Source organism: Mesorhizobium vachelliae, from assembly GCF_033977325.1.
GTDB classification, from domain to species: domain Bacteria; phylum Pseudomonadota; class Alphaproteobacteria; order Rhizobiales; family Rhizobiaceae; genus Mesorhizobium; species Mesorhizobium vachelliae.
In genome coordinates, this window is sequence record NZ_JAVIIR010000005.1 from 280,991 (window position 1) to 394,426 (window position 113,436).

The window sequence follows — 113,436 nt, forward strand, 5'->3', positions numbered from 1 at the left end:
CTGATGGCCGTCATCGAGACGGCCCTGCAGGCCGGCGGGGTCGGCTATCCTGATCTCGACGCCGTTGCCGTGTCGATCGGTCCGGGCTCCTTCACCGGCCTGCGCGTTGGCGTCTCGACCGCGCGCGGCCTGGCGCTGGCGCTAAAGATCCCGGCGATCGGCGTGACGACGCTGGAAGCCCTGGCGGCGGAGGCGGCGAGCGCCTTTCCCGGGCGCGCGGTGCTTGCCGCGCTGGACGCCGGGCGCGAGGAAATCCATGCCGCGCTCTATGATGAAGCGTTAGCCGAAACTTACGGACCTTCGGTGGCCACGCTTTCTGAGGCCGTGACCATGGCCATCAACGCCAAAGCGGTCCTGGCCGGCACCGCCGCGCTCCAGATTGCCAAGGCGGCGGGTCGCGTCTTCGACACCGGTCCGGTCGCCGCCACCGCCGACATCGCGACCTATGCCAGGCTGGCCTCGGCCAGGGAGCCGGGCGAGAAGCCCAAGCCGCTCTATCTGCGCGGCGCCGACGCCAAGTCGCAGGCGGGCTTTATTCTGCCAAGGCGGGACAAGGGAAGCGAGCCCTGATGCGCATACCGTTCTTTAAGCCGCGCCGCAGGGACTACGCATTGGAGCCGCTGACGGTCGCCGACAGCGCCGCCGTCTCGGTGCTGCATCGCGAGGATTTCGTGCGACCCTGGACCGACGGCGAATTCGCAGCGCTCCTCGAGCAGGACACCGTCTTCGGCTATGCGGCGCGTGAGACCGGCCAAGGCGCCAAGCCGCCGGTCGGCTTCGTGCTGGCGCGGCTCGCGGCCGGCGAAGGCGAAATCCTGACCGTGGCCGTCGCCCGCAGCCATCGTCGCCAGGGCCTTGGCTGGCAATTGATGGATGCGGTGCTGCGCGAATTGCACGCGCAGCGCGCCGAAGCGCTCTTCCTCGAGGTCGACGAGACCAACGCGCCGGCGATCGGGCTTTACCGCAGGCTCGGCTTCATCCAGGTCGGTCACCGCCCGAACTATTACCGTTCGACCGAGCACGGCCCGACCGGCGCGCTTGTCATGCGCCGCGATCTTCGCTAGCCAATCCGCGCGATAGGGCGGGAGCGAATGATCAAGAAATTACGGATTTACCTGGCGCTCTCCTATGTCGTCGCCTGTTCGCTGGTGCTTGTGCCGCTCCAGATCCTGTCGATGAAGACGGGGCTGTGGCCTGAAACCTTCATCCTGAAGATCTGGCACAGCATGATCCTGAGGGCGCTCGGCATGCGGGTGCATGTGAAGGGCGCGCTGGCCAAGGAGCGGCCGCTGCTTGTCGCGGCCAACCACATTTCCTGGACCGACATCATGGTGCTCGGCTCCTTCGTCGACGTGAAATTCATCGCCAGGGCCGACATGGAAGGCTGGCCGCTGATCGGCATGCTGTCCAAGCTGCAGCGCACCGTCTTCATCGAGCGCGAGCGCAAGCGCACCTCTGGCGACCAGGCGAGCGAGATCGCCAAAAGGATGGCAAAAGGCGACGCCATGGTGTTGTTCGCCGAAGGCTCGACCGGCGACGGCAACCTCGTGATGCCGTTCAAGAGCACGCTCTTCGGCGCGGCCTCCATGGCGATTTCGGAAGGCGCGGCGGAACAGGTCTTCATCCAGCCCGTGGCGATCGCCTATACGCGCCTGCACGGCATGCCGATGGGCCGTCGCCATCGGCCGATCACCGCCTGGATCGGCGACCAGGATCTGATGCCGCATCTGAAAACCCTGCTTGCCGAGGGCTCGATCGATGCCGAGGTGCATTTCGGCGAGCCGGTGCCGTTCTCCAAGGGCTCGAACCGCAAGGAAACGGCAAGGCTGATGGAAGCCAAGGTGCGCGAGATGATGCAGGTCATCCTCGCCGACCCGGCCAAGAGCCGGTAATCCACCAAAATCGTCTGTTTTTTGTCACGGAAAGGCGGTAGAAGCCGCCCGATGGATTTGAACACGATTGAAAGCCACGACATCGGCGCTGCGGCCGAGCACTCGGCCAGCACCGACCGGACGGCGAAAAAGGTCTTCATCAAGACCTATGGCTGCCAGATGAACGTCTACGATTCCCAGCGCATGACCGATGCGCTGGCGGCCGATGGCTATGTCGCCACCGACGCCGTCGAAGACGCCGATCTGGTGCTGCTCAACACCTGCCATATCCGAGAAAAGGCGGCGGAAAAGGTCTATTCCGAGCTTGGCCGCATCCGCGACATGAAAGCCGAGCGCGCCGAGGCCGGTCGCGAGCTCCTGATCGGCGTCGCCGGCTGCGTGGCGCAGGCCGAGGGCGGCGAGATCATCCGCCGCGCCCCTGCGGTCGATCTGGTCATCGGCCCGCAGACCTATCACCGGCTGCCCGACGTGCTGGCGCGGGTCCGTGGCGGTGAGAAGATCGTCGAGACCGAATACGCCATCGAGGACAAGTTCGAGCATCTGCCGCAGCCGAAGCGCGCCGAGCTTGCCAGGCGCGGCGTCACCGCCTTCCTCACGGTTCAGGAAGGTTGCGACAAGTTCTGCACCTTCTGCGTGGTGCCCTATACGCGCGGCTCCGAGGTTTCGCGCCCGGTGGCGCAGATCGTCGCCGAGGCCGAGCGCCTGGCGGAGGCCGGCGTGCGCGAGGTGACCCTGCTCGGCCAGAACGTCAATGCCTGGCACGGCGTCGGCGAAGACGGCGAGGAATGGGGCCTCGGCCGTCTGCTGTTCCGGCTTGCGGAAATCCCCGGCCTTGCACGGCTGCGCTACACCACCAGCCATCCGCGCGACATGGACGACGAATTGATCGCCGCGCATCGTGACCTGCCCGCCTTGATGCCCTATCTGCATTTGCCGGTGCAGTCGGGGTCCGACCGGATTTTGAAGGCTATGAACCGCAGGCACACGGCACGTGACTACCTGGCGCTCATCGAGCGCATCCGCGCCACCCGCCCCGACATCGCCATGTCCGGCGACTTCATCGTCGGCTTCCCCGGCGAGACGGATGAGGATTTCGAAGCGACGCTGAAGCTGGTGCGCGAGGTGGGTTACGCCTCGGCCTTCACCTTCAAATACTCGCCCCGCCCCGGCACGCCGGGCGCCGAGATGGACGGCCACCTCGCCGAAGCTGTGAAGGACGAGCGGCTGCAGCGCCTGCAGGCGCTGATCAACGAGCAGCAGCACAATTTCATCGCCAGCCGGGTCGGCCGCACCGTCAGCACACTGATCGAGAAGCCCGGCCGTCGCCCCGGCCAGATTGTCGGCCGCTCGCCATGGCTGAACCCCGTGATTGTTGACGACAAGGCCGGTGGAATCGGTGACATTATTGACGTACGAATCACGAAGACAGGCCCCAACAGCCTGTTCGCCGAGTTGGCCTGAATGCATGTCGCTAGAAAAGTGCCCGCGGTTGGGACAACGACATGCATGCCGCAAGCCTCGGCAGATGAGGAGAGACGGTTGAGCGCTGCCGAACTGAAGAATCCGCCCCAGAACCAGGCGTCCGGGGCCTCCGACATGGCGCACATCGTACTGACCTTCGACAACAACAAGCTTGCCAGCGCCCTTTACGGTCAGTTCGACGAGAATCTGGCCCGGCTCGAGCAGAAGCTCGGCGTCGACATCCGCTCGCGCGGCAACCAGCTTACGATCAAGGGCTCGGCGACCGCCTCCGAGCAGGCGCGCCGCGCGCTGGATACGCTCTATGGCATCCTGCAGAAGGGCGTCGACATCGGCCAGTCGGACGTCGACGGCGCCGTGCGCATGGCGATTGCCGCCGACGATCAGCTGACGCTGCCGACCCTGGAGCGCAAAGGCAAGGTGTCGGCCGCGCAGATCGCAACCCGCAAGAAGACGATCTATGCCCGCTCGCTCAACCAGGACGCCTATATGCGGGCGCTGGAGCGCTCGGAAATGGTCTTCGGCATCGGGCCTGCCGGCACCGGCAAGACCTATCTGGCGGTCGCGCATGCCGCGATGCTCTTGGAGCGCGGCATGGTCGAGCGCATCATCCTTTCGCGCCCGGCCGTCGAGGCCGGCGAGCGGCTGGGTTTCCTGCCGGGCGACATGAAGGAAAAGGTCGACCCGTATCTGCGGCCGCTTTATGACGCGCTCTACGATATGATGCCGGCCGACAAGGTCGAGCGGGCGATCGCGGCCGAGGTGATCGAGATCGCGCCGCTGGCCTTCATGCGTGGCCGCACGCTGGCGCATGCGGCGGTGATCCTCGACGAGGCGCAGAACACCACGCCGATGCAGATGAAGATGTTCCTCACCCGCCTCGGCGAGAACTCGCGCATGATCGTCACCGGCGATCCGACCCAGATCGACCTGCCGCCCAACACCAAGTCGGGCCTGGTCGAGGCGCTGCGCATCCTCGACGGCGTGCCTGGCATCGTCACCGTCCGCTTCAACGAAGGCGACGTGGTGCGCCATCCGCTGGTCGCCGAGATCGTCAAGGCCTATGACCGCGACGGCAAGCTGGCGCGAGGACTCGGCGCCGAGAGCTGATCAAAGGCCGCATGGCTGAAAACACCAAATCCTCTGCCGGAATCCCGGTCGATATCGATATTTTCGTCGAGGCAGGCGACTGGCCCCCGGAAGTCGAATTGACACGCCTCATCGATCGCGCCCTTGCGGCCGCCTTTGCCGAGACCGGCGCGGGCGGGGTCTCCGAGCTCAGCGTCGTTTTTTCCGACGATGCCCATATCCGGACGCTCAATGCCGAATGGCGCGGCAAGGACAAGCCCACCAACGTCTTGTCTTTCCCGGCTTTTTCCTTCCCGAAAGGCGGTCCTTTGCCCCCGATGCTGGGCGACATCGTGCTCGCCTCCGAGACGGTGGCGCGCGAGGCTGCCCTGGAAGACAAGCCGCTCGAGAACCATATCACCCATCTCGTCATCCATGGCCTGCTGCATCTTTTGGGCCATGATCACGAGACCGACGCCGAGGCGGAGGAGATGGAAGCGATCGAGCGCGCGGCGCTTGCGAGGCTTGCCATTCCCGATCCCTACGCGTAACAAAAAAGCTCAATTGACCTGATGGCGATGAACGACACACCAGAAACTGCCGCCCGTCCGGACGCCGGCAGTGCTGCCAAGCCTTCCGAAAAGACGGAAGAGGGCTCAAGTCCGAGTATTCCCACCGGCAGCGCGGCCGCGGAGGCGACGCATGCCGGTCCTTCTCTCTTCGACCGGGTGCTCGGCCTGTTCCGGCACCGCAATGGCACCAGCCTGCGCGAGGAGATTGCCGGGGCGCTCGCCGAAACAGCGACCGATGCCGGCGCTTTCTCGCCCGGCGAACGCGCCATGCTCAACAACATCCTGCGCCTGCGCGAAGTGCGGGTCGAGGACGTCATGGTGCCGCGCGCCGACATCGAGGCGGTCGAGATCAACACCACGCTTGGCGACCTGCTCGGCCTTTTCGAGCAATCCGGCCATTCGCGCATGCCGGTCTATTCCGAGACGCTGGACGACCCGCGCGGCATGGTCCACATCCGCGACGTTCTCGCCCACATCACCAAACTCGCCAGAGTCAAGAAGGGCCGCGCCAGGGCGAAGGCGCCGGTGGCGACCGCGCTCGACCTCGCGCAAGTCGATCTCGCGCGCACCATCGGCGATCTCAATCTGATCCGCCAGGTGCTGTTCGTGCCACCGTCCATGCTTGCCTCCGACCTGATGGGCCGCATGCAGACGACGCGCACGCAGATGGCGTTGGTCATCGACGAATATGGCGGCACCGACGGCCTCGCCTCGCTGGAAGACATCGTCGAGATGGTGGTCGGCGACATCGAGGACGAGCATGACGACGACGAGCCGATGATCACGCAGACCGGCGACGGCGTGTTCGTCGTCGACGGCAAGGCCGAGATCGACGAGGTCGCCAAGATGATCGGCGGCGACTTTGCCGCCGGCGAGCATGGCGAATATGTCGACACCATCGGCGGCATGATCTTCAACACGCTCGGCCGCGTCCCGGCCAGAGGCGAAGTCGTGCAGGCCATTCCGGGCTTCGAGTTCCACGTACTCGACGCCGACCCGCGCCGTGTCAAGCGCGTGCGCATCGTGCAGAGCCAGAAGGGCGAGCGTCAGCGCCGCCGCGCGGCTCGCACCGAGCAGGCCTGATATCGCCCTCCGATGGCGATCGACGATCCGTTCAGGCACGCGGTTCTGGGCTCGGGTGTTTTCTACAAGGATCCGCGCGCGGCTTTGGCCTGGCTCCAGGCGGCGTTCGGCTTCGAGCCGAGCATGCTGGTGAGCGACGCCGGCGGCCGGCTCCTGCATGCTGAAATGCGTTTCGGCGACGGCTACATCATCGTCGATTCCGAATGGGATGAGCATATCGCCAGTCCCGCCTCCGTCGGCGGCAAGAACACGCAAGCCGTTTATGTCCGTTTGCAGCAAGACCTTGACGCTCATTGTGAACAAGCGCGCGCTGCAGGGGCCGAAATCGTCGAGGAGCCCGCCGATCATTTCTACGGCGAGCGGCAATACCGGGCGCGCGATCCCGAAGGTCATATCTGGACCTTCACCCAGCCCTTGCGTGTGGTGCCGCGAGAAGAAGCCGAGCGGCTGAGCGGCCTGCGCATCGAGGGCTGGCACAGATAGCGCCATCGTGTATCGGCCCGTGCTTATCCGGGTTTGGATCGGGCGGTGCAGCCTGTTAAATCTCTAGCTCCCTGATTCGTGCGACTTGGGAAGCTTGATGCAGCGCTTTGCCGGCCGGATAATTCTGCTGTGGGGATGGCGGCGGTCGCTGGTGGCGTTTGCCGCGGGGGCGCTGGCAGTGCTTGCCCAGGCGCCCTACGATTTCTTCGCCGTCTGCTTCGTCTCGTTCCCGGTCCTGGTTTGGCTGCTTGACGGCGCCACGGGCGAGGCTTCCGATGGTTGGCTCCGGCGTTTGAGGCCGGCTTTCGCCACCGGCTGGTGGTTCGGCTTCGGCTATTTCCTCGCCGGCCTGTGGTGGATCGGCCAGGCCTTGCTGGTCGAGGCGGACAGCTTCGCCTGGGCCTTGCCTTTCGCCGTTGTCGGCATCCCCTTCGCGTTGGCCTTCTTCTATGGCTTTGCCACCGTGGTGGCGCGGCTGTTCTGGAGCAGCGATATCGGCCGTATCGCCGCCCTTGCCTTCGGCTTCGGCCTTGCCGAATGGCTGCGCGATTTCCTCTTCACCGGCTTTCCCTGGAACGCCGTCGGCTATGCGGCGATGCCGGTGCCGGTCCTGATGCAGAGCGTGTCGGTGACCGGCATGATCGGCATGAACGCGCTCGCCGTCTTCCTGTTTTCCCTTCCCGCGCTGGTCGCGGCGCGCCGGCATCTGAGGCTGGGTATCGCGCTCTTCGTCATCCTCGTCGCCGCCCATGTCGGCTTCGGCTATTTCAGGCTTGCCACCCCGGTGAAACCGACACGCTCGATCGATGTCCGCATCGTCCAGCCCGCGGTCGATCTCAGCGAGAAATGGGACGCTTCGGTGCGCGACCGCATCTTCGCAACCTTGCTGGGGATATCGGGGAAGGCGCCGGAAGAGGGGCATGCCAAGCCGCAGCTCATCCTGTGGCCGGAAACGTCGGTGCCGTTCCTGTTCACCGAGCGTCCGGACGCGCTGACGGCATTGGGCGACATGCTGGTCGACGGCCAGATGCTGATTGCCGGTGTCGTGCGCGAGGAGGGCGGATCGGCGAGTGCCGGCAGCCGTTATTACAATTCCGTCGTGGCGATCAACGACAAGGGCGAGATCGTCGATGCCGTCGACAAGGTGCATCTTGTGCCCTTCGGCGAGTATCTGCCCTTCGCCGATCTTTTCGAACGCTTCGGCATCGGCCAGCTCGTTGCCGGACCGATGAATTTCGCCGCCGGCAACGAGCGGCATCCGATCGGCGTGCCGGGTGGCCTGCGCGCCGCTCCGTTCATCTGCTACGAGGTGATCTTTCCCGATCTCGTCGCCGTCGATTCTGCGTCATCTGACGTAATTGTGAACGTCACCAACGACGCTTGGTTTGGCGACACGCCAGGCCCGTATCAGCACTTCAGGCAAGCGCAGATTCGTGCGGTGGAGAATGGATTGCCGCTGCTGCGCGCGGCCAACAACGGCATCTCCGCCGTCGTCGATTCGCGCGGACGCATTATCGACGCGCTTGCCGTCGACGCGCGCGGCGCCATCGACGCGCATGTGCCGGTTTCTGGGCGCGCCCTCCTGTCCGCCGAACAGCGGCGCATTAACGGATTGCTGATCATGTTGCTGTTTGCGCTGATTGCCTTCACATTGAATGTAAGGCAGCGGCTACGGGTGAATTGACAGTCGGCACATTAGAAACTCATACTGTAACGCCTAAAATTTTCTCGAAGTCGGTTGGAGGGTTCTGTTGGGGCAGGTGGCTCCGGCTTCATATGGGCGGAACAAAATAGAAAAAGCCGGAAAAATTCGGCGAGGAAAAAATGACAGAAGAGAACAAGAAGAAGCCTAATCCGATCGACATCCATGTCGGAAGCCGCATCCGGCTGCGTCGCAATATGCTTGGAATGAGCCAGGAAAAGCTGGGTGAAAATCTCGGCATCACCTTTCAGCAGATCCAGAAGTACGAAAAGGGCACGAACAGGGTTGGCGCCAGCCGTCTGCAGGCGATCGCCTCCATCCTGAGCGTTCCCGTCGCCTTCTTCTTCGAGGATGCCCCGGGCGAGGAGATCGGCGGCGGCAATCGGGGATTTGCCGAAGACTCCTCTATGGCCTTCGCCATCGAATTCTGCGGCAGTCCCGAAGGACTTCAGCTCAACCGGGCTTTCGTCAAGATCGGCGACGTCAAGGTGCGCCGCCGCATCATCGATCTGGTAAAGGCGCTCTCCGCCGAAGACGCCGATTGATTTTTTACCTATGCCGCCGGCCGCCGCCGGTGGCATAGCCGACCTTGCCTACATTCATGCCAGATCCGTCGCGCCGCTTGACGAGCAGCGCCCGGCACCGCTAACACGTGGCGCGCCAAAATCGGCAGACCTGCCGATCTTTTTTCAAGAGGGGACACCCGTGACGCGGCAGAATTATCTCTTCACCTCGGAATCCGTCTCCGAGGGTCATCCCGACAAAGTCTGTGATCGTATCTCCGACGAGATCGTCGATCTGGTCTATCGCGAAGCCAAGAAGACGGGCATGGACCCGTGGAAGGTGCGCGTCGCCTGCGAGACGCTGGCCACCACCAACCGTGTCGTCATCGCCGGCGAGGTCCGCGTCCCGGACACGCTTTTGAAGAAGGACAAGGCGGGCAACGTCCTCAAGGATGCGTCCGGCCACCCCGTGGTCAACCCGGCCAAGTTCAAGTCTGTCGCCCGCAAGGCGATCCGCGAGATCGGTTACGAGCAGTCCGGCTTCCACTGGAAGACCGCCAAGATCGACGTGCTGCTGCACGGCCAGTCGCCCGATATCGGCCAGGGCGTCGACAACGCTGCCGACCGCCAGGGCGAGGAAGGCGCGGGCGACCAGGGCATCATGTTCGGCTATGCCTGCCGTGAGACGCCCGACCTGATGCCGGCGCCGATCTATTACAGCCACAAGATCCTCGAATTGCTGGCCGCCGCGCGCCATGAAGGCAATGGCGAGGCCGGCAAGCTCGGCCCGGACGCCAAGAGCCAGGTCACCGTGCGCTATGCCGACGGCAAGGCGGCCGAGGTCACGCAGATCGTGCTCTCCACCCAGCATCTCGATGCGAGCTGGGACTCCAAGAAGGTCCGCAAGGTGGTCGAGCCCTATATCCGCGAGGCGCTTGGTGAGTTGAAGATCGCCGAGGACTGCAACTGGTACATCAACCCGACCGGCAAGTTCGTTATCGGCGGGCCTGACGGCGACGCCGGCCTCACCGGCCGCAAGATCATCGTCGACACCTATGGCGGCGCGGCGCCGCATGGCGGCGGCGCCTTCTCGGGCAAGGACACCACCAAGGTCGACCGTTCGGCGGCCTATGCGGCCCGCTACCTCGCCAAGAACGTGGTGGCGGCCAAGCTTGCCGACCGCTGCACCATCCAGCTCTCCTACGCCATCGGCGTCGCCCAGCCGCTGTCGGTCTATGTCGACCTGCACGGCACCGGCAAGGTCGAGGAATCGAGGCTCGAGGAGGCGCTTCGCAAGGTGATGGACCTGTCGCCGTCTGGCATCCGCCGTCATCTCGATTTGAACAAGCCGATCTACGCAAAGACCTCGTCCTACGGCCATTTCGGCCGCAAGGCCGGCCGCGACGGTTCCTTCTCCTGGGAGAAGACTGACCTTGCCAAGGCGCTCAAGGACGCCGTCGCCGCCTGACGCCAGCGGACGCAAAGGACCGGCCGAGCCGGGCGGCTGAAGGATTCTTCGGTCGCCGGCACGGCAAGACCATACGCCCACAGCAGGCGATCGCCCTCGAAAGTGGCCTGCGCGAATATCGGCTCGACCTGACGGCGCAAGCGCCGTCCGATCTCAAGACTTTGTTCAAGGCTGAGATTTCGGCGCTGCAGCTGGAAATCGGTTTCGGCGGCGGCGAGCACCTCCTGCATCGCGCCACGGAAGCGGCGGAGACCGGCTTCATCGGCGTCGAGCCCTTCGTCAACGGCATGGCCAAGATGATGACGGCGCTCGGCAAGGCGCCGCTTGGCAATCTCAGGGTCTATGACGACGACGCCACGCGCCTGCTCGACTGGCTGCCATCAGGCTCGCTCGACGGCATCGACCTGCTCTATCCCGATCCGTGGCCGAAGAAGAAGCATTGGAAGCGGCGCTTCGTCGGCGGCGCCAATCTCGGCCGCTTTGCCCGGGTGCTGAAACCCGGCGGCAGGTTCCGCTTCGCCTCCGACATCGACAGCTATGTGAACTGGACGCTGCTTGCCTGCCGCAATCACGGCGCCTTCGCATGGCAGGCCGAAGACGCAGCCGACTGGCACAGGCCCTACGAGGGTTGGCCCGGCACGCGCTACGAGGCCAAGGCCATCCGCGAGGGACGCCGGCCTGCTTATCTGACCTTTATCCGGACATAGTCGAGCATCTCTGTATTGCATTTGGCGCTACAGACCACTATATTTCGGGTAAGGAGACAGCTATGGCCGCCCCGGTCGAACGCAAGGAATACCCGATCTCGATGCGGCTGCCGGAAGCGGACGTGGCGATGATCGATCGTGCCGCCACCCTGCGCGGCCGGTCCCGCACGGATTTCGTACGCGATGCCGCCGTGCGCGCGGCCGAGGATGTGCTGATGGAAAATCGTCTTGTCCGCATGAGCCCGGAAGGGTTCGCGGAGTTCATGGAGGTCCTGTCAGCCTCGGCTGCTCCGGTTCCCGATATGGTGGAACTGGCAAAGCGGCCCGCTCCCTGGGAAGCTGGTTACACAGCGAAGCGCTGAGCTGTGGCCTTATCGGCCCCCGAACCGCTTGCCGCGGCTCACGATGTGTCCGGATTTTCCTGCGGGAAACCTGCGCTCGATCATTGGCTGAAAACCCGCGCCCTCTCCAATCAGGAAAAAGGCTTTACGGCCGTTCTCGTTGGCCACGAAGCCGGCCGGGTGGTTGGATATTATGGTTTGGCGCCGACTGCCGTCGTGCCATCGATCCTGCCTCGGTCGATCCGCACGGGGCAACCGCCCGACCCGGTGCCGTGCCTGCTCCTTGGCCAGCTTGCGACCGATACCGGATGGGCCGGGCGCGGCATTGGCACGGGCCTGGTGAAGCATGCCCTGCAGCGCTGCGTTCAGGCGGCGGAACTGATTGGAGGGCGCGCGCTGATGGTCAATGCGGTCGATGCGCAAGCAGCGCAATTCTGGCTGCGGCGGGGATTTCTCCCAACAAGGGACGATCCACTTGTCCTGTTTCGTTCGATCGCGGCAATTGCCGCGTCGCTCGTGGAGGCGCAGAAGTAAGGTGGGGCGCCGCCGCCCGGCGAGGATGGGACGGTCGGGCTCCCGCTAAGGAGCTAGAAACGGCCGATCCGATCGAAAGCCACCGGATCGATGCCGAGCTTCTTCAGCTCGCTGCGGCGCGGCTTGCGGCTGGCCTCGATGGCCCGCGCCGCGCTGCCAAATGTGTTGAAGAAATCACCGATGACGAAAAACAATCCGCGGTCCATATAGTTAGCTTCACGCGCCGCCGCGCGCGTCCTTTCCTTTTGCATTGCAACATAAATGGTGGCGACATGCCGATTCACCAAGGATCGCATGGCCGTCATGCGCCGCGCGCAAGGCAGCTCAAGCGGGTCCTGCCTCGCGACATGGAATTGACGAACCAATTTGGTTCCACCACATTCATAGTGAACCAGAATGGAGACAGGATGATGAGCGCCTTCACCGTGCGGCTTCCGGATGAGACTGTGGCCAAGCTCGACCAGTTGGCCGAAAAGGTGGACCGCTCTCGTTCCTACGTCGCGGCTCAAGCGATCGAGGACTATGTCGCGAGGGAAGAATGGCAACTTGCCGAGATCGAGGCCGGCCTAGACGAAGCCGATCGAGGAGAATTTGCGAGTGAGAAGGATTTAGCCAGCGTCATAGCGAAATACGTCAAGCCAGCCTCCGAACGATGAAGCGGATCCGGTGGACCCAACGCGCCGTGCGCCGTCTCGATCAGATTGGCGCCTTCATCGAAAAGGATAGTCCATCAGCCGCCGCACGCGTGGTTGCCCGTATCGTTTCCGCTGCGGACAATCTCGCTGAGCAGCCCGCCATGGGGCGGGTCGGGCGGGTGAAAGGAACCCGAGAACTGGTCCTGGCTGATATCCCTTACATAATTCCCTACCGTGTTGTCGGCGGCGAGATCGTGATACTCACCGTGATGCATACGGCCCAGCGATGGCCGCGCCAGTTCTAGGCACCCGGCGCCGCTTGTGCCTGAAGGCTTGAAACGCCGGCGGCAATCGTCTATATCAGCCTCAAATTCTTGGTCGGTATGACGAAGAGTGGGTCCACCCGGTCCCGCTCTTTTTTGTTACCCGCCGGGCGGAAGCCAAAAGCGACAGGGATCTGATGACTGCAGCGGCAAGCGAGGCCGACGACCGTATCATCCGCGAAAGCGGTATCGATGCGCGCATTGCGCTGATCGTGCAGCCGGTGCTCAAGGCCATCGGTTTCCGTCTCGTGCGGGTGCAGTTGACCGGCCAGAACGGTCTGACGCTGCAGATCATGGCCGAGCGCGAAGACGGCACCATGACCGTCGAGGATTGCGAAGAGGTCAGCCGCGCGGTGTCGCCGGCGCTCGATGTCGAGGATCCGATCGAAAAGGCGTATCATCTCGAAGTGTCCTCGCCCGGTATCGACCGGCCGCTGGTGCGCAAGTCGGATTTCACCACCTGGACCGGCCATCTGGTCAAGCTGGAAACATCGGTTCTGATCGGCGACCGCAAGCGCTTCAAGGGCAAGATCGCCGAGGCGGATGCCGACGGCATCCTGGTCGAGCGCGACAAGGCGGCCTATGGCGAGGAGCCGACGGTGCGCGTGCCTTACGATGCGATCGCCGAGGCCCGGCTGGTGCTGACCGACGATCTCATCCGCGATGCCCTGTCGAAGGACAACCGGGCGCGCAAGGAAGCCAGGAAGCGCCGCGGCGAAGCGGAAGACGCCGCCGACGGCGAGGAAAACGAAACCGAACAGGAAAGTTGATTGAGTAGCCGGGCCGTATGCCCGGCGCGAAATCGGGAGAAAGACAATGGTTGTAAGCGCCAACAGGCTCGAGCTGCTGCAGATCGCCGACGCGGTCGCGCGTGAAAAGTCGATCGACAAGTCGATCGTCATCGCCGCCATGGCCGATGCGATCCAGAAGGCGGCGCGCTCTCGTTACGGCCAGGAGACCAACATCCGCGCCGACATCAACCCGAACACCGGCGAGATGAAGCTGCAGCGGCTGATGGAAGTGGTCGAGAAGGTCGATGACTACGCGACGCAGATCGCGCTTTCCACGGCGCGCGAGCGCAACCCAGACGCCCAGCTTGGCGACTTCATCGCGGAACAGCTGCCGCCGATGGATTTCGGCCGAATCGCCGCCCAGTCGGCCAAGCAGGTCATCGTGCAGAAGGTGCGCGAGGCCGAGCGCGATCGCCAGTATGACGAATACAAGGATCGCATCGGCGAGATCGTCAACGGCACCGTCAAGCGCGTCGAATACGGCAACGTCATCGTCGATCTCGGCCGTGGCGAGGCGATCATCCGCCGCGACGAGCTGATCCCGCGCGAGAATTACAAATATGGCGACCGCGTGCGGGCCTATGTCTATGACGTGCGCCGCGAGCAGCGCGGGCCGCAGATCTTCCTGTCGCGCACGCATCCGCAGTTCATGGCTAAGCTCTTCACCATGGAAGTGCCGGAAATCTACGACGGCATCATCGAGATCAAGTCGGTCGCCCGCGATCCGGGCTCGCGCGCCAAGATCGCCGTCATCTCGCGCGACAGCTCGATCGATCCGGTCGGCGCTTGCGTCGGCATGCGCGGCAGCCGCGTCCAGGCGGTGGTCGGCGAGCTCCAGGGCGAGAAGATCGACATCATTCCATGGTCGCCTTCGGCCGCTTCCTTCATCGTCAACGCGCTGCAGCCGGCCGAGGTCGCCAAGGTGGTGCTTGACGAGGATGCCGAGCGCATCGAGGTGGTGGTGCCGGACGACCAGCTGTCGCTGGCCATCGGCCGCCGCGGCCAGAACGTGCGCCTGGCGTCGCAGCTCACCGGCTGGGATATCGACATCCTGACCGAGCAGGAGGAGAGCGAGCGTCGCCAGAAGGAATTCGTCGAGCGTTCGGCGCTCTTCATGGAAGCGCTCGACGTCGACGAGATGGTCGGCCAGGTGCTTGCCTCCGAAGGCTTCACCAGCGTCGAGGAAGTCGCCTATGTCGATTCGGGCGAAATCTCCTCGATCGACGGCTTCGACGAGGACACCGCCTCGGAGATCCAGACCCGCGCCCGCGAATATCTCGAAAAGATCGAGGCCGAGCACGACGAAAAGCGCAAGGCCCTGGGCGTCAAGGACGAGCTGCGCGATATCCCCGGCATCACCACCGCCATGATGGTGACGCTCGGCGAGGACGGCGTGAAGACCGTCGAGGACTTCGCCGGCTATGCCGCGGACGACCTGATCGGCTGGAAAGAGCGCAAGGACGGCGAGACCAAGGTCTTTCCGGGCGTGCTCGCCAGCCACGGCGTCTCGCGCGCCGAGGCCGAGCAGATGGTGCTTGCCGCCCGCAAGCAGGCCGGCTGGATCACCGAGGAAGAACTCGCTGCCGAAGAGGCCGCGGCCGACGAAACCGTCGGTGCGTGAGGTGACCACCAATCGCAAAGCCCGTGGACGAGATGAACGATCGCACTTGCATCGTTACGCGCAGGCAGGCCGAAGCGGATGAGCTGATCCGCTTCGTCGTCGGCCCGGATTCGGCCGTCGTTCCGGACATCAAGAGAAATCTGCCCGGCCGCGGTTGCTGGGTCACCGCCGATCGCCTACATATCGAGAAGGCAGCGGCGAAGAACCTGTTTGCCCGTGCTTTCAAGGCACAGGTGACCGTTCCGGCCGACATCGGCGGCATGGTCGACGGGCTGCTCTCCAGATACGCTCTGGGCATGCTTGGCCTTGCTCGCAAGGCGGGCGCCGTCGTTCTTGGCGCCGCCAAGGTCGAGGGCGCGGTGCGCGACGGGCAGGCGCTGCTTGTGCTGCATGCGGCCGAGGCTTCGGACGACGGTGTCCGCAAGATCAGTCAGGCGCGGCGGGCAACCGTCCATCTCGGCGGTCCCGCCATCCTTGCCTACAAACTTTTCCCCGAGGCCGAGTTGAGCTTGGCATTGGGGGGTACAAATGTGATACATGCTGCCGTCCTCGCGCAGGACGCGGGACTGGCGGTTGAGAAGCGCGTTGTTGCGCTCGACCGATATCGGGGCGGTACCCCGAACGATCTGGCAATGCTTGCGGCCGTTGCTGACGAAGATGATGCCGCAGAGGATGTGGAATGAACGATACGAAATCGGGCGACGACAAGACGTTGAGCGTTACGCCGAAGAAGACCTTGACGCTGAAGCGCCCCGGCCTCGAGCAGGGCACCGTGCGCCAGAATTTCTCGCATGGCCGCACCAAGTCGGTCGTCGTCGAGACCAAGAAGCGCAAGTTCTCGCTGCCCGGCGACAAGCCGGAGCCGGTGGCGCCGTCTGTCTTCACGCCGAAGCCCGCCGCTGCTCCTGTCGCTGCCGCGCCTGTCGTGCAGGAAGCGCCCAAGGCGCCGCCTCCGCCGCCGGAGCGTTCGGGCATGGTCCTGAACGAGCTATCGCGCGGCGAGATGGAAGCGCGCCGCAGGGCGCTGGAAGGCTCCAAGGCTCGCGAGGCTGAGGATCGCTTGCGCGCTCAGGAAGATGCCAAGCGCCGCGCCGAGGAAGAGGAACGCCGCAAGCGCGAGCGTGACGAATCCGCGCGCCGGCAGGCCGAGGAGGAAGCGCGCCTGCAGGCCGAGGCCGAATCCCGGCGCCGTGCCGAGGAAGAGGCTCGCCGCCGCGCGCCGCAGGCCGCCGACGTCGCCACGGCCGATGACGAGGAAGAGGCAAAGCCAAGGCGCACCGGTACCGGTGCTGGAGCCAGCGCACCGCCGCGCCGTCTTGCGACTCCCGAAGTGGCTCGCCCGGCCAAGCCGACCAAGGGCGAGGAAGATCGCCGCCGCGGCAAGCTGACGCTGAACTCGGCGCTGTCGGATGACGACGCGCGCGGCCGTTCGCTGTCGTCGATGCGTCGCCGCCAGGAAAAATTCAAACGCGCGCTCCACAACGAGCCGCGCGAGAAAGTCATGCGTGAAGTGATCCTGCCTGAAACCATCACCATCCAGGAATTGGCGCAGCGCATGTCCGAGCGCGCCGTGGACGTCGTCAAGTTCTTCATGAAGCAGGGCCAGATCCTGAAGCCGGGCGATGTCATCGACGCCGACACGGCCGAGCTGGTGGCTTCTGAATTCGGCCACACCGTCCGCCGCGTCGCCGAATCCGACATCGAGGAAGGCCTGTTTAACATCGCCGACCGCGCGGAAGATCTGGTGTCGCGTCCGCCGGTCGTGACCATCATGGGCCATGTCGACCACGGCAAGACCTCGCTGCTCGACGCCATCCGCAACGCCAATGTCGTCTCCGGCGAAGCCGGCGGCATCACCCAGCATATCGGTGCTTACCAGATCGAGAAGAACGGTCAGAAGATCACCTTCATCGACACGCCCGGCCACGCCGCCTTCACGGCGATGCGCGCCCGCGGCGCGCAGGTCACCGACATCGCCGTGCTGGTGGTGGCGGCCGATGACAGCGTGATGCCGCAGACGATCGAATCGATCAATCACGCCAAGGCGGCCGGCGTGCCGATCATCGTGGCCATCAACAAGATCGACAAGCGCGACGCCGACCCGCAGAAGGTGCGGACCGAGCTGCTGCGCCACGAGGTGTTCGTGGAATCGATGGGCGGCGAGGTGCTGGACGTCGAGGTTTCGGCGACCAAGGGCACCAATCTCGACAAGCTGCTGGAAGCCATCCTGCTGCAGGCCGAAGTCCTCGACCTCAAGGCCAACCCGGACCGCACCGCCGAAGGCGCGGTCATCGAGGCGCAGCTGGACAAGGGCCGTGGCCCCGTCGCCACCGTGCTGGTGCAGACCGGCACGCTGATGCCGGGCGACATCATTGTCGCTGGCAACGAATGGGGCCGCGTGCGCGCGCTGGTCAACGACCGTGGCGAGCATGTTCCGGAAGCGCCGCCGGCAATGCCGGTCGAGGTGCTCGGCCTTCAGGGCACGCCGCAGGCGGGCGACCGCTTCGCCGTCGTCAACAACGAGGCGCGCGCCCGCGAGATCACCGAATATCGTCAGCGCCTGGCGCGCGAGAAGGCGGTGGCCAAGCATGCCGGCCAGCGCGGCTCGCTCGAGCAGATGATGTCGCAGCTGCAGACGAGCGGGCTGAAGGAGTTCCCGCTGGTCATCAAGGGCGACGTGCAGGGCTCGATCGAGGCGATCAACGCCGCTCTCGAAAAGCTCGGCAACGACGAGGTGAGGGTGCGGATCGTCCATTCGGGCGCCGGCGGCATCACCGAGAGCGACGTCTCGCTGGCCGAGACGTCGGGTGCCGCGATCATCGGCTTCAACGTCCGCGCCAATGCGCAGGCGCGCACCGCGGCGACCGCCGCGGGCATCGAGATCCGCTACTACTCGATCATCTACAATCTCGTCGACGACGTGAAGGCGGCCCTTTCCGGCATGCTTTCGCCGGAACGGCGCGAGACCTTCATCGGCAATGCCGAGATCCTCGAGATCTTCGACATCTCGAAGGTCGGCAAGATCGCCGGCTGCCGTGTCACCGAAGGCAAGGTCGAGCGTGGCGCGGGCGTGCGCCTGATCCGCGACAACGTCGTCGTCCACGAAGGCACGCTGAAGACGCTCAAGCGCTTCAAGGACGAGGTTTCGGAAGTGCCGGGCGGCCAGGAATGCGGCATGGCCTTCCAGAACTACGAGGACATGCGCGTCGGCGACGTCATCGAGTGCTTCCGCGTCGAGATGGTGAGCAGGACGCTCTAAATTCGGCTATACTTGCCAGAGTGAAACGGGCGGCGGCCGCAAGGCTGCCGCCCAGACCCATTGTGCATTTGAGACATGGGGCGCGGTCCCATCCCGCGCTCCACGATTTCAGGACCAGAGAAAATGTCCCGTTCGACAACATCAGGCCCATCCCAGCGCATGTTGCGCGTAGGCGAGCAGGTGCGCCATGCCCTTTCCGAGACCTTGCAACGCGGCGAGATCATCGACCCGGTGATCGAGAACAGCGTCGTCTCCGTCTCCGAGGTGCGCATGTCGCCCGACCTCAAGATCGCCACCGCCTTCGTCTCGCCGCTTGGCGCGGGTGACGACAACGCCGTGGTCGAGGCGCTCAACAAGCATGCGAAATTCATCCGCGGCCGTGTCTCGGGCGCGTTGAGGCAGATGAAGTACATGCCGGAGTTCCGCTTCCGGCTCGACACCTCTTTCGACAATTTCGCGAAGATCAACGAACTGCTGAAATCGCCCGAGGTCGCGCGCGATCTCGGCGACGGCAAGAACAACGACAAGGACGAGGACTAGGTGGCGCGTCGCGGCAAGAAGAGGGGGCGGCCGGTTTCCGGCTGGGTGGTGCTGGACAAGCCGGTGGGCATGGGCTCGACCGAGGCCGTGTCCAAGATCAAATGGCTGTTCCAGGCTGAGAAGGCCGGCCACGCCGGCACGCTCGATCCGCTCGCCTCCGGCATGCTGCCGATCGCGCTCGGCGAGGCGACTAAGACCGTGCCTTACGTGCAGGACGGGGCCAAGGTCTACCGCTTCACCGTCGCCTGGGGCGAGGAGCGCTCGACTGACGACCTCGAGGGCCCGGTGACCAACAGCTCCGACCGCCGCCCGGCCGAAGCCGAGGTGAGGGCGCTCTTGCCGAAATACACCGGCGTCATCATGCAGACGCCGCCGCAATTCTCGGCCATCAAGATCGCCGGCGAGCGCGCCTACGACCTTGCCCGCGATGGCGAGGCGGTCGATATCCCGGCGCGTGAGATCGAGATCGGCCGCCTCGACATCATCGAGCATGGTGCCGACAAAACCGTCTTCGAGGTCGAATGCGGCAAGGGCACCTATGTGCGCTCGCTGGCCCGCGACATGGGTCGCGACCTCGGCTGCTTCGGCCATATCGCAGAATTGCGCCGAGTCGAGGTCGAGCCGTTCACGCCGGAGGATTTCGTCACGGTAGCCGAGCTGGAAGCCGCCCGCTTTGGCGACAAAACAGAACCGAATCCGGACGAAGCCGAGACGCCAGTCGATTTCAGCGCCATCGACGCGTTGCTTGTCGAGACGGCGGCGGCGCTGGACTGCCTGCCGCAGGTCGCCGTCAGCGACGACGCGGCGACGAAGATCCGCCTCGGCAATCCCGTCATCATTCGCGGCCGCGATGCACCGGTCGAGGCCGAGGAGGCCTGCGCCACCGCGCGCGGCAGGCTGGTCGCCATCGGCGCCATTGAGCAGGGCATGTTCAAGCCCAAGCGGGTCTTTGCCGGGTGAATCCGGTCGTCTATGCATGTCGCCCAGAAGTGTGCGGCGGTTCTGGGACAACGACATGCATCAAAACAAAGACTTAAAGCGCGTCGCCGGATTCCGTTTCAGCGCGACGCGCTTTAAGCTCTGCTGAGTGACGACGCTCCAGGGATCTCATGGCCAAGACTGATACGGGCAAGAAAAGGGCGCCGCTGAAGAGCCGCCGACCACCGGTCGGGGCGTCGCCCGGCACGCTCATCGCCGATCCGGCGGCGCACCGCAGCGAGCTTCGGCTGACGCTGATCTCGCCCCGGAAATACGAAACCATCGACAATGCCTCGATCGACGATCTCAACACCCATTGCGAGAATTGGCCTGTCGTCTGGCTGGATTGCACAGGGCTCGCCAATATCCCGCTGATCGAGGAGATCGGCCGCATCTTCAACCTGCACCCGTTGGCGCTGGAGGATGTCGTCAACACGGGACAGCGGCCCAAGGTCGATTTCTACGAGGATCATGCCTTCGTCGTCATGCGCATGATCGACGATGTCACCTCGCATCGCTACGAGCAGATCGCGCTGTTTTTCGGCAAGAATTTCGTCGTCACGTTCCAGGAGCGCGAGGGCGATCCTTTCGACCCGGTGCGCAAGCGCATCGCGGGCGTGATGCCGAACAGGCTGCGCTCGCGCGGCGCCGACTACCTCGCCTATGCGCTGATCGATGCCATCGTCGACAGCTACTTCCCGCCGATCGAGGCGGCGAGTGAAACGGTGGACGGCATCGAGGACGAGATGCTGAACAAGCCGCACAAGCATCAGATGCGGCAGCTGCATGAACTCCGGCGCGACGCCGGCGTGCTGAAAGGCGTTCTGTGGCCGATGCGCGACGCGCTGGCGACGCTGATCCGCAATGACGTGCCCTTCGTGAAGGCCGAGACCAAGATCTTCTTCAACGACACGCTCGATCATTCGCTGCGCCTGATCGAATTGGTCGAGAACCAGCGCGACATGCTCACCGGCCTGATCGAGATGCATGTCTCGCTGACCCAGGCCCACACCAACGACGTCATTTCCTATCTGACCATCGTCTCGGTGATCTTCATGCCGCTGACCTTCCTGGTCGGCGTCTGGGGCATGAATTTCGATACGGGAAGCTCGCCCTGGAACATGCCCGAGCTGAAAGCCTATTATGGCTATCCCGCCTCGCTCATGTTCATGGCGATCATTGCGGTCGGTCTGATCGCGTTCTTCAAATGGAAAAAGTGGCTCTAAAAAGCATGTCTCCCGAAAGTGGGGACCGGTTCGGGATAGAGACATGTGGAGCGAATCTGAAGATCGCGACGCGCTCCAGCCTTTGAATTCGCCTGTTTTCGCAACCAGAACCTGCGACAAGCCGGCTTGACAATTGGGCTGGTGTTTTTTCCGGAATTGCACTATATGCGCCGCAGCTTCGCGCCCTGACGCGTCGCTTGCACTGGCCCCTGCTGGACGACATCCCGGCTGTGGGCGTCCCGTTTCCTCCAACAGATAAGGAAAGCACGATGTCGATCACTGCCGATCGCAAGAAGGAATTGATGACTGAATTCGCAACCGCCAAGGGCGACACCGGATCTCCGGAAGTCCAGGTTGCCATCCTTTCCGAGCGCATCAAGAACCTGACCGAGCACTTCAAGGACCACAAGAAGGATAACCATTCCCGCCGTGGTCTGCTTGCTCTGGTCTCCCAGCGCCGCAGCCTGCTTGACTACCTCAAGCGCAAGGATGACGCGCGCTACCAGACGCTGATCGACAAGCTCGGTCTGCGTCGCTGACGAATTGACCGGCGGGCCCTCGAAGAGGGCCCGCCGGTCGCGCATTGGCGCATCGGATGGTCCGGTGCGATAATGCCCGGGCGCGACGCGCTCTTGAAATTCGCATTCGCGCAGGGCGCGTTCCGGAAACAGTGGTTTCCGGCGTCATGCGCAAAGCCGGCCGATCGATCGGCCAAACCCGGTTCCGGACGCGCAGAGGGCCATTCGGAGCCGCCCATGGACGGTCATGGGGCAGGATTGCAGGATGCTCGCTCGGCTGAAGCCGGATTTGATCGAGCACCCCGTTGTCTTGCCCGTGGCTGCCCGAAGGAAGCCAGGAAAGGAAGAAACCCGTGACCGTTAGGACGGCGCGGCCCTTTCCGCACATGAAGGACAAGACATGTTCAATCAACACAAAGTGGAAATCGAATGGGGCGGCCGTCCGCTCATCCTGGAGACGGGCAAGATCGCGCGCCAGGCTGACGGCGCGGTGCTCGCCACCTATGGCGAGACCGTCGTTCTTGCCACCGTCGTTTCGATGAAGGAGCCGAAGCCCGGCCTCGATTTCTTCCCGCTTACCGTCAACTACCAGGAAAAGACCTATGCCGCCGGCAAGATCCCGGGCGGCTACTTCAAGCGCGAGGGTCGTCCGAGCGAGAAGGAAACGCTGGTTTCCCGCCTGATCGACCGCCCGATCCGCCCGCTTTTCGCCGACGGCTACAAGAACGACACCCAGATCGTCGTCACCGTCGTCCAGCATGATCTCGAGAACGATCCGGACATCCTGTCGATCGTCGCCACCTCCGCTGCGCTGACGCTTTCGGGCGTGCCCTTCATGGGCCCGATCGGCGGCGCCCGCGTCGGCTACATCAACGGCGAATATGTGCTCAACCCGCACATCGACGAGATGCAGGAATCCAAGCTCGACCTCGTCGTCGCCGGCACCGGCGATGCCGTGCTCATGGTCGAATCCGAGGCCAAGGAGCTCTCCGAGGACCTAATGCTCGGCGCCGTCATGTTCGGCCACAAGAGCTTCCAGCCGGTGATCGAAGCGATCATCAAGCTGGCCGAGGTCGCCGCCAAGGAGCCGCGCGACTTCACCGCTCCGGACTATTCCGAGCTCGAAGGCGAGATGCTGAAGGTCGTCGGCGACGAGCTTCGCGACGCCTACAAGATCATCGACAAGCAGTCGCGCTATGCCGCGGTCGACGCCGTCAAGGCGAAGGTCAAGGCCGCGTTCGCTCCGGCCGAGGGCGAGGAAGCCAAGCACACCTCCGAGCAGATCGGCAGCGTCTTCAAGGAGCTCCAGGCCAAGGTCGTGCGCTGGAACATCCTCGACACCGGCTCGCGCATCGACGGCCGCGATCTCAAGACCGTGCGCAAGATCGTCTCCGAAGTCGGCGTCCTGCCGCGCACCCATGGTTCGGCGCTGTTCACCCGCGGCGAGACCCAGGCGCTGGTCGTTGCCACGCTGGGCACCGGCGAGGACGAGCAGTTCGTCGATTCGCTGACCGGCATGTACAAGGAGAAGTTCCTTCTCCACTACAACTTCCCGCCCTACTCCGTTGGTGAGACCGGCCGAATGGGCTCGCCGGGCCGTCGCGAGATCGGCCATGGCAAGCTTGCCTGGCGCGCCATCCATCCGATGCTGCCCAATGCCGAGCAGTTCCCCTACACGCTGCGCGTCGTCTCGGAGATCACCGAGTCCAACGGCTCGTCCTCGATGGCGACCGTCTGCGGCACCTCGCTGGCGCTGATGGATGCCGGCGTGCCGATCGCCAAGCCCGTGGCCGGCATCGCCATGGGCCTGATCAAGGAAGGCGAGCGTTTCGCCGTGCTCTCCGACATCCTGGGCGACGAGGATCATCTCGGCGACATGGACTTCAAGGTCGCTGGCACCGCCAATGGCGTCACCTCGCTGCAGATGGACATCAAGATCGATGGCATCACCGAGGAGATCATGGGCATCGCGCTGGCCCAGGCCAAGGACGGCCGCCTGCATATCCTGGGTGAAATGGCGCATGCGCTCTCCGGCGCCCGCGCCGAGCTCGGCGAGTTCGCGCCGCGCATCGAGGTCATGCACATCCCGACCGACAAGATCCGCGACGTCATCGGCTCCGGCGGCAAGGTGATCCGCGAGATCGTCGAGAAGACCGGCGCCAAGATCAACATCGAGGACGACGGCACGGTCAAGATCGCTTCGGCGAACGCCAAGGAGATCGAGGCGGCGAAGAAGTGGATCCACACCATCGTCGCCGAGCCGGAAGTCGGCGAGATCTACGAAGGCACCGTCGTCAAGACGGCCGACTTCGGCGCGTTCGTCAACTTCTTCGGCCCGCGCGACGGTCTCGTCCACATCTCGCAGCTCGCCAATGAGCGCGTCGCCAAGACCTCCGACGTCGTCAAGGAAGGCGACAAGGTTTGGGTCAAGCTGATGGGCTTCGACGAGCGCGGCAAGGTCCGCCTGTCGATGAAGGTCGTCGACCAGGCGACCGGCAAGGAAATCGTCCAGGAAAAGAAGAAGGCCGAAGGCGAGGAAGACGCCGCCTGATCGGGCCTGACCGATAGAATTGAGACGGGCGTGCCGTAAGGTGCGCCCGTTTTGTTTGAGGGCTGGAGTAGATGGTCGCGGAGCCGCTGAAAACGCTCTTTTACCCCTTCGAGGCCGAGGCGTTGCCTTTGCCGCGAAAGGATGCCCGTGTGCTTTTTCTCGGCGCCGAGCCCGGTTTCCGTCTGCCCGCAGGCTTCGACACGGCGCTGCATCTCGTGCAGGGGTTCAGGCCGCATTTTCGCGCTTTGCAGGCCTCCGGTCATACGGTCATGCCGCGGGCGGAAGGCGAGGGCTACGATATCGCTCTCGTGCTCGCCGGCCGGCATCGCGGGCAAAATGAGTTACACATCGCCGAAGCGGTCGAGCGCACCGCTCCGGGCGCGCCTGTCGTCGTTGCCGGCAGCAAGGACGACGGCATCGACAGCTTGCGAAAGCGGATCGACGCGCTGGCGCCGCTCGAAGGCCATCTGCCGAAGCATCACGGCGTTGCTTTCTGGTTCCGGCGGGCCGGCACGCAGGCGGCCGCGACGCTGCGCGCCGGCAACCCCGATCTTGTCGTCGAAGGCGGCTTCAGGACCAAGCCCGGCATGTTCAGCTTTGACCGGATCGATGTCGGTTCGAAGCTGCTAGCCGCGAACCTGCCTGACGATCTCAAGGGCAATGTCGCCGATTTCTGCGCCGGCTGGGGTTATCTGGCGGCGGAGGTCTTGCAGCGCTCGCAGTGTCTCTCGGCGCTCGATCTCTACGAAGCGGATTTCGAAGCCCTGGAAGCTGCCAGGCTGAATGTCCATGGCGCCATCGAGCCGCGCTTCTTCTGGACCGATCTGCTCACGGAGGCGGTCGAACGGCGCTACGATGCAATTGTCATGAATCCGCCTTTCCACAGCGGCCGCGCCGCCGAGCCGGGCATCGGAGCCGGCATGATCCGTGCCGCGTCGAAGGCGCTGAAACCGGGCGGGCGCCTGTTCATGGTCGCCAACCGCCAGCTTCCTTACGAAGAGATGCTCTCGGCGGCCTTTGCCAGCCATGCCGAGATAACCCGCGACGATATGTTCAAGGTGTTTTCGGCGCGACGCTAAAGCATGATCCCGAAAAGTGGGAACCGGTTTTCGGAAAAGATCTCACTCCAACAAGGAGTTAGATTGGGGTGACGATTCAACGAAACGTCATCCTGATCTAAAGCAAATCCAGGAAAAAGCGAGGCGCTTTACTGCACGCTGACGATGCGGGCCGGTTCATGCATGCCGAAGGCGGGCCGGGCTTCACCGAGCTCGATCTTGAGCGGCGCCGGCCGGCCGAACAGATAGCCCTGCACCACCTCGCAGCCGGCCGCCCGGAGCAGCGTGGCCTGGTTCTCGGTCTCCACGCCCTCGGCGATGATGCCGACGCCCAGCGCCCGTGACAGGCCGACAATGGTCGAAACGATTGCGCCGGAGCTGGAGTCGGTATCGATGCGGCTGACGAAGGAACGGTCGATCTTCAGCTTGCCGAAGGAGAAATCGATCAGGTAGCTCAAATTGGAATAGCCCGTGCCGAAATCGTCGACGGCGACCGAGATACCCATCTCGGCAAGCTGCTCCAGGATCGTCGCGGCGCGGTCGCGGTCCTGCATCATCGCCGTCTCGGTGACCTCGAGCTCCAGCCGCGACGGCTTGATGCCGGTCGATTCCATCACTTCGCGCACGATGCCGACGAAATCCCTGGTCATGAACTGGACCGGCGAGATGTTGACGGCCACGAAGCAGTCCTGCGGCAGGTGTCGGGCGTCGCTGCAGGCCTTGCGCAGCACCCACTCGCCGATCGGATTGATCATGCCTGTCTCTTCGGCGATCGGAATGAACTCCATCGGCGGGATCATGCCGCGCTCCGGGTGCTTCCAGCGGATCAGCGCCTCATAGCCGACGATGCGGCCGCTCGGCAGGTTGAGCTGCGGCTGGTAGTGAAGGCTGAAGTCGCCGCGGTCGAAGGCGGTCTTCAGCTCCGACTCGATCCACTGCCGATAGTCTGCCACGCGGCCCATATCGGCATGGAAGACGGACCAGTTGCCGATGCCGCTGGCACGTGCGTTCTGCAGCGCCAGGTTCGAGCGGCGCAGGATAAGCACCGGGTCGACGCCGTCCTTCGGCATCGCCACGATGCCGACCGACAGGCTGACCGACTGCAGGTGGCTCTGCAGCTGGTAGGGCTCCATCATCTCGTTGATGAGCTTCTCGATGAGCCGCTCGATCGAGCCCCTGATCTCGCAATCCGGCAAAAGCACGCCGAATTCGCCGGCGCCGATGCGCCCGATCACCGCGTTCTTCGGCATGTTCTCCTTCAGCCTGCTGGTGAAGGCACGGATCAGCTCGTCGCCCTGGCTGTAGCCGATGGCGTCGTTGATCTGCTTGAAGCGGTCGATATCGATGTCGATCAGGAACACCGGCTCGCCGGTTCGGATCGTCGCCGAGGCGGCCTCGGCTATCTTGCCGACCATGGCCTGGCGGGCCAGCAGGCCGGTCAGCTTGTCGAAATGGGTTTCCTTGACGACATAGGCTACCGATTCATCGACGCCCGCGAAGAACGACAGCGCGGCGCCGCCGGCGGCTAAAGCGCAGAGCGCTGCGATGACGCCGGCCATCGTTTCGGCCGGCATGCCGGCCATGCCGCCGAAGCCGAACCGCAGCCCCCATAGCCCAAGGATGAAACTGCCCATGCCGGAGCTGGCGATGGTGATCAGCCGGAACAGCGGAGTCCGTTTCGGATTGCTGACTGCAGGCATGCACGGTCCCTAGATTGCGGGGCCTTATAGCGGATATCTCCTTAAAATGAGTTTCCGCCGATGCATGCAATTTTACTGGAACGCTACTATTGCGGCCACAAACTATTCGGGCGTACCGTCGTTCTGCTTCAGTTCCTCCAGTGCCGGCATCGAAACGATGTGATAGCCGGAATCCACATAATGGATTTCGCCGGTGACGCCCGACGACAGATCGGAGAGCAGGTAAAGCGCCGAGCCGCCGACTTCGTCGATGGTCACGGTGCGCCGCAAAGGCGAATTGCGTTGCTGGTAGGAGAACATGTGGCGGGCGTCGGACACGCCGGAGCCGGCCAGCGTCCGCACCGGCCCGGCCGAGATGCCGTTCACCCTGATGCCGCGCGGGCCGTAGTCGTTGGCGAGATAGCGCACGCTGGCTTCCAGCCCGGCCTTGGCGACGCCCATGACGTTGTAGTTCGGCATCACCCTGACCGAGCCGGCATAGGTGAGCGTGATCATCGAGCCGCCCTTGCCCATCAGCGCGGCGGCGTTGCGGGCGATTTCGGTGAAGGAATAGCAGGAGATCACCATGGTGCGGACGAAATTGTCGCGGCTGGTGTCCGCATAGAGGCCCTTCAGCTCGTTCTTGTCGGAAAAGCCGATGGCGTGCACCACGAAGTCCAGCCCGCCCCAGGCCTTGCCGAGGGTGTCGAAGGTCGCGGTGACCGAGGCGCTGTCCTCGACATCGCAAGGCACGATCAGCGAGGCTCCCACCTTCTCGGCAAGCGGCTTGACGCGCCGCCCGAAGGCATCGCCCTGGTAGGTGAAGGCGAGCTCCGCCCCATGTTCCGACAGCTTCTTGGCGATGCCCCAGGCAATCGAATGGTCGTTGGCGACACCCATGACAAGCCCGCGCTTGCCCTTCATCAACCCTTCCATGCCTTGGCAATCCTTATGAAAAACGCTGGTCTTATGCGGAATAGCGCTGGAAAATCAGCGTTGCATTGGTGCCGCCAAACCCGAAGGAGTTGGACAGGACGGTGTCGATCTTGGCGCTGTCGATACGCTTGCGCACGATCGGCATACCCTCGAATTCCGGATCGAGCTCCTCGATATGGGCGCTCTCGCCGATGAAGCCGCCCTGCATCATCAGGATCGAATAGATCGATTCCTGTACGCCGGCCGCTCCCAGCGAATGGCCGGTGAGCGACTTGGTCGAGGTGATGTAAGGCATCTTGTCGCCGAACACCTCGCGAATGGCGCCCATTTCCTTGGAATCGCCGACCGGCGTCGAGGTGCCGTGGGTGTTGATATAGTCGACCGGCGATGACACCGTGGAAAGTGCCTGCCGCATGCAGCGGATAGCGCCTTCGCCCGAAGGAGCGACCATGTCATAGCCGTCGGACGTCGCGCCGTAGCCGACAATCTCGGCGTAGATCTTGGCGCCGCGCGCCTTGGCGTGCTCCAGTTCCTCCAGCACCAGCACACCGGCGCCGCCGGCGATGACGAAGCCGTCGCGGTTGACGTCGTAGGCGCGCGAAGCGGCCGACGCATTGTCGTTGAACTTCGACGACATGGCGCCCATGGCGTCGAACAGGTCCGACATGGTCCAGTCGAGATCCTCGTGGCCGCCGGCGAACATCATGTCCTGCTTGCCCCATTGGATGAGCTCATAGGCATTGCCTATGCAATGCGCGGAGGTCGAACAGGCCGACGAGATCGAATAGTTGACGCCGTGGATCTTGAACCATGTGGCCAGGGTGGCGGACGCGGTCGACGACATGGCTTTCGGCACGGCGAACGGGCCGATGCGCTTGGGACTGTTGTTCTTGATCGTGGTTTCGGCCGCTTCGACGATGGTGCGGGTCGAAGGCCCGCCGGAGCCCATCACGATGCCGGTCCGGTCATTGGTGATGTCGCTTTCGCTTAAGCCTGCATCGGCGATCGCCTGGTCCATGGCGACGTGGTTCCAGGCAGCGCCTTGGCTCAGGAAGCGCATGGCGCGGCGGTCGATCATTGGCGTGGGGTCGAGCGTCGGCGCGCCCCAGACCTGGCAGCGGAAGCCGTGTTCGGCGAAGGAATTGGAAAAGCTGATGCCGGATTTGGCATCGTAAAGCGAGCTCTGCACCTCGTTGGCATTGTTGCCGATCGACGACACAATGCCGAGCCCTGTCACTACGACCCGTCTCATTCGCAACTCCTTCCGGCGTATTCAGGCAAAAAACCTAGCCGGTTTTCACCTGTGATCATACGCAAATAAACTGACGTGGCGTCCATTGGCTACGCGACGCCGTGGCGAAAAACGGTCAGGCGGCCGACTGCTTGGACAGACCGACCTTCAGATCCGTAGCCGCGTATATGGGTTCGCCGTCCGCCTTGAGCCAGCCATCGGCGATGCCGAGCACCAGACGGCCCCGCATCACGCGCTTGAAGTCGACGCCGTATTCGACCTTCTTCACCGACGGCGTCACCATGCCCTTGAACTTCACCTCGCCGGTCGACAGCGCCATGCCCTTGCCGGGCTCGCCCAGCCAGCCCAGGTAGAAGCCGGTCAGCTGCCACATGGCGTCGAGGCCGAGGCAGCCCGGCATGATCGGGTTGCCGATGAAGTGGCAGGCGAAGAACCACAGATCCGGCTTGATGTCGAATTCGGCGCGGATGAAGCCCTTGTCGAAGGCGCCGCCGGTCTCGCTGATCTCGGTGATGCGGTCGAACATCAGCATCGGCGGGTAGGGCAGCTGCGCATTGCCCGGCCCGAACAGGTCGCCGCGGGCGCAGGCAAGCAGTTCCTCGTAATCGTAGCTGGACTTTTGATCCGCCATCAAATTTCCGTCCCCGTGTTCTTCGCGGGCGGCAGGGCGCCCTTGTCGTTGGTTTCCTAACACACTCTGTTTGCGGCCGGAAACCGGCGTTTGCGCTTAACCCGTGCGCCTGCCCGGGTCAATGCGCGCTATTGATCGCATTCGGACTACAGAATATATGTCGATTGATGTCCGGTTTTGGCTTTTGACGTCTTTTTGCCACTCTGGACCTGTTGATGGGCTGGGCAACAAGCGTCGAAGCGAAGAGATGGATTCGGGCTACCGGAAGGAAAATGTCGCTGTGGACAAGCGGGTTCGCGAAGCCGGCCTGAGGCCGACGCGCCAGCGCATTGCGTTGGCCGATCTGCTTTTCGCCAAGGGCGACCGCCACCTTTCGGCCGAGGAACTGCACGAGGAGGCAATCGCCGCCGGCGTGCCGGTTTCGCTGGCGACGGTCTACAACGCGCTTCACCAGTTCACCCAGGCCGGCCTGCTACGGATCCTGGCGGTCGAAGGCTCGAAAACCTATTTCGACACCAATACGTCCGATCACCACCACTTCTACATCGAAGGCGAGAACCGCATTTTCGATATCGAGAGCGGACCGGTGACCGTCTCCAACCTGCCGGCGCCGCCGGAAGGCATGGAGATCGCCAATGTCGACATCGTGGTGAGACTGCGTCCCAAACGCTGCGATTGATCCGTCTTCAATGCGCCCGGTCGACCTGATTGTCCGGTTTGAATGGGTCACCGTCGCCGCGTTGGCTATCGTTTGCTACGCGGTGTTCGGCTTTTCCTGGTGGCTGTTTGCACTGCTCATCCTTGCGCCGGACCTGTCGATGCTGGGCTACCTCGCCGGGCCGCGCGTCGGCGCCGTCACCTACAACGCCTTGCATATCCTGATTGCCCCGCTCGTCCTTCTGCTCGCGGGCGCGTTGCTCGCCGGCCCGATCACGACCGCCGTGGCGCTCATCTGGATCGCGCACATCGCCATCGACCGTGCCCTCGGCTACGGCCTCAAGCTGCCCACCGGTTTTCAGGATACCCATCTCGGCCGCATCGGCCGCGACCGCAAGGCCCGCGAACTCAGTTCTTGAACTTCTCGCCGGGATAAGCGCCCCACACCTGCGACTGCGCCATCCAGCCTGTATGGCCGTCGAAGGTCATCTCGCACCATTGGCCGTCGCATTTCTTGATCGAGCCGATCACGCCCGGCTCGATGATTGCGATCACGCCGGCATCCTTGTCGGGCTCGTTGAGCAGGTTGATTCGCCCGCCCTTGCCGCGCTGCCAGGGCGCGACGATCGCGGTGCGGCGGCCGGAGAGCAGCGACTGGTTGATCCAGCCCTCCGATCCGTCGGCATCGCGCACCCGGCGCCAGGTGTCGAATTCCTGGATGACCTCCATCGGCAGGCCCGCCTTCATGTACATCCAGTTGACGGAATAATTGGCGCCGGGGCCGACGCGCGAATTGACGCGGGCAGGCTTCAGGCTGACGAAGCGCGGCAACGGCAGGCCGCTCGGCCCGAGCGTTATGGTTTGGGCGGGTGCTGCCGCGCTTTGCGCCAAAGCCTGCGGCGCGCAGAGCAGGGCGCCGAGAATGGCTGCGCTGAGAGCCAGGCGAAGCGACGCGAAACCAGACACTTTCGTTCCTTTCGGCGCCGGTCCGTCGGGATGAGCGCCCCTTTTTCTTTGTCTTCGGCGACACCGCTTGTTACAGGAGTGGGCTGATGCCGCGACTGGCTATAAGTTTCGCCGGTCTTGGTTAAAGAGGTCTCAACGAGATCGGTTTCGAGAGCATGATCCCGAAAAGTGGGAACCGGTTTTCGGAAAAGATCATGCTCCAAAAAAGAGTAGGATCAGGATGACGATTCAACGAAACGTCATTCTGATCTAGCAAGCTTCGGGGATAAAATGGCAGGCAAAAAACGGCCCCTCGTCGTCATCACGCGCAAGCTGCCCGATCCGGTCGAAACGCGCATGCGCGAGCTGTTCGACGCAAGGCTGAATGTCGAGGACCGGCCGATGACACAGCCCGAGCTGGTCGCGGCGGTCAAGGAAGCCGATGTGCTGGTCCCCACCATCACCGATCATATCGACGCCGCGCTGATCGCCCAGGCCGGTGAGAACCTGAAGCTGATCGCGAATTTCGGCAATGGCGTCGACAAGATCGACGTGGCGGCGGCCGCCAAGAAAGGCATCACCGTCACCAACACGCCCAATGTGCTCACTGAAGACACCGCCGACATGACCATGGCCCTGATGCTCGCTGTGCCGCGCAGGCTGGCCGAAGGCGCCAATGTGCTGACGGGCGAGAAGAAATGGGCCGGCTGGTCGCCGACCTGGATGCTCGGCCGGCGCATCTGGGGCAAGCGCCTCGGCATCGTCGGCATGGGCCGTATCGGCACGGCGGTCGCGAGGCGGGCCAAGGCCTTCGGCCTGTCGATCCACTACCACAACCGGCACCGCGTGCTGCCGGCTGTCGAGGAGGAGCTGGAGGCGACCTATTGGGAAAGCCTCGACCAGATGCTGGCCCGCATGGACATCATCTCGGTCAACTGCCCGTCGACGCCGGCGACCTTCCACCTGTTGTCAGGCCGTCGCCTCGCGCTGATGCAGCCTTCAGCCTATATCGTCAACACCGCGCGCGGCGACATCATCGACGAGGATTCGCTGGTCAAGCTCATCCATGACGGCAAGATCGCCGGCGCCGGCCTCGACGTTTACGAGCACGAGCCGGCGCTGAACAGCAAGCTCCTGAAACTTGCCGCCAAGGGCAAGGTGGTGCTTTTGCCGCATATGGGCTCTGCCACGCTCGAGGGCCGCATCGACATGGGCGAGAAGGTGATCATCAACATCCGCGCCTTCTTCGACGGCCACCGCCCGCCGGATCGTGTCCTGCCGCTCAGGACCTGAGGCTATTTGCCAGAGATGGTGAGAGCGCCATCCTCGGCTACTCTCACCCTGCCGCCATAGGCATCGAACGCGTCTCGGCCAAGCCGCACCGCCATCGGCGTCTCCCAGCCCATTTCCCGGGCAACGATCAGGCCGAGCAGAAGGATGGCGTCCGGCTCGTGCAGCACCAGGGCGGCGGGCGCGCGGCCGTTGTGGACCAGCTCCATCAGCACCGCCGAAGCGGATGACGAGCCGATCGTGCCCGGCACGAACAGCACTCGGCCGGCAATGACTTCGCCATACTGCGGATGGCGGACATCGGCGATGCGGCCTGTTTTCGGGTCGACGCCGCCCCAGAAGCTGATCGGCGCCGTCAGCACCAGCGCTTCGCCTTCGCCCGCTTTGCCCGGCACCAGGATTTCGGCTGCTGTGCTCATGCGGCGATGTCCGTGAAGACCGGCTTGCCGAGGACCGCGCTTTCGACGCAGTCGGCGAGCGAGCCATAGAGCACCGCATAGCCGGTGTTGCCCGGCGCGTAATGCGCGAACTTGCCCGAATTGGTCATCAGCACGCCGTTGTCGAGCTCCGGCATGATCGGCGTCACCACCACGCATGTATCGGCGACGATGACGACCCCGCTCGCCTCGAGCCTTTTTCGCCGGCCATCCTGCTCCAGCAGGGCAAGCGCATGGCGGCCGGTGCAGGCGTAGATCGGCACAGCAAGCCGCCGCCCGGCGACCAGCCGCTCCAGGCTGTCGAACTCGGCAGGGGAAAGATGCGGGCTGCCGATCGCCACCGCGTCGATGGTTTTGGTCGCTGCCGCGGTCGACAAGCCCGTGCGCGCCTTGGCAACCATCTCAGGAGTCACTCGGATCACCGCTTCCGGTTCCGGCCCGGCCAGGATGGTTTCGACGTCGGGCGCCTCGGGTGTCACGCCGGCAATGTGGAACAGGCCGACCGCGCCGGAGGACGCCGCCGCCGCGCCGAAGGCCTTCAGCGCGTCTTCGCCGGGATGGCTGGCCACGCCAGCGACGACGCCGATCGCATTGCCCACCTCGCGGCCATAGAGGCTGCCCAGGACGGGCCAGGCGATCTCCGAGGCCAGGAAGGATGGCGATAGATCCGAAACATCGAAAACGAGCCGCGCGCGGCGGTTCTCAGGCCGATGCAGGCCGTAGTCCGGCGCGCGGCCGACGATCGCGCAGGCGATGTCCAAAAAGTCGCCATAGCGGTTGGTGCGCGCCCCCAGCACCGAATTGCAGAAGACGACCGCGTTGGACTCGCCCCACGCCACGTCGCTGCCCTGCGCGGGCCTGTGTCCGGCCTGGTAGGGCGCGCAGGTCCAGCTCTGTTCGCAGCCGAGCTTGCGATAGGCCTCCATCATCCGCCGCGCCATGCCGCGCTGCGGCTCTTCCAGGCGGATGTGCGAGCAGCCCATCAGGTCGAGCGCCCCGACATTGAGCGTCGAACGCACCGTGACCTTCGCGCCGCCTTCGACCAGCTTTTCGGCGAACAGCGTGCCGGAATCGCCGTGGTACAGCGCGCCGTCGATATGCGTGGAAGCGATAGGGATAAGCCCTGGCGCGCCGAGCAGGCGGGCGCTTTCGGCGACGATGCGCATCGCCATGCCCGCGCCGTTCTGGCCCGCGGCGATCGCTTGTTCTTCCTGGCTGAGCGAAAGCCTCAAGGCAGCACCTTTCGCATGGTGATTGATGTCGGCCTGTCATAGCCCTCATGCGCCGTGCGCTCGGTCTCGCCAAAGCCGAGCCGGGCGAAGGTTGCATGGTTTGCCGTCAGTTCGATGCGCGTCTGCAGCTCGATGGCGTGTTTGCCGCGCCGGCGGGCAAAATCCTCCACCGCCAGCATCAGCCGTCCGCCAATGCCCCGGCCCTGGATGCCGGGCTCGACGGCAAGCTTGCCGACATAGAAGTCATTCGTCCTCTCCAGCGCGAACACGCAGCCGACGATCCGGCCGTTCTCCATGGCCAGGAACGCCGTCTCCTGCCTTGCCTTGTGCCGCAGGTTTTCCGGCGTCAGCCGGTGCGCCGAGGAGGGCGGGTCGATGACGCTGTCCATATAGGCGAAGGCGCGCCGGATCAGCGCGAGCAGGTCGTCCCACCGATCGAAATCCGCGGCAAGGCGAACTATGGAGATGCCGACGCTCTGGTCCATGCGCTCAGGCTGCCTTGTAGCGGATGGTGTCGAAGCGGGCCGTGAGCCCGTCATAGAGCAGCAGCCGGCCGATCAGGGGCTCGCCTATGCCAGTGATCAGCTTGATCGCTTCCATCGCCTCCAGCGTGCCGATGACGCCCGTCAGCGCGCCGACGATGCCGGCAACGGCGCAGGACGGCACCAGCCCTTCGGGCGGCGCTTCCGGGAACAGGTCGCGATAGCTCGGGTTGCGTTTGCCGTCCGCGCCTGTCTCGAATGGCTTCAGCACCGTCACCGAGCCGTCGAAGCGGCCGACGGCGGCGGTCACGAGGGGCTTCCTCTCGCTGGCGCAGGCATCGGCGGCCGCGTAGCGCGTTTCGAAATTGTCGGAGCCGTCGACAACGACATCGTAGCGGGCGACGAGGGCAGGGGCGTTCTCTTCGGTCAGCCTTAGGCGATGCGGCTCCACCGTGACATTGGGGTTGATGCGCAGGATCGCTTCCCGTGCGCTGTCGGTCTTGGCCATGCCGATCGTGTCGCTGCCATGGATCACCTGCCGCTGCAGATTGGACAGCGAAACGGTGTCGTCATCGACGATGCCGAGCGTGCCGACGCCGGCGGCGGCAAGGTATTCGAGCACCGGCGCGCCGAGCCCGCCGGCGCCGATCACCAGCACCCGCGCCCGTTTCAGCTTCTGCTGGCCCGGCCCGCCGATCTCCGGCAGCACGATGTGGCGGGCATAGCGTTCGAGCTCTTCGTCGGTCAGCGCGGCATTGATCATGATTGGACCTTATAGCGGCGAGAAAATCTTGTCATTCACGTGCGAGGCGAAGCCTCGTCACGCCACGCAAATACGGGCAAAGCAAAGCTTTGTCCCGCCGCGCAAGTACGGGCAAGGCGCAGCCTTGTCCCGCAGCACAAGCACCCGCCAGGCTAGTCAGCCGGTCAGCTCGACGCTGCCGTGATCGACCGTCAGGAACTGCGCCCGGCCGGCAAGGCTGGAAAACAAGGCAGCATCCGTGCCGGTCATGAAGGCCTGGCAGTTCAGCTCCTCCAGGATGGAGAACAGCGCCGCGCGCCGGCCAGCGTCGAGATGCGCGGCGATCTCGTCCAGGAGCAGGATTGGCGTGAGGCCCGACATCTCGCCTGTCAGCCTGGCGTGGGACAGCACGATGCCGACCAGCAGCGCCTTCTGCTCGCCGGTCGAGCACAGCTCCGCCGGCATCGACTTCGGCCGATGCCGCACCAGGAGATCCGAGCGGTGCGGACCGTCCAGCGTGCGGCCGGCGGCACGGTCGCGCTCGCGGCCATTGGCAAGCGCGCGGCGGAAGCGCTCCTCGACATCGACGGCCGGCGCGACGGCGACCTCGCTCTCCAGGTCGCCTGCGAGGCTGATGTCGGCCTGCGGAAACGGCCCGCTGCCGGGCAATCTGTCGATCATGGCGGCAAGCAGCCTTACCAACTCGGCCCGGGCCGCGGCGATCGCCACCCCCGTCTCGGCCATCTGCGTCTCGATCGCGTCGAACCAGGCGCCGTCGCGCGAGCCTTCCGTAAGCAATCGGTTACGGCCTCGCATGGCCTTCTCATAGTCGAGCGCGCGCTGGCCATGGCCGGGGTCGATCGCCAGCACCAGCCGGTCGAGGAAGCGGCGACGGTCTCCGGCAGGCCCGGGAAACAGGCCGTCCATCGCCGGCGTGAGCCACACGACCCGCAGCCATTCCAGCATATCCTCGGCCGATCGCGCCGGCGCGCCGTTGATCCGCACCTTCCTGCCGCCTTCGCCGGCGGCGTCGCCACCGGAAATACCGGTGCCGATCTCGACCTGGCCTTCCGGTCCCTCGATGCGCGCATGCAGGGCGAAGCCGCCATCGCCGCCTTCGCGCGCCACATCCGCATAGGGCGCGCGGCGCAGGCCCCGGCCAGGTGTCAAGAACGAGATCGCTTCCAGGAGATTGGTCTTGCCCGCGCCATTGTCGCCCGACAGCACCACCGCGCCGGGTGTGAGGTCGAGCGAAAGGGTCGCATAGTTGCGGAAGTTAGTAAGCGTCAGCTTACTTAGATAGCTTTGCTGCCGAAGCTGTTTCGCATCCGCGGTCACGGCGACACATCGGGTCCGCTAGAGCAATTCCAGGAAAAGTGCACTGCGGTTTTCCGTCCGGAATTGCGCCGACAAAGACACCCTAGACCCGCATCGGCATCAGCACGTAGAGCGCGGTTTCATCGGCCATGTCGTGGATCAGCGTTGGCGAACCGGCATCGGCCAGCATGAACTTGGCCTCGGACCCCGTGAGCTGGGCAGCGACATCGAGCAGGTATTTGGCATTGAAGCCGATCTCGATCGGGTCCGACGAATAGTCGGCCGCCAGTTCCTCGGTGGCGCTGCCAGAGTCGGGGTTGTTGACGGCCAAAGTCAGCTGGCCGTCATTGATCGACAGTTTCACCGCCCGGCCGCGCTCGGACGAGATGGTCGAAACGCGGTCTACCGCCGCGGCGAAGCTCTGGCGGTCGATGATCAGCTTCTTGTCGTTGCCGGTCGGGATGACGCGCTGATAGTCGGGGAAGGTGCCGTCGATCAGCTTCGAGGTCAAAACGACGCTGCCGATGGTGAAGCGGATCTTAGTGTCCGACAGTTCCGTCGTCACCGCCACATCGGGATCGTCGACCAGCTTCTGCAGCTCGCTCACCGTCTTGCGCGGAATGATGATGCCGGGCATGCCTTCAGAACCTGCCGGCGCGTCGATTTCGGCCCGCGCCAGGCGGTGTCCGTCGGTCGCCACCGAGCGCAGCTTCAATTTACCGCCCACCTCATGCGTGTGCAGGAAGATGCCGTTGAGATAGTAGCGCGTCTCTTCGGTGGAGATGGCGAACTGGGTCTTGTCGATCAGCCCTTTGAGCGCCGCCGATTCCAACCGGAAAATATGCGAGAACGAACCGGCCGAAAGCTCCGGGAAGTCGGATTGCGGCAGGCACTGCAAACGGAAGCTCGAACGACCGGAGGTGACGGTCATCGCGTTGCCGTCCTCGTCCGTCTTCAGCATCACCTCCGCGCCGTCGGAAAGCTTGCGCACGATGTCATAGAGCAGATGCGCCGGCACCGTCGTCGCGCCGCCGCGCTCGACCTTGGCGGGCGTCGCCTCCGTCACTTCGAGGTCGAGGTCCGTCGCCTTCATCTCGAGGCTGGCGCCCTCGGCGCTGAGCAGCACGTTGGACAGGATCGGAATGGTGTTGCGCCGCTCGACCACGCGGTGGACGTGGTTGAGGGACTTCAGGAGATTTGACCGTTCCAGGATAACACGCATGACGAAACAGGCTCGCTTCAATGAATGAACGGGTCACCGGCAGGCGGCATCCCGCGAAAGCGCTGAAAGGCTTTCAGAATCTCTGTAAGCTGACAGTAAAAAGCCTGCGAACGCAAGCCCGCGGCACCGGTTCCGGCCGGCAGCGCGGGCTTTCTGGGGATAAAGCCGGCGAAGCAGGTCGCCGGCCATTTCTGCACCCCCTCAGGCCTGGTCGTTGATCAGCCTTCTGAGCAGCTCGAGCTCCTGCGCCAGCGTGTTGTCCGCGCCCGAAAGGTCCTCGATCTTGCGCACGGCATGCAGCACCGTCGTGTGGTCGCGGCCGCCGAAGCGCCGCCCGATTTCCGGCAACGAGCGCGGCGTCATCACCTTCGACAGATACATCGCCACCTGCCGCGGCTTGACGATCGTGCGCGTGCGCCGGTTGGACAGAAGCTCCGTCTTCGACACGTTGTAGTGGCGCGCCACGATGCGCTGGATGTCCTCGATGCGCACCCGCTTCGGCTCCCCGGAGCGGTAGATGTGGCCGAGGATCTCGTCGATGCGGTCGATGGTGATCTGCGGCTCGAAGGACTGGCGGAACAGAAGCTGGTTGAAGGCGCCTTCGAGCTCGCGGCCGCTGCCGGTCACCGTGCGCGCGACATGCTCCAGGATTTCGTCCGAGATGTCGAGTGAGGTGTCATCGGTCTTGGCGGTGGCGCGGCGCAGCTTCAGCATGCCGAGCCGCATGGCGAAATCCGGTGCCGACATTTCCAGCGCCACGCCGCCATTGAGGCGCGAACGCACGCGCGGCTCCAGCGATTCCAGTTCCGACGGCGGCCGGTCGGCCGCGACCACGACCTGCTTGGCGCTGTCGAGCAGCATGTTGATGAGGTGGCAGAATTCGTGCTGGATCGACTTGCCCTGCAGGAACTGCATGTCGTCGATGATCAAGAGATCGATGTCGCGCAGCTGCTCCTTCAGCGTCAGCGCGTTGTTGTCGCGGATCGCGGTGGCGAAGCGCCACATGAAATATTCCGCGGTCAGGTAGACGACGCGCGACTTCGGGTTTTGCCGCAGCGATTCCGCCGCGATCGCCTGCAACAGGTGCGTCTTGCCGAGCCCGACGGTCGCATGCAGGAAAAGCGGGTTGAAACGCACCGCGCTCGACTGCGATTCCGCCACCGCCCTGGCCGCCGCGAAGGCCACCCTATTCGACGGCCCCTCGATGAAGGAGCTGAACGTGTAGCGCGGGTCGAGCGGCGACCCCAGCACATTGTGGCGGAACTCCGTTTCCGCGGGCACGCCCTGGCGCGCCGCCGGCGCCCGTTGTTCCACGCGCCCGGCGCTCGCGGTGCCGTTGGCGAGCGACGTGTGCGTCTGCTTGGTCATCTTGCGCGTCGGCGCCACTTCCGGCTCGACATGGTTGCGCCCCTGGCGCGTGGCCGTGCGCACGACGATCTCGATCTTGAGGACGTCCGGATCCTCATGCCGCCACAACTCCGCGATCAGCTCAAGATAGTGGCCGTTGATCCATGACCGCAGGAAGGCTGTAGGCACGGAGATGCGGACAATGCCGCGGGAGGCCTCGGCGACCTTCATGCGACCGAACCAGCTCGAATAGACCTCGGCTCCAAGACGCGCCTTCAGCTGAACCTTGACCCGTTCGAACTTCTGTTCCGCGTCGCTGGATGCCGCCACGTCGCCCCCTCCGACAAAAGTTGCTGAAAATGGGAGCTCGCCCGCAATCTCCCTCTCGATGCCGCTTTGCATGATAAAAGTCCCTTGTCTGCTCGTACCCTTTTTCCCACCGGGGATGCGCCTCCTGCATCCTTGGTCCGGCGACCTCATATTGCTGCGCTGCCATTGCCGCCGCCGGCAACGATCATCGCAACTCGCGCAAGGGACCAGCTGCCGGCTCCGCACGCCGGCTTCCGACAAAGACAGGGCAATACTTCTCCCTCCGGCGAAACGCCGGCGAGACATCGACCGCCATGTACAATTACGCCAGTCCCCTACCCGCACCGAAGAGACAAACCAAGCCACACGCGGAATTGCTCCACGTCATGAATTCCGCCATTTTGTGCTGGCCGATTCAGGCTGGGTCAGGGGCTAAAGCCCGTCCCTTCGATGGATGGACATTACCGAAATCGCTGTGGATAGGGCAAGGCCACATCTAACGGTTTTTTAACGAATCTGGTTACCGGAGGGGGCTTGAAATCGGGTGTCGGGGCGGCGCGTTTTGACAAAGCCATTGTGATTCAAACCCTTTTCCGGCGAATATGAAAAAGGCCGCCCGAAACGAAATATTCTGAAATAATTCTCTTGACAGCTACTTCTCCCCTGCCGCTCGACTGTGAGTTGAACAAGCTGTGGATGACCCGCCGTAAGCTAATGAAAAAGCTACGTTTTTTTTGACAGGCAAATTTGGGCAGTTGCCTCGGGGAGGGCGCGCCGATATCAGTGGCGCTGAATATGCCGGCAAAACATTACTGGCATTGGAATCGCGTCACAAGCGTTGCTCGCGAGCAATTTTTTTAAGTACTTGCCGGCAAACGAAAAAACCCGGCCTGTGCGGCCGGGTTCAACATCGATGGATTAAGGATTAAGTCGGTCAGGCCGAAAGCGTCTTGACCCGCTGGGCCAGCCGCGAGACCTTGCGGGAAGCCGTGTTCTTGTGGACGACGCCCTTGGTGGCGGCGCGCATCAATTCCGGCTCAGCCGCCTTGAAGGCTTCCACCGCCGCGGCCTTGTCGCCGGCGGCCAGCGCCTCTTCGACCTTGCGGACATAGGTGCGGACGCGCGAGCGGCGGTTCTTGTTGACCGCTGCGCGGCGGGCGATCTTGCGCGTTGCCTTTTTGGCCGAAGACGTGTTGGCCATGATGCCTCTCTTCTGATCTGGTGGGCGCCAGCGGGTGCCGCAGGGCGCAAAAAACAAACGGGCAGCCACGGGGCCGCCTCGGTTGGTGCGGCTTATAGTTCAGCTTTTCCGGCGCGTCAACGCCCACTTGGCGGTCTTTTTGGAGACTGAAAACGCGTCGCGTCATCACCCGCTTTCAGTCATGGGGCGGCATGCCCTAAGCAGGTCTTGATCGCAAAGCCGTGGGGCACATTGCGGAACCTGCTTAGCGGTTGGTGAAATTCGGCTTCCGCTTCTCGACGAAGGCGGCCATGCCTTCTTTCTGGTCGTCGAGCGCAAACAGTGAATGGAACAGGCGTCGCTCGAAGCGCAGCCCTTCGGCGAGGGTCGTCTCGTAAGCGCGGTTGACGGCCTCCTTGGCCATCATCACCGACGGCAGCGAGAACTCGGCGATCTTGGCCGCCGCCTTCAGCGCTTCCTCGGTGAGCTCGGCCACCGGCACCACCCGCGATACCAGCCCGCTCCGCTCGGCTTCGGCCGCGTCCATCATCCGCCCGGTCAGGCACATGTCCATCGCCTTCGACTTGCCGACGAAGCGGGTCAGCCGCTGCGATCCGCCCATGCCCGGCATGACGCCGAGCGTGATTTCGGGCTGGCCGAACTTGGCGTTGTCGCCGGCGATGATGAAGTCGCACATCATGGCCAGCTCGCAGCCGCCGCCAAGCGCATAGCCCGCGACCGCCGCGATGATCGGCTTGCGCGTGCGCGTGAATTCCTCCCAACCGACGAAGAAGTCCTGCGTGTAGGCGTCGGCGAAGGACATCGCCTGCATTTCCTTGATGTCGGCGCCGGCGGCAAACGCCTTTTCCGAGCCCGTAAGCACCATCGCGCCGATCCCGGGATCGGCGTTGAACGCGCTCGCCGCCGCCACGACCTCGCCAAGGACTTGCGAATTCAGCGCATTGAGCGCCTTGGGCCGGTTCAGCGTGATCAGCCCGACCTTGCCGCGTGTCTCCACGAGAATGGTTTCATAGGTCATGCTTCGCTTCCTTCCGCGGCAGAGGGATGATCGATACTGTTCCTAGCTTACCGCTGACAGGTCCGGCAATAGAAGGTCGAGCGGCCGCTCTGCACGATGCGCTCGATATGGCCGCGGCAGCCCGGCTTCGGGCATGGCTCCCCCTCGCGGTCATAGACCGCGAAGGAATGCTGGAAATAGCCGAGCGATCCGTCGGCCTGGACATAGTCGCGCAGCGAGGAGCCGCCGGCAGCGATCGCATCGGCGATGACCGAGCGGATCGCCCCGGCGAGACGCTCGCTTTGCTCTTTCGCCTTCTTGGCCGATCCGGCGATGGTGCCGGCTTCGCGCAGCGGCGAGAGGCCGGCGCGCCACAAGGCTTCCGCCACATATATATTGCCTAGTCCGGCAATCAGCCGCTGATCGAGCAGCGCTGCCTTCAGCGGCGATCTGCGATCCTTCAGCAGCGAGGCGAGCAGGGGGCCGTCGAGCGCGTTGCCGGTTGGCTCGATGCCTAGCCCCGCCAGCATCGGATGTGTGTCCGGCGGCCCTTCGGCAAACAGCATGAAGCCGAAGCGGCGCGGGTCGTTGAAGATGACGCGCGATCGCTCGTCCGTCGTCGAGGCGACGTCGAACACGACATGGTCATGCGCTACGCTCTTCGAGCGCTCGTGATGGAAGATGCCAGGGGTGTCGCTGCTTCCGGCGGCCTCGACCCGGAACGATCCCGACATGCCGAGATGACAGATGAGAACCGGGCCGTTCTCGATATGCATCGTGAGGTATTTGGCGCGTCGGCCAAGCGCCGTCACGGTCTTGCCGGTAAGCCGCTCCGAAAAGCGCTCGGGAAAAGGAAAGCGAAGGTCGGGCCTGCGTGCCTCGACCTTGACCAGCCGCGCCCCTTCCAGAGCCGGCTGCAGTCCGCGCCGTACGGTCTCGACTTCCGGCAGCTCAGGCATGGCCGCCTATCGCTGCGAGGAAGGATGTTCCATGGCGACCGGTTGCCAGGCCGAGATGATCCGCGACCGTTTCGCCGATATCGGCGAAGGTCGGCCTGAGCCCGATGTCACCGCCCCTCAGCCCTGGCCCGGCGCCGATCACCGGAACGCGTTCGCGCGTATGGTCGGTGCCGCGCCAGGTCGGATCGTTGCCATGGTCGGCGGTGAGGATCAGAAGGTCTCCCGGCCCGGTGCGCGACAGCGCCTCCGGCAGCCGGCGGTCGAAGGCTTCGAGCGCTGCGGCATAGCCGGCGACATCGCGCCGGTGGCCGAACTCGGTGTCGAAATCGACAAAATTGGCAAAGACCAGGTCGCCGTCGCGGGCATCGTCCATGGCGCCGAGCGCCTTGTCGAACATCGCCATGTTGCCGCCGGCCTTGCGCACTTCCGAAATGCCGCGATGAGCGAAGATGTCGCCGATCTTGCCTACGGCGATGACCTTGCTGCCGCGCCCGGTCAGCCGGTCGAGCAGGGTCGGCTCCGGCGGCGGCACCGCATAGTCGCGTCGATTGTGGGTGCGCTGGAACGTGGCAGGCGTCTCGCCCACGAATGGCCGCGCGATCACGCGCCCGATCTTGAGCGGATCGACCAGCCGGCGCACCGTGAGGCAAAGCTCATAAAGCCGCTCCAGGCCGAAATGCGTTTCATGCGCGGCGATCTGCAGCACGGAATCGACCGAGGTGTAGCAGATCGGCTTGCCTGTGCGGATATGCTCTTCGCCGAGCCGCTCTATGATCTCGGTTCCCGGCGCATGGCAATTGCCGAGGATGCCAGGCAGCTTGCCTTCGCGGATGATCGCGTCGGTCAGCTCGGCCGGGAAGGCCGGCACCGTGTCTGGAAAATAGCCCCAGTCGAAACGCACCGGCAGGCCGGCGATCTCCCAATGGCCGGAGGGCGTATCCTTGCCGCTCGACACTTCCTGGGCGGCGCCGTGGAAGGACGAGGCAAGCAACGGCTCATCGACGTCGAGCTTAAGTCCGGTTGCCGTCCGTGCCGCCCGGCCAAGCCCGAGCGACATCATGTTTGGCACGGCGAGCGGCCCGTTGCGCAAACCTTCCCGATCGGCGCGACCATCGGCGCAGGCCTGAAAAATATGTCCGAACGTGTCGGCGCCGGCATCGCCATAGCGTTCGGCGTCGGCCGCGCCGCCGATGCCGAAGGAATCGAGAACAAACAAGAACGCGCGCGCCATGGGTATCTTTGTTGTCAGTCCTGGCTGCCAGACATAAGGTTCCCCGGCGGTGTTGGCAAATCGGAAACCAAACCGCAACGGCTTGGCGCCATAGTTGCGGTTGGGCGCAGGTGCGGCGGGAGCGAAGCAGGTATGGCAAGGCGCGGCAAAACCGCGGCAAGGCAGGCCGTGAAGATGTGCGCGGCCGCTGTTGCGGCGTTAGCCGCCGCCTTCGGGCCGGCACGCGCCGACTGGCGTGACGACATCGGTACGTTCCGCATCGGCATCGTCGCCGAACCGGGCGGCGGCAACACCGTTCCGGGGCTCGCGCGCCTGACCGACGCCTATGCCAATGCGCTCGGCATGAAGGTCGAGTTCGTCGTCGCGCGCGATTACGCGACGCTGATCGAGGCGCAGGCGAGCGGACGCGTGCAGTACGCGATCTATTCCGCTCTCGCCTACGCCACGGCTTCGGAGCGCTGCGGCTGTGTCGAACCTCTGGTGGCGCCGGTCGATGCCGACGGCGCCGTCGGCATCCGTTCCGTCCTGGTGACACGCGACGGCAGGCTTTCGGACCTTGCCGCCATGGCTTCGCACCGGATCGCGATCGCGCCCGCCGACAATGTCGGCGGTTCTCTGCTGCCGCTGTCGGCGCTGTCGGCCGAAGGCGTCAAGATCACACAGGATTCGCCCTTCCTGACGCGCGCCATTTCGGCCACCGCGGCCGAAACGATGCTGAGCGACGGCGAAGCGGACGCGCTGTTCGGCTGGGAGACGGCCAATGCCGAGGGCCGGTCCATCCGTTCCGAGGGTACCGTCGCGCGGCTGGAGGCTGCCGGCATCCCCGAGACGTCGCTTCGGGTGTTATGGACCTCGGGCCTGTTGCGCTACGGACCGCACACCGTCCGCAGCGATCTCGATCCGGAGGCAAAGCGCCAGCTGACGGTCTTCCTGACCAATCTCAAGTCCCAGACGCCCGACGTCTATGAACTGCTGGAGAGGGCACATTCCGGCGGCTTCGGACCGGCCGCGCAGAAGGACTATGCGATGGCCGTGGCGATCGTGCGGCAGGAAACGGCCGGGCAGGAATAGCGTATCAGCAGTCGCTGCAGGGAATCGTCGGACTGCGGCGCGGCCTTAGATAATAGGTTTCGCTCATCGATATGTTGCTGAAGGCCGAGGTCAGCCCGAGCGACTGCGAATTGCTGGCGGACCAGGTGATGATCGGCTTGTAGCCGAGGTCGCTCTCCACGCGGACCAGGAAGGTGTTGCGGATTTTCAGTGTCGCCGGCACCGTGGTGATCGTGTTGACGGCCGCATCGGCGCTGTAGGTGGTGCCCACCACCTTGCGCGACCATACAACCAGCACCCTCGGTGACGCTTCGTCCGTGATCTGTATGCCTGTGATGATGATCGTCGGCAATGAACGGTTGTAAGGCTGCAGCGTCGATGTGCCGATCTGCATCATTGCGTCGAGGTTCGCCTTCACGACGCTCTGCTGCTGCGTGACGAGATCCGCGACCATGCTGCCGATGCGGCTGACCTTCTTGCTGGTCTCGATGGCCTGCGAGGCCTCCATCGTGATGAAATACATGATCAGGAGCACCGGCACGATGAACGCGAACTCGATCGCCGCGACGCCGCGGCGGTCGCGGCAAAACCGCTCCACCTTCGCCGAAATCCCCCGAAGTGCCCCCGCACTATGCATATCGTCCTCCACGCCCCGGCTTCAGCCGTCGAGCAGTCTCAATTGTCGTCGAATGGTTCGTTCTGCCAAGTCACCGATGCGAAATGCAGCGTGTTGCCGTCCTTCAGATTGGCCATCGACTTGGCCAGGAAATCGGTCATCACCGGCCATTTGTAGAACACCCGCAACATGTTGATGGACTCCGCCAGCCCCGGCGAGACCGTGAAGGTCATCGAATTGGTGCCTTGCACCAGCACGATGTCGCCGTCGACGATCTTGAAGCCCGCCGTGGCGGCGTCGGCGAAACTCGGATATTCGCGCAAATCGACCAGCAATCCTGGGCAGTCCTTGGCCACCATGATCTCGAGCCTGCTGCAGATCAGCTGCTTGATGGAGGTCTCGGTGACGTTCGCCTTCTGCAACTGTCCGGTCCGCAGCTGGCGGGCCACATCGTCGGTGACGTTGGCCATCACCTCCTGGCCGGCGAACGAAATGCAGCTCTCGAGGATGGCGAAGACGAGAAGCGCGAACGGGATGGCCAGCATCGCGAATTCCATCGCGGTGCTGCCGCGCCTGTCGCTGAAGAAGCCTGGGCGCGATCTGGCGCGCGCCTTGCTGTCCATGCCGTTGCCGGATGTAGCGTCCTTGCTCATATTAAGTTCCTGCCGATCCCCCTTGCGGTACCGGCGGCAAGGTTAGCGAAAACCCATTGAGTTCCGGTTTGGATGATCGTTAAATTCGTCGGGCAAGCCTTAAGCTGTCTTTAATGCCCATGAGGTTCGGCCCCCGCAGGGCTCAGTGCCCGGCGCTCATTTCGGTTTCGGAAGCCTTCTCGGCCTCGCTCTTGAAGGCACTCTCGCAATAGGGCGTGCAGGACATGGTCTGGACTTCGGCGCGTCTGTAGATGCGCACCGAGGAGGCGGCCTGTCGCACGACCGTCACCTGTTCATCGATGATCGGGCTGCCGTCGGAATCGAGCACGACCACGTTGGTGACACCGAAGCCCTTGCCGGTGAGAACAATGGTCGAGGCGTCCTGCACGGAGGCGTCGGCGATCGCCGGATTGCCGATGACGACCGTGTCGGCCGCGCGTGACAATTTGACGATCTTTGCCTGGTTCATGGTGACTTCTATACCGGCGCCGGCCCTGGCCGGCATGACCAAGGCTGCAGTTGCCAGCAGCGCGGCGACTGGAAACAGCGATCTCGACGACGTCATTGAAGCGCTCCCGGCGGGCAGATTGTTCAACGGAACATGAACGAGATTGGTGAAGCAACGGTTAAGCCGGGCCCGGCATGATTAAGGATCGGCTTGCATGGCGCGGCACGCGTCGATGGCGCTTACTGTTTTAGGAATAGTGCACAAGCTCCGGTTTCCCGGGGGCCCGAGCCGGCTGGCGATGTTTAGGCCGCGGTTAACCACTCGGGGCGTTCACCACCGGAAAGGAATCGGTAAGGCTGTTTATTAAGCCGATTGAAACGGCTTCTCCCTAGATTTGCAGCATCCGATCAACCGCAAAGAGAAGTTGACGGAAGTGCTGTAACACGTGGAGTAGGAGCTCTCGAATGTCTAATCTCATTGCACGTTTCGTGAAGGACGAATCCGGCGCGACCGCTATCGAATACGGTCTGATCGCCGCTCTCATCGCGCTCGCCATCATGGTCGGCGCCACCCAGCTCGGCGGCGCGCTGAACGCCAAGTTCGCGAACATCGCCGCGACCCTCAACGGCGCCACGGCTCCATAATAAGACCGCGCTGTCGCGTCTTTATCGACAGAAAGAAAAAGGGCCGCCAGCTGGCGGCCCTTTTTCATGCGGTCGGCCTATTTTGATCGTCCGGCCTCATCGATCGTTAATCCAGCACGCCTAGGATGCCTCTGGAAACTGCCATGGGCGCACCGTAACCGATGCTTGAAGCCGTGATCTTCGTCGTCTTTCCCTTCTGCATGCTGTTCGCTGCGGTCTCGGATACCTTGTCGATGACGATCGCCAACCGTGTTCCGATGCTGTTGGTCGCGACATTCGCGCTTGTCGCGCCGCTCACCGGAATGGACTGGGCAACCTATGGCTGGCACTTCGCTGCCGGCGCCCTCGTGCTTGCGGTGACGTTCGGCCTTTTCGCGCTCGGTGGCATGGGCGGCGGCGACGCCAAGCTTCTGGCCGCGACCGCTCTATGGATGGGCCTCAGCATCAATCTGATCGGCTACCTGGTGACGTCGGCTTTCATCGGCGGCCTGCTTACGCTCGCAATCCTTGCTTACCGGAAATCGCCGCTCCCCATGTACACCGGCCGCAACCGATTTCTGCGCCATTTCGCGGACGAAAGCGTTGGCATCCCATATGGCATCGCGCTGGGCGCGGGTGGACTGATCACTTTCCCGGACTCGCCGCTGATGATCTGGGCGCTGGAGAGGCTCACGACATAGGCTTGGGCGACATCGATGTCGCCGACTCCCCCAGGCGGCCCAGCCGCCCCTTCACAAGGCGGCCTGGCCGCCTTTTTTGTTAACGGCGGGCCGTTCCGTCTAATTTGAGTAAACCTTAAATTAATCACGATCGTAAGCATTGCATTAACCTTGTTTTGACGATTGCAGCTGCAAAGTCCGGCCTGGCGAGGTGGTTTGCCTTGAGGCGAAGGGTTTCGGACGAATGCCAGCATCCCGATTGATTATTCTGGGCGTGGCTGCGGTCGCGGCGGGTGGCGCGGGCTATGTGGCGAAGAACATGGTCGTGGCGCCGCCGCCTCAGGTCGTCGTCGATGCGCCCAAGCAGCCGGCGATCGCGTTGCAGGATGTGCTGGTGCTCTCCGGCGACGTGGCGATGGGCAGCCAGCTCGGCACCAACATCAGCTGGGAACAATGGCCGGCCGATGGCGTCAACGCCAATTTCATCACGCGCGCCGCCGAGCCTGACGCGGTCGAAAAGCTCAAGGGCTCGGTCGCCCGTGTCGCCATGTATACCGGCGAGCCTTTGCGGCGCTCCAAGCTGGTCGGCGAGGGGCAGAGCTTCATGTCGTCGATCCTGCCTTCCGGCATGCGCGCCGTCGCGACCGCGATATCGGCCGACACGTCCGCCGGCGGCTTCATCCTGCCCAACGACTTCGTCGACGTCATCATGACCCGCCGCGCCGACACCGGCAATGGCGGCAGCGGCTTCAACACCTCGACCATCCTCAAGAACATCCGCGTGCTGGCCATCGACCAGACCATCCAGGAGGACGAGGAAGGCAAGAAGACCAGGGTCGGCCAAACCGCGACGCTGGAGCTGACGCCGCAGCAGGCCGAGATCATCACCGTGGCGCAGCAGATGGCGGACCGCCTGACGCTGGCGCTGCGTCCGATCACCGACATCCATGAAAAGAGTACAGACGAAGCCGACTACCTGGTCAACGGCAGTGGCCGGCGCGGAACCGTGCGGCTGATCAAGTCCGGCGAGGTTTCCGAGGTGGGAGCAAGGAAATGAGGCTGAACGGTAAACTGCTGCCTTTCCTGGCCGCCGCGGCGATCGGTCTTTTCCTGGCCGGCACCAGCGCCCCGGGACTGGTCGAAGCCAAGGCCGCGAGCGCCAGCGTGTCGGCTTCCGTCGCCACGCAGCGCGTCAAGCTCGGCCTCAACAAATCCGTGGTCATCGACTTGCCGAGCGACGCCTATGATATCCTCGTCGCCAATCCGGCGGTCGCCGATGCCGTGACGCGCACGGCGCGGCGCATCTACCTGTTCGGCAAGGCGGTCGGCGAAACCAACATCTTTGTTTTCGGTCCCAATGGCGAGCAGATCGTCAGCCTGGATCTGGCCGTCGAGCGCGACGTCGCCGGGCTGGAAGACTATCTGAAGCGCTTCATCCCGTCCTCGCAGATCAAGGTCGAGCTGCTCAACGACAACGTCGTCCTGACGGGCACGGTCGACACGCCGCTCGATTCCAAGCGCGCCGTCGACCTGGCAACCATCTTCGTGTCGGGCGGTGAAGCGACGACGGGTCAGTATTCGCAGACCGCCGCCGGCGGCTCGGTCAATGGCGGCGTCGACATCAACAATCCCGACCAGGAGCGCCGGACCTCCAAGATCGTCAACCTCTTGCAGATCATCGGCGACGACCAGGTGACGCTCAAGGTGACCGTCGCCGAAGTCAGCCGCTCGGTGATGAAGCAGCTCGGCGTCAATATGGTGGGCAACGGCAGTGCCAACGGTATAACCTTCGGCTCCACCGTCGACACCTATCCCGGCCTCGGCAAGCCGTTATCCGCTTCAGGCCTCAATTTCCAAAGTTCGTCTCTACAAGGCACTATCAACGCCATGGAACAGTCGGGCGTCATGAAGACGCTCGCGGAGCCGACGCTCACCGCCGTTTCGGGCGAAAAGGCGACGTTCAAGGTCGGTGGCGAATACAACATGGTGAGTTCCGTCACCAACAACAAATCGACAGACAATCAGACTGGTGAAAGGACCTGGACGGCGGACAAGGTCGAATACGGCATCGGGTTGGAGTTCCAGCCGGTGGTGTTGTCTGCCGGCCGTATCAGCCTAAAGGTAAGAACCGCGGTTTCAGAGCCGACTACGGAAGGCTCGTTCGCCTTGGGCGACACGAATATCATCTCGCTGCGCAAACGCCTGGCGGATACGACCGTGGAACTGCCATCCGGCGGCTCGATGATGATCGCCGGTCTCGTCCGCGACGACATCCGGCAGGCTGTCGACGGCTTACCCGGGCTGACGAAAATTCCGGTCCTCGGCACGCTGTTCCGCAGCCGCGATTTCGTCCGCAACGAAAGCGAGCTCGTCATCATCATCACCCCCTATCTGTCGCGGCCGGTGGCGCGCAACGACCTGGCTAAGCCGGACGACAACTTCAATGCGGCGAGCGACGGTGCCGGCATGTTCCTGGGCCGCGTCAACCGCGTCTACGGCACCATGCAGACCGACAGGCCGCCGGGCCGCTATCACGGTGTCGTCGGCTTCATCTACAAATGAGTGGGAATGCGGATATGTCCAAGTCAGCATCGAAGGTCATGACGGTCCGGACAGCATCCGGTATCGCGAGGATCCGTCGGCAGATGGTTCCGGCACTGGCGGTCATGCTTGCGGCATCGCTCGCAGGCTGCGCCAACCGCGACAGTATCACGGTAGGATCAATTCCGGACGATTACCGCACGAACCATCCGATCGTGATCGCCGAGAAGAACCAGAAGATCGACCTGCCGGTCGGCGCCGGCGATCGCGGCATGACCGGTGCGCAGCGCGATGCGCTGCTCGGCTTCCTCGACGGCTACGACAAGAGCGCCGCGCCAGCGTTGACGATCGCGATGCCTGCCGGGTCCGCCAACGAGGTTGCTGCCCGTGCCGCCGGTCGCGACTTTGCCAGGCTCGCCATGGCGGCGGGCGTCAAGCGCAGCCGCATCGTCATGACATCCTATCAGTCGGCGGTGCCGGAAGCGTCCGCGCCGGTGCGCGTCGCCTTTGTCGCGGTGCGGGCTCAGACCGACAAATGCGGCCGTTGGCCAGATGATCTGACGGACACGTCGGAAAACAAGCACTATGCCGACTTCGGCTGCTCGTACCAGAACAACTTGGCGGCCCAGGTCGCCAATCCCAACGATCTGATCGGGCCGCGCAAGCAGTCCGACATCGACGCCGAAAACCGCGGCGCGGTGATCGACAAATACCGCGCCAGGGGTATCTCCGAGGAGTTCCTCGGTAACTCGGAAGTGACTTATTAGGCCGCGCCGGACGACGAAGAGAGCAGTCACGGAAAGAGCATGACGATGAGCAATCTTGCCTACGACACGCCCGCGGAAACCGGCGACCTTTCGCAGCAGGACATTGCCGCCATGCAGGCGCTGCGTCCCGTGCCGCGCATTTCGATCCAGGCCTTCTGCGAGACCGAGGGGGTCGCCAATCCCGTCGAGCGCGCCGGCGAGGATCGCCGGATGGCCAAGGCCCATCTCAAGGTCCATATGGGCGGCATCCCGACCGCGATCGAGTTCTACCAGTCCGCGCCGACACCGAACCTGATCCTGCTGGAATCGCGCAGCGAACCACAGCAGTTGCTCGAGCAACTCGGCCAGCTCGCGGAATATTGCGATCCGTCCTCCAAGGTCGTGGTCATCGGCCACTACAATGATGTCGGGCTCTATCGCGAGCTTATCCGGTCGGGCATTTCCGAATATGTCATCGCGCCGGTCTCGATGACCGATATCGTCAGCGTCGTGTCGTCGATTTTCGTCGATCCGGAATCGGAGCCGATCGGCCGCTCGATCGCCTTCATCGGCGCCAAGGGCGGCGTCGGCTCCTCGACCATCGCTCATAATGTCGCCTGGGCGATGTCTTCCCTGTTCAAGTCCGAAGTCGTCATCGCCGATCTCGATCTCGCCTTCGGCACCGCCAATATCAATTTCGATCAGGATCCGGCGCAAGGCATCGCCGAGGCGGTGTTTTCGCCCGAGCGGGTCGACGAGGTCTATCTCGACCGCCTGCTCGCGCAATGCGCCGAGCATCTGTCGCTGCTCGCGGCTCCCTCGACGCTCGAGCGCGTCTATGATTTCGATCCAGAGGCCTTCGCGCAGGTCATCGAGACGGCGCAGCGCAGCGCGCCTTTGCTGGTTCTCGACGTCCCTCACGTCTGGAGCGGGTGGTCGAAGAGCACGCTGATCAAGGCGGATGAGATAGTCATCACGGCCACGCCCGAGCTCGCGAACCTTCGCAACACCAAGAACATGGTGGACATGCTGAAGCGGCTGCGTCCGAACGATCCCCCGCCGAAGCTGATCATCAACCAGGCGGGCGTTCCGAAGCGGCCCGAGATCGCGGCTTCCGATTTCGCCGAACCGCTCGGCATCGCGCCGATGGCGGTGATCAACTTCGAGCCGCTGCTGTTCGGCAATGCCGCCAACAACGGCCGCATGCTCTCCGAGATGGACGCCAAGAGCCCGGTCGTCGCCACCATCAACGAGATAGCGCATGTGCTGACAGGACGCAGCGAAATCAAGGCAAGGAAGAAGGCAGGCCTGGGCTCGATCCTCGGCAAGCTCTCGCGCAACAAGAAGTGACGCCGATTGAGCGGCATCGGGTAGTCGATCATGTTTGGTAAAAGAGGCAAAGACGACGGCAGCCGGGCAACGCCCGAATTCCGTCCGCCGGCACCCGCTCCCGCCGCCGCTCCAACGGGAACGATGACGGTCGAACGGCCGGTCGCGCCGCCGTCCAGCACGCCGGTCGCCGCACCTGCGCGTCGCCCCGTCGAGGCGCCGCCCATGGCGCCGGAGCCGCCAAGAAGGGTCCAGCGCGAGCGCTCGGAGACCTATTACGACACCAAGAGCCAGGTCTTCTCCGCGCTGATCGACACGATCGACCTGTCGCAGCTCGCCAAGCTCGATCCCGAGAGCGCGCGCGAGGAAATCCGCGACATCGTCAACGACATCATCGCGATCAAGAACTTCGCGATGTCGATCTCCGAGCAGGAAGAGCTGCTCGAGGACATCTGCAACGACGTTCTGGGCTATGGACCGCTGGAGCCACTGCTTGCCCGTGACGACATCGCCGACATCATGGTCAACGGCTCCAAGAACGTCTACATCGAAGTCAATGGCCGGGTCGAACAGACTAGCGTCCGTTTCCGCGACAACCAGCAGCTGCTCAACATCTGCCAGCGCATCGTCAGCCAGGTCGGCCGCCGCGTCGATGAATCGAGTCCGATCTGCGACGCGCGCCTGCCCGACGGCTCGCGCGTCAATGTCATTGCGCCGCCGCTGTCGATCGACGGCACCGCGCTCACCATCCGCAAATTCAAGAAGGACAAGCTGACGCTGGACCAGCTGGTCAAGTTCGGCGCCATCTCGCCGCAAGGCGCGGAAATCCTCAAGATCATAGGCCGCGTCCGCTGCAATGTCGTCATTTCGGGCGGCACCGGCTCCGGCAAGACGACGCTGCTCAACTGCCTGACCAACTATATCGACCGCGAGGAGCGCGTCATCACCTGCGAGGATTCGGCGGAACTGCAGCTGCAGCAGCCGCACGTAGTCCGTCTCGAGACCCGGCCGCCCAATCTGGAGGGCGAGGGCGAGGTGACCATGCGCGACCTGGTCAAGAACTGCCTGCGCATGCGGCCTGAGCGGATCATCGTCGGCGAAGTGCGCGGACCGGAAGTGTTCGACCTGCTGCAGGCCATGAACACCGGCCACGACGGCTCGATGGGGACGATCCACTCGAACAGCCCGCGCGAATGCCTCAACCGTATCGAATCGATGATCGCCATGGGCGGCTATTCGCTGCCGCAGCGCACGGTGCGTGAGATCGTCGTCGGCTCGATCGACGTGATCATCCAGGCGGCTCGCCTGCGCGACGGCTCGCGCCGCATCACCCACATCACCGAGGTGGTCGGCATGGAAGGCGATGTCATCATCACCCAGGATCTTGTGCTCTACAACATCAAGGGCGAGGACTCGAGCGGCCGGCTGGTCGGCGAACATGTGTCGACGGGCATCGGCCGCCCGCATTTCTGGGACCGCGCCCGCTATTATGGCGAGGAGCAGCGCCTCGCCAACGCGCTCGAGGCGATGGAGAAACGTGCTGACTAGAGCATTTTGCAGCCAAGTGGAATCACTTGGCGTCGCAGAAATGCGGCTAGAACAAACAGATAGAGCGGGATGCCGACACCTATTTAGCGCATCTCGCTCTAACGCATCTGGAGGTGTAGGGGCCCCGGTCGATGTTCGGAATTGACACCACCGTACTGGCTTTCATCGTGCTCGCCGGCTTCAGCGCCGGCGCGGTGGCCTATGCATTCCTGTTCACGCGCATCGATAACGAGAAGCAGGCCGGCAAGCGGCTTCAGACCATCAAGACAGCTGAAACCGACCGGTCGGTGGTGAAAGCCACGCGCGACCGCGCCGCGGAAGCGGTCAAACGGCGCAAAAGCCTCCAGGACTCGCTCAAGCAGCTCGACGAGAAGCAGAAGACCAACGATCGCAACGTCAAGAAACCGCCGCTGAAGGTTCAGATCCGCCAGGCCGGCATGCAGGTTCCGATCGAGCGCTTCTACATGTATTCGGCCGTCTGCGGCATCGTGCTGACGGCCCTTCTCTTTTTCATCGGCGCGCCTTTGTGGGCACTGCCCGGCGCCCTGCTGGCGGGCGGCCTCGGCCTGCCGCGCTGGTTCGTCTCGTTTCGCCGCACTCGCCGCGTCAAGGCCTTCCTGGAAGAGTTCCCGAACGCGCTCGACATCATCGTGCGCGCGGTCAAGTCCGGCCTGCCGCTCAACGATGCGATCCGCCTGATCGCCAACGAATCGCCCGAACCGGTCCGGTCCGAGTTCCGCCGGATCGTCGATTCCCAGCAGATGGGCATGTCGGTGCCCGACGCCGCCATGCGCATGTCCGAGACCATGCCATGCAGCGAGGCCGGCTTCTTCGGCATCGTCATCCAGATCCAGTCACAGGCCGGCGGCAACCTGTCCGAGGCGCTGGGCAACCTTTCGCGCGTCCTGCGCGACCGCAAGAAGATGAAGGCCAAGGTGGCGGCGCTTTCGATGGAAGCCAAGGCATCCGCCGTCATCATCGGCGCCTTGCCCTTCGTCGTCGCCTTCCTCGTCTATCTGTCGAGCCCGAACTACATCATGCCGCTGTTCACCACCAATGTCGGCAACCTGATCCTCGGCTGCTCGGGCGTGTGGATGTCGATCGGCATCCTGGTGATGCGCAAGATGATGAATTTCGAAGTGTAGGGGGCGGATCCGGTGACAGAACAGGTCGTCAAAACACTTACCGATCCTTCTTTCCTGATCGCGATGCTGGTCGGCATTGCCGTGTTCGCGACCGTCTTCACGCTCATGCCGGCGTTCGGCGGCACGTCGCTCAAGTCGCGCATGAAAAGCGTGGCGCTCGAACGCGACAAATTGCGCGCCGAGCAGCGCGCGCGGCTGGCCAACGACGCCGACCGCCGCCGCAGGGGCCTGCGCGAGGAACAGTCCATCGGCATGCGCAACATCGTCGACCGCCTCGATCTCAGGCGAGCGCTTGCCGATGAAAGCACGATCCAGAAGCTCAAGGTCGCGGGCTTCCGCGGCCAGAACCCGCTGACGCGCTTCCTCTTCTTCCGCCTCGTCCTGCCATTCGTCGGTTTTGCCTTGGCGGCCATCTATCTGTTCGTGCTCGGCGGCCTGCCGCAGCAACCGGCTTTCATCAAGCTGTTCGTCTGCGTCGTTGTCGCTTATGGCGGTTTCTACGCGCCGATCCTCTACGTCAACAACCGCGCGACCAAGCGCAAGCAGTCGATCCAGCTGGCGTGGCCGGACGCGCTCGACCTGATGCTGATCTGCGTGGAGTCCGGCATGTCGGTGGAAGCGGCCTTGCGCAGGGTTGCCGAAGAAGTCGGCGCGCAGTCGGTGGCGCTCGCCGAGGAATTCGTGCTCACCAATGCTGAGTTGTCCTATCTGCAGGATCGCAAGATCGCCTATGAGAACCTGGCAAGCCGCACCGGCCTGGAATCGGTGAAGTCGGTGTCGCAGGCCCTGGTCCAGGCCGAACGCTACGGCACGCCGGTGGCGCACGCGCTGCGCGTGCTTGCCTCGGAAAGCCGCGACATGCGCATGAACGCCGCCGAAAAGAAGGCCGCGGCGCTTCCGCCGAAGCTCACCGTGCCGATGATCCTGTTCTTCCTGCCGGTTCTGTTCGCCATCATTCTGGGTCCGGCCGGCATCCAGGTCAGCCAGCGCGGCATCTTCGGCGACCAGCACAGCTCCTCCAGCCAGTAGGCAGGCCGTTCGCTTCAATCGAAAAAGCCGCGCGGCGCCCGCGCGGCTTTTTTGATTTCAGCGTTGGTCGATGCTTGCCAGCGCCCGGCTGCAATCAGTTCGTGGCGACTTTCGCCTTGTTCTTGTCCTGATCCTTCAACTGGTTCCATGCGTTCTGTTGGGCCAGCATCTGCCGCAGATAGGCGATGTTGGCCTGCGCCTGCTCGGGCGACAGTTCCTGCGAGGCGATCTTCTCTGCCTCGTCGAAGCGGCCCTGCAGCCCGACGACCAGCGCCAGGTTCTGCCGAACCCTGCTGTCGGCGCCAGGCTGCTGCGCGGCCGAGCGCATGTAGGTTTCCGCCGTGCGCAGGTCGCCTTCGAGCACATAGGACATACCGAGATTGGACAGCACCGAAGGCTCGTTCGGCTTCAGTTCCAGCGCTTTGCGATAGTCCTGCCGCGCCTCGTCCTTCTGCCCCATCTGGTCGAGAATGGCGGCTTCCGCCGACACCAGCTTCCAGTCCGGATATTCGGGCGTCTGCGCGCGCCGCACGGCGTCAAGCGCCGGCTCGAACTGGCCGTTGGCGGCAAGCGCCTTGCCATAGGCGGCAAGTACCTCGCGATCCTTGGGATAGGCGATCGCCAGCTTGCGCATCACGGCCAGTGATTGGTCGGCGTCGCCGTCCATCTGCAGCGCCGCCGCGAAATTCATCGCGATGCGCTTGTCGCTCGGATTGCGGGCGTAGGATTGGCCAAGCCTGGACGTGGCGGTACGCAATTCGCTGGACGACATCGTTTCCAGCGGCCTGCTGTCGGAGCGGGAGATGGAGCCGGTGGTGAGCTTGTCGGTGGTGCCGCAACCCGCCACGCTGGCCGCCAGCGCCGCCAGGAAGATCGTGGTGATCATACGCTTGGCTGTAAGGTTCAACGCTTCGGTAGGCATCGGCGCCCGGTCTCCATTCCTGTGCGGCCATTGGCTGGCCGTCTTCCCTCCCGCAGAAATATTCTGTTAACCCTAACGGACCGTTAATAAGCGCCGACTCAACTGTTCGGCCGGAGATCATCACATGCCTGTCGAACTCGTTGAGCAAAAGCCGGAAGCCGCCTTGCCTGTCTATCTGGTGGCGAAGGACGCCCTTGAAGCCGCGGCGCTGCCGCCGCCCGCTGTCGCCTGGGCAAGGGCCAACGGTTTTTCCGGAGAGGCAGGGCGCACGCTGGTCCTGCCGGGCGAGGGCGGCAGCCTTGCCGGCGCATTGTTCGGCACCGGCGATGGCGAAAGCGTTCTTGCCCTCGGCGCGCTCGCAAGGTCGTTGCCGGAGGGCAACTGGCGTTTCGCGTCGGCCCCCGTGCAGCCCGATCTCGCCGCGCTCGCCCTGGCTCTTGGCGGCTATGTCTTCACCCGCTACGGCAAGAAACCCGGCAAGGCCTTGCGCTTTGCGCTTCCGGAAGGCGCAGACGCTACGCATGTCCGCCGCGTCGCCGACAGCGTGTTCCTGACACGCGACCTCGTCAACACGCCGACCAGCGACCTGGGGCCGCTCGAGCTGGAAGAAGCCGCCCGGAAACTCGCGGTCGCCCACGGTGCCGATATCTCCGTGATCCATGGCGACGATCTCCTCGCGCACAACTTCCCGATGATTCACGCGGTCGGCCGGGCCTCGACCGGCGCGCCGCGGCTGATCGACATGAGTTGGGGACCGGGCGATGCGCCGAAGGTGACGCTGGTCGGCAAGGGCGTCTGCTTCGACACCGGCGGCCTCGACATCAAGCCGTCGTCCGGCATGCTCTTGATGAAGAAGGATATGGGCGGCGCCGCCAACGTGCTGGGCCTCGCCTCCATGATCATGGCGGCGAAATTGAATGTGCGGCTGCGCGTGCTGATCCCTGCCGTCGAGAATTCGATCGCCGGCAATGCCTTCCGGCCCGGCGACGTGCTCAGGAGCCGCAAGGGCATCACGGTCGAGATTGGCAACACGGACGCCGAAGGCAGGCTGGTCCTGGCCGACGCGTTGGCGCTGGCCGATGAGGAACAGCCGGCTTTGCTGATCGACATGGCGACGCTGACCGGTGCCGCCCGCGTCGCGCTGGGGCCGGATCTGCCGCCTTTCTACACCGCTGACGAGACGCTTGCCGCCGATCTGGCCGCGGCATCGCTTGCCGTCGAGGATCCGCTGTGGCGCATGCCTTTGTGGCGTCCCTACGACGCTAAGCTTTCCTCAAAGATCGCCGACATCAACAACGTCACCACCGACGGCTTTGCCGGATCGATCACCGCGGCGCTTTTCCTTAAGCGCTTCGTCGAGAAGGCGCACAGCTGGGCGCATCTCGACATCTTCGCCTGGAATCCGGCCGATCGCCCCTACGGACTGACCGGCGGGGAGGCACAGGGAATTCGCGCGCTGGAGCGCGTCATCGCTGGCCGTTTCGGCTAGACCATGATCCCGAACCGGAGGTCAGCGTAGCAAAAAGTGGGGACCGGTTTTCGGACAAGGTCATGGTCCGACCAACAAATCTCCACTGAAACGGAACCGAAACAATTTGCCGGCATGCTTCGCGCATGTCGATCTCGATGCGCCCGAGCCAGGCCTTGCGACTGTGGCAGCAGGTGATGCTGGCCCAGGTGCGCGATGGCGAGCCGGATCTCACCATGCGCCAGACGGCGATCCTGTTCACCATCTATCTCGATCCGCCGCCCCACACGGTGCGCGGGCTTGCAGCAAAACTCAATGTCACCAAGCCGGTCATCACCCGCGCCCTCGACACCATGGGGGCGCTGAAGCTGGTGTCGCGCCACCGCGACGAGCTCGACAAGCGCAACGTGCTGATCCGGCGCACGGTGGAAGGCGCGCTCTTTGTCGAGCGCTTCGGCGATGGTATCGTCGCCAGGGCGCTTGAGCTGCCCATCTGACCTCAACGCCCCATCTGAGTTCATTGCTGATTTGACTGGATTATCGATTTGACCGCCAGGGATGCCCGCCTTCATGCCTTCCGCTCCGACCTTGCCGATGCCAGGCTGAAGGGCGAGGTCGCCGCCGACCGCTTCGTCACCGGCCGGCCGGCGCGGATCACGGCCTCGGTCGCCGACCTGCGCAAGGCGCCGCGCCCGGATGCGGGCGTGAACACGCAGGCTCTGCTCGGCGACGACGTGCTGGTCTTCGAGGACACAGAAGGCTGGGCCTGGGTGCAGGCCGAACGCGACGGCTATGTCGGTTATGTGGCCGACAATCTCCTCGGCGCGCGCGACCATGCGCCGACCCACATCGTCTCCGTGCCGCGCACCTTCCTCTATCCGGGCCCGGATCTGCGCTTTCCGACAAGCGGGCAGCTGTCGATGGGCTCGACCGTGACGGTGACCGGCTCGGCCGAAACGCGCGGCACGCAGTACGCGCTGCTGCCATCCGGCCAGGCGATCATCGCCCGCCATTTGCGGCCGATCGCCGAACTGGCAAAGGATTACGTCACGGTCGCCGAGAGCTTCCTTGGCACGCCCTATCTCTGGGGCGGCGTCTCCGGCTTCGGCATCGACTGTTCCGGCCTCGTGCAGCTTGCGATGCGCATGACCGGCAGGGACGTGCTGCGCGACTCCGACATGCAGGCGGCGTCGATCGGCACGCCGTTCGAGCCGGGCGCGGATTTTGGCGGACTTCAGCGCGGCGATCTCGTCTTCTGGAAGGACCATGTCGCTGTTATGACCGACGAAAAGGACATGATCCACGCCAACGGCCACACCATGCTGGTCTCGCGCGAGGGGCTGAAGGAAGCGGTCGAGCGCATCGGCTATCTCTATGGCGGCCCGACGGGGTTCAGGAGGCCGTAGCGCCAGCTTCCCCTTCTCCCACAAAGTAGAGAAGGAACGCTGATCCCCTTTTGTTCCGATTTTCCTTGGCGATCGCTCGCGCTCGCGCTACCTGTTGCGCGTGACCGAGCAGCCGCGCCTTGCCGAACGGAGTGCCGCCGTCTTGCTGCCTGAGCCATTCGTCAAATGGTTCGGCGAAAAGGGCTGGTCCCCGCGCGCCCATCAATTGGACCTGTTGGCGAAGGCGCAAAGCGGCCAATCGGTGCTGCTGATCGCGCCGACCGGCGCCGGCAAGACGCTGGCCGGCTTCCTGCCGTCGCTGACCGAACTCGCCAACCGTCCCAAGCGCAAGCCGGGCCAGGCGCATCGCGGCATCCACACGCTCTACATCTCGCCGCTCAAGGCTTTAGCCGTCGACATCGAGCGCAATCTCGGCAAGCCGGTCGAGGAGATCGGACTGCCGGTCACCATCGAGACCCGCACCGGCGACACGCCCTCGCACAAGCGCCAGCGGCAGAAACTGGCGCCGCCCGACATATTGCTGACCACGCCGGAGCAGCTCGCGCTGCTGATCGCCTCGAACGACGCCAGGCGTTTCTTCGAGGATTTGCGCTACGTCGTGCTCGACGAATTGCATTCGCTGGTCACGTCGAAGCGCGGGCATCTGCTCGCGCTCGGCCTGGCGCGATTGCGCGCCTTCGTCCCCGGATTGCAGACCATAGGCCTGTCGGCCACCGTGGCTGAGCCGGACGAGTTGCGTCGCTGGCTGGTCGCGCAAAATCCCCCCGGCGACATGGCCGGGCTGATCACCGTCGCCGGCGGCGCCAAGCCCGATATTTCGATCCTCGATTCGCGCGAGCGCGTGCCGTGGTCTGGCCATTCGGCGCGCTATGCCATTCCGGAAATCTATGAGGCGATCAAGGAGCACCAAACCACGCTTCTGTTCGTCAACACGCGCAGCCAAGCCGAGCTTCTGTTCCAGGAGCTTTGGCGGGCCAACGAGGACTCGCTGCCGATAGCTCTGCATCACGGCTCGCTCGATGTCGGCCAGCGCCGCCGCGTCGAGAAGGCGATGGCCGACAATGCGCTGCGCGCCATCGTCGCCACCTCGACGCTCGACCTCGGCATCGACTGGGGCGATGTCGACCTTGTCGTGCATGTCGGCGCGCCGAAGGGGGCGAGCCGCCTGGCGCAGCGCATCGGCCGCGCCAACCACCGCATGGACGAGCCGTCGAAGGCGATCCTGATCCCGGCCAACCGCTTCGAGGTGCTGGAATGCCGCGCCGCGCTGGACGCAAACTATCTCGGCGCACAGGACACGCCGCCTTTGATCAAGGGCGCGCTCGATGTGTTGTCGCAACACGTGCTGGGCGTCGCCTGCGGTGGGCCGTTTGACGCCGACCTTCTGTTCGAGGAGGTGCGCGGCGCTGCCCCGTATGCGGCGCTGGAGCGCGAAACCTTCGACCGCGTCATCGATTTCGTCGCCACCGGCGGCTACGCCCTGAGGAATTACGAGCGCTATGCCCGCATCCGCCGCAACAAGGATGGGCTCTGGCGCATCTCGCATCCGAGCGTGGCGCAGCAATACCGATTGAATGTCGGCACCATCGTCGAAATGCCGGAGCTCAATATCCGCTACGTCCGGCAGGGGCGCGGCATGGCGGGGCGCGGCGGGCCGGTGCTCGGCAAGATCGAGGAGTATTTCGCCGAGACGCTGCGTCCGGGCGACAATTTCCTCTTCGCCGGCAAGGTGCTGCGCTTCGAGGGCATCCGCGAGAACGAATGCGTCGTCTCCAACGGCGCCGGCGCCAACATCATCGTGCCGTCCTATGCCGGCGGCAAATTTCCGCTCTCGACCTATCTGGCGGAGCAGGTGCGCGGCATGCTGGCCGACAGCGACCGCTGGAAGCTCCTGCCCGAACAGGTGGCCGACTGGCTTCGCATCCAGCAGGAAAAATCGGTGCTGCCGAAGCGCGGCGACCTCCTGGTCGAGACCTTTCCGCGCGGCAACCGCCACTACATGGTCGCCTATCCTTTCGAGGGAAGGCTGGCGCATCAGACGCTGGGCATGCTCCTGACACGCCGGCTGGAGCGCGCGCATGCGCGGCCGCTCGGCTTCGTCGCCACCGATTATTCGCTGGCTGTCTGGGCGCTGGACGACATGGCGGCGCTGTTCAAGGCCAGGAAGCCGTCGCTGGGTCAGCTCTTCGATGAAGACATGCTGGGCGACGATCTGGAGGCATGGCTGAACGACAGCTGGATGCTCAAGCGCACCTTCCGCACCTGCGCCGTCATCGCCGGGCTGATCGAGAAACGCTATCCCGGCCAGGAGAAGAGCGGCCGACAGGTGACGGTCTCGGCCGACCTGATCTATGACGTGCTGCGCAGCCATGAGCCGGACCACATCCTGCTGCAGGCGACACGCACCGACGCCTCGGCCGGATTGCTCGATGTCAGCAGACTTGGCGAGATGCTCTCGCGCGTGCGTGGTCGAATCGTGCATAAGCATCTCGACCAGATCTCGCCGCTGGCGGTGCCGGTGATGCTGGAGATCGGCAAGGAATCGGTCAATGGCGGCGCCAACGACACGCTGTTGATGGAGGCCGCCGACTTGGTTGAGGAAGCCATGGGCGGCCGGGCATGACGAGCTGAGAAAGGCCAGGAGAGGGGATGAATTTTTCGCTGTCGCGCGCAACGCTGATCGCCGAGGCCGACCTTGTCGGCATCGCCGGCGAACGCGCGGTCTGCGACAGGCGCGGCGTTCTCTATTTCCCTGATCTTCGCCTCCTCGCCGTCTCCGATCTGCATCTCGAAAAAGGCTCGTCCTTTGCCAAACGCGGCGCGCTGATCCCGCCTTACGATACCGGCGCCACCTTGTTGCAATTGCAGGCGGTCATCGCCGATTACCAGCCGCGGATCGTCGTCAGCCTGGGCGACTCTTTCCACGACGGCGGCGGAGCCGAACGCATGCATTCGAGCTTCCGCGAACGGCTGGAGGCGATGATGGCCGGCCGCGACTGGTTCTGGGTCGCCGGCAATCACGATCCGGAAGCGCCAGCCGACCTGCCGGGCGAGACGGTGCGGGAACTCGCCATCGGCTCGCTGCTCTTTCGCCACGAGCCGTCGAAGTTTCGCGTCGAAGGCGAGATCGCCGGCCATCTTCATCCTTGCGCCCGCATCGTCCAGCGCGGCCGCTCGGTCCGGCGCCGCTGCTTCGCCGGCGATGGCGGCCGCATGATCATGCCGGCATTCGGCGCCTATACCGGCTCGCTCAACGTTCTCGACCGCGCCTACGCCGGCCTGTTCAGGCTGGAAACGCTGGTGGCCTATATGCTCGGCGCCGAACGGATTTTTGCGATCTCCGGCTCGATGCTACGGCCCGGCTGATACTCATTCTCTGCCGTAATAGAGCGTGACCGTATGCTTCGCCTCGGCGAAGAACAGCCAGCGCTCGACCAGCATGCCGGCGAGCTGCGCGAGGGCGGCAAGCACGGATGCGATCGCGCCCAAGGGCCATGGCAAGAGTAACGCGATGGCCAGCAGGATAGCAGGCGCGGCGAAGGCCAGCGCCTGCGTGATCCGCCGCAGCTTGGCGCTGTGCTTGCGGGCGATCCGGAAGCCCATTTCCTTCAGCAGGTAGTTCTCTTCCGTGTGCGGCCATTCGATCGACCGCACCGTGCCGCCGGCGAGGCCCGTCGCCGTGTTGGCGGTGGTCGGGATCTCCAGCCGGTCGTTGTGGCGCCATGTCGCCAGTTTCCAGCTCCAGCCGGCGAGCGTGGCGAGCAGAGCCCAGATCAGCATTGCCGTTGAGCTCAGCTTGAACCCTTGGAGCAAGGCGTTGGCGAGAACGCTTCCGGTCATCGTCGCAAAGATAAGATAAGCCGGCAAAGTATAGCGGCTGTGCCACTGCGCGATCGGTTTCAGCGAGGCGTAGATCATCCCGGTCGTACAGACCGTGGTCACCGCGCCTGCCGCCGCCAGCAGCCCGGCGACCGCCACCCAGCCGCCGCTCCTGCCGAGAAACACCCAGCCGATGCCGAACATACTAGCCGGAATGAAGGTCGCGACCGACGCCACGCCTTCGCGCGACAGCCAGGAACTGCGCCATTGCGAGAAAGCGCGCCAGGCCCGCTCGGGACGGCCGAGATGGCCGGTCGAGGAGAGCAGGCCGGCCACGACGAGACCAAGCGCCAGAGACATGCCGACAACGCCGAGCCAGAAATCGGCCGGGATCACGCCGAGCCCGCCAAGCAGGCCGAGCAGCGCCAGCAGGCCGTAGCCGGCCCCGGTTGCGGTGGTGAAGAAGACGACCGAGAAAGCAGGATGCATGATCGGCTAGTTCGAAAGCATGCGGTCGATCCAGCCGAGGAAACCGCCCTCGGCCCGTATCGGCTCCAGCGCCGGCGCGTCCACCTTGGCGGCACGGCCGGTGCGGGCGCGCGGCGGCAGGTATTTGTTGGTCGGCTTGTAACCGAGTTCCGGCATCAGCGCGACGCCGCCACGTGCCTCGACAAGTTGCGAGATCGCCGAGGCTGGATCGCCGAGATCGCCGAAATGCCGCGCGCTGGTCGGGCAGGCGGCGACGCAGGCCGGCACGCGGTCCTCCTCGGCCAGATTGTCGTTGTAGATGCGGTCGACGCAGAGCGTGCATTTCTTCATCACGCCGACATCCGTGTCGAACTCGCGCGCTCCATAAGGGCAGGCCCAGCTGCACAATTTGCAGCCGATGCATTTGTCCTCGTCGACCAGCACGATGCCGTCCGAGGCGCGTTTGTAGGAGGCGCCGGTCGGGCAGACGGTGACGCAGGCCGGGGTCTCGCAATGCAGGCAGGAGCGCGGGAAGTTCACCGTGCGGCCGCCCAGCTCCGTCGTGTGCTCGTAAGCATGCACGCGGTTGAACCAGACACCATCGACATGCCCGCCATAGGGGTCGATGTCGGTCAGCGGCGCCATATGGCCGCCGGTGTTCCACTCCTTGCAGGCGGTGACGCAGGCCTGGCAGCCGACACAGGTATCGAGGTCGATGACGAGGCCGAGTTTCTTGTCGGTCCGGGCGGGAAGACAGGTCATTCGGCGGCTTCCCTCTTCATGCGAAACGCCGCGCCGAAGCGAAGCACTTCGGGCGAAGCTTCGAAATGTGGCGGCTGGCGGAAACGTTCGAATTGCGGCTCGGTGAAGCCGGCTTCTTCCGGAGCGCATTTGGCGATCCGCACGCGCACGTCGAACCATGCCGCCTGTCCGGTGACCGGGTCTGAATTGGAGTAGCGCTTGCCACCGGCGACGGCCGACGTCTGGTCGCCAATGATATGGTTGAGCAGGAAGCCGCGATTGCTCTCCGCCGCGTCGTCCTTCAGGCCCCAGCTGCCGCGCCGCTTGCCGATGGCGTTCCAGGTCCACACCGTGTCCGGGTTCACGCCGTCGATCAGCTTGATCTGGCCCTTCACCCTTCCGTTGATGCTTTCGATCCACACCCAGTCGTCATCGGCAAGGCCGAGCCCGGCGGCCGTCTGGCGATGCACGAACAGCCGGTTCTGGCTGGTGATCTGCCGCAGCCAGGCATTCTGCGAACCCCAGGAATGGTACATGTGCATCGGCCGCTGCGTCAGCGCATGCAGCGGATATCTTTCGAGGTCGACGACGTCGTCCTCGAAGGGCGCATACCAAAAGGGAAGCGGGTCCATATAGGCCTCGATGCGGCCGCGCTCCGCCTGCGGCGGCTGCACCTTGCCATGGCCACGCGCTGCAAGCCGGAACCGCTGGATCGGCTCCGAGTAAAGCTGGAAGACGATCGGCTCGGCCTTTGGGACAAAACCCATTTCGGCGGCGAAATCGAGATAGGCGCGGTTGCCCATCTTGTAATAGCGCTGGTCGTCGGAGAAATCGTGGTGCCAGAAGCCGCCATTGTCGATGTAGCGCTGCAGCTGGTCCGGATTGACCTCGCCCCTGCCGATCGCGCCGCCATCCTTGCCGCGCCAGCCGGCTAAAGGACCGATGCCGGGCATGCGCTCATGGTTGACGATATAATCGGCATAGTCGCGGTATTTGGCCTCGCCGTCCCCGTCGACGAAGCCGGGCAGTCCGAGCCGCGCGCCGAGCTCGATCAGCACCGACTGGAAGGGACGCACGTCGCGGTCCGGCTGCACCACCGGATGGCGGATGGCGTCGGCGGCTCCGTCGGCGTGGCTGATCGGCCGGTCGAGCAGGCTGATGCAGTCGTGCCGTTCGAGATAGGTGGTGTCGGGCAGCACCAGATCGGCGAACGGCACGGTCTCGGAATAATAGGCGTCGGAATAGATGATGAACGGGATCCTGTAGGCGCCGGCCTCGTCCTTGTCGGTCAGCATGGCAATCGTCTCGACCGTGTTCATCGACGAGTTCCACGCCATGTTCGACATGTACATCATCAGCGTGTCGATCGGATAAGGATCGCCGGCCCAGGCGTTGCGGATCACCGAGTGCATCAGCCCATGCGCCGCCAACGGCGCTTCCCAGGAATAGGCCTTGTCGATGCGGATGGGCCGGCCGGCCTCGTCGACCAGAAGATCGTCCGGGCCGCAGACGAAGCCGAGCGGCATGCCGTCCAGCGGCGTCATCGGCTGGACGCTTTTTCCGCATGGCTTCGGCCCCGGTGGTGCCGGGCGCGGGTAGGGCGGCTTGAAGCGGAAGCCGCCTGGAACGTCCACCGTGCCGAGCAGCACCTGTAAGAGATGGATGGCGCGGCAGGTATGAAATCCGTTGGAATGGGCCGAGATGCCGCGCATGGCGTGCATCGACACTGGCCGCCCCTTGATCGTCTCGTGTCGGCGGCCGGCCCAGTCGGTCCAGGCGATAGGCAGCTCGATCGTCTGTTCGAAGGCGACATGCGCCAGCTCCGCCGCTATGCGCCGGATCGTGTCGGCGGCTACGCCGCATCGCTCCGCTACCGCGTCCGGCGAGTAGGTCCCGTCGAGATAGCGCTCGGCGATGAGTTGGAAGACGGGCACGCAGCGCCGTCCGCCGACGTCATAGCTGCCGGTCAGCGCCGGCCTCGCTTCGGGGTCGGCTGCGTTGACCGGGGTCTTCGCCACCCTGTCCCAGGCAAGCGGATTGCCGTCCACGTCGCGAACGAACAACCCGTCGTCGGCGGATCCAGGTGCCTGCACGACGAGCACAGGCGCGTTGGTGTAGCGCAGCAGGTAGTCGAGATCGACGCGGCCGGCCTTCAGCAATTCGTGGACCAGCGCCAGCACGAACAGGCCGTCCGTGCCCGGCCGGATGCCGATCCAGTCGTCGGCGATGGCGTTGTAGCCGGTGCGGCACGGATTGATCGAAACCACCTTGGCGCCGCGCGCCTTGAGCTTGCCAAGGCCGATCTTGATCGGGTTGGAATCGTGGTCCTCGGCGACACCGAACAGCATGAAGTATCTGGTGTTGTCCCAGTCGGGCTCGCCGAACTCCCAGAACGAGCCGCCGATCGTGTAGAGCCCGCCCGCCGCCATGTTGACGGAGCAGAAGCCGCCATGCGCGGCGAAATTGGGCGTGCCGAATTTCGACGCCCACCAGCCGGTCAGCGATTGCGACTGGTCGCGCCCGGTGAAGAAGGCGAGCTTTTTCGGATCGGTGCGCCGGATTGCCGACAGCCGCTCGGTTGCTATCGTGAGAGCTTCCTCCCACTCGATCTCGTGGAATTCGCCCAAGCCGCGCGGCCCGGTCCTCAGCAGCGGTTTCCTCAGCCGCGCCGGGCTGTAATGCTGCATGATGCCGGAGCTGCCCTTGCCGCAGATCACGCCGCGGTTCACCGGATGGTCCTTGTTGCCGTTGATGTAGCGGACCTTGCCGTCCTTGATATGGACGTCGATGCCGCAGCGGCAGGCACACATGTAGCAGGTGGTCTTGGCGATGCGGTCGGACACACTTGGCGAGGTCTCGACGCCGTCGCCTTCGTCCGGCGCCCGGCTGTCGGCCAGCGGCCGCTGCGAAGGCGCGGAGTTGGCGCCGCGCGGCGCGGCTTTGCTCATGATCCCCGAACGCTCTTGCCGCTCGCCATCTTGGCCTTCGTCTTGGGTCCCGGGCCGCGCATGTAATGAAGCTCGGGATGATAACGCTCACCGGCAAGCTGCCGCTTCAGCCGACGGCCCCAATGCGCGAATAGGGATTTGAAGCGCCCTACCATTTCCCACTCTTGGCCTATGACGACCAATTTTTTCCAACTTCAGGCGAAAACCTAGAACAAAGCAATTGATCCGTCTAACAAGCGGCTCTTGTAATTCCGATCGATTTTGCTTCTTAGTTACGCCATGACCCTCGACCAGTTGCGCATCTTCGTCGCCGTCGCCGAGCACGGCCATATGACCAAGGCCGCCGAGCGGCTCGGCATCTCGCAGTCGGCGGCGTCGGCGGCCATCCGCGCGCTCGAAAGCCAACACGGCGTGCGCCTGTTCAACCGGGTCGGCCGCAACATCGAATTGGCCCAGACCGGCCATCGCTTCCTGCCGGAGGCGAAGGCGGTTCTGGATCGTGCCGCCGCTGCCCGCGGCGTGCTGGAGGATGTCTCCCAGACCGTCGCCGGCAGCCTGTCGATCGCGGCCAGCCAGACCATCGCCAGCTACTGGCTGCCGCGTCGCCTGGCTGCCTTCCATGAGGCTTATCCCGCCGTGAAGTTGAGCGTGACGATCGGCAACACCAGGCAGGTCGAGACCAATGTGCTGGACGGCCGCGCCGATTTCGGCCTGGTCGAGGGCCGCACCGAGTCCGACATCCTGCGCCGCGCCACGGTCGACGAGGACCGCCCGATGTTGGTGGTGGCGCGCTCGCATCCCGAAATCCCGATGACGCGGGCGGGAAACCTCGACATCAGAGCGTTGCGCTGGATCATCAGGGAAGGCGGCTCGGGCACGCGCGAGGCGCTGGAGGATTTCGCGCACAGCCAGGGGGTTCCGCCGGCGGAGCTGCAGATATTCCTCGTCCTCCCCAGCAACGAGGCCGTGCGTCAGGCGGTCGAGGCCGGCGCGGGCGCCACGATCATCTCGGAGCTCGTCGTCGCGCGCTCCCTGGCGGAGGGCAGCCTCAGGGCCGTGCCGGTCGAATTGCCGAAGCGCGACTTCGCCATGATCACGCACCGCGACCGCCAGGCGAGCCTCGCCCAGATGGCGCTGAAGGCGCATCTCACCGGCAAGGTGGACGCGCCGGCAAGGGCGGAATAATCAGGCGTATTTACGCTGCGCGTCGAGCGCCAGCCCAAGGCCGACCGAGCCGAACATGTCGCCTTCGATGACGGAGGCCTGCGGCACCAGCGACAGGATCCGCCGCTTCGCCAGCGGGATCGCGGTCGAACCGCCGGTGAGGAACACGGCGGTGATGGCGGAGGCGTCAATACCGGCGTCAGCGATCGTCTGCTCAACCGTCGCGGTCACGCGTTCGATGTCGCCGCCGATCGTCTCCTCGAGGCCGGCGCGCGTGATCTCGGCCGCGAAGCGCGCGCCGGGCAACAACACTTTCACCTCGGCTGAGGATTGGTCGGTCAGCGCGATCTTGGCCCTCTCGACCAGGCCCGCCATCGCATGGCCGTAGCGATGCTCGACGACGTGGATGAAGCGATCGACGAGATCGGCCCGCTCGGCCTCGTAGCGGATCTGCCGCAGGTCGTTCATGGCCTTGGCCGTGTAGACGAGGTTGATGCGCTGCCAGGTCGCCAGGTCGATGAAATAGGCCGCGGGCAGGTTGCGCTTGTGATCCTTGGTCCGCGTCAGATAGCCGAGCTCGGGCATGACATGGGCGATGCTGAGCAGCCGGTCGAAGTCGGTGCCGCCGATATGGATGCCGCGATTGGCGAGGATGTCGGCCTTGCGGTCGGTTGAACGGGCGCGTTCCGGCGAGACCCGCACGATCGAGAAGTCGGAGGTGCCGCCGCCCATGTCGACGATCAGCGCCAGTTCCTCGCGGGCGACCTTCTGCTCGTAATCGAGCGCCGCCGCGATCGGCTCGAACTGGAAGGCGATATGCTTGAAGCCCTGGGCGCGCGCCGCCTTTTCCAACTCGCCCTGCGCCTTCGCATCGGCGGCCGCATCGTCGTCGACGAATTGCACCGGCCGGCCGAGCACCACGTTCTCGACCGGGCCGCCCGTGTCTTCTTCCAGTCGCTTCTTGAGATGCTCGATGAACATCCCGACGATATCGATGAAGCCGATCTGGCGCGCCTTGATGCGTGTCTTCTCGTTGGCTAGCGAGCTGCCGAGAACGCTCTTCAGCGAGCGCATCAACCGGCCTTCGATGCTATCGGTATAGTCGCTGATCGCGCGGCGGCCGAAATAGGTGTAGCCGTCCTCGAAATTGAAGAACACGGCGCTGGGCAGGGTGGGTTGCTCACCTTCCAGCACCACCAGCCGCGCCCGGCCGTCGCGGATCACGCCCACGGTGGAATTGGACGTGCCGAAATCGATGCCGCCGAATGCCGATCGCATCGCAGCCTCCTGTCGTTGTCTTCATAGCGGCAAGCCGACGCATTGCGCGCCGTCATCCGAAAGGCCGGACCGCTCTATCGAAATTGAATGTGTTGCTTGTCCCTAGGGCTGGGAGGCGGCGATGTACCGCAAAACCCGGAAAAGGGAAACCCTCTTTTCACGGGAAAATGGGTCTTCCCATTTTTCCCGCAGGGGATCAATCCTTGCGGAAAATGAGCCGGCCCAGCCAGCCGGTCAGCATGGCGAGCGACACGGCGAACACGCCATAGAGGAACGAATAGTCGTGCGCGACGCGGAAGACCGACTGCTCGAAACCGGACTTGCGGATTTCGAGCTGGGCCGAGCTTTCCTTGACGAACATGCCGCTCTTGAACAGGAACGCGCGGGCCTTATGGGTGCCGACCGGCACGTTGGGCGCAAGGCGCACGGTGGCGCGAAACAGGTTCTGTGACAGGAACTGCACGCCGCCGACATTCTCGCTGTAGAGGCCCGTCGCCGCCTTGCGCTCGCGAAGTGCGGCGGTGAATTCCTCGATGGTTGCCGGGTTGTCGGTCTCATCGGCGGGCTTCATGTAGAGGTTCTGTGCCCCGAGCGAGAGCTGCTTGTACTTGGCAGGCTCGGCAATGTCCTGCAGCGGCCGCGTCGTCGCGACGGAATAGGAGACCGGCACGTTCTCGAACGTCTCCGAGTCGAGGTTGACCCAGACACCGAGGACACGGTCCTTGCGCCGGACCACGACCGGGCGCGGCGGCCCTTCGAGCACGACGACCACGTCGTAGCGCCCCTGGCGCGCAATCAGCGGGTCGGGGTTTTCCAGCGATCCGAAGATGGTGAGGTCGGCCCCGGAGAAACCCGCCGTGATGGAGATGGCGTCGGTCGATAGCCCGATCTGGATGTTTTCGGCGGGCGGCGTCTGCGCCGTTGCCGGGGAAAGGACAAGGAGCATCGACAACGGGATGGCGGCTGCAAATGCTCTAGGTCCCGCCATCAGTTGAGGCCCGCGACGGAAAGCGAATACGGATTCGGCGGCGTCGCGAAGAGATCGACGGCAAGGCGGATGGCGACGGCCAGCACCAGCATTGCCAAAAGCGCGCGCAGCTGTTCGCCGCGCAGCCTCTGGCCGGCCTTGGCGCCATATTGCGCGCCGGCGACGCCGCCGGCCATCAGCAGGAACGCCAGGATCACGTCGACCGTCTGGTTGGTCGTGGCATGCACCAAGGTGGTGTAGGCCGAGGTGAAGATGATCTGGAACAGCGAGGTGCCGATGACGACATTGGTCGGCACCTTGAGCAGGTAGATCAGCGCCGGCACCATGATGAAGCCGCCGCCGACGCCCATGATCGACGACAGGAAGCCGATCGCCGCGCCCAGCCCGAGCACCGGGATGACGCTGACGAACAGCTTCGAGGCGCGGAAGCGCATCTTGAACGGCAGCCGGTGGATCCAATTGTGCTGGCCGGATTTCTTCAAGACTGGCGCAGCACCACTGCGGCTCGCGCGCAGCGCGTTGACGCTTTCCACCAGCATCAACCCGCCGACCGTGCCGAGCAGCGCGACATAGAGCAGCGAGATGAAGAGGTCGAGCTGGCCGAGCCGGCGCAACAGCGCGAAGACGTAGATACCAGCCGTCGAGCCGACGATGCCGCCCGCCAGGAGCACGCCGCCCAGCTTGAAGTCGAGTGTGCCGCGCTTGAAGTGCGACAGCGCGCCGGAGAAGGAGGAGGCGATGACCTGGTTGGCGCCGGTGGCGACCGCGATCGCCGGCGGGATGTTATAGAAGATCAGGAGCGGCGTGATCAGGAAGCCGCCGCCGACCCCGAACATGCCCGACAAGAAGCCCACCGCCGCGCCCATTGCCAGCAGCACGAAGACGTTGACGGAAATTTCCGCGATCGGGAGATAGATGCCCACCCGTCTGTCTCGATCAGTTTGTCTGTCGGCGCATAGTGCCGTCCCTGGACACTAAAGCACCGAAAAGCCAATTTTTTATTGCGCCGGCGCGGCGGCGGGTTCAAAACACGCCGCAGCGCCGAAACAAAAACCATCTCAATCAGTTAACAGGCAAATGTGTGGCAGGGCATCGCGTATGCGACGCCCCTGCCGTTATTTCTTCGCCAGAAGCGCCTTGACGAGCGGCGCGTCGACCTCGCCCGTCGGCTTCATCTTGTTGTCGGTCTGGAAGGCCATGATGGCGTTCTTGGTCTTGCCGCCCATCACGCCGTCGGCGCCGCCGGCATCGTAGCCGTTCTTGTTGAGGATCAGCTGGATGTTCTTCACCGCCTTCTTCATGTCGATGCTGGCGGTGGTCTGTGGCGTGCTGTCCTGCCAGGACTCCGGAATGTCGGCCGAGTTGGCGGCCGCGTTGAGCGGCTTGGCCTTCCACAATTCCGTGGCGGCCCGCGCCCGCTCGAGCTGCTCGGGCCTGAGCGCATTGGCGATCTCGTCGCGCTTGGCGGCGGCGTCCTTGTCGCCGGTCTTGGCGACGAGCGCGAACCATTTGTAGGATTCCTCCAGGTTCTGCTTCATGCCGACGCCCTTGGCGGCCAGGATGCCGAGGTTGAACTGGCTGTCCTTGACGCCTAGGTCGGCGGCTTCCTGGAACCAGTGCGTCGCCGATTCATTGTCAGTCACGCCGTCCGCCGCCATGGCGAACAGCACCGCAAGATTGTGCATGGCGCTGGCGTTGCCCTGCTCGGCGGCGAGCTGGTAGTAGGTCTTGGCCTTCTTGATGTCGCGCGCGACGCCGATGCCTTTTTCGTAGAAATTGCCGATGCGATATTCGGCCGGCGCGAAGCCGAGCTCGGCCGACTGCTCATACCATTTGGCGGCTGCCTTCATGTCTTCCTTGACGCCGCGCGATTCCGCGTAGCGCGAGCCGACCTCGAACAGCGCCTTGGCGTCGCCGCCCGCGGCTGCGTCATGCAGCGCCACCGGACCGATTTCGGTAGGAATGTCGAATTTGGCCGCAGCCGCCTGGCTTGCCGCGGGCGGTACGGCGCCTGTCGTGTCGGCGGAGGTAGCGGCCGGCGCGCCGGCTGGGGTGCTCTCGGCTGCGGGGTTAGCTGTCTCCGGGGCCTTGGCCTTCGGCTGCGTGGCGCCATCCGTGTCCGTCGCGGTGGCGGCTGAGGCAGGCCCGGACGGCATCGCCGAGGCCATCGGAGCCGGCGCGGGCTCTGCAGGCGCAGCAAGCGTCACCGGCGCGGGCGCCGGTTCGGCCGGCATGGCGGCTTTTTCGGGACTTGCAGGGATGGAAGCGGCCGGTGCCGTGTCCTTTGTGGGCTCGGCCTGCCTGACGGGGCGGGCCGGGGCGCTTTCGACATGCGCGGCGTCCGTCTCGACCTTTTGCGTGTCAGCCTTCGGTGCGGCTGCGGCATCGAGCGAAGCCGTATCGGCCGTCTGCGTGGAGACGACCGGCGCAGGCTGGTTGTTGGCCGTTTCGACGGGATCGGACAGGAAGGCCTTGCCCAACTGCAGGCCGGCCAGCGCCATCATGATCGCGGCGGCAGCCATCAGGATCGGCTTGCGCCGCGCCTTGAGCAGGTCGCCTATCCTCAGCGCCTTCACCGGGCCTGTCATGGTGGATTGCCGCTTCAGCGTGTCGGCTTCCGCCGCCGCGGCCTGGGCCGCGCGGCGGGCCGCGGCGATGAAATCGGACTTCGCGGCGTCGCTCTCGGTGCGCCGGGCCGGCTGGCCGCCGCGCTCGTCGCGCACGCGCTTCATGATGGCGTTGAGGTCGGGTGCGCCGGACCCAGGTTCCAAGGGCCGGTTGGCGGCTCTGGGGTCGAGCGGCTCGTCGATGTCGACGCTTGGCACGTCGGCAACCGGTGCCGAGCCGGCAAGCGGCTGCGTGTCTGCTTCCTTCTTGCCCTTGAAGGCGCGGGCAAGGCCGCTGAACATCGATTTCCTGCGGCCGGCCGCGTCACTCTTGTCGCCGATCGCATCCGGCCCGAGCGCTGCCATGGCCGCTGCTGCCGCGGCTTCCGCGGGTGTGCGCGGCGCATCTGGCTCATCGCGCATGATCGCCGCGGCGCGGCCTTCAAGGCTGGCCATGTCTCCCGTGAGCGGCAGCGGCTGGTCGATATCCATCGAAGGCGCGTCCTGCACCGCGATCTTGCGGCCGCGCTTACCGACCGGTTGCGGGTCGACCAGCTCGCTCACCGCTTCGCTGGTCTCGCCCGATTCCAGCGAGCCCAGCCGATCGACGATCTTCAGCAGCGTGTCGTGGATCGCCTCGAATGTCCGCGAGTTGCGCTCGTCGGAGCGGCGGGTGAGCGCTTCGAGCGTCTTCAGGTCCTGGGCGAGGCCGGCCACCGCCGTCGCGTTGGTCTGAGCCGTGCTGGACGTCGAGTCGGCAAGCGATTTGACAGCGCTCTCGGCCGCTTCGCGCGCCACGCTCAGGATGGAATCGCGTGTGCCGGCCAGCGACCTCTCGATCTCGTTGAGGCGCGGGCTGATGTCTTCGAATTCGGGCAGCGGCGTGCCGGGCTTGGAAAGATGCGCCGACAGTCCGGCAACCTGTGCTTCAAGGCTCCGGATCAGCGCCGGATCGATGCCCGCGACCTGCTGCGAGGACATTTCCAGCCGGCTGGAAATGTCCTCGAGCCGGCTTTCCAGCCCGCGGATCGCCATCTCGTTGGCGGGATCGGGGATGCGCGTCTCAATGCGCTTGGCAAGTGCGGTGAAGCGGGCGTCGATCGCTTCCATGATGCCGGCGCTCTCGTCCTGGCGCATGCGCTGGTCGAGCCTGTCCGCGACCTCGTCCAGCCGCCGCTCGAGATCGCGAAACAGGCTATTGCCCTGTTCGATCGCATCGCCCTGGCGGCGCTCAAGCAGCATCGAGAGCGCGTCGAAGCGCTGCTCCAGGCCCTGGAAGATCTGGTCGGCGTCGGGCATGGCCGGCGCGCGGTCCATCTTCTCCGTGATGGAAGCGATCTGCTTGCCCAGCCGCTCCATGGCCTGTTCGGGCAGGTCGGCGCGACCGGCCAGCTGGTCCACGCGGCTGGTGAGAAGGTTGAGGTGGTCGAGGACTTCCGCTCCCGGCCGCGACTGCGCGACCTCTTCGATCTGCACCGCCAGGGAGGCCATGCGCTTCTCGATCCGCCCGAAGGTTTCGGGATCGAAGGCATTGGCCTGCGCGGCCACTGTCGAGGCGACGATGGCGCGGGAAATCTCGTCCAGCCGCTCGTCGATCATGGCGAGCGTTTCGCCGCCGCGCGCGGTCTGCTGGCCGGCGAAACGGTCGACCGCGCCGGCAAGCGTGCGCACCTTTTCCTCCAGCGAGCGCAGCGAAAGCGATTCCGGCAGGTTGTTGACGGCGCTGCTGATCTGCTCGAGCCGGTCTGTCAGCGCCGAAAGGCTCGGACCTTCCGCGCGCTTGCGCTGGTCGGCGTCGACGCGGTCCTCGAAAGCGCTCCAGCGGCGATCGAAATCGTCCCAGCGGCGGTCGACCCTCTGCACGCTTTCCTCACGCGCCAGCGTGTCGAGCGCGCCTTTCACCTGCTCCAGCTCCAGCCGCAGCAGGTTGACGCTCCGGTCGTCGCTTTTTTCGGCAAGCGTCTGGATGGCGCCCGAAAGCCGTTCGAACTCCAGGCCGAGCTCGGCGCTGCTCTTATCGGGCATGCCGTTCGCGCCGCGCTGGCTGTTGGCCTGCATGGCGCGGTCGATGTCCTGGCGGAACGCCTCGAATTCGCGCTGCAGGCCGGCGGTCATCTGATGGCGCAGCTCCTCGCGCAGCCCGCGCAGTTCGACGGCGATCTTGCCGACCATGGCGACGCTGTCTTCCTGGCCGCGCACCCGGTCGATGTCACGCGCGATCGCCTGATAGTTCTGCCCGAAGGCGGGCGCGGCGCCGGGCGCCGGATTTTGCGGAGCGCGCGTTTGCGGCCGCTGATTCTGCGCGCCGGGATTCTGCGCCGCCGGGTTTTGTGGCGGCCGGTCCAAAGGTCTTTGCGCGGCATAGGTATCTTCGTACCAGCGCGGCTGGCCGTAAGGCTGCGTGCTTGGGTAACGCGGCTCGACCGGCGGCCGCCGCAGGTCGGGGCGGTCGGGCATGTCGGCGCGCGTCCGGTCCAGCCGCTGCTCCAGCGTTTCGAGCGAGCGGTTCAGGTCTTCGAGCGATGCGTGCGGCCGGCGCTGCCTGCCGGCATTGAGTGTATCGAGATAGGACCGCTTGCTGTTCATCGATGCGCCCGTGTTCAGAATGGCCGGCCAGAGGCCGGTTTCCAGTAGCCTGCCGGGAACGAAGCGAGCCGAGCGGTTTTGCTGCGGAGGAAGACAAGCCTTCCCGGGCTTTCACCCGCGCTTCGAAAAACCGTGAAAAATTCGCTACAGGATAAACACGGGTGACCGACATGCGCACATTTCGCCCAACGTGGTAAACAAGGCGTTAACCAAGCTTAAGAAGTCGCGCATAAATCATGTGCCGGCGTCCGGGTGCGGCATAAAGTTCCGGTTCGACAACGCCCTTGCGTCACCCGGCGGCTGTCGATATAGAATTGACGTAAACGTAAAAGGTGCGAAGCCGTGCCTCTTGCGATTGATTTGTTGCAACCACGATTGGAAGCACGCCCCCGCTTCCAACCAGGCGACGCTCGGTCCGCGACCGCGACGCCATCAGGGGAAAGCCAGTGACCATGAAACTTGTTTCGCCCGGCGAAGCCGCGGCCAATACCAATGACATTCCGGCCGAGGCCGGTGAGGAATTCGTCCGCATCGGCGAGATGGCCAAGAAATATGGCGTGACGCTGCGCACGCTGCGTTTCTACGAAGACAAGGGCCTTCTCAATCCGCATCGCGACGGCTCTACCCGTCTCTACACGCGCCGCGACAAGGCCCGGCTGAAGCTGATCCTTCTCGGCCGCAAGGTCGGGTTCTCGCTGCGCGACGTCAAGCAGATGATGGATCTCTACGATCCGACCGGCACCAACACCAAGCAGTTGCGGCTGGCGCTCGACAAGTCGGAGAAGCAGCTCGCCCGCCTGCAGAAGCAGCGCGCGCTGATCGACGACGCCATCGGCGAATTGAGCAATTCGATGTCCATCGTGCGCCAGATGCTCGTCGAACGCACCGCCGCGCCGCAGGCAAGCGCCGCCGGCTGATCGCCCGCTCTGGAGCAATTCCAGGAAAAGTGTGAGCGGTTTTCCGTCCGGAATTGCGTAAAAACAAAGACTTAGAGCGGTTCGCCGTTTCCGTGAAACGGTGAACCGCTCTAGAAACAACCCGGACGCAGAAAGCCGCGTGGCTATAGCCGCGCGGCTTTTTTGTCGCCACAATGCCTGACCGCTCACAAAAATTTTTGGCTGCGACGAAGTTGACGTTTACGCAAACGTCAATATTTGCTATCGGAGCGTCGACATTGGCCCGGCCTCCTGTCCAGCACGTGGACAGGCGACTTGCTGGCCGGCGGGGACCTAAGGGCGGAGGAAGGCATGACGATCTACAGGGCGCCAATCCAGGACACGCTGTTCGTGCTCAACGATGTGCTGGGCTATCAGCGCTATTCCAATCTTCCGGGTTTCTCGGACGCGACGCCCGACGTTCTTGAGGCGATCCTGGCCGAAGGCGCAAAGCTCGCCGAGAACGTCATGCACCCGCTGAACCGGGTCGGCGACATGGAAGGCTGCGTGCGCCATGACGACGGCTCGGTGACGACGCCCAAGGGTTTCAAGGACGCCTTCGACCAGTATCGCGAGGGTGGCTGGATGGGATTGGCGGCACCGGCGGAGTTCGGCGGCCAGGGCTTGCCCTACACGGTCCACACCGCGGTCTCCGAATATATGGTTTCCGCCAACATGGCGCTGATGATGTATCCGGGCCTGACGCAAGGCGCGATCGCGGCGATCGTCACCCACGGCACGGACGAGCAGAAGGCCACCTGGCTGCCGAAGCTGATCGAGGGCGTCTGGACCGGCACCATGAACCTGACCGAGCCGCATTGCGGCACTGACCTCGGCCTGCTGCGCACCAAGGCCGTCCCCACCGGCGACGGCACCTACAGGATTTCCGGCCAGAAGATCTTCATCTCCGCCGGCGAGCACGACATGTCGGACAACATCGTCCATCTGGTGCTGGCCCGCGCCGAGGGTGCGCCGGAAGGCGTGAAGGGCATCTCCCTGTTCATCGTGCCGAAATTCAAGCTCGATGCTGCTGGCAATCCCGGCGAACGCAACACGCTCTCCTGCGGCTCGATCGAGGAGAAGATGGGCATCCACGGCAACTCGACCTGCGTCATGAATTATGACGAGGCGGAGGGCACGCTGCTCGGCGAACTGAACGGCGGGCTGAAAGCCATGTTCACGATGATGAACGAGGCCCGCCTCGGCGTCGGGCTGCAGGGGCTCTCGGTCTCCGAGATCGCCTATCAGAACGCCGTTTCCTACGCCAAGGACCGCCTGCAGGGCCGCTCGCTGTCGGGCGCCAAGGCGCCGGACAAGAAGGCCGACCCGATCATCGTCCATCCCGATATCCGCCGCTCGCTGATGACCATGAAGGCCTTCAACGAGGCCGGTCGCGCGCTGGCGCTGTGGACGGCCATCAAGTCCGACGTCGCGCATCGCTCGGGCGACGACAAGGACCGCCAGGCGGCCGACGATTACACCGGCCTGATGACGCCGGTGGTCAAGGGCGTGCTCACCGACAAGGGTTTCGACCATGCGGTGATGGCCCAGCAGGTATTCGGTGGCCACGGCTATATCGAAGAGCACGGCATGAGCCAGTTCGTGCGCGATGCCCGCATCGCCATGATCTATGAAGGCGCCAACGGCATCCAGGCGCTCGACCTCGTCGGCCGCAAGCTGGCGCAGAATGGCGGCCGCGCCGTCCAGGCCTTCTTCAAGGAAGTTGGCGAGTTCTGCGAGGAAAACCGCACTGATGAGAAGATGGCGCCCTTCACCAAGGCGCTGAAGAAGGGCCTCAACGACCTGCAGGCGGCCACCATGTGGCTGGTGCAGAACGCCATGGCCAAGCCCGACAATGCCGGTGCAGCCTCGACCGACTACATGCACCTCTTCGGCCTGGTGGCGCTGGGCTACATGTGGGCGCAGATGGCAAAATCCGCGCAGGCGAAGCTCGCGGAAGGCGCCAACGGCGCTGGTGTGTTCTACGACACCAAGCTGGTGACCGCGCGCTTCTTCATGGAGCGCATCATGCCGGAAACGGCGACGCGCCTCGCCCGCATTTCCAGTGGCGCGGATACGCTGATGGCGTTGCCGGCGGAAGCGTTCTAGGTTTGGCGGGCCGGCGGAGCCGGCCCACAATTGTCGGAACGCGGAGGAAATCGTGGCGACAAATCCAGCCGAAGTTCTTGGCCTTCCAAAACCCGCCTGGGCGGCGGACGAGGTCGGCATGCTCTACGACATGGCGACCCGCTTCATGGCGGAAGAGATCGCGCCGCGCTACGACGAGTTCGAGAAGAACGAGATGTTCGACCGCGAGAGCTGGCTGAAGGCGGGCGCCGCCGGCCTGCTCTGCGCTTCGATGCCGGAGAAATACGGCGGCTCGGGCGGCACCTTCGCGCATGAGAGCGCCATCATCGAGGCGATCGGCCATGTCGGCGTCGACGGCTTCGGCATTGGCCTGCACAATTCGATCGTAGCACCCTACATTCTCCACTACGGTTCGGAAGAGCAGAAAGAGAAATGGCTTCCCAAGCTCGCGACCGGCGAGCTGATCGGCGCCATCGCCATGACCGAGCCCGGCGCCGGCTCCGACCTGCAGGGCGTCAAGACCCGCGCCGAGAAGGATGGCAACCACTACAAGATCAGCGGCTCGAAAACCTTTATCACTAACGGTCAGCTCGCCAATCTGATCATCGTCGTCACCAAGACCGATCCGGACAAGGGCGCCAAGGGCACCTCGCTGATGGTCGTCGAGACCGACGAGGTCGAGGGCTTCGAGCGCGGCCGCAACCTCGACAAGATAGGGCTGAAGTCGAACGACACGTCGGAATTGTTCTTCAACGACGTGCGCGTGCCGACCTCCAATTTGCTCGGCCACGAGGAAGGTAAGGGCTTCGTCCAATTGATGCAGCAATTGCCGCAGGAGCGGCTGCAGATCGGCACCGGCGCGATTGCCATGATCGAGCGGGCGCTGGCGCTCACCATCGACTACGTCAAGGAGCGTAAGGCCTTCGGCAAGGCCGTCATCGATTTCCAGAACACCCAGTTCAAGCTGGCCGAGCTGAAGACCGAGGCCACCATCGGCCGCGTCTTCTACAATGACTGCGTCGCCCGCCATATCGACGGCGGCCTCGATCCCGTGACCGCCTCGATGGCCAAATACTGGCTCAGCGACCTGCAGGGCAAAGTCGTCGACGAATGCCTTCAACTGCATGGCGGCTATGGCTACATGAATGAATATCCGATCGCCCGCATGTACCGCGACGCCCGCGTCCAGCGCATCTACGGCGGCACCAACGAGATCATGAAATTGCTGATCGGGCGCTCTCTCTGAGCGCCGCGGCCGGCAAAGCCAAGGAGCACGAAAATGACTGAGGCTTACGTCTATGACGCCGTGCGCACGCCGCGCGGCAGGGGCAAGAAGGATGGCTCCCTGCATGAAGTGCCGGCGGTGCGGCTTGCCGCGAAGACGCTCGAGGCATTGCGCGACCGCAACGGCCTCGACACCGGCAATGTCGACGACATCATCTTCGGCTGCGTCGATCCGGTCGGCGAGGCGGGCTCGGTCATTCCGCGCGCCGCCGCCTTCGAGGCCGGCTACGACACCAAGGCTCCGGGCATGCAAATCTCGCGCTTCTGCGCCTCGGGTCTCGACGCCATCAATTTCGGCGCCGCCAAGATCGCGCAAGGCGCGGACGAGATCGTCATCGCCGGCGGCGTCGAATCCATGTCGCGCGTCGGCATGGGCATGTCGGGCGGCGCCTGGTTCATGGACCCGTCCGTCGGCCTGCCTGGCTGGTTCGTGCCGCAGGGCATCTCGGCCGATCTGATTGCCACCAAATACGGATTTTCCCGCGACGACGTCGACGCCTATGCCGTCGAAAGCCAGAAGCGCGCCGCCAAGGCCTGGGGCGAGGGCCGTTTCAAGAAGTCGGTGATCCCGATCAAGGACCAGAACGGTCTCTTGATCCTCGACCATGACGAGCACATGCGGCCCACGACCGACATGCAGTCGCTGGCCTCGCTCAACCCGTCTTTCGTCATGCCAGGCGAGATGGGCGGCTTCGACGCGGTCGCCGTGCAGAAGCATCCTGAGGTCGAGGAGGTCAATCACGTCCACCATGCCGGCAATTCGTCGGGCATCGTCGACGGCGCCGCCGCCGTGCTGCTCGGCTCGAAGAAGGCCGGCAAGGCCATGGGGCTGAAGCCCCGCGCCCGCATCCGCGCCTTCGCCAATATCGGTTCCGAGCCGGTGCTGATGCTGACCGGCCCGGTCGACGTCACCGAGAAGCTTCTGAAGCGCGCCAAGATGAAGCTGTCGGACATCGACCTGTTCGAGCTCAACGAGGCCTTCGCTTCGGTTGTGCTGCGCTACATGCAGGCCTTCGAAATCCCGCATGACCAGATCAACGTCAATGGCGGCGCGATCGCCATGGGCCATCCGCTCGGCGCCACCGGCGTGATGATCCTGGGCACGGTGCTGGACGAGTTGGAGCGCCGCGACCTCAACACCGCGCTGGTCACGCTCTGCATCGGCGCCGGCATGGGCACCGCCACCGTCATCGAACGCGTCTGAGGGAGAGAGACCATGAGCTACACCAATTTCACCCTCGACGTGGACGCCGATGGCATCGCTTTGATCACCTGGGACATGCCGGAGCGCTCGATGAACGTCTTCACCGAAGAGGTGATGCGCGAGCTGAACGCCATCGTCGAGAAGGTGACCGCCGACGCCGCCGTCAAGGGCGTCGTCATCACCTCGGGCAAGGACTCCTTCTCCGGCGGCGCCGACATCACCATGCTGCAGAAGATGCTGGCCACCTTCGCCGCCGAGAAGGAGAAGGATCTCGACAAGGCAACCAAGGCGCTGTTCGAGAATGCAGGCTATATGACCGGCCTGTTCCGCAAGATCGAGACGTCCGGCAAGCCTTGGGTCTCGGCGATCAACGGCACCTGCATGGGCGGCGCCTTCGAGATGTCGCTCGCCTGCCACGGCCGCGTCGCCGCCGATTCCGACAAGGTGAGGATGGCGCTGCCTGAGGTGAAGATCGGCATCTTCCCCGGCGCCGGCGGCACCCAGCGCGTTCCCCGGCTGACCGACCAGCAGCAGGCGCTGCAGATGCTGACCTCGGGCCAGAACCTGACGCCGCAAAGGGCGAAAGCCATGGGCCTGATCCACGAGATCGCCGAGCCTTCGAAGCTCGTCGAGACCGCCAAGGCGATGATCAAGAACGGCCTGAAGCCGGTGGCGCCCTGGGACGAGAAGGGCTTCAAGCTGCCGGGCGGGCCGATCTATTCGGCGGCCGGCGCCAATCTCTGGCCGCCGGCCATCGCCATCCTGCGCCGCGAGACCTACGGCAATTACCCGGCCGCCGCCGCGATCCTGAAATGCGTTTACGAAGGCCTGCTGGTGCCGTTCGATACCGCGCTCAGGATCGAGCAGCGCTATTTCACCGAGATCATGCAGTCGAAGGAAGCGGCGGCGATGATCCGTTCGCTGTTCCTGTCGCTGCAGGAACTGAACAAGGGCGCACGCCGCCCCGCCGGCGTGCCGGACACCAAGTTCAAGAAGATCGGCATTCTCGGCGCGGGCTTCATGGGCGCCGGCATCGCCTATGTCACGGCGCGCGCCGGGATTCCCGTGGTGCTGCTCGACCGCGATCTGCCGTCGGCCGAGAAGGGCAAGGCGCATTCCGACAGCCTGATGGCCGATCAGGTCAAGAAGGGCCGCGCCAAGCCGGAGGACAAGGACAAGCTCCTGTCGCTGATCACGCCGACGGCGGACTATGCCGACCTTGCCGGCTGCGACCTCGTCGTCGAGGCGGTCTTCGAGGATTCGGGCGTCAAGAAGGAGGCCACCGAGAAGGCCGAGGCGGTGCTGAAATCGTCGGCGATCTTCGCTTCGAACACGTCCACGATCCCGATCACCGCTCTGGCGAAGAACTCGGCACGGCCGAAGAACTTCATCGGCATCCACTTCTTCTCGCCGGTCGACAAGATGATGCTGGTCGAGATCATCCTCGGCAAGAAGACGGGCGACAAGGCTCTGGCCGTCGCTTTCGACTTCGTGCGCGCCATCAAGAAGACGCCGATCGTCGTCAACGACACGCGCGGCTTTTACGTCAACCGTTGCGTGCTGCGCTACATGTCGGAAGCCTACAAGATGCTGATCGAGGGTGTGCCTGCGGCGATGATCGAGAACGCCGCCAAGGCCGCCGGCATGCCGGTCGGCCCGCTCGCGTTGACCGACGAGACGGCCGTCGACCTTGCCCAGAAGATCATGAAGCAGACCATCAGGGATCTCGGCGAGAAGGCCGTCGACCCCAAGCAGATGGCGCTGATCAACACCATGGTCGACACGCATGGCCGCTTCGGCCGCAAGAACAGCAAGGGTTTCTACGACTATCCGGCCAAGCCCGCGAAGAAGAAGCTGTGGTCGGGCCTGAAGGATCTCTATCCGCAGCTGAAGCCTGAGAAGGTCGACTATGAGGAGCTGAAAGAGCGCCTGCTGGTCACCATCGCGCTGGAAGCGGCGCGCGTGATGGAAGAGGGCATCGTCACCGATCCGCGTGAAGCCGATGTCGGCTCGATCCTCGCTTTCGGCTTCGCGCCTTTCACCGGCGGCGCGCTATCCTATATCGACGGCATCGGCGCCAAGCGTTTCGTCAAGATCGCCAAGGGCCTGCAGAAGAAGTACGGTGCTGAGTTCAAGGCGCCGAAGCTTCTGCTCGACATGGCCGAGAAGGGCGAGACCTTCTACCAGCGCTTCGACCCCTATCAGAAGGGCGAGGTGAAGCAGGCGGCCTGACGAACCAGCATGTATGTCTGGGGGCGAATGGCCCGCACCATGGCCACGGCGTCGAGCCGTGGCCCTTACCGGGTCGGCGACGAAAGCCGGCTCGTTTTTCGCTGTCTGCCTATCGACATCGACTTCAACCTTCATCTCAACAACGCCCGCTACATGATGCTGGCCGATCTTGGCCGCATCGATATCTTCCTGCGCGTCGGCCTCATCGCGCTCGCGCGCAAGAACGGCTGGGCGCCGATGATCGGCGGGCTGCAGGTGGCCTATGTCCGCGAGATCAGGCTGTGGCGCCGCTTCGAGGTGGTTTCGTCGATCGAGACTTGGGAAGGCACGTCCGTCATCGGCAGGCATCGTTTCGTCCTGGATGGCGGCGAGACGGCGGCGCTGATCCTGACCACCGGCGGCGTCTATGACCGTGGCGGCCGCCGCTTCCTCGATATCGACAAAGTCGTCGCGGCGCTCGGCCACGCCGCCAGTCCACGCCCGCCGACCGAAGCCGAGCGGGCGTTCATGGCCTCGCACCGGAATTTGCGCGAGCAGGCCAAGGCGGCCTGATCGTCCTTCAGCTCAGGCCGCCCTGCCAAGCAGGAAGTCGGCCACGTCATCCAAAAAGATCATCAGGTCGTCGTCGAAGGCGGCGAGCTCCCGGTTGGCCGGCCGGCATGCCATGCGCGCAAGCGTCCCGGCGCAACATCGGTCAATCCGGTGCGGTGCCGCCGGCCCGATCACGCTTTCATGAGCAAGACGCCGCTAGCTTTTTCGCAGCAGGCTGGAGTGTTAGATTAGATATCGCTAACGTAATTGTTGGGGAGCGATTATCATGCGCATGATGCTGAAAGTTACCGTTCCGACCGTCGAAGGCAACAAGGCGCTCAAGGATGGCAGCATGGGGAAGTTCATCGAACATACCCTGTCGGACCTTAAGCCGGAGGCCGTTTATTTCACCGCCGAAAAAGGTCAACGCACAGCTTACCTGTTCGTCGACATAAAGGACAGTTCCGACATGCCCCATTTCGGCGAGCGGTTCTTCCTGGCTTTCAATGCCGCGGTGGATTTCGTGCCGGTCATGAATGCCGAGGAACTCATGAGGGGTCTGCCGAAGGCCCTGGCCGGGATCGGATAGGCACAGCGCCCGAACGGAAGGTCGTGAAGCATTCTTAACGATCCGCCGGCTGCGCCGGTGGACAAGGGCGTGACTGCGCGCTAGACAGGGAGAGGCATTTTTTCCTGTTCCAAAGGAGCGCGGCATTGCTCTCTCACGACCGCGTCTGGGCCGCAATCGATGCTCTTGCCGAGCGCTATTCGCTATCGGCTTCCGGTCTTGCCCGGCGCGCGGGCCTCGATTCGACGGCCTTCAACAAGTCGAAACGCCTGTCGTCCGATGGCCGGCCGCGCTGGCCCTCGACCGAATCGCTGGCCAAGATCATCGAGGCCACAGGGGCTTCGCTGGAGGAATTCACCGGACTGGTCGAAGGACGCGGCGCCTCCGCCGCCCACCAGCGTCGCGCGGTCCCGCTGCTCGGCTTCGCCCAGGCAGGCGCGGGGGGCTTCTTCGACGATGCCGGCTATCCGGCGGGGCAGGGCTGGGATCTGGTCGAGCTTCCGGCGCGGGCGACCGAGACGTCTTATGCCCTGCAGGTGCAGGGCGATTCCATGCTGCCGCTATACCGCAATGGCGACGTGCTGATCGTCGAACCGGGGGCGCCAACGCGCAAGGGCGACCGTGTCGTGGTCAAGACCACCGCGGGCGAGGTGATGGCCAAGGTGCTCGACCGGCAAACGGTGAAATCGATCGTGCTGGTCTCGCTCAACCCCGCTCACCCGGACCGTGATATTCTGACGCATGACATCGAATGGATGGCGCGCATCGTCTGGGCAAGCCAGTAGGTCGGGACCGGTGCGGCTTCTTCAGACAGGCCTGGCGGCTCTGGCAATTCCGGTGATGGCGGCGCTTGTCGTTGCCGGCGGACACACGGTCAAGGGCCGCGAAAGCGCCGTCACGGTCGATCAGATCGATCCGGACGCTATCTCCGATCCCGGCGCCGTCACGGCGCAGGAGCCGGCGACCTCGGCCATTCCCGCGCCCGCCGCTCCTCAGCCGCCGAAGCCCGCTGTTCATTCGAGGGCCATCGATCCCGAAACGGTGGCGCCGCCGGAGCTGCCGGACCAGGAACTCGAACGGGTCGAGCCGCGCGCGCCGCTCAGCGATCTGGCGCTGGCCGGGCCGCCCAAGCCGCCCAAAACAAAGATGCCGGGCGACTGGAACGGCACCAAGCTGTTCCAGCCGGTCGCCACCGCCGCCGGGCTGATCGAGGCGAAGGGCTTTGCGGTCGCCGTGTCCGGCGTGGATGTCGTCAAAGCCGACGAAACCTGTAGCGACGAGGGCAAGAGCTGGGCCTGCGGCGCGCGCGCCAAGACAGCCTTCCGCGCCTTCCTGCGTGGCCGGGCGGTCGCCTGCGCCGTGCCGCCGGAGGGCGGTCGCGACACCATTTCCGCCGAATGTCATATCGGCAATCAGGACATCGGCCAGTGGCTGGTCGAGAACGGCTGGGCGCGCGCCGCGCAAGGCGGTCCCTATGTCGAGGCGGAGAACAAGGCCCGCACCGCAAGGAAAGGTATTTTCGGCCCGGCGCCGAAGCTCGACGGCCTGCCGGCGCTGCCGGCCGCGTCAGGGCCGGCGCCGGTGGCGCCGGATTCCATCTTGCCGGCGGATGGCGGCGACGTTACGCCGCCAACTGACCAGCCAGCGCCCGCTCAATGAGCGCGCGCGTCTCTGCGATGCCGTAAAGTGCCGCGAACGAACCGAAGCGCGGGCCGCGCTCCTGGCCGATCAGCACCTGGTAGATCATCTGGAAGAAGGCCACCGACACGCCGGGCCCGCCTTCCGGGCTCTGCTTGGAGTGGTCCTGGTAGCGCTCGATCTTGCGCGCCACGTTGAGCGCGGCGTTCTGGATCGCCTCGCTGTCGGCGCCCTGCGGCAGCGCGCCGAGCGCGTCGGAGAGCTTCGCCAGCGCCTCGCGCTCCACCTCGTCGGCGGCGCGGTAGACCTTGGTCGGCTTCACGAAGTCGTCGAAGTAGCGGATCGCATATCCGGTCAGCCGGTCGAGCTCTGGATGCGTCTTCGGCGTCACGCCCGGCGCATGCCGCGAGATGAAGCCCCACAGCACCGCCTTGTCATGCGCGTTGGAAGCGCTCACCAGGTTGAGCAGCAGCGCGAAAGGCACGGGCAGGTCGATGGCCGGCGGGTTGCCGTCATGCATATGCCAGACCGGGTTGCCCAGCCGCTCCTTCCAGTCCTGGCGCGGATAGGCGCCAAGGAAGGCGTAATACTCGTCCACCGCCTTCGGGATGACGTCGAAATAGAGCTTCTTGGCCTGCCGCGGCCGCTGATACATGTAGAGGCCGAGGCTTTCGGTCGGCGCGTAGGTCAGCCATTCGTCGATGGTGAGCCCATTGCCCTTCGACTTCGAGATCTTCTGGCCCTCCTCGTCGAGGAACAGCTCGTAGACGAAATGCTCCGGCGCCCGCCCGCCAAGGATGTTGCAGATGCGGTCGTAGATCGCGGCGTTGGTCTGGTGGTCCTTGCCGAACATCTCGAAATCGACGCCGAGCGCCGCCCAGCGCATGCCGAAATCCGGCTTCCACTGCAGCTTCGCATGGCCGCCGGTGACCGGCAGCGTCGTCTCGGTTCCCTCGTCGTCGAAGGTGATGGTGCCCGCCTTGGCGTCTACCTTTATCATCGGGACGTAGAGCACGCGGCCGCTCTTCGGCGAGATCGGCAGGAAGGGGCTGTAGGTCGCCTGGCGCTCCGGCCCGAGCGTCGGCAGCATCACGCCCATGATCTCGTCATAGCGTTCGGCGGCGCGCAGCAGCACTTCGTCGAAACGGCCGGCCTTGTAGTACTGCGTCGCGCTGGCGAATTCGTAGTCGAAGCCGAACGTGTCGAGGAAACGGCATAGCATCGCATTGTTGTGGTCAGCGAAGCTCGCATAGTCGCCGCCGAACGGATTGGGCACCGACGTCAGCGGCATATGCAGGTAGGGCTCGAGCGCGGCGCGGTCCGGCACGTTGTCCGGGATCTTGCGCATGCCGTCCATGTCGTCGGAGAAGCACAGAAGCTTTGTCTTGACCTTGTCTTGCGTCAGCACCCGGAAGGCATGCCGCACCATCGTCGTGCGCGCCACCTCGCCGAAGGTGCCGATATGCGGCAGGCCGGACGGGCCGTAGCCGGTCTCGAACAGCACGGTCTCGGGAAAATCCTTGCCTTTGTAGCGGGCGATGATCTTCTTCGCTTCCTCGAACGGCCAGGCCTTGCTCTCGGCCGCCGCGGCAAGCATCTCGGGATTGAGATCGATGATGTTTGATCCCGTCATGTCGAAGTTCCAGTCATGGCCGTCTGCGCGGCGGATAAGATTTGTCGACCGGTCTCTAGGCGCGCGAGGCCGGAGCGTCAACGATTTGCGGTGGTTTTCCTTGCGGCGCCATAATGGCGTTCCTACGTTGGAGCGCTATTATTCCGTGCATGTCGCCCCAAAGTGCCTCGCGGTTTGGAGGAAACGACATGCACGCTTCCAGGAGTTTTGAATGCCTTCATTGACGCCGCACGAAGCCCTGATCCACCTGATGGTCATCACATCGGCTTCCGATCGCGACATGACCGATGTCGAGCTGGCGCGGATCGGCGACGTCGTCCGTTCCTGGCCGGTGTTCGTCGATTTCAACCAGGACAGGCTGATTGCGGTGGCGCAAGCCTGCCAGAAGGCTCTGCATGAGAAGGACGGGCTGGAAGGCGTGCTGGCGCGCGTCGCCGAGGCCTTGCCCGAGCGGCTGCGCGACACCGCCTACGCCGCCGCTTTCGAGGTCGCCGCAGTCGATCTCGAGATGCGCATGGAAGAGGTCAGGGTGCTGCAGCTCATCCGCCTCAAGCTCGACCTCGACACGCTGACGGTGGCCGCGATCGCGCGTGCCGCGAAGGCGCGTCTGCGCACGCTGACTTAGCGTTGGCGCGACCGAGGCCGGCCTCATCTGAATGTCAGCAGCCTTCAGAAGAAGCTGACCGGGAAATAGCGCAGATAAAACTCGGCAAAGGTGCCTTTGATCGAGATTTCCTGCAGCGCGTAGTCGAAGGCGGCGGCAAGCGCGGCGTCGCCCTTGCGGGTGGCGATCGCCATGCCTGAGCCCAGATATTCCGGCGCCAGATACGGACCGCCGGCGAAGCGGCAGCAGCCGGCAGCATCGGAACCCCCCAGCCAGAAGGCAAAGCGCATGCCGTCGCCGAAGGCTGCGTCGATCTTGCCGGCCTTGAGATCGGCGTAGAGGTTTTCCGGTGTGCCGAAGGTCACGACCTGCACGGTGTTGAAGTAATCGCGCAGCATTTTCTCATGCGCCGAGCCGCCGATGACACCGACTCGCTTGCTGCGCAGCTTGTCGAGGATCGGCTCGGCGAAGGCCTTCGCCTTGGGCATGATGAAGCGCGCCGGAAACTGCATGTAGGAGCGCGAGAAGGCGTATTTCTCGCGGCTCTCGGGCGTCGCGGCGATACCGGCGATGATCGCCTCGCCTTCGCCCTTCTGAAGAGCATCCTCCAGTTCGTTCCACGGCAAGGCCTGGACCTGGCATTTGTCGACAACGCCCAGCTCCGCGCAGATCGCCCGCGCAAGATCGATGTGGAAACCCGACAGGCGGCCCGAGCCGTCGAGGAAGTTGAAGGGCGGAAAATCGGTGGTGGTGAGAAACCTGAGCCGCGGCAGCGCCGAGAGATCGGGTTTCGGCAGCCTCTCCTTGGCGTCCCACAGCACCGGCACCTGCGGCTCCGCAGCTTGAGTCGCATCGGCATGGGCCAACACGCCGGCCAGGAGGGACATCAGGGCCGGAAATATCCACCGTAAGATCACGATACAGCTCCGCGCCTGTCCCCGATTATTGGCTTTTCGTATGAAAATGGGGCAGGCACAACGGTTTTTGATTTCAAGCGGCCAAATTAAGCGTATGGTTTAGCGCGTTTGCAAGCGACCTTGCGTGCCGGAAGGGGGAAACTGCCGGCTTTGCTGAGGAGATTGCAACCCGGGGGTTGATGGCGAAGGGGTGTTCGGGCATCTACCGTCGGTAATGAAAAAGCAGAAGCAACATGGGGTAGATGTTGCGATGGGCCTGTTCGACAGAACTCTGGAATACATAGACCAGTTGCAGCATGCTGGCACCGCGGCCGCGGTTTGCGAGAGGCTGCTCGGCGTCACCTCGAATTTCGGCTTGACCGCGCTGATGGCGGGAACGGTGCCGCAGCCCGGCACGCCGCGCGGCCAGCAGAAACAGCACGTGCTGCTTTGCGATTGGCCGGGTAATTGGCTGGAACGCTATGTGGCGCGCAATTATGTCGACCACGATCCGGTCGTCAGTCACATGAAACATCTTCAGGCGCCGTTCCAATGGCGGGATGCTTCCAAAAGCACCGTGATCGACAAGAGCAGCGACGAAGTCATGGGCGACGCGCGCGAGTTCAAGCTGCGCGACGGTCTGGCGCTTCCGCTAGTCACGCTCGACGGCCAGATCGTTATGGTCTCGCTGGGCGGCGAATCCGTTGAAATGTCGGACCAGGAATTCGGAATGGTCTCGCTCGCGTCGACCTATGCGATCGGCCGCGCGATGCAATTGCACACCAAGGCCGACAGCGTCATCGATCACATAGAATTGACGGCGCGTGAGCGGGAATGCCTGCAATGGGCGGCCCTCGGCAAGTCCGAATGGGAGATCTCGCAAATCCTTGGCATCTCGGAACATACTTCCGAGAAACACCTTCTTAACGCCAAGAGCAAACTGGGCGCAGCTAACCGTGTGCAGGCGGTCGCGGAGGCGATTAGGCACGGCTATATTAGCTAGGTCGGCCGTGCCGACCTAGAAATTCTTGTCTGCGCATTCGCGCAATATTTAAGGGACATCACGGCCGTATCTTCCTCTTAAGCCTAGGAGACGGCTAATGCTTTTTGCCCTTACCACTCAGGAATTGATGGAACGTCCCGACCTGTGGGAGGCCGTCCATCGCCTGCGCTACAGGATCTTCGTGCAGGAGATGGGATGGACCGATCTCGATCGTCCGGACCAGCTTGAGATCGACCAGTTCGACCATGACGAGGCCGAACACCACCTCGTCATCCGCAACGGTGAGCTGGCTGGTTACCAGCGCATGCTTCCGACCACACGGCCGCATCTTCTGACCGACGTGTTGTCGGATCTCTGCGAGGGGGCATCCCCCTCGGGGCCGAATGTCTGGGAACTCACCCGCTATGCTGTGGCTCCGGGTTTTCGCGACGGCAAACGCGGCGTCTCGACGGTCGGCACCGAACTGATCGCCGGCTTCGTCGAATGGGGCCTGAAGCGCAACGTCAACCAGGTCATCATCGAGTTCGAGCCGATGTGGGTGCTCAGAGCGCTGCAGCTGCATTTCCTGGCGAAGCCGCTGGGCTACCAGCGCACCTATGGCAACCAGCAGGTAGTGGCGACGCTGCTCACCTTCACCGAGCATACGCTCGAGGTCGTGCGGGCCCGCCGCAATCACTTCCTGCCGGTGCTGAACCGGGGCTATCCCGGTCAGCTCGGCCTGAAGCAGGCGTCGTGATGGAGGCGGTCATGAGTTTCCATCCCGAACCGGAACTGCGTGGCCATACGCTGGTCGTCACCGTATCGTCGCATGATGGCCGGCCGGTGCTCGACAGGCATGCCTATGCGAGCCTTGCCAGGACCTTCCACGAGGCGGCGGTCAATGACGAGGTCCGCGTCGTCATGCTGCGCGGCCTTGCCGGATGCTTCTGCCTTGGCGGCGACTTCTCGGAGTTCCTGGACGCCACCAAGCACCGAGAGCTGATCGCCGCCGTCACCGACATGTTCCGCATGTTGGCGACCTTCCCCAAGCCGGTCCTTGCCTGTGTGGACGGGGACGCCGTCGGCGTCGGCTGCACCATCCTGTTCCATTGCGACATGGTGATCGCTTCCAGGGGCAGCACCTTCAGGGTGCCGTTCGTCGATTTCGGCCTGGTGCCGGACGCGGCGACCAGCATCCTGGCGCCTCAGAAGCTCGGCTATGCCGGCGCCTTCCGCTTCTTCTGCCTGGGCGACACGCTGGGCACCGAAGACGCCAAGGCGCTCGGCCTGGTCGGCGAGATCGTGACGCAAGGCAGCGCCGAGGAAGCGACGCTGGCGAGGGCGAAACAGTTGGCCAAGAAGCCTGTGGCGGCATTGCTGCAGACGCGCAGCCTGCTCAAGGGGGATACGGACGTGTTGTGCGACCGCATCGACCACGAGATCACGCTGTTCCAGCAGGCGCTTCAGGATGACACCACGCTGAAGCGGCTGCAGCGGATCGCTCGCCTGGCCGCCTGAGCGTCCGGCATAAAACATCAGCGCCGCGCGAGCCGAAAGGCGCGCGGCGCTGTAATCCGTCCGCAACTGCGCAAAAACAAAGAGATAGAGCGGTTCGCCGTTTCCGTGAAACGGTGAGGCGCTCTAATTTTTCAGGAATTCCGGACCCTCGCCGATGAGCTTCTTGTCGGGCTTGCCGACGGCGTCGAGGTCCCTTCCGTCATAGGGCAGGGAAAGCAGGATGCGCTGGATCACCGCGAGCCGGGCGCGGCGCTTGTCGTTGGCCCGCACGACGATCCAGGGTGAGAACTCCTTATGCGTGCGCTCGATCATCAGGTCGCGCGCCTTGGTGTAGTCGTCCCATTTGCTGACGCCGGCGATGTCGATCGGCGAGAACTTCCAGTTCTTCAGCGGCGACCAGCGGCGGTCATGGAACCGCTCGAGCTGCGTTTCGCGGCCGATATTCAGCCAGAATTTGAAGAAATGGATGCCTTCATTGCTGATCATTCGTTCGAAATGCGGCGCCTCTTCGAGGAATTTCTCGTGCTGCTCCGGCGTGCAGAACCCCATGACTGGCTCGACGCCGGCGCGGTTGTACCAGGAGCGGTCGAACGTGACGAATTCGCCCGAAGCCGGGAAATGGTCGACATAGCGCTGGAAGTACCATTGCCCGGCCTCGGTCGGCGTCGGCTTGGGCAGCGCGACGTTGCGTGCCGTGCGCGGGTTCATATATTGCCGCAGCACGAAGATCGTACCGCCCTTGCCGGCGGCGTCTCTGCCCTCGAACAGCGCAATCACCCGCTTGCCGGTCGCCTGCAGCCAGGCCTGCACCTTGACCAGCTCGACCTGCAGTCTCTCGAGCTCCTTTTCGTAGTCCTCGCCCTTCATCTTCTTGTCGTAAGGATAGCCGCCGGTGGTGAGCTTGTTGTCCTCGATCCAGTCAGGGAGCACCGGATTGTCGATGTCGAACTCGCGCTCCTTGCCGCCGATCTTGATCTTGATCGGTGCGGTGGCTGGCACCGCTTCAGCCGTTTCCTTGGCCTTTTTCATCCGGACGAACCTTCCCAGTTAGCGGACTCATGCTATGGAGCCTGTGCAGCGCGGCGCGCATTCGGGCGCAAAGACGTTGTAGCATTTTGATTTTGCGCATGAACCTTCGCGAAAATCGATCCTGATTTTCAGGGCCATGCGCCAGGCCGGTCCAGCGAGCTGCCGACCGGTCCACGGGATGCGGGGTGGCGCGGGCCTATGGCAGAGACGGTCGCGGGGCAGGACGGCAAGGGACAAGCCCTGGCGGCGCGGCTTTGGCGCAACCGCTGGCTGCTTGGCGCGGGCGTTGTCGCGATCTTTGCCGTTTATTTTTTCGCCGGCGCTTCCGTCTATGTGCTGGTGCTGGCCCTGGTCGCGCTGGCGGCCGCGGCGATGCTGTCCACGGATGCGGGACGCCAGCCAGCCGATGCAGGAGCGGCGATCGAGGCAAGCGGGCTACAGAGGCTATCCGGCGAGTATCTGGCGGCCGCGGTCGCCGATCCGCTGATCATCTTCGACCATTCCGCCACCATCGTCCATGCCAACGCCGCCGCCTTCGCCGCCTTCGGCGGGCTGGCGCCGGGCATGTCGCTGTCATTGAAGTTCCGCGCGCCGGAAATGCAGGCGCTGCTGGATGGCATCCTGTCGGGGCAGGTCGCCGCCGACGCGGTCGACTACACCGAAAAGCTGCCGGTGGAACGGACATACCGCGTCAGCGCGTCCACGGTCGGCCATGCCACCGGCCTCTACGTGCTGGTCTTCAAGGATCAGAGCGAGACGCGCCGCATCGATCGCATGCGGGCCGACTTCATCGCCAATGCCAGCCACGAGCTGCGCACGCCGCTCGCCTCGATCGCCGGCTTCATCGAGACGCTGCGCGGGCCGGCCCGCAACGATCCGGTGGCGCGCGACCAGTTCCTGCAGATCATGCAGAACCAGACCGGCCGCATGGCCCGCCTGATCGACGATCTGCTCTCGCTGTCGCGGTTGGAGATGAAACCCTATCTCAGGCCGGGCACCGAGGTCGATCTTCGCCAGACGATCGACAGCGTCATCGATTCGCTCGCACCGCTGGCCAGTGAGAACGGCGTCGTCATCGAGCGGGAGTTCGCCGATGGGCCGCTCGTCGTTCCCGGCGATCGCGACGAACTGTTCCAGGTTTTCGAGAATCTCCTCGAGAACGCCTGCAAATACGGCCAGTCGGGCGGGCATGTCACCGTATCGATCGCCGACGGCCAGGATGGCCAACAGCCGGGCTTCGACGTCACGATAAGGGACTATGGTCCGGGCATCGCCGAAGAACACATCCCGCGCATCACCGAGCGCTTCTACCGCGTCGATGTCGAAAGCAGCCGCACCCAGAAAGGCACCGGGCTTGGCCTTTCGATCGTCAAGCATATATTGACCCGTCATAACGCCAGACTGTCCATCAAGTCGGAAGTCGGCAAGGGCGCGGCGTTCACGGTTCATTTGCCGGCTCGCTGATCTTGTATCGGTTGCTAACCGGGATTTTCTTCATTCTGTCATGCGGTTCACGTATCAGCGACGGAATGAGGGAACGCAACAGCCGGCACAAACCGGGAAGGCATAGTCCATGCAGTCCGTCCATATCGTCAGTGCCTATGACGAAGAGCTGAAGTACCTGTCGAAGCGCATCGCCGCGATGGGCGGGCATGCCGAGCGCATGGTCGAACAGGCGGTGGCGGCCCTGGTGAACGTCGATCACGGCCTCGCCCAGAAGGTCATCCAGGACGATCTCGTCCTCGACGAGGGGCAGCGCGAGATCGACGACAAGGCCATCATCATCATCGCCAGGCGCCAGCCGATGGCGACGGACCTTCGCGAGATCGTCGGCGCCATCCGCATCTCGGCCGATATCGAGCGTGTCGGCGACTTGGGCAAGAACGTCGCCAAGCGCGTGGCCTCGGTCGACGGCCGCCAGCCGAACAGCCTTTTCCGCGGCCTGGAGGCCCTTGCCAACCTGGCGCTGACGCAGCTCAAGGAAGTGCTCGACGTCTATGCGTCGCGCTCGGTCGAGAGGATCGGCTTCGTGCGCGACCGGGACGACCAGATCGACGCCATGTACACCTCGCTGTTTCGCGAGCTTTTGACCTACATGATGGAAGACCCGCGCAACATCACGCCCTGCACGCATCTTCTGTTCTGCGCCAAGAATATCGAGCGCATCGGCGACCATGCCACCAACATCGCCGAGACCATCTATTACATCGTCACGGGCGATCAGATGCCCGCCGACCGGCCGAAAGGCGACAAGACCGACAAGGTCGTGCTGCCCGGCACGGTGCCGGCTAAGTGAACAGCCGCCTCTCGAACGGCTTGCTGATTTAAGTTAAGCTCCTGTGGTGCGTTTCACCGTTTCATGGAAACGGCGAAACGCACTATCTATTTGTTTTTACGCAATTCCGGGCGGAAAACCGCTCACACTTTCCTGGAATTGCTCCAGGCGCAGCAATTTGTCAGTCGCAGTCTCGGGAGGTTTGCGATGGAACAAGTTCGGAACCTGACCCCAGCCCCGGCGTCGGGCATCATAGCATCCAGCGTCTATTCGGGCGGCAAGCGGGTTGCCGACATTGCCATCGAACAGGCCGGCGAATGGGCTGCGAAACCCGGCCATGTCGTCTGGATCGGCCTGCTCGAGCCCGATCGCAACCTGCTGCTCAGGGTGCAGGCGCAATTCCACCTGCATGATTTGGCGATCGAGGATGCCGAGCATCCGCATCAGCGCCCGAAGATCGAGCAATATGGCGATGCCCTGTTCATCGTCGCCCGCACCGCGCAATTGATCGACGGCCGCGTCACTTTCGGCGAGACGCATCTGTTCGTCGGCACCGGCTACATCGTCAGCGTCCGGCACGGCCCCTCGACCTCATACGCCGCCGTGCGCCAGCATTGGGAAAGCTGCCCGCATTCCCTCGCCAAGGGCGAGGACTTCGTCCTCTACGCCATCCTCGACTTCATCGTCGACAACTACATGCCCGTGCTGGAGCAGATCGAGGACGAGGTCGAGGCGATCGAGGACAAGGTGCTTTTGAAGCCGATGGCCGGCGCCGATATCGAACGGCTTTACATGCTGCGCCGCGATCTGCTGCGGCTGCGCAATGCGGCCCTGCCGCTGGTCGAGGTCTGCCGTAGGCTGACCAGCGCCGATCTGCCGCAGATACATGCCGCCATGCATCCGCTGTTTCGCGACGTGACCGACCACATCCGCACCGTGCAGGAAAAGATCGACAGCCTGCGCGAGGTTCTGGCCTTCGCTTTCGAAGCCAGCCTTCTCGTCGGCCAGAGCCAGGAAACCGCGATCTCCAAGAAGCTCGCGTCATGGGCCGCCATCCTGGCGGTGCCGACGGCTTTCGCCGGCATCTACGGCATGAACTTCTCCGACATGCCGGAACTGAAGATGGAATATGGCTATCCGACCGTGCTCGCGGTGATCGCGCTGATCTGCGCGTTCCTGTATTGGCGGTTCAAGAAGAATGGGTGGCTGTGAGCGGCAGCGCCAATAGGGAGTAGCGAATAGGGAACAACGAAAAACGGCTTGCTCCCTGTCACAGAGGCCAAGCCGTTCTATTCGCTATTCGCTATTCGCTATTCGCTCAGCGCGCGCGCCGCCGCTCCGCCGCCGGCTGGAACGCAACCCGGGAATGATACTTGCAATACGGCCCCGTTTCGGCGGCGTCGTTGCCGCAGAAGCTGAAGTCTTCCGAGAGCGGGTCGCCGTTCGGCCATTTGCAGGTCCGTTCGGTCAGTTCGACGAGCTGCAGGTTGCGCGAGATCGGCACCACGACATTCTCGACCGGGCGGATATAGTGGCGCGCGACCGGCTCGGCGTCGAACTGCACCTGGAGCGCGGTGGCGCCGATGGTGGCCGTCACATGGCGTGTCGCGCTCGCTGCGCGGGTCACCGATTTCTGCATCGAGGCGCCTTGCGTCGCCTTCTTCTGACGCGCCGGGGCGGCCGTCGTACGGCCGCGACCCGACAGCTTCAGGCGATGCACCTTGCCGATGACGGCGTTGCGGCTCACTCCGCCAAGCTGTGCGGCAATCTGGCTGGCGCTCAGGCCCTCCGACCACAATTTCCTGAGAAGTTCTACCCGCTCGTCAGTCCAATTCATGGGGCCGCGCTCCTGCTGAGGCGTGCGGTAGCCAGAATCCTTTCCCGAGCCGGCTCTCGCCGGGCAAACGACACCACATGTACCGGGTGATTTAGGTCCGCCGCACGAAATATAGTTATTTCTCGACTACAAATACCTTATGCGCTGACTCGGTGACAAGAGTCCCCAGGGCAACACCGATTCGGTTTTTACGGTTTTCCCCAACTTGCCGGTCTCCTTATGAGCCGGCGTGGCGTCAGGGCTTTGCCACGCGCTTCTGCGTGACGTTTTCGTTGACTTCATGGCCGAAAAACATGATAAGCCGCAAAGGCCGCCGCATTGGCGGCTTTTTTGATTTCCGGTTCCGGAGACGCATATAATGAGCGGTTCGGCGCTTTACGAGACCTTTGCTCGCGCACCCCTGGCCTTCGATCACGGGGAGGGGACCTGGCTGGTCACCGACAAGGGCGAGCGATATCTCGACTTTGCAGGCGGCATCGCGGTGAATTCGCTGGGCCACAGCCATCCGCATCTGGTCGCCGCGCTCACCGAGCAGGCCGCCAAGCTCTGGCACGTCTCCAATCTCTACGAGATCCCGGAACAGCGCCGGCTGGGCGAGCGGCTGGTCGACGCCACCTTTGCCGACAAGGTGTTCTTCACCAATTCCGGCGCCGAGGCGCTGGAATGCGCCATCAAGACGGCCAGGCGCTATCAGTTCGTCAAGGGCCATCCCGAGCGTTTCCGCATCATCACCTTCGAGGGCGCCTTTCACGGCCGCACGCTGGCGACAATCGCCGCCGGCGGCCAGTACAAATATCTCGAAGGCTTCGGCCCGAAGGTCGAAGGCTTCGACCAGGTTGCATTCGACGACATCGACGCGGCCGAAAAGGCGATCACGCCGGAGACCGCGGCAATCCTGATCGAGCCGGTGCAGGGCGAGGGCGGCATCCGTCCGGTGCCGACGCAGTCCTTGAAGCGGCTGCGCCAGCTTTGCGACCAGCACGGCCTGCTTTTGATCTTCGACGAGGTCCAATGCGGCATCGGCCGCACCGGCAAGCTGTTCGCGCATGAATGGGCCGGCGTCACGCCAGACCTGATGGCGATCGCCAAGGGTATCGGTGGCGGCTTCCCGATGGGCGCCTGCCTTGCCACGGACGAGGCGGCGACCGGCATGACGGCCGGCGTGCACGGCACCACCTTCGGCGGCAATCCGCTGGCGATGGCGGTCGGCAACGCCGTGCTCGACGTCGTGCTGGCTGACGGCTTCCTCGAGGACGTGCAGCGCAAGGCGCTGCTTCTGAAACAGGGGCTGGCCGGGGTCGCGGACGAATTTCCCGATGTCATCGAAGGCATCAGGGGGACCGGCCTGATGCTCGGCCTGAAATGCGCCATGCCCAACACCAAGGTGAACATGGCGCTGCGCGACCAGCACCTGCTTGCCGTGCCGGCGGGCGACAACGTCATCCGCCTCCTGCCGCCGCTCACCGTTACCGACGAGGAGATCGGCGAGGCGCTGGAGCGCATTCGCGCCGGTGCCAAGGGCCTGACCGACGCGATTGCGGCCGAAGCCGCGAAATAATTTCGGGAATCTGCCGATGAGTGTTCGCCACTTCACCGATCTATCCGCCGTTTCCGCGGGCGACCTGCGCATCATGCTGGACGACGCGGTGGCGCGAAAGACCAGGCTCAAGGCGGGCGAGCGTTCAAAACCGCTCGATGGCAAGGTGCTGGCCATGATCTTCGACAAGCCGTCGACGCGCACACGCGTGTCCTTCGATGTCGGCATGCGCCAGCTCGGCGGCGAGACCATCATGCTGACCGGCACCGAGATGCAGCTTGGCCGTTCGGAAACCATCGCCGACACGGCGAAAGTGCTGTCGCGCTACGTCGACGCCATCATGATCCGCACCACCTCGCATGACCGTCTGCTGGAGCTCACCGAGAACGCCACCGTTCCGGTCATCAACGGGCTGACCGACGACACGCATCCCTGCCAGCTCATGGCCGATATCATGACCTTCGAGGAGCATCGCGGCCCGGTGGCCGGCAAGACCTTCGCCTGGACCGGCGACGGCAACAATGTGCTGCATTCGCTGCTCGAAGCCTCGGCGCGGTTCCGCTTCAACCTCAATGTCGCGGTGCCCGAAGGCAGCGAGCCTTTCGAGAAATATGTCGACTGGTCGAAAGCCAATGGCGGCAAGGTCCGGTTTGCCGGGTCCGCCGAGGAGGCCGTCGACCAGGCCGACTGCGTCGTCACCGACAGCTGGGTCTCGATGGGGCAGGAGCACCGCGCCCGCGGCCACAACGTCTTCCTGCCCTATCAGGTGAATGCGGCGCTGATGTCAAAGGCCAACCCCGACGCGTTGTTCATGCATTGCCTGCCCGCGCATCGCGGCGAGGAGGTCACCGACGAGGTGATCGACGGGCCGCATTCGGTGGTGTTCGACGAGGCCGAGAACCGGCTGCACGCCCAGAAGGCGGTGCTGGCCTGGTGCCTGGGCGCTTGAGAAGGGCGGACCTGACCGCTTGCGGTCCGATTGGGGTCAACTTGATCTGGGGATAGGTGATGCCTATTTGCGGGCCATCACGTAAATTGAACGCGCTTCGACGCATGCGGCTCATCGGGCGGCATGGCTGCGCCCCGGAGTTTTGTCATGTTGGAAACCCATACCTTGGCTGAGCATAAACCCCAACTCGGTGAATTCGGCTTCGCCGGCGATGATCACGTCGTGCCCTACGAGGTCGCGCCGCTCGATGTGCGCGGCCGCACCGTGCAGCTCGGGCCGATGCTCGACGCTATCTTGAGCCGCCACAACTATCCCGAGCCGGTCGCTCGCCTTTTGGCGGAAGCCTGCGTGCTCACCGTGCTGCTCGGCACCTCGCTGAAGTTCGAAGGCAAGTTCATCCTGCAGACCCGCACCGACGGTCCGGTCGACATGCTGGTGGCTGATTTCAGCACCCCGCATGCGCTGCGCGCCTATGCTCGCTTCGATGCCGACCGGCTGCAGGCGCTGACCGCCGCCGGCGAGACCTCGCAGCAGACGCTGCTTGGCAACGGCGTCTTGGCTCTGACCATCGACCAGGGCGCGCATACGCAGCGCTACCAGGGCATCGTCCAGCTCGACGGCACCTCGCTGGAGGACGCCGCGCGCACCTATTTCCGCCAGTCGGAGCAGATCCCGACCGAGATCAAGATGTCGGTCGCCAAGCTGGTCACGCCCGGACCGGCCGGCGCGCGCGAGCAGTGGCGCGCCGGCGGCCTCCTGGCGCAGTTCCTGCCGCAGGCGCCGGAGCGCATGCGCATTCCCGATATTTCGGGCGGCGACGGCGACGACCGCGAGCTGACGGACCATCCGGCCGACAATTCCTGGCAGGAACTGCTGGCGCTGCTCGGCACGATCGAGCCGACCGAGCTGATCGACCCGACGGTAGGCGCCGAGCGGCTGCTCTACCGGCTGTTCCATGAGCATGGCGTGCGGGTTTTCCGCGGCGTGCCGGTCGCCGATCAGTGCTCGTGCTCTCGCGAGAAGATCTACGGCATCCTCGAAGGCTTTTCGGCGCAGGAGATCAAGGACTCCACCGAGGACGGCGGCATCCATGTCGCCTGCGAGTTCTGCTCGACGCAATACGACTTCGATCCGGCCGAATTCGTGAAGTAAAAATCTTCCTTCTCCCCGTTCTACGGGGAGAAGGTGTCACGAAGTGACGGATGAGGGGCAGCGCTAACGTTGGTGATGGTAGCGCTCGCCGTGAGCGACGCTGTCGTCAGTCTCAAAGAAAAACTCTCAGCAGCCCGGCGCCGCCCCTCATTGCCCTGCCGGGCATTTCTCCCCGTAGAACGGGGAGAAAGACGCCAATCGCCGACGCCTAATTCACCGTCCGCCTTGTCCCCGGCATGTCGAGCGAGAAAGCCGGAATGGCGATATCGAACGTCTCGCCGCGGCCGTTGCGCATCGTGTAATGGCCGACCATGATGCCCGACGGCGTCGAGAGCGGGCAGCCTGAGGTGTATTGATAGCTGTCGCCGGGATTGAGTTCCGGCTGATCGCCGACGACGCCGGCGCCGCGCACCTCCTCGACCCGGCCCTGGCCGTCGGTGATATGCCAATAGCGCGACAGAAGCTGCACGAATTCGTCGGAGCGGTTGTCGATCGTCACTTGGTAACCCCAGACATAGCGGTTCTCGGACGGATCGGATCGGTCCTCCAGGTAGAAGGGCCTGACCAGCACTTCGATGTTGCGCGTCACTGCGCGATACATGGGCCACTCCGGTTGCCGCGGCGAAACATTCGTCGCGCTTCGCCATTAGAGGCGCGGCGCCGACCATCCTGCCAGCTTTTAAGCGCAGGTGCCGAAAAACAATGTCATTTAAGTGACACATGACAATGTTGGTGTGCACAAACCGTGCCGGGCGACTCGGGCGCTCTGTCGACTGATGAAACGGCCGCATGCGGCCTGGAGCAATTCCAGGAAAAGTGTGAGCGGTTGGGCTCGGCGCCTTCGCCGTAGCCTTCCGTCCGGAATTGCGTGAAAACAAAGAGATAGAGCGGTTCGCCGTTTCCGTGAAACGGTGAAACTCTCTAACGGGAGTGGCCAGATCTCGATGGAACTGACTATCGCAGCCGGCCTGGCTTCGTCAGCCCTTCTTCTCTCCAACCTTGCCAGCATCCTGCTCGCCGCGTCGCGGCTCAGAAGGCGGCATGTCATTGCGCCGCCCACCGATGCGCAGCCGGTCTCGATCATCGTTCCTTCGCGCGGCGTTGAGCCGTTCACACAGGAGACCCTGCAGCGTGCCTTCTCGCTCGACTGGCCGCGCTATGAGCTGGTCTTCTGCATCGCGCATGCCGAGGACCCGGTGGTGAGGCTCATCGATGCGGCGATCGCGCGCCACCCCAAGGTTCCGGCGCGGCTGCTGATCGGCGACGACCGCATCAGCGCCAATCCCAAGCTCAACAATTGCGTCAAGGGCTGGCAGGCGGCCAGGCACGATTGGGTGATCCTCGCCGATTCCAACGTGCTGATGCCGCGGGACTATGTCCAGCAGCTGATGGCGGCATGGCGGCCGGACACCGGCCTCGTCTGCTCGACGCCGATCGGCTCGCGGCCGGATGGGTTTTGGGCCGAGGTCGAATGTGCCTTCCTCAACACGCTGCAGGCGCGCTGGCAATATGCCGGCGAGGCGCTCGGCCTCGGCTTTGCCCAGGGCAAGAGCATGCTGTGGAACAAGCCGATGCTGGACGCCAATGGCGGCATCCAGGCTTTGGCCGCCGAGATCGCCGAGGACGCGGCGGCCACCAAGCTGGTCAACAGCCTGGGCTTGCGCGTCAATCTCGTCGCCTCGCCTTTCGAGCAGCCCCTTGGCCAGCGCACGCTCGCCGAGATCTGGTCGCGCCAGGCGCGCTGGGCGCGGCTGCGGCGGGTGACCTTCCCGCTGTTCTTCGCGCCCGAGATCCTGACCGGCGCCGCAATACCGCTGCTGCTGGCGCTGATTGCCGCGGCAGGCGCCGGCGTCAGCCTGCCCACAACGGCCTTGTGCGTGCTGGTGATCGCCTACCTGCCGGAGTGCCTGCTGGCCTCTGCCAAGGGCTGGTATCTGTCGCCGCGCAGCCTCACCGCGATGATCGTGCGCGACGCGATGCTGCCCGCCATCTGGGCGCGCGCCTGGTTCGGCGGCGCCGTCGAATGGCGCGGCAATGCCATGACCATCCGCACCAAGGCTATGACCGAACTGGAAGAGCTCGCCTGAGTTCTGGTGTGGCGGCAGCGCCTCGGCAGCTCTTACTTGGCCGCCTTCAGCGCCTGTTCGATGTCTTCCAGCAGATCGTCGGTGTCTTCCAGGCCGACCGAGAGCCTGAGAGTGCCTGGTCCGATGCCGAGCTCTGCCCGCGCGTCGTCGCTGAGGTTCTTGTGCGTCGTCGTCGCCGGATGCGTGATCAGGCTCTTGGCGTCGCCGAGATTGTTGGAGATCAGCACGATGTCGAGCGCGTTCTGGAAAGCGAAGGCCGCCTGCTTGCCGCCCTTGACGTCCAGGCAGATCAGCGTCGAGCCGCCCGACATCTGCTTCTTGACGACATCTGCCTGCGGATGATCGGCCCGGCCCGGATAGATGATGCGCGCGATCTCCGGCCGCTCGGCCAGGAAGTCGGCGATCTTGCCGGCGCTCTCGGTCTGCTGGCGCACGCGCAGCGGCAGCGTCTCGAGCCCCTTCAGCAGCGTCCAGGCGTTGAAGGGCGACAGGCTCGGACCGGTGTGGCGGAAATAATCGTGCAGGTTCTCGTCGATCCACTTCTTGTCGGACAGGATGACGCCGCCGAGGCAGCGGCCCTGGCCGTCTATATGCTTGGTCGCCGAATAGACGACGATATGGGCGCCGAGCTGCAGCGGCTTCTGCTGCAGCGGCGTGGCGAAGACATTGTCGACGACCACCCGCGCGCCGATGGAATTGGCGAGCTTGGCGACCGCCGCGATATCGACCACTTCCAGCGTCGGATTGGTCGGGCTCTCCAGGAAGAACAGCTTGGTGTTCGGCCTTATCGCCTTTTCCCAATTGGCGATGTCGGTGCCGTCGACCAGCGTCGCCTGGATGCCGTAGCGCGGCGCCAGCGTCTCGACGATCCATCGGCAGGAGCCGAACAGGGCACGCGCCGCGACGATGTGGTCGCCGGCCTTGACGCTGCAGAGCAATGCGGCCGCAACGGCGGCCATGCCCGAGGCCGTGGCGCGGGCATCCTCGGCGCCTTCCAGCGCGCACATGCGCTTTTCGAACATGTCGACGGTCGGGTTGGCGTAGCGCGAATAGATGAAGCCCGGCTCCTCGCCCTTGAAACGGGCTTCCGCAGCCTGCGCGGTCTCGTAGACATAGCCCTGGGTGAGATACATCGCCTCGGAAGTCTCGCCGAAGCCGGAACGCAATGTTCCGCCATGCACGAGTGCCGTCTGAGGTTTCCATTTGCGCTTCTTGGTGCTCATAGCCCTGCTTCCAGACACAAAAAAACCGGCCGCGAAGTCGCAACCGGTCCATACAGCCTTGCGGCTCGACGGTCCTTTAGCGACTTGTTTAACGTGGCTGCAAGCCGACCGGCCAAATCACCACGGGATAACGACCCTTTAGACCCGCGCCGCGCTTGCGTCAATTGCCGGCTTCATTAAGAGGTTTGTACCAGCCGGGCGGCAAGAGCCTGCTCAGGTCCTCGCCCGGCCCTTGTGAACGGAGCCAGCCTTTGCGGCAGACAGGCATTCTTCCGGATCAGGACATCGCGGCGCTGTTCGAGGCCAACGCGCTGAAGTCGCCGCGCGCGCTGGACGCCGACCAGATCCAGCCGGCCAGCCTCGATCTCAGGCTCGGCGACAAGGCCTATCGCGTGCGCGCCTCTTTCCTGCCGGGGCCTGATCATCTGGTCGTCGACAAGCTCGAACGGCTGAAGCTGCACGAGATCGACCTCGCCCGGGGCGCGGTGCTGGAAACCGGCTGCGTCTATATCGTGCCGCTGCTCGAAAGCCTGGCGCTGCCGGCGAGCGTATCCGCCTCGGCCAATCCGAAGAGCTCGACCGGGCGCCTCGACATCTTCACCCGTGTGATGACCGACCGCGGCCACGAGTTCGACAAGATCGCCGCCGGCTATCACGGGCCGCTCTACCTCGAAGTCAGCCCGCGCACCTTCCCGATCGTCGTGCGGGCCGGCTCGCGGCTGTCGCAGATCCGCTTTCGCACCGGCAATGCGGTGCTTTCGGAGAGCGAGCTGCGCGAGCTCCACCGCGCCGAGATGCTGGTCGCCACCGAGCCGCCCAACATTTCCGGCGGCGGCATCGCGCTCTCCATTGACCTCGACGGCGACAAGGACGGCCTCGTCGGTTATCGCGGCAAGCACCACACCGGCCTGGTCGACGTCGACAAGCGCGCCGCGCAGGATGTCGTCGATTTCTGGGAGCCGATCTATAAGAGCGGCGCCGGCGAGTTGGTTCTCGATCCCGACGAGTTCTACATCCTGGTAAGCCGTGAGGCGGTGCACGTGCCGCCGCTTTACGCCGCCGAGATGACGCCGTTCGATCCGCTGGTCGGCGAGTTCCGCGTCCACTATGCCGGCTTCTTCGATCCGGGCTTCGGCCACTCCGCCGCCGGCGGCAGCGGCAGCCGCGCGGTGCTCGAAGTGCGCAGCCACGAGGTGCCTTTCATCCTCGACCACGGCCAGATCGTCGGCCGCCTGGTCTACGAGCACATGCTGAAGCGCCCGCAGGCGCTCTACGGCACCGATCTTGGCTCGAACTACCAGGCGCAGGGCCTGAAGCTCTCCAAGCATTTCAGGGCAGCGCGCTGAGGCTGCCAATCTCCCCCACGAGAAGGGGGAGATCACCCTTCCTACAGCGCCTTCACCGCCACCTTCACCGGCTTTTCGATCTCCAGCGGATTGCGCAGCGGCAGGCCGAAATCCGGCGCCTCGATCTCGAACGTATCGCCGGCCTCGGTCCGGATGCCGTCGGCGAAGGAGAGCGTCGCGGTGCCGAACATATGCACATGCACGTCGCCCGGCTGACGGAAGGCCGAGTATTTGAAATGGTGGTGCTCGAGATTGGCGATGGTGTGCGACATGTTCGCTTCGCCTGAGAGGAACGGCTTTTCCCACAGAAGCTTGCCGTCGCGCCAGATGCGCGATGCGCCGCGGATGTCGGCCGGCAGGTCGCCGATCAGGATCTCGGGGCCGAAGGAGGCGTTGCGCAGCTTGGAATGGGCGAGGAACAGATAGTTCACCCGCTCGGTCACATGGTCGGAGAACTCGTTGGACAGCGTGAAGCCGACGCGGAACGGCGCGCCGTCATCGCCGATCACATAGATGCCGGCGATCTCGGGCTCTTCGCCACCGTCCTGCGCGAAGGCCGGCGACATCAGCGCCGCGCCCGGCGCCACGGCCATCGTGCCATTGCCCTTGTAGAACCATTCCGGCTGCACGCCGACCTGCCCCTGGGCCGGCTTGCCGCCTTCGAGACCCATGCGGAACATCTTCATGGAATCGGTGAGCTGTTCCTCGCCGTCATTGAGCTTCTTGTGCATGGAATCGCGCGTCGCCGCCGAGCCGAGATGCGTCAGCCCCGTGCCGGTGAGGTGCAGATGCGCCGGGTCCGGATGGTTGATCGGCGAGACCAGCCTGCCTCTCTTGTAGGCGGCATCAAGATCGACCGTCTCGCCATAGCCCTTGCGCTCGATCAGCGCTTCGAGCCCCGTGCCGGTGCGCGCGGCCTCCATCGCCAGCGAATAGACGCTGCGCGCGCCGTTGATGACCCTGGTCTTGCCGCCGCCATTGCGGGCGACGACGCGGATCGTCTCGGCGTCGTCGAGGATCTGGGAGATCAGCATATCGAACCCTCTCTCATCTTGCCTGGGTCAGGCTGCCCGCGGGCAAATCCTGACCGGCGTGGCGTGGGGACCCCACGCCACGGTTGAAATTCTTCGTCCGGATTGCGCTCGCGAGCCTGGTCCTTGCCGGGACTTCTTGGCGCCGACGGGCTGCCGGCAGCTTCGCGATCTGAAACCCGTATGCCTCCTTAAATCCGCTTCCTGCCTTCAGGCCTTGTTCTTGTTGTAAACGTCGAAGATGACGGCGCCGAGCAGCACCAGGCCCTTGACCACCTGCTGCCAGTCGACATTGACGCCCATGATCGACATGCCGTTGTTCATGACGCCCATGATGAAGCCGCCGACCACGGCGCCGATCACCTGCCCGACGCCGCCCATCGCCGAGGCGCCGCCGATGAAGACGGCCGCGATGACGTCGAGCTCGCTGCCGAGACCCGCCGCCGGCACGGCCTGGCCGAGGCGCGCGGCGATGATCAGGCCGCCCAGGGCCGACAGCACGCCCATGTTGATGAAGACGAGCAGCGTCAGCCTTTCGGTGTTGATGCCCGACAGCTGCGCGGCCTTGGCGTTACCGCCCATGGCATAGATGCGGCGGCCGATGGTCATGCGCTTGGTGACGAAGACGAACAGCGAGATCAGCACGCCCATCACCAGGAGCACGACCGGCAGGCCCCTGTAACTGGCGAACTGGAAGACCAGGAACAGCGCCAGCGCGCTGCCCACCAGCGTCTTGATGACGAACAGCGGGAAGGGCTCCGCCTCATAGCCATGACGCTCGCGCTTGCGCCGCGTCCTGAAGCCGAAATAGGCATAGGCGAGCACCGCGATCAGGCCGAGCACGATCGTCGTCATGTGCAACGTCAGGCCGCTGCCGACGATGGTCTTGCCGGCGGCATTGACCGTCGGCGGGATCAGCGTCAGCGGGCCGATGACGTCCGGGATGAAGCCCGAGCTCAGCGCCTTGAAGCTGTCCGGCAGCGGGCCGACCGAGGAGCCGCCGCCAAGCAGCGCCTGGCAGATGCCGCGGAAGATCAGCATGCCGGCCAGCGTCACGATGAAGCTCGGTATGCGGTGATAGGCGATCCAGTAGCCTTGCGCCGCGCCGATCAGCGCGCCGACGATCAGGCAGACGATCGACACCACCAGCGGATTCGAGAATATCCCAAGCGGCCAGATTACCATCATCATCGCGGCGAGCGCGCCGATGAAGCCGGCGACCGATCCGACACTGAGGTCGATATAGCCGGCGACGATGACCAGCAGCATGCCGAGCGCCATCACGATGATGAACGAGTTCTGCTGCACAAGGTTCGAGAGGTTCACCGGTTTGAACAGCGTTCCCGACGTCGTGTACTGGAAGAACAGCATGATGACGATCAGCGCGATGATCAGGCCGTATTCGCGCAGGTTCGTCGTCAGCGCCGAGACGGCGACGCGCTGCCCCTGCTTGACGTCCTCGGCGACGCCGCTCTGCGGCGCGGGAGCGCTTTCTGTGCTCATGATGCTTTTTTTCCTTCTCCCCGAACGATGGCGCGCATGATTTTTTCCTGGCTGGCGTCGCTTGCCGCCATTTCGCCGACGATGCGTCCTTCGTTCATCACATAGATGCGGTCGGTGATGCCGAGCAGTTCGGGCATTTCCGACGAGATGACGATGATCGCTTTGCGCTCGGCGGCGAGGCGGGCGATGATCGTATAGATTTCGTACTTGGCGCCGACGTCAATGCCGCGCGTCGGCTCGTCGAGGATCAGCAGCTCCGGGTCGGCGAACAGCCATTTCGACAGCACCACCTTTTGCTGGTTGCCGCCCGAGAGATTGCCGGTCAGCTGATAGACGCTGGAGGCGCGGATGTTCGTCTTCTTGCGGTAGTCGTTGGCCACGCTCATTTCGCGCATGTCGTCGATGACGCCGCGGCTCGAAACGCCGCCCAAATTGGCCAGCGTCACATTGTGCTTGATATGGTCGATGAGGTTGAGGCCGTAGGTCTTGCGGTCCTCGGTGACATAGGCGATGCCATTTGCCACCGCCCTGCTCACCGTCGAAAGATCGACGGGTTTGCCTCGGTGCAGGACCTCGCCTGTGATGTGCCGGCCATAGGAGCGGCCGAACAGGCTCATCGCGAATTCGGTGCGGCCGGCGCCCATCAACCCGGCAATGCCCACCACCTCGCCCTTGCGCACATTGAGGTTGACGTTCTTGATCACCTGCCGTTCGGCGTGGATCGGATGGTAGACCGACCAGTCCTTCACCTCGAAGATGACCTCGCCGATCTGCGGCTCGCGCGGTGGGTAGCGGTCGTCGAGCGAGCGGCCGACCATCGAGGTGATGATGCGGTCTTCCGAGATGTCCTTCCTGGGCAAGGTCTCGATGGTGCGCCCGTCGCGGATCACCGTCACCTTGTCGGCGACCCGGTTCACCTCGTTGAGCTTGTGCGAGATCAGGATCGAGGTCATGCCCTGGCGCTTGAACTCGAGCAGGAGGTCGAGCAGCGCCTGGCTGTCCTTTTCGCTGAGCGACGCCGTCGGCTCGTCGAGGATCAAGAGCTTCACTTCCTTGCTCAGCGCCTTGGCGATCTCGACGAGCTGCTGCTTGCCGACGCCGATATTGGTGATCAGCGTCTTGGGGTCCTCGTTGAGCCCGACTTTCTTGAGCAGGGCGGCCGTGCGCGCCTCGTTGGCGTCCCAGTCGATGACGCCGTAGCTGGCATGCTCGTTGCCGAGGAAGATGTTTTCCGCGATCGACAGCATCGGCACCAGGGCAAGCTCCTGGTGGATGATGACGATGCCGATATGCTCGCTGTCGTGAATGCCCTTGAAGTTGCATTCCTGGCCGCGGAAGATGATCTGGCCGTCATAGGTGCCGGACGGATAGACGCCCGACAGCACCTTCATCAGCGTCGACTTGCCGGCGCCGTTCTCGCCGACGACGGCGTGGATCTCACCTTCCTCGACGCTGAGATTGACGTTCGACAACGCCTTCACGCCGGGGAACGTCTTGGTGATGTCGCGCATCTCCAAAATCGTCGAGGCCATCAGGATCTGCTCCCTGGCGCAGGCCTTCCAATCCAGGAAAATGCCATGCGCGAAATCAACATGCCGCGGCTCCCTTGGCGCCCGTGACGGCGCACCGCGCTGCGGAAGCCGACAAAAACAATACCGGGGTCGCTTGTGAACGAAAAGGGGCCCTGCGTCGCGCAGGACCCCTTGCTTTGCTTGCCGGATTACTTCAGGTCCGCAGCCTTGATGTAGCCGGAGTCGACGACCTGCGCCTGGTAGTTCGACTTGTCGACCTCATGCGGCGTGAGCAGGATCGAGGGAACGACCTTCACGTCGTTGTTGTAGGTCTTGGTGTCGAGGCCGTCGGGCTTGCCGCCGGAGAGCACCTTGTCGACCAGCTGCACGGTGGACTTGGCCAGCTCGCGGGTATCCTTGAACACGGTCGAGTACTGCTCGCCCGAGATGATCAGCTTGACCGAGGCGGTCTCGGCGTCCTGGCCGGTCACGATCGGCCAGGGCTGGGCATCCGTGCCGTAGCCGACGGCGCGCAGCGAGGCGGTGATGCCGCGCGACAGGCCGTCATAAGGCGACAGAACGCCATCGACGCGGCTGCCGTCCGAGTAGTTGGCCGAAAGCAGGTTGTCCATGCGGGCCTGGGCGGTCGCGGCGAGCCAGCGCAGCGTGCCGACCTTGTCCATGCCCGTCTGGCCGGACTTGATCTTGATCGTGCCGTTGTCGATCAGCGGCTGCAGGACCGACATCGCGCCGTTGTAGAAGAAGAAGGCGTTGTTGTCGTCCGGCGAGCCGCCGAACAGTTCGACGTTCCACGGCTTAGTGTTCGGGAAACGCTCCTTGAGGCCCTTGACCAGCGAATTCGCCTGGATCACGCCGACGCCGAAATTGTCGAAGGTGGTGTAGTAGTCGACATTCGGGGTCTTCTTGATCAGGCGGTCATAGGCGATGGTGACGACGCCGGCATCGTTGGCCTTCTGCAGCGCGTCGGCCATGGTGGTGCCGTCGATCGAAGCGATGATCAGCGCCTTCGGGCCCTTGGTGATTTCGTTTTCCAGCTGGCTGAGCTGGTTCGGGATATCGTCCTGCGCATATTGCAGGTCGACGGTGTAGCCGAGCGCTTCGAGCTGGGACTTGACGGCGTCGCCGTCGTTGATCCAGCGCTGCGAGGTCTTGGTCGGCATCAGCACGCCGACGAGACCCTTGTCGGCGGCATGCGCCGAATAGGTCGTGGCGGCAATGCCAAGAGCCGCGATAGCGGCCAGCGTCTTGATGATCTTCACGATTACTCTCCCTGGTTGATGGACGCGACACCTCGGGGCTTCGCGGGCCGCGCAGTCGAGCAGGTGCGCTGGCGCGCCACTGTCGGCTTTATCGATCTCCGGTATCCTCCCAATCGGCTCCGCGACGCAGTTTCAATCGATACGAATTTGCTCGTTGCCGACCCCTGCGCCTCGGAACGCACGAAGGGTGGGTTCCTTTGACATAACTGTCAAATGCGATCTTTGCTGGTTGCTATATCGAAACTGGTATAGCTTAAACAGCAGATAGAGACACGGCGGAGAGGCTCCAATTCATGGCGGCATTGAGAGGTAATGATGTGATTTCAATGAGTTACGAGAAGTTGCCAGGAGACGGCGAGACGCTGCTGCGCAGCGGCCTGAGCCTTCGCCACATGCGCATGATCACCGCGCTGGACGATCACGGACGGGTGAGCGCCGCCGCCCAGGTCATGAACATCTCCCAGCCGGCCGCCTCGCGCATGATCGCCGAGATGGAGGCGGTGCTCGACGTGAAGTTGTGCGAGCGGCTGCCGCGCGGCGTGACGCTGACCCCTTACGGCCTCGCGCTTGCCCGCCGTGCCCGCTCTATCTTGCTCGAGATGCGCGAGGCCGATCGCGAGATTTCCGAGCTCAAGGCCGGCAAGGGCGGCTCGGTCTTCCTCGGCGCCGTGACGGCGCCGGCGATCGAACTGGCCGTGCCGGCGATCCGCGAGATCCGCCGCATCTACCCGCGCATCGAGATCACCATGCAGGTCGAGACCTCGAATGTGCTCGCCCGCGAGCTGATCGCCTCGCGCCACGATTTCATCATCGCCCGTATCCCCGACGACCTCAATCCGCGGCTCTTCGAATCGCGCGTCATCGGTGTGGAGAAGGCCTGCCTCATCGTGCGCCGCGGCCACCCTCTGGCGAGCGGCAAGATGGTGCGGCTTGAGGAGACGGCGGGTTATGACTGGGTGTTCCAGTCCGGCGGCTCGCCGCTGCGCCAGGCGATGGAAAGCAACTTCTTGAACCGCGACATTCCGCTGCCAGACCGCATCCTCAACACCTCCTCGCTGTTGCTCACTTTGGTGATGGTGGCGCAGTCCGACGCCATCGCGCCGGTCTCGATCCAGGTCGCCAAGTTCATCCAGGGCCCCGACGGGCTGGCCGGCGCCATCGACGTGGTTCAGACCGAGTTCGACATCGAGGTCCGGCCCTACAGCCTGATCACGGTCAAGAACCGGGTGCTCTCGCCCGCCGCGAAAATGTTGCACGACTTCATCTTGCGCGAAGTGGGGTAATGGAACGAGAATACTACTTGTACGTTCAAACCGATCGGCCGCTCGCTGGAGCCCGTTGCGGGTGAGGGAAGAGCTGCCGATGCTCAACAGCTCTGGAGGTTTCGATGGAACGTCGGTTGTTTCTGACTGGAATGCTTGGCGTTGCGGGGGCGGCCGCACTTGCAAGCCTGGCCGGACCTGGCAAGGCCGTTGCCGGTATTCCCGCCGGCAATGGAATTCTGGACGAGCTCGACAAGCCAGATAATGCGGTCTTCGAAGGCGACGATCCGGCCCAAGTGGA

The 113,436-nt window shown here is 64.2% G+C and carries 106 protein-coding genes and 1 riboswitch (2 of these 107 only partly in view); of the genes, 67 read left to right on the forward strand and 39 right to left on the reverse strand.

The genetic code is table 11. From position 1 onward, the window contains the following. The 14 genes from tsaB to RFM41_RS13680 all read left to right on the forward strand — a co-directional run. A protein-coding gene (tsaB, locus tag RFM41_RS13615; RefSeq protein ID WP_320248991.1) for a tRNA (adenosine(37)-N6)-threonylcarbamoyltransferase complex dimerization subunit type 1 TsaB crosses the window boundary here: on the forward strand, positions 1-570 show its 3' portion. 120 nt of this gene lie to the left of the window's left edge; only the last 570 of its 690 coding nucleotides appear in the window; its start codon lies beyond the left edge, outside the window; the stop codon is at positions 568-570. Then, a complete protein-coding gene (locus tag RFM41_RS13620) occupies positions 570-1,064 on the forward strand; it encodes a GNAT family N-acetyltransferase (protein WP_320248989.1) in 495 nt (164 codons plus the stop codon). The genes tsaB and RFM41_RS13620 overlap by 1 nt, the downstream gene beginning before the upstream one ends. A gap of 27 nt (positions 1,065-1,091) precedes the next feature. Next, on the forward strand, positions 1,092-1,892 hold the full coding sequence (gene olsA / locus RFM41_RS13625; protein WP_320248987.1) for a lyso-ornithine lipid O-acyltransferase: 801 nt from the start codon (positions 1,092-1,094) through the stop codon (positions 1,890-1,892). Positions 1,893-1,943: 51 nt separating this feature from the next. Further along, on the forward strand, positions 1,944-3,353 hold the full coding sequence (gene miaB, locus RFM41_RS13630) for a tRNA (N6-isopentenyl adenosine(37)-C2)-methylthiotransferase MiaB (protein ID WP_320248985.1): 1,410 nt from the start codon (positions 1,944-1,946) through the stop codon (positions 3,351-3,353). 135 nt (positions 3,354-3,488) lie between these two features. Further along, positions 3,489-4,481, forward strand: coding sequence for a PhoH family protein (locus RFM41_RS13635; RefSeq protein ID WP_320249496.1), 993 nt, complete (start codon positions 3,489-3,491; stop codon positions 4,479-4,481). Between the two features lie 11 nt (positions 4,482-4,492). Next, complete coding sequence (gene ybeY, locus RFM41_RS13640; protein ID WP_320248983.1) at positions 4,493-4,990, forward strand: rRNA maturation RNase YbeY; 498 nt, start codon at positions 4,493-4,495, stop codon at positions 4,988-4,990. Positions 4,991-5,017: 27 nt separating this feature from the next. Then, entirely contained in the window at positions 5,018-6,094 is a 1,077-nt protein-coding gene (locus tag RFM41_RS13645; RefSeq protein WP_320248981.1) for a hemolysin family protein, read from the forward strand. 12 nt (positions 6,095-6,106) lie between these two features. Further along, positions 6,107-6,577, forward strand: coding sequence for a VOC family protein (locus RFM41_RS13650; protein ID WP_320248980.1), 471 nt, complete (start codon positions 6,107-6,109; stop codon positions 6,575-6,577). 97 nt (positions 6,578-6,674) lie between these two features. Then, complete coding sequence (gene lnt, locus RFM41_RS13655; RefSeq protein ID WP_320248979.1) at positions 6,675-8,261, forward strand: apolipoprotein N-acyltransferase; 1,587 nt, start codon at positions 6,675-6,677, stop codon at positions 8,259-8,261. Between the two features lie 140 nt (positions 8,262-8,401). Then, positions 8,402-8,824 (forward strand): helix-turn-helix domain-containing protein, encoded by a 423-nt coding sequence (locus RFM41_RS13660; RefSeq protein WP_320248978.1) that lies wholly within the window; start codon positions 8,402-8,404, stop codon positions 8,822-8,824. Positions 8,825-8,984: 160 nt separating this feature from the next. Next, positions 8,985-10,250: a methionine adenosyltransferase gene (gene metK, locus RFM41_RS13665; RefSeq protein WP_320248976.1), complete on the forward strand. Its 1,266-nt coding sequence runs from the start codon at positions 8,985-8,987 to the stop codon at positions 10,248-10,250. After that, on the forward strand, positions 10,247-10,957 hold the full coding sequence (trmB, locus tag RFM41_RS13670; protein WP_320249494.1) for a tRNA (guanine(46)-N(7))-methyltransferase TrmB: 711 nt from the start codon (positions 10,247-10,249) through the stop codon (positions 10,955-10,957). Before metK ends, trmB begins: the two co-directional genes overlap by 4 nt. 62 nt (positions 10,958-11,019) lie before the next feature. Next, on the forward strand, positions 11,020-11,319 hold the full coding sequence (locus RFM41_RS13675) for a type II toxin-antitoxin system TacA family antitoxin (RefSeq protein WP_320248975.1): 300 nt from the start codon (positions 11,020-11,022) through the stop codon (positions 11,317-11,319). Positions 11,320-11,364: 45 nt separating this feature from the next. Next, positions 11,365-11,832: a GNAT family N-acetyltransferase gene (locus tag RFM41_RS13680; RefSeq protein WP_430691533.1), complete on the forward strand. Its 468-nt coding sequence runs from the start codon at positions 11,365-11,367 to the stop codon at positions 11,830-11,832. 53 nt (positions 11,833-11,885) lie between these two features. Here the strand turns inward: RFM41_RS13680 and RFM41_RS13685 are convergent, their stop codons facing one another. Further along, positions 11,886-12,137: a hypothetical protein gene (locus RFM41_RS13685; RefSeq protein ID WP_320248972.1), complete on the reverse strand. Its 252-nt coding sequence runs from the start codon at positions 12,135-12,137 to the stop codon at positions 11,886-11,888. Between the two features lie 102 nt (positions 12,138-12,239). On the opposite strand from RFM41_RS13685, the gene RFM41_RS13690 reads away from it, so the two are divergent. The 12 genes from RFM41_RS13690 to RFM41_RS13745 all read left to right on the forward strand — a co-directional run bounded on the left by RFM41_RS13690 (position 12,240) and on the right by RFM41_RS13745 (position 25,353). Beyond that, positions 12,240-12,488 (forward strand): CopG family ribbon-helix-helix protein, encoded by a 249-nt coding sequence (locus tag RFM41_RS13690; protein WP_320248970.1) that lies wholly within the window; start codon positions 12,240-12,242, stop codon positions 12,486-12,488. Next, complete coding sequence (locus tag RFM41_RS13695) at positions 12,485-12,772, forward strand: type II toxin-antitoxin system RelE/ParE family toxin (protein ID WP_320248968.1); 288 nt, start codon at positions 12,485-12,487, stop codon at positions 12,770-12,772. The genes RFM41_RS13690 and RFM41_RS13695 overlap by 4 nt, the downstream gene beginning before the upstream one ends. 155 nt (positions 12,773-12,927) lie before the next feature. After that, positions 12,928-13,560, forward strand: a complete 633-nt coding sequence (gene rimP / locus RFM41_RS13700; protein WP_320248966.1) for a ribosome maturation factor RimP — start codon at positions 12,928-12,930, stop codon at positions 13,558-13,560. 46 nt (positions 13,561-13,606) lie between these two features. Continuing rightward, positions 13,607-15,202 (forward strand): transcription termination factor NusA, encoded by a 1,596-nt coding sequence (gene nusA / locus RFM41_RS13705; protein ID WP_320248965.1) that lies wholly within the window; start codon positions 13,607-13,609, stop codon positions 15,200-15,202. Positions 15,203-15,234: 32 nt separating this feature from the next. Further along, entirely contained in the window at positions 15,235-15,885 is a 651-nt protein-coding gene (locus RFM41_RS13710) for an RNA-binding protein (protein WP_320249490.1), read from the forward strand. Continuing rightward, positions 15,882-18,461, forward strand: coding sequence for a translation initiation factor IF-2 (gene infB / locus RFM41_RS13715; protein ID WP_320248963.1), 2,580 nt, complete (start codon positions 15,882-15,884; stop codon positions 18,459-18,461). Before RFM41_RS13710 ends, infB begins: the two co-directional genes overlap by 4 nt. A gap of 123 nt (positions 18,462-18,584) precedes the next feature. Continuing rightward, complete coding sequence (rbfA, locus tag RFM41_RS13720) at positions 18,585-19,001, forward strand: 30S ribosome-binding factor RbfA (protein WP_320248961.1); 417 nt, start codon at positions 18,585-18,587, stop codon at positions 18,999-19,001. Then, positions 19,002-19,961, forward strand: coding sequence for a tRNA pseudouridine(55) synthase TruB (gene truB / locus RFM41_RS13725; RefSeq protein ID WP_320248959.1), 960 nt, complete (start codon positions 19,002-19,004; stop codon positions 19,959-19,961). 149 nt (positions 19,962-20,110) lie between these two features. Continuing rightward, on the forward strand, positions 20,111-21,205 hold the full coding sequence (corA, locus tag RFM41_RS13730; RefSeq protein ID WP_320248957.1) for a magnesium/cobalt transporter CorA: 1,095 nt from the start codon (positions 20,111-20,113) through the stop codon (positions 21,203-21,205). 269 nt (positions 21,206-21,474) lie between these two features. Continuing rightward, complete coding sequence (gene rpsO / locus RFM41_RS13735) at positions 21,475-21,744, forward strand: 30S ribosomal protein S15 (RefSeq protein WP_027165894.1); 270 nt, start codon at positions 21,475-21,477, stop codon at positions 21,742-21,744. Between the two features lie 379 nt (positions 21,745-22,123). Continuing rightward, positions 22,124-24,274 (forward strand): polyribonucleotide nucleotidyltransferase, encoded by a 2,151-nt coding sequence (pnp, locus tag RFM41_RS13740; RefSeq protein ID WP_320248952.1) that lies wholly within the window; start codon positions 22,124-22,126, stop codon positions 24,272-24,274. Between the two features lie 71 nt (positions 24,275-24,345). After that, positions 24,346-25,353 (forward strand): class I SAM-dependent methyltransferase, encoded by a 1,008-nt coding sequence (locus tag RFM41_RS13745; RefSeq protein ID WP_320248950.1) that lies wholly within the window; start codon positions 24,346-24,348, stop codon positions 25,351-25,353. A 128-nt stretch (positions 25,354-25,481) separates the two neighbouring features. Here the strand turns inward: RFM41_RS13745 and RFM41_RS13750 are convergent, their stop codons facing one another. The 4 genes from RFM41_RS13750 to fabA all read right to left on the reverse strand — a co-directional run bounded on the left by RFM41_RS13750 (position 25,482) and on the right by fabA (position 29,830). Further along, a complete protein-coding gene (locus RFM41_RS13750) occupies positions 25,482-27,032 on the reverse strand; it encodes a putative bifunctional diguanylate cyclase/phosphodiesterase (protein WP_320248948.1) in 1,551 nt (516 codons plus the stop codon). Between the two features lie 102 nt (positions 27,033-27,134). Then, the gene (fabI, locus tag RFM41_RS13755; RefSeq protein ID WP_320248947.1) at positions 27,135-27,947 is read right to left on the reverse strand and encodes an enoyl-ACP reductase FabI; all 813 of its coding nucleotides are present in this window, start codon (positions 27,945-27,947) and stop codon (positions 27,135-27,137) included. Between the two features lie 31 nt (positions 27,948-27,978). Further along, on the reverse strand, positions 27,979-29,199 hold the full coding sequence (gene fabB / locus RFM41_RS13760; protein WP_320248946.1) for a beta-ketoacyl-ACP synthase I: 1,221 nt from the start codon (positions 29,197-29,199) through the stop codon (positions 27,979-27,981). Positions 29,200-29,314: 115 nt separating this feature from the next. Continuing rightward, positions 29,315-29,830: a 3-hydroxyacyl-[acyl-carrier-protein] dehydratase FabA gene (gene fabA / locus RFM41_RS13765; RefSeq protein ID WP_040985924.1), complete on the reverse strand. Its 516-nt coding sequence runs from the start codon at positions 29,828-29,830 to the stop codon at positions 29,315-29,317. 247 nt (positions 29,831-30,077) lie between these two features. Between fabA and irrA the strand changes: the two genes are divergently transcribed. Together irrA and RFM41_RS13775 are read left to right on the forward strand one after the other, a co-directional pair. Beyond that, complete coding sequence (gene irrA, locus RFM41_RS13770; protein ID WP_040985923.1) at positions 30,078-30,509, forward strand: iron response transcriptional regulator IrrA; 432 nt, start codon at positions 30,078-30,080, stop codon at positions 30,507-30,509. Between the two features lie 10 nt (positions 30,510-30,519). Beyond that, positions 30,520-30,906: a DUF4260 domain-containing protein gene (locus tag RFM41_RS13775; RefSeq protein ID WP_320248939.1), complete on the forward strand. Its 387-nt coding sequence runs from the start codon at positions 30,520-30,522 to the stop codon at positions 30,904-30,906. Here the strand turns inward: RFM41_RS13775 and RFM41_RS13780 are convergent. Beyond that, entirely contained in the window at positions 30,896-31,453 is a 558-nt protein-coding gene (locus tag RFM41_RS13780; protein WP_320248937.1) for an SH3 domain-containing protein, read from the reverse strand. The two genes, RFM41_RS13775 and RFM41_RS13780, sit on opposite strands and share 11 nt — an antisense overlap. Before the next feature lie 270 nt (positions 31,454-31,723). Between RFM41_RS13780 and RFM41_RS13785 the strand changes: the two genes are divergently transcribed. Beyond that, positions 31,724-32,725, forward strand: a complete 1,002-nt coding sequence (locus RFM41_RS13785) for a 2-hydroxyacid dehydrogenase (RefSeq protein ID WP_320248935.1) — start codon at positions 31,724-31,726, stop codon at positions 32,723-32,725. Between the two features lie 2 nt (positions 32,726-32,727). Here RFM41_RS13785 and RFM41_RS13790 read toward each other — a convergent pair whose 3' ends face one another. The 11 genes from RFM41_RS13790 to RFM41_RS13840 form a co-directional block, all read right to left on the reverse strand. Then, positions 32,728-33,141 carry an aconitase X swivel domain-containing protein gene (locus RFM41_RS13790; protein ID WP_320248933.1) on the reverse strand — a complete coding sequence of 138 codons (414 nt, stop codon included), beginning with the start codon at positions 33,139-33,141 and terminating at the stop codon, positions 32,728-32,730. After that, positions 33,138-34,391: an aconitase X gene (locus RFM41_RS13795; protein ID WP_320248931.1), complete on the reverse strand. Its 1,254-nt coding sequence runs from the start codon at positions 34,389-34,391 to the stop codon at positions 33,138-33,140. Before RFM41_RS13795 ends, RFM41_RS13790 begins: the two co-directional genes overlap by 4 nt. Next, positions 34,388-34,876, reverse strand: coding sequence for a GNAT family N-acetyltransferase (locus RFM41_RS13800; RefSeq protein ID WP_320248930.1), 489 nt, complete (start codon positions 34,874-34,876; stop codon positions 34,388-34,390). The genes RFM41_RS13795 and RFM41_RS13800 overlap by 4 nt, the downstream gene beginning before the upstream one ends. A 4-nt stretch (positions 34,877-34,880) precedes the next feature. Continuing rightward, complete coding sequence (locus RFM41_RS13805; RefSeq protein ID WP_320248928.1) at positions 34,881-35,636, reverse strand: molybdopterin-synthase adenylyltransferase MoeB; 756 nt, start codon at positions 35,634-35,636, stop codon at positions 34,881-34,883. Between the two features lie 156 nt (positions 35,637-35,792). After that, positions 35,793-36,953, reverse strand: a complete 1,161-nt coding sequence (gene recF, locus RFM41_RS13810; RefSeq protein WP_320248927.1) for a DNA replication/repair protein RecF — start codon at positions 36,951-36,953, stop codon at positions 35,793-35,795. A gap of 82 nt (positions 36,954-37,035) precedes the next feature. Further along, positions 37,036-38,154, reverse strand: a complete 1,119-nt coding sequence (gene dnaN / locus RFM41_RS13815) for a DNA polymerase III subunit beta (protein ID WP_040994017.1) — start codon at positions 38,152-38,154, stop codon at positions 37,036-37,038. A gap of 201 nt (positions 38,155-38,355) precedes the next feature. Then, on the reverse strand, positions 38,356-39,903 hold the full coding sequence (gene dnaA, locus RFM41_RS13820; RefSeq protein ID WP_320248924.1) for a chromosomal replication initiator protein DnaA: 1,548 nt from the start codon (positions 39,901-39,903) through the stop codon (positions 38,356-38,358). 841 nt (positions 39,904-40,744) lie between these two features. Beyond that, entirely contained in the window at positions 40,745-41,011 is a 267-nt protein-coding gene (gene rpsT, locus RFM41_RS13825) for a 30S ribosomal protein S20 (RefSeq protein WP_040985913.1), read from the reverse strand. Between the two features lie 244 nt (positions 41,012-41,255). Beyond that, complete coding sequence (locus RFM41_RS13830; RefSeq protein ID WP_320248917.1) at positions 41,256-42,029, reverse strand: enoyl-CoA hydratase; 774 nt, start codon at positions 42,027-42,029, stop codon at positions 41,256-41,258. Positions 42,030-42,076: 47 nt separating this feature from the next. After that, positions 42,077-42,967, reverse strand: a complete 891-nt coding sequence (gene mutM, locus RFM41_RS13835) for a bifunctional DNA-formamidopyrimidine glycosylase/DNA-(apurinic or apyrimidinic site) lyase (RefSeq protein WP_320248915.1) — start codon at positions 42,965-42,967, stop codon at positions 42,077-42,079. Next, positions 42,960-44,198, reverse strand: a complete 1,239-nt coding sequence (locus RFM41_RS13840; RefSeq protein ID WP_320248914.1) for a phosphopentomutase — start codon at positions 44,196-44,198, stop codon at positions 42,960-42,962. The genes mutM and RFM41_RS13840 overlap by 8 nt, the downstream gene beginning before the upstream one ends. Before the next feature lie 174 nt (positions 44,199-44,372). On the opposite strand from RFM41_RS13840, the gene RFM41_RS13845 reads away from it, so the two are divergent. Further along, positions 44,373-45,269: a phosphate/phosphite/phosphonate ABC transporter substrate-binding protein gene (locus RFM41_RS13845; RefSeq protein WP_430691537.1), complete on the forward strand. Its 897-nt coding sequence runs from the start codon at positions 44,373-44,375 to the stop codon at positions 45,267-45,269. 4 nt (positions 45,270-45,273) lie between these two features. On the opposite strand, the gene RFM41_RS13850 is transcribed toward RFM41_RS13845, so the two are convergent. The 3 genes from RFM41_RS13850 to RFM41_RS13860 all read right to left on the reverse strand — a co-directional run bounded on the left by RFM41_RS13850 (position 45,274) and on the right by RFM41_RS13860 (position 47,082). Beyond that, positions 45,274-45,885 (reverse strand): TadE/TadG family type IV pilus assembly protein, encoded by a 612-nt coding sequence (locus RFM41_RS13850; RefSeq protein ID WP_320248912.1) that lies wholly within the window; start codon positions 45,883-45,885, stop codon positions 45,274-45,276. Between the two features lie 38 nt (positions 45,886-45,923). Then, the gene (locus tag RFM41_RS13855; RefSeq protein ID WP_430691532.1) at positions 45,924-46,517 is read right to left on the reverse strand and encodes a TadE/TadG family type IV pilus assembly protein; all 594 of its coding nucleotides are present in this window, start codon (positions 46,515-46,517) and stop codon (positions 45,924-45,926) included. Between the two features lie 142 nt (positions 46,518-46,659). Then, the gene (locus RFM41_RS13860; RefSeq protein WP_320248910.1) at positions 46,660-47,082 is read right to left on the reverse strand and encodes a pilus assembly protein N-terminal domain-containing protein; all 423 of its coding nucleotides are present in this window, start codon (positions 47,080-47,082) and stop codon (positions 46,660-46,662) included. A 347-nt stretch (positions 47,083-47,429) separates the two neighbouring features. On the opposite strand from RFM41_RS13860, the gene RFM41_RS13865 reads away from it, so the two are divergent. From RFM41_RS13865 to RFM41_RS13905, 9 genes are all read left to right on the forward strand, one after another. After that, positions 47,430-47,609: a Flp family type IVb pilin gene (locus RFM41_RS13865; protein WP_095765933.1), complete on the forward strand. Its 180-nt coding sequence runs from the start codon at positions 47,430-47,432 to the stop codon at positions 47,607-47,609. Positions 47,610-47,770: 161 nt separating this feature from the next. After that, positions 47,771-48,289: an A24 family peptidase gene (locus RFM41_RS13870; RefSeq protein WP_320248908.1), complete on the forward strand. Its 519-nt coding sequence runs from the start codon at positions 47,771-47,773 to the stop codon at positions 48,287-48,289. 223 nt (positions 48,290-48,512) lie between these two features. Then, entirely contained in the window at positions 48,513-49,325 is an 813-nt protein-coding gene (gene cpaB, locus RFM41_RS13875; protein WP_320248906.1) for a Flp pilus assembly protein CpaB, read from the forward strand. Next, positions 49,322-50,830 (forward strand): type II and III secretion system protein family protein, encoded by a 1,509-nt coding sequence (locus RFM41_RS13880; RefSeq protein ID WP_320248901.1) that lies wholly within the window; start codon positions 49,322-49,324, stop codon positions 50,828-50,830. Before cpaB ends, RFM41_RS13880 begins: the two co-directional genes overlap by 4 nt. A gap of 14 nt (positions 50,831-50,844) precedes the next feature. Continuing rightward, positions 50,845-51,576: a CpaD family pilus assembly protein gene (locus RFM41_RS13885; RefSeq protein ID WP_320248899.1), complete on the forward strand. Its 732-nt coding sequence runs from the start codon at positions 50,845-50,847 to the stop codon at positions 51,574-51,576. Positions 51,577-51,621: 45 nt separating this feature from the next. Further along, entirely contained in the window at positions 51,622-52,905 is a 1,284-nt protein-coding gene (locus RFM41_RS13890; protein ID WP_320248897.1) for a CpaE/TadZ family protein, read from the forward strand. A 30-nt stretch (positions 52,906-52,935) separates the two neighbouring features. After that, positions 52,936-54,432 carry a TadA family conjugal transfer-associated ATPase gene (locus RFM41_RS13895; protein WP_320248895.1) on the forward strand — a complete coding sequence of 499 codons (1,497 nt, stop codon included), beginning with the start codon at positions 52,936-52,938 and terminating at the stop codon, positions 54,430-54,432. A gap of 131 nt (positions 54,433-54,563) precedes the next feature. Further along, a complete protein-coding gene (locus RFM41_RS13900) occupies positions 54,564-55,577 on the forward strand; it encodes a type II secretion system F family protein (protein ID WP_320248894.1) in 1,014 nt (337 codons plus the stop codon). Between the two features lie 12 nt (positions 55,578-55,589). Further along, complete coding sequence (locus tag RFM41_RS13905) at positions 55,590-56,606, forward strand: type II secretion system F family protein (RefSeq protein ID WP_320248893.1); 1,017 nt, start codon at positions 55,590-55,592, stop codon at positions 56,604-56,606. Between the two features lie 94 nt (positions 56,607-56,700). Here the strand turns inward: RFM41_RS13905 and RFM41_RS13910 are convergent, their stop codons facing one another. Further along, positions 56,701-57,528: a tetratricopeptide repeat protein gene (locus RFM41_RS13910; protein ID WP_320248892.1), complete on the reverse strand. Its 828-nt coding sequence runs from the start codon at positions 57,526-57,528 to the stop codon at positions 56,701-56,703. A 124-nt stretch (positions 57,529-57,652) separates the two neighbouring features. Between RFM41_RS13910 and RFM41_RS13915 the strand changes: the two genes are divergently transcribed. The 5 genes from RFM41_RS13915 to pdeM all read left to right on the forward strand — a co-directional run bounded on the left by RFM41_RS13915 (position 57,653) and on the right by pdeM (position 63,768). Further along, positions 57,653-59,017, forward strand: coding sequence for a leucyl aminopeptidase family protein (locus tag RFM41_RS13915; protein WP_320248891.1), 1,365 nt, complete (start codon positions 57,653-57,655; stop codon positions 59,015-59,017). A 125-nt stretch (positions 59,018-59,142) separates the two neighbouring features. After that, entirely contained in the window at positions 59,143-59,493 is a 351-nt protein-coding gene (locus RFM41_RS13920) for a MarR family winged helix-turn-helix transcriptional regulator (protein ID WP_320248890.1), read from the forward strand. 48 nt (positions 59,494-59,541) lie between these two features. After that, a complete protein-coding gene (locus tag RFM41_RS13925) occupies positions 59,542-60,402 on the forward strand; it encodes a C40 family peptidase (protein WP_320248888.1) in 861 nt (286 codons plus the stop codon). A gap of 100 nt (positions 60,403-60,502) precedes the next feature. Further along, positions 60,503-63,025 (forward strand): ligase-associated DNA damage response DEXH box helicase, encoded by a 2,523-nt coding sequence (locus RFM41_RS13930; RefSeq protein WP_320249484.1) that lies wholly within the window; start codon positions 60,503-60,505, stop codon positions 63,023-63,025. A gap of 26 nt (positions 63,026-63,051) precedes the next feature. Then, positions 63,052-63,768 (forward strand): ligase-associated DNA damage response endonuclease PdeM, encoded by a 717-nt coding sequence (gene pdeM / locus RFM41_RS13935; RefSeq protein WP_320248886.1) that lies wholly within the window; start codon positions 63,052-63,054, stop codon positions 63,766-63,768. Positions 63,769-63,771: 3 nt separating this feature from the next. On the opposite strand, the gene RFM41_RS13940 is transcribed toward pdeM, so the two are convergent. From RFM41_RS13940 to RFM41_RS13950, 3 genes are read right to left on the reverse strand one after another with little or no spacing between them, the layout of a single operon-like run. Beyond that, positions 63,772-64,710, reverse strand: a complete 939-nt coding sequence (locus tag RFM41_RS13940) for a dimethyl sulfoxide reductase anchor subunit family protein (protein WP_320248885.1) — start codon at positions 64,708-64,710, stop codon at positions 63,772-63,774. A 6-nt stretch (positions 64,711-64,716) separates the two neighbouring features. Further along, on the reverse strand, positions 64,717-65,451 hold the full coding sequence (locus RFM41_RS13945; RefSeq protein ID WP_320248884.1) for a 4Fe-4S dicluster domain-containing protein: 735 nt from the start codon (positions 65,449-65,451) through the stop codon (positions 64,717-64,719). Beyond that, complete coding sequence (locus RFM41_RS13950; RefSeq protein WP_320248882.1) at positions 65,448-68,378, reverse strand: molybdopterin oxidoreductase family protein; 2,931 nt, start codon at positions 68,376-68,378, stop codon at positions 65,448-65,450. The genes RFM41_RS13945 and RFM41_RS13950 overlap by 4 nt, the downstream gene beginning before the upstream one ends. 279 nt (positions 68,379-68,657) lie before the next feature. Between RFM41_RS13950 and RFM41_RS13955 the strand changes: the two genes are divergently transcribed. Next, positions 68,658-69,563: a LysR substrate-binding domain-containing protein gene (locus RFM41_RS13955; RefSeq protein WP_320248881.1), complete on the forward strand. Its 906-nt coding sequence runs from the start codon at positions 68,658-68,660 to the stop codon at positions 69,561-69,563. On the opposite strand, the gene RFM41_RS13960 is transcribed toward RFM41_RS13955, so the two are convergent. The 4 genes from RFM41_RS13960 to RFM41_RS13975 all read right to left on the reverse strand — a co-directional run bounded on the left by RFM41_RS13960 (position 69,564) and on the right by RFM41_RS13975 (position 77,000). After that, the gene (locus RFM41_RS13960) at positions 69,564-70,820 is read right to left on the reverse strand and encodes an Hsp70 family protein (RefSeq protein WP_320248879.1); all 1,257 of its coding nucleotides are present in this window, start codon (positions 70,818-70,820) and stop codon (positions 69,564-69,566) included. 196 nt (positions 70,821-71,016) lie between these two features. Then, positions 71,017-71,808, reverse strand: coding sequence for a TIGR02186 family protein (locus tag RFM41_RS13965; RefSeq protein ID WP_320248877.1), 792 nt, complete (start codon positions 71,806-71,808; stop codon positions 71,017-71,019). Next, a complete protein-coding gene (locus RFM41_RS13970) occupies positions 71,808-72,731 on the reverse strand; it encodes a sulfite exporter TauE/SafE family protein (RefSeq protein ID WP_320248876.1) in 924 nt (307 codons plus the stop codon). Before RFM41_RS13970 ends, RFM41_RS13965 begins: the two co-directional genes overlap by 1 nt. A 192-nt stretch (positions 72,732-72,923) precedes the next feature. Next, the gene (locus RFM41_RS13975) at positions 72,924-77,000 is read right to left on the reverse strand and encodes a peptidoglycan-binding protein (protein WP_320248874.1); all 4,077 of its coding nucleotides are present in this window, start codon (positions 76,998-77,000) and stop codon (positions 72,924-72,926) included. Between the two features lie 452 nt (positions 77,001-77,452). On the opposite strand from RFM41_RS13975, the gene RFM41_RS13980 reads away from it, so the two are divergent. The 9 genes from RFM41_RS13980 (at position 77,453) to RFM41_RS14020 (ending at position 87,501) form a co-directional block, all read left to right on the forward strand. Beyond that, on the forward strand, positions 77,453-77,917 hold the full coding sequence (locus tag RFM41_RS13980) for a MerR family transcriptional regulator (RefSeq protein WP_320249481.1): 465 nt from the start codon (positions 77,453-77,455) through the stop codon (positions 77,915-77,917). A 330-nt stretch (positions 77,918-78,247) separates the two neighbouring features. Next, on the forward strand, positions 78,248-80,044 hold the full coding sequence (locus tag RFM41_RS13985) for an acyl-CoA dehydrogenase (RefSeq protein ID WP_320248872.1): 1,797 nt from the start codon (positions 78,248-78,250) through the stop codon (positions 80,042-80,044). 52 nt (positions 80,045-80,096) lie between these two features. Beyond that, positions 80,097-81,269, forward strand: a complete 1,173-nt coding sequence (locus RFM41_RS13990) for an acyl-CoA dehydrogenase family protein (RefSeq protein WP_320248870.1) — start codon at positions 80,097-80,099, stop codon at positions 81,267-81,269. A 33-nt stretch (positions 81,270-81,302) separates the two neighbouring features. Continuing rightward, on the forward strand, positions 81,303-82,511 hold the full coding sequence (locus RFM41_RS13995) for an acetyl-CoA C-acetyltransferase (protein ID WP_320248868.1): 1,209 nt from the start codon (positions 81,303-81,305) through the stop codon (positions 82,509-82,511). 12 nt (positions 82,512-82,523) lie between these two features. Continuing rightward, on the forward strand, positions 82,524-84,743 hold the full coding sequence (locus RFM41_RS14000) for a 3-hydroxyacyl-CoA dehydrogenase NAD-binding domain-containing protein (RefSeq protein WP_320248867.1): 2,220 nt from the start codon (positions 82,524-82,526) through the stop codon (positions 84,741-84,743). A 9-nt stretch (positions 84,744-84,752) separates the two neighbouring features. Beyond that, the gene (locus RFM41_RS14005) at positions 84,753-85,295 is read left to right on the forward strand and encodes a thioesterase family protein (protein ID WP_320248866.1); all 543 of its coding nucleotides are present in this window, start codon (positions 84,753-84,755) and stop codon (positions 85,293-85,295) included. A gap of 265 nt (positions 85,296-85,560) precedes the next feature. Next, positions 85,561-85,863, forward strand: coding sequence for a hypothetical protein (locus RFM41_RS14010; protein ID WP_320248865.1), 303 nt, complete (start codon positions 85,561-85,563; stop codon positions 85,861-85,863). A 125-nt stretch (positions 85,864-85,988) separates the two neighbouring features. Next, positions 85,989-86,627 (forward strand): S24 family peptidase, encoded by a 639-nt coding sequence (locus tag RFM41_RS14015; RefSeq protein WP_320248863.1) that lies wholly within the window; start codon positions 85,989-85,991, stop codon positions 86,625-86,627. A gap of 10 nt (positions 86,628-86,637) precedes the next feature. Further along, entirely contained in the window at positions 86,638-87,501 is an 864-nt protein-coding gene (locus RFM41_RS14020) for a thermonuclease family protein (RefSeq protein WP_430691531.1), read from the forward strand. On the opposite strand, the gene RFM41_RS14025 is transcribed toward RFM41_RS14020, so the two are convergent. Beyond that, on the reverse strand, positions 87,464-89,113 hold the full coding sequence (locus RFM41_RS14025) for a lysine--tRNA ligase (protein WP_320248861.1): 1,650 nt from the start codon (positions 89,111-89,113) through the stop codon (positions 87,464-87,466). The genes RFM41_RS14020 and RFM41_RS14025 overlap by 38 nt on opposite strands. 211 nt (positions 89,114-89,324) lie before the next feature. On the opposite strand from RFM41_RS14025, the gene RFM41_RS14030 reads away from it, so the two are divergent. Then, a complete protein-coding gene (locus RFM41_RS14030; protein WP_320248859.1) occupies positions 89,325-89,738 on the forward strand; it encodes a tellurite resistance TerB family protein in 414 nt (137 codons plus the stop codon). Between the two features lie 44 nt (positions 89,739-89,782). Here the strand turns inward: RFM41_RS14030 and RFM41_RS14035 are convergent, their stop codons facing one another. Further along, positions 89,783-90,604 (reverse strand): ABC transporter substrate-binding protein, encoded by an 822-nt coding sequence (locus RFM41_RS14035; protein WP_320248857.1) that lies wholly within the window; start codon positions 90,602-90,604, stop codon positions 89,783-89,785. A 280-nt stretch (positions 90,605-90,884) separates the two neighbouring features. Here RFM41_RS14035 and RFM41_RS14040 point away from each other — a divergent pair, with 280 nt between their 5' ends. The 3 genes from RFM41_RS14040 (at position 90,885) to RFM41_RS14050 (ending at position 93,113) form a co-directional block, all read left to right on the forward strand. Beyond that, positions 90,885-91,616 (forward strand): helix-turn-helix transcriptional regulator, encoded by a 732-nt coding sequence (locus RFM41_RS14040; protein WP_320319271.1) that lies wholly within the window; start codon positions 90,885-90,887, stop codon positions 91,614-91,616. A 97-nt stretch (positions 91,617-91,713) separates the two neighbouring features. Continuing rightward, a complete protein-coding gene (locus RFM41_RS14045; protein ID WP_320248854.1) occupies positions 91,714-92,352 on the forward strand; it encodes an acyl-homoserine-lactone synthase in 639 nt (212 codons plus the stop codon). A gap of 11 nt (positions 92,353-92,363) precedes the next feature. Then, positions 92,364-93,113, forward strand: coding sequence for an enoyl-CoA hydratase-related protein (locus tag RFM41_RS14050; protein ID WP_320248852.1), 750 nt, complete (start codon positions 92,364-92,366; stop codon positions 93,111-93,113). Between the two features lie 123 nt (positions 93,114-93,236). Here RFM41_RS14050 and ppk2 read toward each other — a convergent pair whose 3' ends face one another. Further along, complete coding sequence (gene ppk2 / locus RFM41_RS14055) at positions 93,237-94,142, reverse strand: polyphosphate kinase 2 (RefSeq protein WP_320248850.1); 906 nt, start codon at positions 94,140-94,142, stop codon at positions 93,237-93,239. A gap of 198 nt (positions 94,143-94,340) precedes the next feature. Here ppk2 and RFM41_RS14060 point away from each other — a divergent pair, with 198 nt between their 5' ends. The 3 genes from RFM41_RS14060 to RFM41_RS14070 all read left to right on the forward strand — a co-directional run bounded on the left by RFM41_RS14060 (position 94,341) and on the right by RFM41_RS14070 (position 97,629). Beyond that, positions 94,341-95,606, forward strand: a complete 1,266-nt coding sequence (locus RFM41_RS14060) for a sensor histidine kinase (RefSeq protein WP_320248848.1) — start codon at positions 94,341-94,343, stop codon at positions 95,604-95,606. Between the two features lie 109 nt (positions 95,607-95,715). After that, positions 95,716-96,438 carry a phosphate signaling complex protein PhoU gene (gene phoU / locus RFM41_RS14065; protein WP_320248847.1) on the forward strand — a complete coding sequence of 241 codons (723 nt, stop codon included), beginning with the start codon at positions 95,716-95,718 and terminating at the stop codon, positions 96,436-96,438. A gap of 186 nt (positions 96,439-96,624) precedes the next feature. Then, positions 96,625-97,629, forward strand: coding sequence for a magnesium and cobalt transport protein CorA (locus tag RFM41_RS14070; protein WP_320248846.1), 1,005 nt, complete (start codon positions 96,625-96,627; stop codon positions 97,627-97,629). A 106-nt stretch (positions 97,630-97,735) separates the two neighbouring features. On the opposite strand, the gene RFM41_RS14075 is transcribed toward RFM41_RS14070, so the two are convergent. Beyond that, the gene (locus RFM41_RS14075) at positions 97,736-98,254 is read right to left on the reverse strand and encodes a GcrA family cell cycle regulator (protein WP_320248845.1); all 519 of its coding nucleotides are present in this window, start codon (positions 98,252-98,254) and stop codon (positions 97,736-97,738) included. Between the two features lie 358 nt (positions 98,255-98,612). Here RFM41_RS14075 and RFM41_RS14080 point away from each other — a divergent pair, with 358 nt between their 5' ends. The 3 genes from RFM41_RS14080 to RFM41_RS14090 all read left to right on the forward strand — a co-directional run bounded on the left by RFM41_RS14080 (position 98,613) and on the right by RFM41_RS14090 (position 101,892). Beyond that, positions 98,613-99,812, forward strand: coding sequence for an aspartate aminotransferase family protein (locus tag RFM41_RS14080; protein ID WP_320248843.1), 1,200 nt, complete (start codon positions 98,613-98,615; stop codon positions 99,810-99,812). A 16-nt stretch (positions 99,813-99,828) separates the two neighbouring features. Further along, positions 99,829-100,740, forward strand: coding sequence for an ornithine carbamoyltransferase (gene argF, locus RFM41_RS14085; protein WP_320248841.1), 912 nt, complete (start codon positions 99,829-99,831; stop codon positions 100,738-100,740). Between the two features lie 123 nt (positions 100,741-100,863). Then, the gene (locus RFM41_RS14090; RefSeq protein WP_320248840.1) at positions 100,864-101,892 is read left to right on the forward strand and encodes an Hsp33 family molecular chaperone; all 1,029 of its coding nucleotides are present in this window, start codon (positions 100,864-100,866) and stop codon (positions 101,890-101,892) included. A gap of 208 nt (positions 101,893-102,100) precedes the next feature. On the opposite strand, the gene apaG is transcribed toward RFM41_RS14090, so the two are convergent. Next, entirely contained in the window at positions 102,101-102,493 is a 393-nt protein-coding gene (gene apaG / locus RFM41_RS14095; RefSeq protein ID WP_112127899.1) for a Co2+/Mg2+ efflux facilitator ApaG/CorD, read from the reverse strand. Positions 102,494-102,836: 343 nt separating this feature from the next. On the opposite strand from apaG, the gene RFM41_RS14100 reads away from it, so the two are divergent. Beyond that, a complete protein-coding gene (locus RFM41_RS14100) occupies positions 102,837-103,979 on the forward strand; it encodes a ceramide glucosyltransferase (protein ID WP_320248835.1) in 1,143 nt (380 codons plus the stop codon). Between the two features lie 32 nt (positions 103,980-104,011). On the opposite strand, the gene RFM41_RS14105 is transcribed toward RFM41_RS14100, so the two are convergent. After that, positions 104,012-105,202, reverse strand: a complete 1,191-nt coding sequence (locus RFM41_RS14105) for an O-succinylhomoserine sulfhydrylase (RefSeq protein WP_320248833.1) — start codon at positions 105,200-105,202, stop codon at positions 104,012-104,014. A gap of 56 nt (positions 105,203-105,258) precedes the next feature. After that, positions 105,259-105,336, reverse strand: a riboswitch (SAM riboswitch). A 117-nt stretch (positions 105,337-105,453) separates the two neighbouring features. On the opposite strand from RFM41_RS14105, the gene RFM41_RS14110 reads away from it, so the two are divergent. Continuing rightward, on the forward strand, positions 105,454-106,548 hold the full coding sequence (locus RFM41_RS14110; RefSeq protein ID WP_320248831.1) for a 2'-deoxycytidine 5'-triphosphate deaminase: 1,095 nt from the start codon (positions 105,454-105,456) through the stop codon (positions 106,546-106,548). 41 nt (positions 106,549-106,589) lie between these two features. Here the strand turns inward: RFM41_RS14110 and araD1 are convergent, their stop codons facing one another. From araD1 to chvE, 4 genes are all read right to left on the reverse strand, one after another. After that, complete coding sequence (gene araD1 / locus RFM41_RS14115; RefSeq protein WP_320248830.1) at positions 106,590-107,582, reverse strand: AraD1 family protein; 993 nt, start codon at positions 107,580-107,582, stop codon at positions 106,590-106,592. A 207-nt stretch (positions 107,583-107,789) separates the two neighbouring features. Continuing rightward, positions 107,790-109,082, reverse strand: coding sequence for a multiple monosaccharide ABC transporter permease (mmsB, locus tag RFM41_RS14120; RefSeq protein ID WP_320248828.1), 1,293 nt, complete (start codon positions 109,080-109,082; stop codon positions 107,790-107,792). Then, entirely contained in the window at positions 109,079-110,614 is a 1,536-nt protein-coding gene (gene mmsA, locus RFM41_RS14125; protein ID WP_320248826.1) for a multiple monosaccharide ABC transporter ATP-binding protein, read from the reverse strand. The genes mmsB and mmsA overlap by 4 nt, the downstream gene beginning before the upstream one ends. A gap of 188 nt (positions 110,615-110,802) precedes the next feature. Continuing rightward, positions 110,803-111,873, reverse strand: a complete 1,071-nt coding sequence (gene chvE / locus RFM41_RS14130; RefSeq protein ID WP_320248825.1) for a multiple monosaccharide ABC transporter substrate-binding protein — start codon at positions 111,871-111,873, stop codon at positions 110,803-110,805. Positions 111,874-112,166: 293 nt separating this feature from the next. Between chvE and RFM41_RS14135 the strand changes: the two genes are divergently transcribed. Continuing rightward, positions 112,167-113,156 carry a LysR family transcriptional regulator gene (locus tag RFM41_RS14135; RefSeq protein ID WP_430691530.1) on the forward strand — a complete coding sequence of 330 codons (990 nt, stop codon included), beginning with the start codon at positions 112,167-112,169 and terminating at the stop codon, positions 113,154-113,156. 83 nt (positions 113,157-113,239) lie between these two features. Here RFM41_RS14135 and RFM41_RS14140 read toward each other — a convergent pair whose 3' ends face one another. Further along, positions 113,240-113,436 carry the end of a hypothetical protein gene (locus RFM41_RS14140; RefSeq protein ID WP_320248822.1) on the reverse strand. It continues 283 nt past the right edge of the window, so only the last 197 of its 480 coding nucleotides appear in the window; its start codon lies beyond the right edge, outside the window; it ends in the stop codon at positions 113,240-113,242.

Excerpts from the sequence above, each read along its gene's own strand:
- RFM41_RS13620 (WP_320248989.1), top strand. The coding sequence starts at position 570 with ATGCGCATACCGTTCTTTAAGCCGCGCCGCAGGGACTACGCATTGGAG.
- olsA (WP_320248987.1), top strand. The coding sequence starts at position 1,092 with ATGATCAAGAAATTACGGATTTACCTGGCGCTCTCCTATGTCGTCGCC.
- miaB (WP_320248985.1), top strand. The coding sequence starts at position 1,944 with ATGGATTTGAACACGATTGAAAGCCACGACATCGGCGCTGCGGCCGAG.
- RFM41_RS13635 (WP_320249496.1), top strand. The coding sequence starts at position 3,489 with ATGGCGCACATCGTACTGACCTTCGACAACAACAAGCTTGCCAGCGCC.
- ybeY (WP_320248983.1), top strand. The coding sequence starts at position 4,493 with ATGGCTGAAAACACCAAATCCTCTGCCGGAATCCCGGTCGATATCGAT.
- RFM41_RS13645 (WP_320248981.1), top strand. The coding sequence starts at position 5,018 with ATGAACGACACACCAGAAACTGCCGCCCGTCCGGACGCCGGCAGTGCT.
- RFM41_RS13650 (WP_320248980.1), top strand. The coding sequence starts at position 6,107 with ATGGCGATCGACGATCCGTTCAGGCACGCGGTTCTGGGCTCGGGTGTT.
- lnt (WP_320248979.1), top strand. The coding sequence starts at position 6,675 with ATGCAGCGCTTTGCCGGCCGGATAATTCTGCTGTGGGGATGGCGGCGG.
- RFM41_RS13660 (WP_320248978.1), top strand. The coding sequence starts at position 8,402 with ATGACAGAAGAGAACAAGAAGAAGCCTAATCCGATCGACATCCATGTC.
- RFM41_RS13675 (WP_320248975.1), top strand. The coding sequence starts at position 11,020 with ATGGCCGCCCCGGTCGAACGCAAGGAATACCCGATCTCGATGCGGCTG.
- RFM41_RS13685 (WP_320248972.1), bottom strand. The coding sequence starts at position 12,137 with ATGACGGCCATGCGATCCTTGGTGAATCGGCATGTCGCCACCATTTAT.
- RFM41_RS13690 (WP_320248970.1), top strand. The coding sequence starts at position 12,240 with ATGATGAGCGCCTTCACCGTGCGGCTTCCGGATGAGACTGTGGCCAAG.
- RFM41_RS13695 (WP_320248968.1), top strand. The coding sequence starts at position 12,485 with ATGAAGCGGATCCGGTGGACCCAACGCGCCGTGCGCCGTCTCGATCAG.
- rimP (WP_320248966.1), top strand. The coding sequence starts at position 12,928 with ATGACTGCAGCGGCAAGCGAGGCCGACGACCGTATCATCCGCGAAAGC.
- nusA (WP_320248965.1), top strand. The coding sequence starts at position 13,607 with ATGGTTGTAAGCGCCAACAGGCTCGAGCTGCTGCAGATCGCCGACGCG.
- RFM41_RS13710 (WP_320249490.1), top strand. The coding sequence starts at position 15,235 with ATGAACGATCGCACTTGCATCGTTACGCGCAGGCAGGCCGAAGCGGAT.
- infB (WP_320248963.1), top strand. The coding sequence starts at position 15,882 with ATGAACGATACGAAATCGGGCGACGACAAGACGTTGAGCGTTACGCCG.
- rbfA (WP_320248961.1), top strand. The coding sequence starts at position 18,585 with ATGTCCCGTTCGACAACATCAGGCCCATCCCAGCGCATGTTGCGCGTA.
- corA (WP_320248957.1), top strand. The coding sequence starts at position 20,111 with ATGGCCAAGACTGATACGGGCAAGAAAAGGGCGCCGCTGAAGAGCCGC.
- rpsO (WP_027165894.1), top strand. The coding sequence starts at position 21,475 with ATGTCGATCACTGCCGATCGCAAGAAGGAATTGATGACTGAATTCGCA.
- pnp (WP_320248952.1), top strand. The coding sequence starts at position 22,124 with ATGTTCAATCAACACAAAGTGGAAATCGAATGGGGCGGCCGTCCGCTC.
- RFM41_RS13745 (WP_320248950.1), top strand. The coding sequence starts at position 24,346 with ATGGTCGCGGAGCCGCTGAAAACGCTCTTTTACCCCTTCGAGGCCGAG.
- RFM41_RS13750 (WP_320248948.1), bottom strand. The coding sequence starts at position 27,032 with ATGCCTGCAGTCAGCAATCCGAAACGGACTCCGCTGTTCCGGCTGATC.
- fabI (WP_320248947.1), bottom strand. The coding sequence starts at position 27,947 with ATGGAAGGGTTGATGAAGGGCAAGCGCGGGCTTGTCATGGGTGTCGCC.
- fabB (WP_320248946.1), bottom strand. The coding sequence starts at position 29,199 with ATGAGACGGGTCGTAGTGACAGGGCTCGGCATTGTGTCGTCGATCGGC.
- fabA (WP_040985924.1), bottom strand. The coding sequence starts at position 29,830 with ATGGCGGATCAAAAGTCCAGCTACGATTACGAGGAACTGCTTGCCTGC.
- irrA (WP_040985923.1), top strand. The coding sequence starts at position 30,078 with ATGGATTCGGGCTACCGGAAGGAAAATGTCGCTGTGGACAAGCGGGTT.
- RFM41_RS13775 (WP_320248939.1), top strand. The coding sequence starts at position 30,520 with ATGCGCCCGGTCGACCTGATTGTCCGGTTTGAATGGGTCACCGTCGCC.
- RFM41_RS13785 (WP_320248935.1), top strand. The coding sequence starts at position 31,724 with ATGGCAGGCAAAAAACGGCCCCTCGTCGTCATCACGCGCAAGCTGCCC.
- RFM41_RS13790 (WP_320248933.1), bottom strand. The coding sequence starts at position 33,141 with ATGAGCACAGCAGCCGAAATCCTGGTGCCGGGCAAAGCGGGCGAAGGC.
- RFM41_RS13800 (WP_320248930.1), bottom strand. The coding sequence starts at position 34,876 with ATGGACCAGAGCGTCGGCATCTCCATAGTTCGCCTTGCCGCGGATTTC.
- RFM41_RS13805 (WP_320248928.1), bottom strand. The coding sequence starts at position 35,636 with ATGATCAATGCCGCGCTGACCGACGAAGAGCTCGAACGCTATGCCCGC.
- dnaN (WP_040994017.1), bottom strand. The coding sequence starts at position 38,154 with ATGCGTGTTATCCTGGAACGGTCAAATCTCCTGAAGTCCCTCAACCAC.
- dnaA (WP_320248924.1), bottom strand. The coding sequence starts at position 39,903 with ATGCAAAGCGGCATCGAGAGGGAGATTGCGGGCGAGCTCCCATTTTCA.
- rpsT (WP_040985913.1), bottom strand. The coding sequence starts at position 41,011 with ATGGCCAACACGTCTTCGGCCAAAAAGGCAACGCGCAAGATCGCCCGC.
- RFM41_RS13830 (WP_320248917.1), bottom strand. The coding sequence starts at position 42,029 with ATGACCTATGAAACCATTCTCGTGGAGACACGCGGCAAGGTCGGGCTG.
- mutM (WP_320248915.1), bottom strand. The coding sequence starts at position 42,967 with ATGCCTGAGCTGCCGGAAGTCGAGACCGTACGGCGCGGACTGCAGCCG.
- RFM41_RS13840 (WP_320248914.1), bottom strand. The coding sequence starts at position 44,198 with ATGGCGCGCGCGTTCTTGTTTGTTCTCGATTCCTTCGGCATCGGCGGC.
- RFM41_RS13845 (WP_430691537.1), top strand. The coding sequence starts at position 44,373 with ATGTGCGCGGCCGCTGTTGCGGCGTTAGCCGCCGCCTTCGGGCCGGCA.
- RFM41_RS13850 (WP_320248912.1), bottom strand. The coding sequence starts at position 45,885 with ATGCATAGTGCGGGGGCACTTCGGGGGATTTCGGCGAAGGTGGAGCGG.
- RFM41_RS13855 (WP_430691532.1), bottom strand. The coding sequence starts at position 46,517 with ATGAGCAAGGACGCTACATCCGGCAACGGCATGGACAGCAAGGCGCGC.
- RFM41_RS13860 (WP_320248910.1), bottom strand. The coding sequence starts at position 47,082 with ATGACGTCGTCGAGATCGCTGTTTCCAGTCGCCGCGCTGCTGGCAACT.
- RFM41_RS13865 (WP_095765933.1), top strand. The coding sequence starts at position 47,430 with ATGTCTAATCTCATTGCACGTTTCGTGAAGGACGAATCCGGCGCGACC.
- RFM41_RS13870 (WP_320248908.1), top strand. The coding sequence starts at position 47,771 with ATGCTTGAAGCCGTGATCTTCGTCGTCTTTCCCTTCTGCATGCTGTTC.
- cpaB (WP_320248906.1), top strand. The coding sequence starts at position 48,513 with ATGCCAGCATCCCGATTGATTATTCTGGGCGTGGCTGCGGTCGCGGCG.
- RFM41_RS13880 (WP_320248901.1), top strand. The coding sequence starts at position 49,322 with ATGAGGCTGAACGGTAAACTGCTGCCTTTCCTGGCCGCCGCGGCGATC.
- RFM41_RS13885 (WP_320248899.1), top strand. The coding sequence starts at position 50,845 with ATGTCCAAGTCAGCATCGAAGGTCATGACGGTCCGGACAGCATCCGGT.
- RFM41_RS13890 (WP_320248897.1), top strand. The coding sequence starts at position 51,622 with ATGAGCAATCTTGCCTACGACACGCCCGCGGAAACCGGCGACCTTTCG.
- RFM41_RS13895 (WP_320248895.1), top strand. The coding sequence starts at position 52,936 with ATGTTTGGTAAAAGAGGCAAAGACGACGGCAGCCGGGCAACGCCCGAA.
- RFM41_RS13900 (WP_320248894.1), top strand. The coding sequence starts at position 54,564 with ATGTTCGGAATTGACACCACCGTACTGGCTTTCATCGTGCTCGCCGGC.
- RFM41_RS13910 (WP_320248892.1), bottom strand. The coding sequence starts at position 57,528 with ATGCCTACCGAAGCGTTGAACCTTACAGCCAAGCGTATGATCACCACG.
- RFM41_RS13915 (WP_320248891.1), top strand. The coding sequence starts at position 57,653 with ATGCCTGTCGAACTCGTTGAGCAAAAGCCGGAAGCCGCCTTGCCTGTC.
- RFM41_RS13920 (WP_320248890.1), top strand. The coding sequence starts at position 59,143 with ATGTCGATCTCGATGCGCCCGAGCCAGGCCTTGCGACTGTGGCAGCAG.
- pdeM (WP_320248886.1), top strand. The coding sequence starts at position 63,052 with ATGAATTTTTCGCTGTCGCGCGCAACGCTGATCGCCGAGGCCGACCTT.
- RFM41_RS13940 (WP_320248885.1), bottom strand. The coding sequence starts at position 64,710 with ATGCATCCTGCTTTCTCGGTCGTCTTCTTCACCACCGCAACCGGGGCC.
- RFM41_RS13945 (WP_320248884.1), bottom strand. The coding sequence starts at position 65,451 with ATGACCTGTCTTCCCGCCCGGACCGACAAGAAACTCGGCCTCGTCATC.
- RFM41_RS13950 (WP_320248882.1), bottom strand. The coding sequence starts at position 68,378 with ATGAGCAAAGCCGCGCCGCGCGGCGCCAACTCCGCGCCTTCGCAGCGG.
- RFM41_RS13955 (WP_320248881.1), top strand. The coding sequence starts at position 68,658 with ATGACCCTCGACCAGTTGCGCATCTTCGTCGCCGTCGCCGAGCACGGC.
- RFM41_RS13960 (WP_320248879.1), bottom strand. The coding sequence starts at position 70,820 with ATGCGATCGGCATTCGGCGGCATCGATTTCGGCACGTCCAATTCCACC.
- RFM41_RS13965 (WP_320248877.1), bottom strand. The coding sequence starts at position 71,808 with ATGGCGGGACCTAGAGCATTTGCAGCCGCCATCCCGTTGTCGATGCTC.
- RFM41_RS13975 (WP_320248874.1), bottom strand. The coding sequence starts at position 77,000 with ATGAACAGCAAGCGGTCCTATCTCGATACACTCAATGCCGGCAGGCAG.
- RFM41_RS13980 (WP_320249481.1), top strand. The coding sequence starts at position 77,453 with ATGAAACTTGTTTCGCCCGGCGAAGCCGCGGCCAATACCAATGACATT.
- RFM41_RS13985 (WP_320248872.1), top strand. The coding sequence starts at position 78,248 with ATGACGATCTACAGGGCGCCAATCCAGGACACGCTGTTCGTGCTCAAC.
- RFM41_RS13995 (WP_320248868.1), top strand. The coding sequence starts at position 81,303 with ATGACTGAGGCTTACGTCTATGACGCCGTGCGCACGCCGCGCGGCAGG.
- RFM41_RS14000 (WP_320248867.1), top strand. The coding sequence starts at position 82,524 with ATGAGCTACACCAATTTCACCCTCGACGTGGACGCCGATGGCATCGCT.
- RFM41_RS14005 (WP_320248866.1), top strand. The coding sequence starts at position 84,753 with ATGTATGTCTGGGGGCGAATGGCCCGCACCATGGCCACGGCGTCGAGC.
- RFM41_RS14010 (WP_320248865.1), top strand. The coding sequence starts at position 85,561 with ATGCGCATGATGCTGAAAGTTACCGTTCCGACCGTCGAAGGCAACAAG.
- RFM41_RS14025 (WP_320248861.1), bottom strand. The coding sequence starts at position 89,113 with ATGACGGGATCAAACATCATCGATCTCAATCCCGAGATGCTTGCCGCG.
- RFM41_RS14030 (WP_320248859.1), top strand. The coding sequence starts at position 89,325 with ATGCCTTCATTGACGCCGCACGAAGCCCTGATCCACCTGATGGTCATC.
- RFM41_RS14035 (WP_320248857.1), bottom strand. The coding sequence starts at position 90,604 with ATGTCCCTCCTGGCCGGCGTGTTGGCCCATGCCGATGCGACTCAAGCT.
- RFM41_RS14040 (WP_320319271.1), top strand. The coding sequence starts at position 90,885 with ATGGGCCTGTTCGACAGAACTCTGGAATACATAGACCAGTTGCAGCAT.
- RFM41_RS14045 (WP_320248854.1), top strand. The coding sequence starts at position 91,714 with ATGCTTTTTGCCCTTACCACTCAGGAATTGATGGAACGTCCCGACCTG.
- RFM41_RS14050 (WP_320248852.1), top strand. The coding sequence starts at position 92,364 with ATGAGTTTCCATCCCGAACCGGAACTGCGTGGCCATACGCTGGTCGTC.
- ppk2 (WP_320248850.1), bottom strand. The coding sequence starts at position 94,142 with ATGAAAAAGGCCAAGGAAACGGCTGAAGCGGTGCCAGCCACCGCACCG.
- RFM41_RS14060 (WP_320248848.1), top strand. The coding sequence starts at position 94,341 with ATGGCAGAGACGGTCGCGGGGCAGGACGGCAAGGGACAAGCCCTGGCG.
- phoU (WP_320248847.1), top strand. The coding sequence starts at position 95,716 with ATGCAGTCCGTCCATATCGTCAGTGCCTATGACGAAGAGCTGAAGTAC.
- RFM41_RS14070 (WP_320248846.1), top strand. The coding sequence starts at position 96,625 with ATGGAACAAGTTCGGAACCTGACCCCAGCCCCGGCGTCGGGCATCATA.
- RFM41_RS14075 (WP_320248845.1), bottom strand. The coding sequence starts at position 98,254 with ATGAATTGGACTGACGAGCGGGTAGAACTTCTCAGGAAATTGTGGTCG.
- RFM41_RS14080 (WP_320248843.1), top strand. The coding sequence starts at position 98,613 with ATGAGCGGTTCGGCGCTTTACGAGACCTTTGCTCGCGCACCCCTGGCC.
- argF (WP_320248841.1), top strand. The coding sequence starts at position 99,829 with ATGAGTGTTCGCCACTTCACCGATCTATCCGCCGTTTCCGCGGGCGAC.
- RFM41_RS14090 (WP_320248840.1), top strand. The coding sequence starts at position 100,864 with ATGGCTGCGCCCCGGAGTTTTGTCATGTTGGAAACCCATACCTTGGCT.
- apaG (WP_112127899.1), bottom strand. The coding sequence starts at position 102,493 with ATGTATCGCGCAGTGACGCGCAACATCGAAGTGCTGGTCAGGCCCTTC.
- RFM41_RS14100 (WP_320248835.1), top strand. The coding sequence starts at position 102,837 with ATGGAACTGACTATCGCAGCCGGCCTGGCTTCGTCAGCCCTTCTTCTC.
- RFM41_RS14105 (WP_320248833.1), bottom strand. The coding sequence starts at position 105,202 with ATGAGCACCAAGAAGCGCAAATGGAAACCTCAGACGGCACTCGTGCAT.
- araD1 (WP_320248830.1), bottom strand. The coding sequence starts at position 107,582 with ATGCTGATCTCCCAGATCCTCGACGACGCCGAGACGATCCGCGTCGTC.
- mmsB (WP_320248828.1), bottom strand. The coding sequence starts at position 109,082 with ATGAGCACAGAAAGCGCTCCCGCGCCGCAGAGCGGCGTCGCCGAGGAC.
- mmsA (WP_320248826.1), bottom strand. The coding sequence starts at position 110,614 with ATGGCCTCGACGATTTTGGAGATGCGCGACATCACCAAGACGTTCCCC.
- RFM41_RS14135 (WP_430691530.1), top strand. The coding sequence starts at position 112,167 with ATGGCGGCATTGAGAGGTAATGATGTGATTTCAATGAGTTACGAGAAG.